The sequence below is a fragment of the Roseburia sp. OM03-7AC genome, assembly GCF_003462625.1.
GTDB lineage: Bacteria > Bacillota > Clostridia > Lachnospirales > Lachnospiraceae > Roseburia_C > Roseburia_C amylophila.
Window position 1 is genome coordinate 173014 of record NZ_QTZJ01000003.1, and the last position, 115343, is coordinate 288356.

The 115343-nt window shown below is 43.3% G+C and carries 100 protein-coding genes and 6 pseudogenes (2 of these 106 only partly in view); 34 read left to right on the forward strand and 72 right to left on the reverse strand.

Annotation, left to right across the window (positions count from 1 at the left end; translation table 11 throughout):
• The 11 genes and pseudogenes from DXB39_RS08815 to DXB39_RS08870 form a co-directional block, all read left to right on the forward strand.
• Positions 1–1571: the 3' portion of a recombinase family protein gene (locus tag DXB39_RS08815; protein ID WP_007884068.1), read on the forward strand. It extends 94 nt beyond the left edge of the window; the window shows 1571 of its 1665 coding nt (coding positions 95–1665); its start codon lies beyond the left edge, outside the window; its stop codon occupies positions 1569–1571.
• Between the two features lie 89 nt (positions 1572–1660).
• Positions 1661–1744 (forward strand): annotated as a pseudogene (locus tag DXB39_RS08820) (Maff2 family mobile element protein); the annotation flags it as partial.
• Between the two features lie 19 nt (positions 1745–1763).
• Entirely contained in the window at positions 1764–2633 is an 870-nt protein-coding gene (locus DXB39_RS08825; RefSeq protein ID WP_002584320.1) for a VirB6/TrbL-like conjugal transfer protein, CD1112 family, read from the forward strand.
• A gap of 177 nt (positions 2634–2810) precedes the next feature.
• Complete coding sequence (locus DXB39_RS08830) at positions 2811–3212, forward strand: PrgI family protein (RefSeq protein ID WP_117841575.1); 402 nt, start codon at positions 2811–2813, stop codon at positions 3210–3212.
• Positions 3163–5370 (forward strand): annotated as a pseudogene (locus tag DXB39_RS08835) (VirB4-like conjugal transfer ATPase, CD1110 family); the annotation flags it as partial. The gene DXB39_RS08830 and the pseudogene DXB39_RS08835, both read left to right, overlap by 50 nt.
• An 841-nt stretch (positions 5371–6211) precedes the next feature.
• Positions 6212–6439 (forward strand): annotated as a pseudogene (locus DXB39_RS08845) (conjugal transfer protein TraE); the annotation flags it as partial.
• Positions 6436–7395 (forward strand): DNA-methyltransferase, encoded by a 960-nt coding sequence (locus DXB39_RS08850; RefSeq protein ID WP_006876012.1) that lies wholly within the window; start codon positions 6436–6438, stop codon positions 7393–7395. The pseudogene DXB39_RS08845 and the gene DXB39_RS08850, both read left to right, overlap by 4 nt.
• A 35-nt stretch (positions 7396–7430) precedes the next feature.
• Positions 7431–9500, forward strand: coding sequence for a C40 family peptidase (locus DXB39_RS08855; RefSeq protein WP_007037045.1), 2070 nt, complete (start codon positions 7431–7433; stop codon positions 9498–9500).
• Positions 9501–9538: 38 nt separating this feature from the next.
• The gene (locus DXB39_RS08860; protein ID WP_004607957.1) at positions 9539–9817 is read left to right on the forward strand and encodes a DUF4315 family protein; all 279 of its coding nucleotides are present in this window, start codon (positions 9539–9541) and stop codon (positions 9815–9817) included.
• Positions 9810–10520, forward strand: coding sequence for a DUF4366 domain-containing protein (locus DXB39_RS08865; RefSeq protein WP_004607958.1), 711 nt, complete (start codon positions 9810–9812; stop codon positions 10518–10520). Before DXB39_RS08860 ends, DXB39_RS08865 begins: the two co-directional genes overlap by 8 nt.
• Positions 10517–10705 carry a hypothetical protein gene (locus tag DXB39_RS08870; protein ID WP_004607959.1) on the forward strand — a complete coding sequence of 63 codons (189 nt, stop codon included), beginning with the start codon at positions 10517–10519 and terminating at the stop codon, positions 10703–10705. Before DXB39_RS08865 ends, DXB39_RS08870 begins: the two co-directional genes overlap by 4 nt.
• Before the next feature lie 10 nt (positions 10706–10715).
• On the opposite strand, the gene DXB39_RS08875 is transcribed toward DXB39_RS08870, so the two are convergent.
• Positions 10716–11468: a Shedu anti-phage system protein SduA domain-containing protein gene (locus DXB39_RS08875; RefSeq protein WP_004607960.1), complete on the reverse strand. Its 753-nt coding sequence runs from the start codon at positions 11466–11468 to the stop codon at positions 10716–10718.
• Positions 11469–11546: 78 nt separating this feature from the next.
• On the opposite strand from DXB39_RS08875, the gene DXB39_RS08880 reads away from it, so the two are divergent.
• From DXB39_RS08880 to DXB39_RS08900, 5 genes are all read left to right on the forward strand, one after another.
• Positions 11547–13631 (forward strand): DNA topoisomerase 3, encoded by a 2085-nt coding sequence (locus tag DXB39_RS08880; protein WP_007037046.1) that lies wholly within the window; start codon positions 11547–11549, stop codon positions 13629–13631.
• A 239-nt stretch (positions 13632–13870) separates the two neighbouring features.
• Positions 13871–17197 carry an antirestriction protein ArdA gene (locus DXB39_RS08885; protein WP_006859298.1) on the forward strand — a complete coding sequence of 1109 codons (3327 nt, stop codon included), beginning with the start codon at positions 13871–13873 and terminating at the stop codon, positions 17195–17197.
• A 3-nt stretch (positions 17198–17200) separates the two neighbouring features.
• The gene (locus DXB39_RS08890) at positions 17201–18154 is read left to right on the forward strand and encodes a hypothetical protein (RefSeq protein ID WP_002585090.1); all 954 of its coding nucleotides are present in this window, start codon (positions 17201–17203) and stop codon (positions 18152–18154) included.
• On the forward strand, positions 18151–18363 hold the full coding sequence (locus DXB39_RS08895) for a transposon-transfer assisting family protein (protein WP_004607965.1): 213 nt from the start codon (positions 18151–18153) through the stop codon (positions 18361–18363). The genes DXB39_RS08890 and DXB39_RS08895 overlap by 4 nt, the downstream gene beginning before the upstream one ends.
• Positions 18360–18725 (forward strand): cysteine-rich VLP domain-containing protein, encoded by a 366-nt coding sequence (locus tag DXB39_RS08900; protein WP_002585089.1) that lies wholly within the window; start codon positions 18360–18362, stop codon positions 18723–18725. The genes DXB39_RS08895 and DXB39_RS08900 overlap by 4 nt, the downstream gene beginning before the upstream one ends.
• 177 nt (positions 18726–18902) lie before the next feature.
• On the opposite strand, the gene DXB39_RS08905 is transcribed toward DXB39_RS08900, so the two are convergent.
• From DXB39_RS08905 to DXB39_RS08920, 4 genes are all read right to left on the reverse strand, one after another.
• A complete protein-coding gene (locus tag DXB39_RS08905) occupies positions 18903–19154 on the reverse strand; it encodes a helix-turn-helix domain-containing protein (protein ID WP_002585088.1) in 252 nt (83 codons plus the stop codon).
• Positions 19155–19217: 63 nt separating this feature from the next.
• Positions 19218–20564: a relaxase/mobilization nuclease domain-containing protein gene (locus tag DXB39_RS08910; RefSeq protein WP_002585087.1), complete on the reverse strand. Its 1347-nt coding sequence runs from the start codon at positions 20562–20564 to the stop codon at positions 19218–19220.
• Positions 20525–20854, reverse strand: a complete 330-nt coding sequence (locus DXB39_RS08915) for a plasmid mobilization protein (protein ID WP_002585086.1) — start codon at positions 20852–20854, stop codon at positions 20525–20527. The genes DXB39_RS08910 and DXB39_RS08915 overlap by 40 nt, the downstream gene beginning before the upstream one ends.
• A gap of 261 nt (positions 20855–21115) precedes the next feature.
• The gene (locus DXB39_RS08920) at positions 21116–21469 is read right to left on the reverse strand and encodes a helix-turn-helix transcriptional regulator (RefSeq protein WP_004607969.1); all 354 of its coding nucleotides are present in this window, start codon (positions 21467–21469) and stop codon (positions 21116–21118) included.
• Positions 21470–21850: 381 nt separating this feature from the next.
• Between DXB39_RS08920 and DXB39_RS08925 the strand changes: the two genes are divergently transcribed.
• The 6 genes from DXB39_RS08925 to DXB39_RS08965 all read left to right on the forward strand — a co-directional run bounded on the left by DXB39_RS08925 (position 21851) and on the right by DXB39_RS08965 (position 26654).
• Complete coding sequence (locus DXB39_RS08925; protein ID WP_004607970.1) at positions 21851–22036, forward strand: cysteine-rich KTR domain-containing protein; 186 nt, start codon at positions 21851–21853, stop codon at positions 22034–22036.
• Positions 22037–23026: a 23S rRNA (adenine(2503)-C(2))-methyltransferase RlmN gene (gene rlmN / locus DXB39_RS08930; RefSeq protein WP_004607971.1), complete on the forward strand. Its 990-nt coding sequence runs from the start codon at positions 22037–22039 to the stop codon at positions 23024–23026.
• A 536-nt stretch (positions 23027–23562) separates the two neighbouring features.
• On the forward strand, positions 23563–23994 hold the full coding sequence (locus tag DXB39_RS08940) for an RNA polymerase sigma factor (RefSeq protein ID WP_009255547.1): 432 nt from the start codon (positions 23563–23565) through the stop codon (positions 23992–23994).
• On the forward strand, positions 23975–24235 hold the full coding sequence (locus DXB39_RS08945) for a helix-turn-helix domain-containing protein (protein ID WP_002590583.1): 261 nt from the start codon (positions 23975–23977) through the stop codon (positions 24233–24235). Before DXB39_RS08940 ends, DXB39_RS08945 begins: the two co-directional genes overlap by 20 nt.
• Before the next feature lie 474 nt (positions 24236–24709).
• Positions 24710–24877 carry a transposon-encoded TnpW family protein gene (locus DXB39_RS08960; protein WP_022621154.1) on the forward strand — a complete coding sequence of 56 codons (168 nt, stop codon included), beginning with the start codon at positions 24710–24712 and terminating at the stop codon, positions 24875–24877.
• 100 nt (positions 24878–24977) lie between these two features.
• Complete coding sequence (locus DXB39_RS08965) at positions 24978–26654, forward strand: recombinase family protein (RefSeq protein WP_002569190.1); 1677 nt, start codon at positions 24978–24980, stop codon at positions 26652–26654.
• A 63-nt stretch (positions 26655–26717) separates the two neighbouring features.
• Here the strand turns inward: DXB39_RS08965 and DXB39_RS08970 are convergent.
• The 12 genes and pseudogenes from DXB39_RS08970 to DXB39_RS09035 all read right to left on the reverse strand — a co-directional run.
• Positions 26718–26894, reverse strand: a pseudogene (locus DXB39_RS08970) (recombinase family protein); the annotation flags it as partial.
• A gap of 111 nt (positions 26895–27005) precedes the next feature.
• A complete protein-coding gene (locus tag DXB39_RS08975) occupies positions 27006–27233 on the reverse strand; it encodes a hypothetical protein (RefSeq protein WP_009273378.1) in 228 nt (75 codons plus the stop codon).
• A 653-nt stretch (positions 27234–27886) separates the two neighbouring features.
• Entirely contained in the window at positions 27887–29053 is a 1167-nt protein-coding gene (locus DXB39_RS08990; protein ID WP_009273376.1) for an XRE family transcriptional regulator, read from the reverse strand.
• Between the two features lie 362 nt (positions 29054–29415).
• On the reverse strand, positions 29416–29946 hold the full coding sequence (locus tag DXB39_RS08995; RefSeq protein WP_002303421.1) for a dihydrofolate reductase family protein: 531 nt from the start codon (positions 29944–29946) through the stop codon (positions 29416–29418).
• A 181-nt stretch (positions 29947–30127) separates the two neighbouring features.
• Positions 30128–30784 carry a hypothetical protein gene (locus tag DXB39_RS09000; RefSeq protein ID WP_002303420.1) on the reverse strand — a complete coding sequence of 219 codons (657 nt, stop codon included), beginning with the start codon at positions 30782–30784 and terminating at the stop codon, positions 30128–30130.
• Between the two features lie 104 nt (positions 30785–30888).
• A pseudogene (dfrF, locus tag DXB39_RS09005) lies at positions 30889–31384 on the reverse strand (trimethoprim-resistant dihydrofolate reductase DfrF).
• 418 nt (positions 31385–31802) lie between these two features.
• Positions 31803–31925, reverse strand: a pseudogene (locus tag DXB39_RS09010) (helix-turn-helix domain-containing protein); the annotation flags it as partial.
• A gap of 159 nt (positions 31926–32084) precedes the next feature.
• The gene (locus DXB39_RS09015) at positions 32085–33077 is read right to left on the reverse strand and encodes a sensor histidine kinase (protein WP_117841572.1); all 993 of its coding nucleotides are present in this window, start codon (positions 33075–33077) and stop codon (positions 32085–32087) included.
• Positions 33074–33745 carry a response regulator transcription factor gene (locus DXB39_RS09020; RefSeq protein ID WP_117841571.1) on the reverse strand — a complete coding sequence of 224 codons (672 nt, stop codon included), beginning with the start codon at positions 33743–33745 and terminating at the stop codon, positions 33074–33076. Before DXB39_RS09020 ends, DXB39_RS09015 begins: the two co-directional genes overlap by 4 nt.
• A gap of 58 nt (positions 33746–33803) precedes the next feature.
• The gene (locus tag DXB39_RS09025) at positions 33804–35801 is read right to left on the reverse strand and encodes an LTA synthase family protein (RefSeq protein ID WP_117841570.1); all 1998 of its coding nucleotides are present in this window, start codon (positions 35799–35801) and stop codon (positions 33804–33806) included.
• A 106-nt stretch (positions 35802–35907) separates the two neighbouring features.
• Positions 35908–36672 carry a TraX family protein gene (locus DXB39_RS09030; RefSeq protein ID WP_117841569.1) on the reverse strand — a complete coding sequence of 255 codons (765 nt, stop codon included), beginning with the start codon at positions 36670–36672 and terminating at the stop codon, positions 35908–35910.
• A 20-nt stretch (positions 36673–36692) separates the two neighbouring features.
• The gene (locus tag DXB39_RS09035) at positions 36693–37715 is read right to left on the reverse strand and encodes a lysylphosphatidylglycerol synthase transmembrane domain-containing protein (protein ID WP_330408254.1); all 1023 of its coding nucleotides are present in this window, start codon (positions 37713–37715) and stop codon (positions 36693–36695) included.
• A 706-nt stretch (positions 37716–38421) separates the two neighbouring features.
• Between DXB39_RS09035 and DXB39_RS09040 the strand changes: the two genes are divergently transcribed.
• On the forward strand, positions 38422–39387 hold the full coding sequence (locus DXB39_RS09040; protein ID WP_117841568.1) for a zinc dependent phospholipase C family protein: 966 nt from the start codon (positions 38422–38424) through the stop codon (positions 39385–39387).
• On the opposite strand, the gene DXB39_RS09045 is transcribed toward DXB39_RS09040, so the two are convergent.
• The 5 genes from DXB39_RS09045 to DXB39_RS09065 form a co-directional block, all read right to left on the reverse strand.
• On the reverse strand, positions 39351–40301 hold the full coding sequence (locus DXB39_RS09045) for a D-2-hydroxyacid dehydrogenase (protein ID WP_117841567.1): 951 nt from the start codon (positions 40299–40301) through the stop codon (positions 39351–39353). The genes DXB39_RS09040 and DXB39_RS09045 overlap by 37 nt on opposite strands.
• Positions 40298–41755, reverse strand: a complete 1458-nt coding sequence (locus tag DXB39_RS09050; RefSeq protein WP_117841566.1) for an MFS transporter — start codon at positions 41753–41755, stop codon at positions 40298–40300. Before DXB39_RS09050 ends, DXB39_RS09045 begins: the two co-directional genes overlap by 4 nt.
• Positions 41756–41767: 12 nt before the next feature.
• On the reverse strand, positions 41768–42619 hold the full coding sequence (locus DXB39_RS09055) for a patatin-like phospholipase family protein (RefSeq protein WP_117841565.1): 852 nt from the start codon (positions 42617–42619) through the stop codon (positions 41768–41770).
• A 30-nt stretch (positions 42620–42649) separates the two neighbouring features.
• Positions 42650–43075, reverse strand: a complete 426-nt coding sequence (locus tag DXB39_RS09060; protein ID WP_117841564.1) for an NfeD family protein — start codon at positions 43073–43075, stop codon at positions 42650–42652.
• A gap of 99 nt (positions 43076–43174) precedes the next feature.
• Positions 43175–43615 carry a MarR family winged helix-turn-helix transcriptional regulator gene (locus DXB39_RS09065; RefSeq protein ID WP_117697810.1) on the reverse strand — a complete coding sequence of 147 codons (441 nt, stop codon included), beginning with the start codon at positions 43613–43615 and terminating at the stop codon, positions 43175–43177.
• 128 nt (positions 43616–43743) lie between these two features.
• Here DXB39_RS09065 and DXB39_RS09070 point away from each other — a divergent pair, with 128 nt between their 5' ends.
• Both DXB39_RS09070 and DXB39_RS09075 read left to right on the forward strand, forming a co-directional pair.
• Positions 43744–45495, forward strand: a complete 1752-nt coding sequence (locus tag DXB39_RS09070) for an ABC transporter ATP-binding protein (protein WP_117841563.1) — start codon at positions 43744–43746, stop codon at positions 45493–45495.
• The gene (locus DXB39_RS09075) at positions 45495–47369 is read left to right on the forward strand and encodes an ABC transporter ATP-binding protein (protein WP_117841562.1); all 1875 of its coding nucleotides are present in this window, start codon (positions 45495–45497) and stop codon (positions 47367–47369) included. Before DXB39_RS09070 ends, DXB39_RS09075 begins: the two co-directional genes overlap by 1 nt.
• 219 nt (positions 47370–47588) lie before the next feature.
• Here DXB39_RS09075 and DXB39_RS09080 read toward each other — a convergent pair whose 3' ends face one another.
• The 7 genes from DXB39_RS09080 to DXB39_RS09105 all read right to left on the reverse strand — a co-directional run bounded on the left by DXB39_RS09080 (position 47589) and on the right by DXB39_RS09105 (position 52526).
• Positions 47589–47915: a putative quinol monooxygenase gene (locus DXB39_RS09080; protein ID WP_117697819.1), complete on the reverse strand. Its 327-nt coding sequence runs from the start codon at positions 47913–47915 to the stop codon at positions 47589–47591.
• Between the two features lie 405 nt (positions 47916–48320).
• Positions 48321–49205, reverse strand: coding sequence for a MurR/RpiR family transcriptional regulator (locus DXB39_RS09085; RefSeq protein ID WP_117841561.1), 885 nt, complete (start codon positions 49203–49205; stop codon positions 48321–48323).
• A 15-nt stretch (positions 49206–49220) separates the two neighbouring features.
• The gene (locus DXB39_RS09090; RefSeq protein ID WP_022243504.1) at positions 49221–49883 is read right to left on the reverse strand and encodes an HAD family hydrolase; all 663 of its coding nucleotides are present in this window, start codon (positions 49881–49883) and stop codon (positions 49221–49223) included.
• A gap of 76 nt (positions 49884–49959) precedes the next feature.
• Positions 49960–50634, reverse strand: a complete 675-nt coding sequence (locus tag DXB39_RS09095) for a 4'-phosphopantetheinyl transferase family protein (RefSeq protein ID WP_158567853.1) — start codon at positions 50632–50634, stop codon at positions 49960–49962.
• 253 nt (positions 50635–50887) lie between these two features.
• Positions 50888–51490: an AAA family ATPase gene (locus tag DXB39_RS09100; protein WP_117697827.1), complete on the reverse strand. Its 603-nt coding sequence runs from the start codon at positions 51488–51490 to the stop codon at positions 50888–50890.
• A 284-nt stretch (positions 51491–51774) separates the two neighbouring features.
• On the reverse strand, positions 51775–51918 hold the full coding sequence (locus tag DXB39_RS14655; protein ID WP_158565983.1) for a hypothetical protein: 144 nt from the start codon (positions 51916–51918) through the stop codon (positions 51775–51777).
• Complete coding sequence (locus DXB39_RS09105; protein ID WP_117841559.1) at positions 51915–52526, reverse strand: glycoside hydrolase family 3 N-terminal domain-containing protein; 612 nt, start codon at positions 52524–52526, stop codon at positions 51915–51917. The genes DXB39_RS14655 and DXB39_RS09105 overlap by 4 nt, the downstream gene beginning before the upstream one ends.
• 100 nt (positions 52527–52626) lie before the next feature.
• Here DXB39_RS09105 and DXB39_RS09110 point away from each other — a divergent pair, with 100 nt between their 5' ends.
• Positions 52627–53226, forward strand: a complete 600-nt coding sequence (locus tag DXB39_RS09110) for an HD domain-containing protein (protein ID WP_117841558.1) — start codon at positions 52627–52629, stop codon at positions 53224–53226.
• 281 nt (positions 53227–53507) lie between these two features.
• On the forward strand, positions 53508–54428 hold the full coding sequence (locus DXB39_RS09115; RefSeq protein ID WP_117841557.1) for a hypothetical protein: 921 nt from the start codon (positions 53508–53510) through the stop codon (positions 54426–54428).
• A 107-nt stretch (positions 54429–54535) separates the two neighbouring features.
• Here the strand turns inward: DXB39_RS09115 and atpC are convergent, their stop codons facing one another.
• The 23 genes from atpC to DXB39_RS09230 all read right to left on the reverse strand — a co-directional run bounded on the left by atpC (position 54536) and on the right by DXB39_RS09230 (position 82832).
• Positions 54536–54952: an ATP synthase F1 subunit epsilon gene (gene atpC, locus DXB39_RS09120; RefSeq protein WP_117699298.1), complete on the reverse strand. Its 417-nt coding sequence runs from the start codon at positions 54950–54952 to the stop codon at positions 54536–54538.
• Between the two features lie 31 nt (positions 54953–54983).
• Positions 54984–56384: a F0F1 ATP synthase subunit beta gene (gene atpD / locus DXB39_RS09125; RefSeq protein WP_117841556.1), complete on the reverse strand. Its 1401-nt coding sequence runs from the start codon at positions 56382–56384 to the stop codon at positions 54984–54986.
• 15 nt (positions 56385–56399) lie between these two features.
• Complete coding sequence (gene atpG / locus DXB39_RS09130) at positions 56400–57293, reverse strand: ATP synthase F1 subunit gamma (RefSeq protein ID WP_022243512.1); 894 nt, start codon at positions 57291–57293, stop codon at positions 56400–56402.
• An 18-nt stretch (positions 57294–57311) separates the two neighbouring features.
• Positions 57312–58832 (reverse strand): F0F1 ATP synthase subunit alpha, encoded by a 1521-nt coding sequence (gene atpA, locus DXB39_RS09135; RefSeq protein WP_442969662.1) that lies wholly within the window; start codon positions 58830–58832, stop codon positions 57312–57314.
• A complete protein-coding gene (gene atpH / locus DXB39_RS09140; RefSeq protein WP_117841554.1) occupies positions 58829–59347 on the reverse strand; it encodes an ATP synthase F1 subunit delta in 519 nt (172 codons plus the stop codon). Before atpH ends, atpA begins: the two co-directional genes overlap by 4 nt.
• Positions 59325–59777, reverse strand: a complete 453-nt coding sequence (gene atpF, locus DXB39_RS09145) for a F0F1 ATP synthase subunit B (RefSeq protein ID WP_117841553.1) — start codon at positions 59775–59777, stop codon at positions 59325–59327. Before atpF ends, atpH begins: the two co-directional genes overlap by 23 nt.
• 33 nt (positions 59778–59810) lie before the next feature.
• The gene (atpE, locus tag DXB39_RS09150; protein ID WP_012743658.1) at positions 59811–60041 is read right to left on the reverse strand and encodes an ATP synthase F0 subunit C; all 231 of its coding nucleotides are present in this window, start codon (positions 60039–60041) and stop codon (positions 59811–59813) included.
• A gap of 55 nt (positions 60042–60096) precedes the next feature.
• Positions 60097–60783: a F0F1 ATP synthase subunit A gene (locus tag DXB39_RS09155; protein WP_117698228.1), complete on the reverse strand. Its 687-nt coding sequence runs from the start codon at positions 60781–60783 to the stop codon at positions 60097–60099.
• Positions 60784–61092: 309 nt separating this feature from the next.
• Positions 61093–61413, reverse strand: a complete 321-nt coding sequence (locus DXB39_RS09160; protein ID WP_117841552.1) for a rhodanese-like domain-containing protein — start codon at positions 61411–61413, stop codon at positions 61093–61095.
• A gap of 23 nt (positions 61414–61436) precedes the next feature.
• Complete coding sequence (locus DXB39_RS09165; protein WP_117841551.1) at positions 61437–64103, reverse strand: hybrid sensor histidine kinase/response regulator; 2667 nt, start codon at positions 64101–64103, stop codon at positions 61437–61439.
• An 84-nt stretch (positions 64104–64187) separates the two neighbouring features.
• Complete coding sequence (locus DXB39_RS09170; protein ID WP_117841550.1) at positions 64188–66308, reverse strand: SulP family inorganic anion transporter; 2121 nt, start codon at positions 66306–66308, stop codon at positions 64188–64190.
• Positions 66309–66482: 174 nt separating this feature from the next.
• Positions 66483–68384 (reverse strand): hypothetical protein, encoded by a 1902-nt coding sequence (locus DXB39_RS09175; RefSeq protein ID WP_117841549.1) that lies wholly within the window; start codon positions 68382–68384, stop codon positions 66483–66485.
• Positions 68385–68592: 208 nt separating this feature from the next.
• Positions 68593–69135: an ECF transporter S component gene (locus tag DXB39_RS09180; protein ID WP_117698232.1), complete on the reverse strand. Its 543-nt coding sequence runs from the start codon at positions 69133–69135 to the stop codon at positions 68593–68595.
• Between the two features lie 127 nt (positions 69136–69262).
• Complete coding sequence (locus tag DXB39_RS09185; protein ID WP_117841548.1) at positions 69263–71194, reverse strand: [Fe-Fe] hydrogenase large subunit C-terminal domain-containing protein; 1932 nt, start codon at positions 71192–71194, stop codon at positions 69263–69265.
• 218 nt (positions 71195–71412) lie between these two features.
• Positions 71413–71988: a DUF6553 family protein gene (locus DXB39_RS09190; RefSeq protein ID WP_117841547.1), complete on the reverse strand. Its 576-nt coding sequence runs from the start codon at positions 71986–71988 to the stop codon at positions 71413–71415.
• An 18-nt stretch (positions 71989–72006) separates the two neighbouring features.
• Entirely contained in the window at positions 72007–73044 is a 1038-nt protein-coding gene (locus DXB39_RS09195) for a galactose ABC transporter substrate-binding protein (RefSeq protein ID WP_117698235.1), read from the reverse strand.
• On the reverse strand, positions 73037–74002 hold the full coding sequence (locus DXB39_RS09200; protein WP_117841546.1) for a sugar ABC transporter substrate-binding protein: 966 nt from the start codon (positions 74000–74002) through the stop codon (positions 73037–73039). The genes DXB39_RS09195 and DXB39_RS09200 overlap by 8 nt, the downstream gene beginning before the upstream one ends.
• Positions 73989–75812, reverse strand: coding sequence for a cache domain-containing sensor histidine kinase (locus tag DXB39_RS09205; protein WP_242988743.1), 1824 nt, complete (start codon positions 75810–75812; stop codon positions 73989–73991). The genes DXB39_RS09200 and DXB39_RS09205 overlap by 14 nt, the downstream gene beginning before the upstream one ends.
• 71 nt (positions 75813–75883) lie before the next feature.
• On the reverse strand, positions 75884–77482 hold the full coding sequence (locus tag DXB39_RS09210) for a response regulator (RefSeq protein ID WP_117841665.1): 1599 nt from the start codon (positions 77480–77482) through the stop codon (positions 75884–75886).
• 167 nt (positions 77483–77649) lie between these two features.
• On the reverse strand, positions 77650–79302 hold the full coding sequence (locus DXB39_RS09215) for a galactose/methyl galactoside ABC transporter permease MglC (RefSeq protein WP_117698266.1): 1653 nt from the start codon (positions 79300–79302) through the stop codon (positions 77650–77652).
• A gap of 19 nt (positions 79303–79321) precedes the next feature.
• The gene (locus DXB39_RS09220; RefSeq protein WP_117698237.1) at positions 79322–80830 is read right to left on the reverse strand and encodes a sugar ABC transporter ATP-binding protein; all 1509 of its coding nucleotides are present in this window, start codon (positions 80828–80830) and stop codon (positions 79322–79324) included.
• A gap of 88 nt (positions 80831–80918) precedes the next feature.
• Entirely contained in the window at positions 80919–82196 is a 1278-nt protein-coding gene (locus tag DXB39_RS09225; protein WP_117841545.1) for a substrate-binding domain-containing protein, read from the reverse strand.
• Between the two features lie 168 nt (positions 82197–82364).
• On the reverse strand, positions 82365–82832 hold the full coding sequence (locus DXB39_RS09230) for a hypothetical protein (protein WP_117841544.1): 468 nt from the start codon (positions 82830–82832) through the stop codon (positions 82365–82367).
• A gap of 197 nt (positions 82833–83029) precedes the next feature.
• Here DXB39_RS09230 and DXB39_RS14660 point away from each other — a divergent pair, with 197 nt between their 5' ends.
• On the forward strand, positions 83030–83200 hold the full coding sequence (locus tag DXB39_RS14660) for a helix-turn-helix domain-containing protein (protein ID WP_147404528.1): 171 nt from the start codon (positions 83030–83032) through the stop codon (positions 83198–83200).
• 174 nt (positions 83201–83374) lie between these two features.
• On the opposite strand, the gene gtfA is transcribed toward DXB39_RS14660, so the two are convergent.
• The 5 genes from gtfA to DXB39_RS09255 are packed head-to-tail and all read right to left on the reverse strand — an operon-like array spanning position 83375 to position 90684.
• On the reverse strand, positions 83375–84853 hold the full coding sequence (gene gtfA, locus DXB39_RS09235; protein WP_117841543.1) for a sucrose phosphorylase: 1479 nt from the start codon (positions 84851–84853) through the stop codon (positions 83375–83377).
• Positions 84843–87650 (reverse strand): alpha-galactosidase, encoded by a 2808-nt coding sequence (locus DXB39_RS09240; RefSeq protein ID WP_117841542.1) that lies wholly within the window; start codon positions 87648–87650, stop codon positions 84843–84845. The genes gtfA and DXB39_RS09240 overlap by 11 nt, the downstream gene beginning before the upstream one ends.
• 21 nt (positions 87651–87671) lie before the next feature.
• Positions 87672–88511, reverse strand: coding sequence for a carbohydrate ABC transporter permease (locus DXB39_RS09245; protein WP_442969663.1), 840 nt, complete (start codon positions 88509–88511; stop codon positions 87672–87674).
• Positions 88511–89386: a carbohydrate ABC transporter permease gene (locus DXB39_RS09250; protein ID WP_117698243.1), complete on the reverse strand. Its 876-nt coding sequence runs from the start codon at positions 89384–89386 to the stop codon at positions 88511–88513. The genes DXB39_RS09245 and DXB39_RS09250 overlap by 1 nt, the downstream gene beginning before the upstream one ends.
• Positions 89383–90684: an ABC transporter substrate-binding protein gene (locus tag DXB39_RS09255; RefSeq protein ID WP_117698244.1), complete on the reverse strand. Its 1302-nt coding sequence runs from the start codon at positions 90682–90684 to the stop codon at positions 89383–89385. The genes DXB39_RS09250 and DXB39_RS09255 overlap by 4 nt, the downstream gene beginning before the upstream one ends.
• A gap of 169 nt (positions 90685–90853) precedes the next feature.
• Between DXB39_RS09255 and DXB39_RS09260 the strand changes: the two genes are divergently transcribed.
• Together DXB39_RS09260 and DXB39_RS09265 are read left to right on the forward strand one after the other, a co-directional pair.
• The gene (locus DXB39_RS09260) at positions 90854–91696 is read left to right on the forward strand and encodes an AraC family transcriptional regulator (RefSeq protein ID WP_117841541.1); all 843 of its coding nucleotides are present in this window, start codon (positions 90854–90856) and stop codon (positions 91694–91696) included.
• A gap of 619 nt (positions 91697–92315) precedes the next feature.
• Positions 92316–92756, forward strand: coding sequence for a hypothetical protein (locus DXB39_RS09265; protein ID WP_243006012.1), 441 nt, complete (start codon positions 92316–92318; stop codon positions 92754–92756).
• Between the two features lie 67 nt (positions 92757–92823).
• Here DXB39_RS09265 and DXB39_RS09270 read toward each other — a convergent pair whose 3' ends face one another.
• From DXB39_RS09270 to DXB39_RS09340, 15 genes are all read right to left on the reverse strand, one after another.
• On the reverse strand, positions 92824–93093 hold the full coding sequence (locus DXB39_RS09270) for a hypothetical protein (protein WP_117841540.1): 270 nt from the start codon (positions 93091–93093) through the stop codon (positions 92824–92826).
• Between the two features lie 14 nt (positions 93094–93107).
• Positions 93108–93728: a hypothetical protein gene (locus DXB39_RS09275; protein WP_117841539.1), complete on the reverse strand. Its 621-nt coding sequence runs from the start codon at positions 93726–93728 to the stop codon at positions 93108–93110.
• 48 nt (positions 93729–93776) lie between these two features.
• Positions 93777–94988 carry a DUF4238 domain-containing protein gene (locus tag DXB39_RS09280; RefSeq protein ID WP_147343726.1) on the reverse strand — a complete coding sequence of 404 codons (1212 nt, stop codon included), beginning with the start codon at positions 94986–94988 and terminating at the stop codon, positions 93777–93779.
• Between the two features lie 206 nt (positions 94989–95194).
• Positions 95195–96871 (reverse strand): recombinase family protein, encoded by a 1677-nt coding sequence (locus DXB39_RS09285; RefSeq protein WP_243006011.1) that lies wholly within the window; start codon positions 96869–96871, stop codon positions 95195–95197.
• A 79-nt stretch (positions 96872–96950) separates the two neighbouring features.
• Positions 96951–98021 (reverse strand): PDDEXK nuclease domain-containing protein, encoded by a 1071-nt coding sequence (locus DXB39_RS09290; protein WP_117841536.1) that lies wholly within the window; start codon positions 98019–98021, stop codon positions 96951–96953.
• A gap of 242 nt (positions 98022–98263) precedes the next feature.
• Positions 98264–98467 (reverse strand): hypothetical protein, encoded by a 204-nt coding sequence (locus DXB39_RS09295; RefSeq protein ID WP_109257794.1) that lies wholly within the window; start codon positions 98465–98467, stop codon positions 98264–98266.
• 746 nt (positions 98468–99213) lie between these two features.
• Complete coding sequence (locus tag DXB39_RS09300; RefSeq protein WP_117841535.1) at positions 99214–99981, reverse strand: carbon-nitrogen hydrolase family protein; 768 nt, start codon at positions 99979–99981, stop codon at positions 99214–99216.
• Between the two features lie 62 nt (positions 99982–100043).
• Positions 100044–100517, reverse strand: coding sequence for a GNAT family N-acetyltransferase (locus DXB39_RS09305; RefSeq protein WP_117841534.1), 474 nt, complete (start codon positions 100515–100517; stop codon positions 100044–100046).
• A gap of 85 nt (positions 100518–100602) precedes the next feature.
• On the reverse strand, positions 100603–102258 hold the full coding sequence (gene rlmD / locus DXB39_RS09310) for a 23S rRNA (uracil(1939)-C(5))-methyltransferase RlmD (protein ID WP_117841533.1): 1656 nt from the start codon (positions 102256–102258) through the stop codon (positions 100603–100605).
• A 5-nt stretch (positions 102259–102263) separates the two neighbouring features.
• Positions 102264–103211, reverse strand: a complete 948-nt coding sequence (locus tag DXB39_RS09315) for a 3'-5' exoribonuclease YhaM family protein (protein WP_117841532.1) — start codon at positions 103209–103211, stop codon at positions 102264–102266.
• Positions 103212–103224: 13 nt separating this feature from the next.
• Positions 103225–104499 carry a S1C family serine protease gene (locus tag DXB39_RS09320; RefSeq protein WP_117841531.1) on the reverse strand — a complete coding sequence of 425 codons (1275 nt, stop codon included), beginning with the start codon at positions 104497–104499 and terminating at the stop codon, positions 103225–103227.
• Positions 104500–104651: 152 nt separating this feature from the next.
• Entirely contained in the window at positions 104652–105827 is a 1176-nt protein-coding gene (locus tag DXB39_RS09325) for a pyridoxal phosphate-dependent aminotransferase (RefSeq protein ID WP_117841530.1), read from the reverse strand.
• 15 nt (positions 105828–105842) lie between these two features.
• Positions 105843–106796 carry a phosphoglycerate dehydrogenase gene (locus DXB39_RS09330; RefSeq protein WP_117841529.1) on the reverse strand — a complete coding sequence of 318 codons (954 nt, stop codon included), beginning with the start codon at positions 106794–106796 and terminating at the stop codon, positions 105843–105845.
• 11 nt (positions 106797–106807) lie between these two features.
• The gene (locus tag DXB39_RS09335) at positions 106808–108049 is read right to left on the reverse strand and encodes an MFS transporter (RefSeq protein ID WP_117841528.1); all 1242 of its coding nucleotides are present in this window, start codon (positions 108047–108049) and stop codon (positions 106808–106810) included.
• A gap of 82 nt (positions 108050–108131) precedes the next feature.
• Entirely contained in the window at positions 108132–109367 is a 1236-nt protein-coding gene (locus tag DXB39_RS09340) for an MFS transporter (protein WP_117841527.1), read from the reverse strand.
• 416 nt (positions 109368–109783) lie between these two features.
• Here DXB39_RS09340 and pdxR point away from each other — a divergent pair, with 416 nt between their 5' ends.
• The 4 genes from pdxR to DXB39_RS09360 all read left to right on the forward strand — a co-directional run.
• Positions 109784–111208 (forward strand): MocR-like pyridoxine biosynthesis transcription factor PdxR, encoded by a 1425-nt coding sequence (pdxR, locus tag DXB39_RS09345; RefSeq protein ID WP_117841526.1) that lies wholly within the window; start codon positions 109784–109786, stop codon positions 111206–111208.
• Between the two features lie 127 nt (positions 111209–111335).
• Positions 111336–113714, forward strand: coding sequence for an endonuclease MutS2 (locus tag DXB39_RS09350; protein WP_117841525.1), 2379 nt, complete (start codon positions 111336–111338; stop codon positions 113712–113714).
• A gap of 41 nt (positions 113715–113755) precedes the next feature.
• Complete coding sequence (locus tag DXB39_RS09355; RefSeq protein WP_117698358.1) at positions 113756–114457, forward strand: response regulator transcription factor; 702 nt, start codon at positions 113756–113758, stop codon at positions 114455–114457.
• Positions 114454–115343, forward strand: partial view of a HAMP domain-containing sensor histidine kinase gene (locus tag DXB39_RS09360; protein ID WP_117698357.1) — the 5' portion only. The gene runs 532 nt beyond the window's last position; only the first 890 of its 1422 coding nucleotides appear in the window; it begins with the start codon at positions 114454–114456; the stop codon falls past the right edge of the window. Before DXB39_RS09355 ends, DXB39_RS09360 begins: the two co-directional genes overlap by 4 nt.

Consider the following 115343-nt stretch of genomic DNA (forward strand, 5'->3'; position numbering starts at 1 on the left):
TTGACGGGGAGAGCGCCAGTATTGCCAACCAGCGGGATATGCTGGAAAAATACTGCGAAAAGCAGGGATGGGAGGTTGTGGCAGTCTATCAGGACGATGGCTACACGGGGCTGAACATGGAGCGCCCCGACCTGAAACGGATGCTCAAAGCCATCGAGCGCAGGCAGATAAACCTTGTCATAACGAAAGATTTATCGAGGTTGGGCAGAAATTATTTGCAGACCGGCACACTCATTGAGGACTTCTTTCCCCGCCACGGCGTCCGCTATATCGCCATGAATGACGGTATCGACACCATGCGGGAGAATAACGACATTGCGCCGTTCAAGAACATCCTCAACGAGATGTACAGCAAGGATATTTCCAAGAAGGTACATTCCTCTTACCTTCTGAAAGCCCAGCAAGGCCAGTTTACCGGCTGTATCGCCCCTTTCGGGTATCAGAAAGACCCGGAGGACAAAAACCATCTGCTGGTGGACGAGGAAACCGCCCCCATTGTCCGGCAAATCTTCCGCTGGGCGCTGGAAGGACACGGCCCGAACTTTATCCGGCGCAGGCTGGAAGAACAGAAGGTGCCTTGCCCTACATGGTGGAACCGGGAACGGGGCTTCCGCAATGTCCGCACTAAATGGGAAAAGAAAGACCCGGTAAACGGGCGGTATATGTGGGATTTTTCGGTAATCAAGGACATCCTGATGAATCCCGTCTATACCGGGGCTATCGCTTCCCAGAAGAAGGACTACCGCTTCAAAATCGGCACCATCGGGGAAAAAAAGCCGCAGGACTGGATTGTGGTGGAGGAACGGCATGAGCCGATTGTTGACCGCAAGAGCTTTGACATCGTGCAGGACAAGCTGAAATCCCGGCAGCGTTCCCGCCAGACCGGGGAAATCAGCCTGTTTGCGGGGCTTCTCAAATGTGGCGAGTGTGGGAAATCACTGACTATCCGCTACACCAACGACAAGCACCCGAAGCAGATTTATTCCTGTAAGACCTATAATGCCTATGGGAAACAGCACTGTACCCAGCACCGTGTGGAGTACGAAACCCTTTACCGCCTTGTGCTGAACAAAATCCGGGAATGTGCGAAGGCCGCCCTGATGGACGGGGAAGCTGTTGCCGGACGGCTTACCAACACCTGTGAAGCCGAGCAGAAAGGCCAGCGGGAAGCGTTGGAGCGTTCCCTGACGAAGCACGAGGAACGGATTGAGGTACTGGAAAAAATGGTGCTGCGGCTCTATGAGGACATGGTTGCCGGACGTATCAGCGAAGCAAACTTCAATCTCATGCTGGATAAGACGCAGAAGGAACAGGCTGAACTAAAGGAACGGGTTGAACAGGGGCGCAGGAAGCTGGCTGATGAAATCCGCCTTGCCGTGGACGCCAAGCAATGGGTGGACGCCATTCAGGAATACGCCGACATCACGGAGCTGGACGCTGCCACCCTCAACCGTCTGATTAAAGAAATCGTTGTCCATGAACACATCGACAGCGATAAGACACGACACATTTCTATTGAAATTCATTTTAATCTCAAACCCATCCCGGAGGTGGAACAGGTCACGGCCTGACCTGTTCCCGCCGGGGCGGTTCTAAAAAAATTCCATAAATTTCTTGACACGCCGCCGCCCGCCATCGAGCAGAGTTTTACACCTATTTTGGTATGAAACAGCTTATGGCGGGCGGCGGCGTTGCCCTTATCGGCATGACCCTTGTACCGCTGCTTTCCGGCTTGTTCGGTTAAGAAGCGCGGGTAAAGGCTTATGCAGAGCATACTTGACGCGATTAACGAATGGATAAAGGAAATCCTCATAGGAGCCATAAACGGTAATCTGTCAACTATGTTCGGGGACGTAAACGAGAAAGTCGGCACTATCGCCGCAGAGGTAGGGCAGACCCCGCAAGGGTGGAACGCAAATATATTCTCCATGATACAGACGCTTAGTGAGAATGTAATCGTACCCATTGCGGGGCTTGTCATTACCTACGTCCTATGCTATGAGCTTATCAGCATGGTAACGGAAAAGAACAATATGCACGACGTTGACACTTCCATGTTCTTCAAGTGGGTGTTCAAGGCGTTTGTGGCAGTCTACCTTGTGACGCACACCTTTGACATCACTATGGCGGTGTTCGATATGGCGCAGCACGTTGTTTCCGGCGCGGCGGGGGTAATCGGCGGCAGCACAGAGATTGATGTTGCCGCCGCCCTTGCTTCCATGCAAAGCGGGCTTGACGCTATGGAAATCCCCGAACTGCTCTTACTTGTCATGGAAACAAGCCTTGTGAGCTTGTGCATGAAAATCATGTCCGTACTGATAACCGTTATCCTCTACGGGCGTATGATAGAAATTTACCTTTACTGTTCGGTATCGCCTATCCCGTTTGCAACTATGACTAACCGGGAATGGGGGCAGATAGGAAACAACTACCTAAAATCCCTGTTCGCTATCGGTTTTCAAGGCTTCCTCATTATGATATGCGTCGGCATTTACGCGGTTCTGGTGAATAACATGATAATAGCGGACAATCTGCACAGCGCGATATTCTCCCTTGCAGCCTACACCGTTATCCTCTGTTTCTCCCTGTTCAAATCCGGCGCACTGGCGAAGTCGATATTCTCCGCGCATTAGCGGCGTGTCAAGGGCAGGGTGGAGATTTTCAGAGCGAAGCGGCGAAAATACGACCCGACCTTGACGCGGATAACCCCCATAGAATACGGGCGGGCAAAGGGCATAGATTGACCTTTGCCTTGATTACCCTTATGGAAAATTACAGCAACACCAAACCCAGAGAAAGGAGGTTTTCACTTGGCGTATGTACCCGTACCCAAAGACTTATCCAAAGTCAAGACAAAAGTAGCGTTCAACCTTACCAAACGGCAGATTGTATGTTTTGCGGCGGCTCTCATTATCGGCTTGCCGCTTTTCTTTCTGCTCAAAGACAGCACAGGCACAAGCCTTGCGTCTATGGCTATAATTGCCGTCATGCTGCCCTGTTTCCTGTTCGCCATGTATGAAAAGCATGGACAGCCCCTTGAAGTAGTGGTGAAGAACATCATTCAGACGAAATTCATAGCCCCCAAAGAACGACCATACAGGACAGACAACTTTTATTCCGCCTTAGAACGGCAGAGAAAACTTGAAAAGGAGGTATCAGCGATTGCAAAAGGAAACACGAAGAAACAGCGCGGCGGGAAGCGCAAAGCCTAACCCGCCCCGCAAGCTCACCCGCGCCGAGAAAAAGCAGATTGCGGAAATCATCAGACAGGCAAAGGGCGACGGGAAAGCGCACACCGCGCAGCAGACAATCCCCTATATACAGATGTACCCGGACGGTATCTGCAAGGTTACGGGACGGAAATACTCAAAGACCGTCGCCTTTGAAGATATTAACTATCAGCTTGCACAAGCGGACGACAAGACCGCCATTTTTGAGAACTGGTGCGACTTCCTCAACTACTTTGACGCTTCCGTTTCGGTGCAGCTCTCTTTCATCAATCAGGGGACGCAGCGGGGCGAAGCGGAAAAAGCGGTCAATATCCCGGCACAGGAGGACGCTTTCAACTCTATCCGCACAGAATACCGGGATATGCTGAAAAACCAGCTTGCAAAGGGCAACAACGGGCTTGTCAAGGCAAAATATATCACCTTTGCCATTGAAGCCGACAGTCTGGGCGCGGCGAAATCCCGCCTTGCCCGTATCGAAACGGACGTACTGAACAACTTTAAGCTCTTGGGCGTGTCTGCCCGCCCCATGACAGGCTATGAACGCCTTAAAATGCTGCATGGCATTTTCCACCCGGAGGGCGGGCAGTTTGCCTTTGATTTTTCATGGCTTGCCCCGTCCGGGCTTTCCACAAAGGACTTTATCGCCCCTTCCTCTTTCCGTTTTGGCGAGGGGCGTTATTTCCGCATGGGGCGCAAAATCGGCGCGGTTTCATTCCTTGAAATCCTTGCGCCGGAATTAAACGACCGTATCTTATCTGACATTCTGGACTTGGAAACGGGCGTTATCGTCAATCTGCATATCCACAGTATCGACCAGACCGAAGCCATAAAGACAATCAAGCGGAAAATCACCGACCTTGACAAAATGAAAATCGAGGAACAGAAAAAAGCGGTACGCAGCGGCTACGACATGGATATAATCCCGTCCGACCTTGCCACGTTTGGCAGCGAAGCGAAAAATCTCTTACAGGACTTGCAGAGCCGGAATGAAAGAATGTTCCTCTTGACGTTCCTTGTGGTGAACATGGCAGACACAAAAAGGAAACTGGAAAATGACGTATTCGCGGCGGCGGGCATTGCACAGAAGAACAACTGCGCCTTGACCCGCCTTGACTACCAACAGGAAGCGGGGCTTATGTCCTCTGTACCGCTTGGGGAGAACCTTATCCCCATTCAAAGAGGGCTTACCACGTCAAGCACCGCTATCTTTATCCCCTTTATCACGCAGGAGCTTTTTCAGACGGGCGCGGCTTTGTATTACGGCTTAAACGCCCTGTCTAACAACATGATACTCTGCGACCGCAAGCAGCTAAAGAACCCCAACGGCTTAATCTTGGGTACGCCGGGAAGCGGGAAATCCTTTGCCGCCAAACGGGAAATGACAAACGCTTTCCTCATTACCGACGACGACATAATTATCTGCGACCCGGAAGCAGAGTATTTTTCCCTTGTGCAGCGGCTTGACGGGCAAGTGATACGGTTATCGCCTACGGGCAAGGGCATTGACGGGAAGCCCCAGTATGTGAACCCTATGGATATTAACCTCAATTACAGCGAGGACGACAGCCCCCTTGCGCTGAAATCCGACTTTATCCTCTCCCTCTGCGAGCTTGTCATAGGCGGCAAGGAGGGCTTGCAGCCCGTCGATAAGACCGTCATTGACCGCGCCGTTAGGAACGTGTACCGCCCTTTCCTTGCAGACCCCGACCCGGAGAAAATGCCTATCTTGGGCGACCTCTACAACGAGCTTTTGAAGCAGCCGGAGCCGGAAGCGGCGCGTATTGCGGCGGCGTTGGAGCTGTATGTTTCCGGGAGCCTTAACGTATTCAACCACCGTACCAACGTGGAGCTGAACAACCGCCTTGTCTGCTTTGACATCAAGCAGCTTGGGAAGCAGCTCAAAAAGTTAGGTATGCTCATTGTGCAGGACCAGGTATGGAACCGCGTCACCGTCAACCGGGCAGAAAGGAAATCCACCCGGTATTTTATGGACGAATTTCATCTTCTCTTGAAAGAGGAACAGACCGCCGCCTATTCCGTTGAAATCTGGAAGCGTTTCAGAAAATGGGGCGGCATACCCACAGCCATTACGCAGAATGTCAAGGATTTGCTTGCTTCCCGCGAAGTGGAGAATATCTTTGGTGCGACACGTTGACGCACAAACATCGCTCTATGAGGGTAAAACTTCATGGACTTATGGCCATGCGATGCTAAAATCGTCGGACTTACCTTCTTACGAGGTAAGTAACAACTGATAATTCGAAAGGTAGAATGATGGGGTAACGCCTTGAAATGCCTTCTCTGATACTTCGACCGGCTCCGACTGTAATGGTTGGGGTCTGGAGCTCGATAAAGTCGGCGGAAGTCTGCCGAAACAGTGTAGAAATACAGCTGTCGAAAGTGTGGTAGAGGTACTGTATGCAGATGACACGTCGGGAGTCTATAAAATATCTATGGTGAGAATGTCCACGACGGACTGACGAAAACCGCGAATGTACGGGTCTAGATGTTTACCATATAGAAATGTATGGACACTTAATTGTGGGTCAGTGCGGTGTAGTAAGAATCGAAAATATGAAACTCCGTATTGTGTTACAGGCACAATCAAGCTGACAGGACTATAGCGGACACCTAAGGATATATGCACAGATAGAATTATCGGAACGTGGAAAGGTACAGAGTTGCTCATAAGCAATCTGCGGACGAATCATATAAGCCGCCTAATCTGTGCTGAAAAGCGAAGCTCGAACCTACGACAGCCCTACGAAAAAGGCGGGCTCGAGGAATGGGCTTTAGTCGGTTAGAAATCAACCTATTTAATCTTATTTCAACTACTACAGTTTTTATTCTATTCAAAGGTTGATTGTTTAGACAATGAAAAATACTAACCGATGGAACGCCGTGTGCGGTGAAAGTCGCATGCACGGTGTGGAGTGGGGGAAAAGCCCGAGATGATATCAGAGGCTTACCTATCACTATAAAACTCTGATTTTGTCCTCATGCTCAATCAGGCGGCGGGCGACCGGGCTATCCTTGCGAAGCAGCTCAACATCTCCCCGCAGCAGATGAAATATGTCACCCACACCGAAGCGGGCGAGGGGCTTATCTTCTACGGGAACGTGGTGCTGCCCTTTGTAGACCGCTTCCCGAAAGACACCGAGCTTTACCGGGTAATGACGACGAAGCCGGAGGAAGTGGGCGAAGCATGAACGGGCTGAAAACTGACACCATCATCAACCGGGACGCGCTCTATGCCTTGCGGGAGCTTCCAGAGGAAAGCGTACACTGTTGCGTCACAAGCCCGCCCTACTATGCGCTTAGGGATTATGGGCTTGATATGCAGATTGGGCGGGAGGACACGCCGGAGCAGTACATTGACAGGCTGACCGAGGTTTTCCGCGAGCTGCGCCGGGTACTGCGTTCTGACGGTACGCTCTGGCTGAATATCGCGGACACCTACTGCGGCACAGGGAACAAGGGCTACCATGCAGACCCGAAGAACCCGAAAGGCAGAAACGGACAGCAGATTGCAAAAAACAACCGCGTTTCCGGCTGCAAACAAAAGGACTTAATCGGTATCCCTTGGCTTTTAGCTTTTGCCCTACGCGCTGACGGGTGGTATTTACGGAGCGACATTATCTGGCAGAAAGAAAACCCCATGCCGGAGAGCGTGAAAGACCGCCCTACCCGCTGCTATGAACATATCTTTCTGCTTACGAAGTCAAAGAAATATTTCTATGACGCAGCCGCCATAGCCGAGCCGTTAGCCCCCACAACGGCGGCGCGGTACCGCACCGGGCGCAGCGCGGGACAGAAATATGCGGACGAAGTACCCGGACAGGGGAAAGTACAGGGGCTTAACCGGGCGAGAAGCGGCAGCTACTACGACGAAGCCCTCATGCCGACCATGCGGAACAGGCGGGACGTGTGGCTTATCAATACCGTACCCTACAAGGGCGGGCATTTCGCCGCGTTCCCGCCAAAACTTGCCGAAACCTGTATCAAGGCGGGCTGTCCGAAAGGCGGCGTTGTGCTTGACCCCTTTTTCGGCAGCGGCACGACGGGAGCAGCCGCAAGGCAGCTTGACAGGCATTATATAGGCATTGAGATAAACGCCGAGTATTGCGCCCTTGCAAGGGCGCGGATTGGAGGGACAGAAAAATAAAACAGTATCGAGCGCGTGAGAAAGTCACGCAGAAAATGACCCGCGAGGGGGCTGTCGAGGTAAACGCCGCCACCGGGAAAAAGAAACGTATCAGCAAGCGGATAAGGGACGCGGACTTTGCAAAGACCGAAGCACCGCAGCCGCCGGAACAGGCAGCGCAGACCATACCGGGCGGCGCAGCTCCCGCGCCCACAGCCGCCGCGCCGCCGCTTCCCCATGCGCCGGGGGCAGAACGGGAACAGGACACCGCCGCAGCCGAGCGCGTCTTGGAGCGTATCGACGGGGCGCGTACCAGAAAGGCGAGCAAAAAGGCGGCGAGGAAAGCACAGGCAGAAGCCACAGCAAAAGAAAAATCTTCCCGCTTGCAGTTTACCGACGAGGAACGGGCAACGCCGGAGCTTGAAAGGTATATCCGAAAATCGGACAAAGCAGCCGACCGTCTGGACGCGGCAAAGGCGGCTATCCCCAAAGAAAAGAAACTTGTACGGGAGCGCACCTTTGATGAAGCCACCGGGAAAGGCAAGACCCGCCTACATTTTGAGGAACAGGAAAAGCCCATAGGAAGGAATAAGCCCCACAATAACCCGCTATCCCGCCCCGCACAGGAAGCGGGTATTTTCGTCCACAACAAGATACATTCCGTTGAAAAGGACAATTCCGGCGTTGAGGGGGCGCACAAATCCGAAGAACTGGCAGAGCGCGGCGCAAAGTACGGGACGCGGAAAGTCAAGGAGGGCTACCGCAGCCACAAGCTCAAACCCTACCGGGCGGCGGCAAAGGCAGAGAAAGCGGCGTTCAAGGCGAATGTGGATTTCCAGTACCATAAATCCCTACATGACAATCCGCAGATTGCGGGCAATCCCCTTTCCCGCTTCATGCAGAAGCAGCAAATCAAGCGGCAGTATGCAAAGTCGGCAAGGAAAGGCGGCGCAAAAACGGCGCAGAAAGCCGCAGAGAACACCCGCAAGGCGGCAAAAAAGACCGCCGAGGAAACAAAAAAGGCAATCGCTTTTGTAGGGCGGCACCCGGCGGGCGTATGTATCGCCGTTGCCGCGCTGCTCTTATTCATCATGGTATCGGCGGGGCTTTCCTCTTGCGGCTCCATGTTCTCCGGCTTGATGAACGGCATACTTGGGACTTCCTACACGTCGGAGGACAGCGACCTTGTGGCGACGGAAAATAATTACGCCGCAAAGGAAAACGAGCTTCAGCAGCAGATTGACAATATCGAAAGCACCCACCCCGGCTATGACGAATACCGCTATGACCTTGACAGTATCGGGCATAACCCCCATGAGTTAGCGTCCTACCTCACCGCCCTTTTACAGACCTACACCCCGCAGAGCGCACAGGCAGAACTAAACCGCGTCTTTGCCATGCAGTACACTTTGACGCTGACGGAAGAAACGGAAATCCGCTACCGCACAGAAACAAGCACAGACCCGGAAACAGGGGAAACGACCAGCGAGGAAGTACCCTACGAGTACCATATCCTCAACGTGAAGCTGACGAACAAGCCCATTTCCGAGATTGCGGAGGAACTTCTAACGCCACAGCAGCTTGAAATGTACCGCGTCTATCTGGAAACAAGCGGAAACAAGCCGCTGATTTTCGGCGGCGGCTCCCCCGATATGGGCGCGTCCGAGGATTTAAGCGGCGTACAGCTTGTAAACGGCACACGCCCCGGCAACACCGCCGTTGTAGACCTTGCGAAGCGGCAAGTCGGCAACGTAGGCGGGCGACCCTTTTGGAGCTGGTACGGATTTAACAGCCGCGTGGAATGGTGCGCCTGTTTTGTTTCATGGTGCTACAATCAAGCCGGGAAAAGCGAGCCGCGCTTTGCCGGGTGCCAGTCACAGGGCGTACCCTGGTTCCAGTCACGCGGGCAATGGGGCGCGAGGGGCTATGAGAATATCGCCCCCGGCGACGCTATCTTTTTCGACTGGGACGGGGACGGGAGCGCAGACCATGTAGGGCTTGTTATCGGGACGGACGGGGAGCGCGTCTATACCGTCGAGGGCAATTCCGGCGACGCCTGCAAGATAAAGAGCTACCCCGTCAATTACTCCTGTATCAAGGGCTACGGCTTAATGAATTGGAACTGACAACAAAAAAATGAAAATCTGAAAGGAGAAATTTATTGATGGCTATGAACAAAATTGAACGTATCGACAAGGAGATTGCAAAGACCCGCGAGAAAATCACCGAGTACCAGAATAAATTAAGGGGGCTTGAAGCGCAGAAAACCGAAGCGGAAAACCTGCAAATCGTACAGCTTGTGCGCTCCATGCGCCTTTCCCCGCATGAGCTTTCCGCTATGCTTTCCGGGGGCGGTATTCCGGGCATGGAAGCCGCGCCGGGCTACCCCGCAGAACCCGCAGACCACGACACCGAAGAAATGGAGGACACCGAGAATGAATAAGAAAATCCTTAGAACACTGACCGCACTTTGCGCCGCCCTTATGCTTTCGGGCGGCTTTTCCGTCACCGCTTTTGCACAGACCCCGGAGGGAGAGGACGACACCAACGACAGCGGCGTTGTCTACGAGGAACCCCAAAAGGAAGAACCCCTTACCCCGGACGGGAACGCGACCCTTGTAGACGATTTCGGCGGCAACAAGCAGCTTATCACCGTAACGACCAAAAACGGCAATTACTTTTATATCCTCATTGACCGGGACGACGAGGGCGAGAACACCGTACATTTCCTTAATCAAGTGGACGAAGCCGACCTCTTAGCACTTATGGAGGACGGAAGCACCGAAGCAGCCCCGCCCGCCGTTTGCAGTTGCACCGAAAAATGCGAAGCCGGAAAGGTAAATGTGAGCTGCCCCGTCTGCAAGGACAACATGACCGCTTGCAGCGGCAAGGAAGCAGAGCCGGAAACCGAGGAACCGCCGGAGCTGCCCAAAGAGAAAGGCAATGCGGGCGGGCTTGTGCTTTTCCTTGTCGTGGCACTTCTTGGCGGCGGGGGCGCGTTCTATTATTTTAAGTTTATGAAGCCGAAGCAAAACGTCAAGGGCGGCACCGACCTTGAAGATTTCGATTTTGACGACTACGACGAGGACGAGCCGGACGAGGGGGACGGGCTTTCTGATGAAGAACAGGAGGACGAGGAAGCATGACCCTGTTTACCGACAATCCCTTTGAAAAGATGATGATACAAAGACCGGGCGGGCGGCGTGACAATGCGCCGCCCGTTCCCCATTCCCCGGCTTGCGCTTCCTGTCCGTACAAAGGGCAGCTCCCTTGTGTGGGCTACTGTCTGAAACAGGTACAGGAGAAAAAGGCAAGTGAGCCGGAACGCTGAAAATGGACTTTTAATTTTCGTTTGCAACATCTATGAGATTTTCGTAATGCAAAAGTGTTATGTTATTTTCATTTTGCAGTTGGAGCTTTCTATCACGAATATTCTCAAAATCTTTACGGAGTCCGGCTATCACAGCATAGTAGATTTGATAAGGGCAATATTTGTATAATTGTCTGGGTAACTTTGTATTGGAGAATGAGTGCTTTTCCAATTCTGCTACAATTACATTCCAATTTGCAGCAATATACATTTGCCAATCCCTAACCTGTTCAATCCCTTTATTGATTACTTCCCCGAAACGAGTACCTTTTTCTTTTGTTATCCGCCCGTTGGGAGCTTCTAATTCCACAAAGACAAATTGATAACCGTCTGAACTATTACCTATGAGCAGATAATCAGCCACATAAGCCGACCCGATTTTGAACTCTGGAAAGATATAATTATCGTCATGGTGTCCTGTTCTGTAATAATGCCGTAATAAGCCAAACAAATAATTCCATGCACGATTAGAAGCTATCCAATTTAGTATAGCTCTTTCTGTTGTATCGGAAGAAGTAATCAGTTGATAAAACTCTTTTGTCGTATCATATATAGGTGTGAACCTTGAATAATGGTTGTTGGGAAATAGCGAAGTAGCACACTCAATAAAGTAATCCATTTCTTTGTTTTTACCGCGCCTGTAATGCCCGCCACGTTTTTTATTCATTGCTTCTTCCTGTTCATCAGTAGGAGCAAAAACATCGAAAGTATGTATTGATTTCATATTGTCACCTGTTTCTTATAGTAATGCTTAAAGTATAAACCAATTTCAAACCTAAAACAACCGAAAGGAGAACAGAAAATGAAACTGATTATTGCAGAAAAGCCGAGCGTGGCGCAGACTATCGCCGCCGCGCTTGGCGTTAAGGAAAAGAAAGACGGATATATCGAGGGCGGCGGCTGCCTCATTTCATGGTGCGTCGGGCATTTGGTACAGCTTGCGGAAGCTGCCGCCTACGGGGAGCAATATAAAAAATGGAGTTTTGAGAGCTTACCCATTCTGCCGGAGGAATGGCAGTACGCCGTTGACCCGGACAAGGGGAAGCAATTCAAAACCCTAAAAGAGCTTATGCACCGCGCCGACGTTTCCGAAGTGGTAAATGCGTGTGACGCGGGGCGCGAGGGAGAATTGATTTTCCGCTTTGTCTACGAAGCGGCGGGCTGCAAGAAGCCCATGCGCCGCTTGTGGATTTCCTCAATGGAGGACGGGGCAATCAAGGCGGGCTTTGCTTCCCTCAAAGACGGGCAGGAATACGACGCGCTCTTTGCGTCTGCCCTCTGCCGCGCAAAGGCTGACTGGCTTATCGGCATTAACGCCACCCGGCTTTTCTCCTGCCTGTATGGAAAGACCTTGAACGTGGGGCGCGTCCAGACCCCGACCTTAAAAATGCTCACCGACCGGGACGCGGCTATCTCCCATTTCCAGAAAGAAAAATATTATCATGTGCGCCTTGATTTATCCGGCGCGGAAGCGGCAAGCGGGAGGATTTCCGACAAGGCAGAAGCCGACGCGCTGAAAGGGGCTTGCGAAGCGGAAACGGCGGTATGCGTTTCCCTCACCAGAGAGAAGAAAACCGCAGCCCCGCCGAAGCTCTTTGACCTTACCTCTTTGCAGCGGGAAGCGAACCGCATTTTCGGCTACACCGCGAAGCAGACCCTTGACCTTGCACAATCCCTTTATGAAAAGCGGCTCCTTACTTATCCGAGGACGGACAGCAGCTTTCTTACTGACGACATGGGCGGCACCGCAGCGGGCATTATCGCGCTGCTTTGCGAAAAACTCCCCTTTATGGCGGGCGCGGACTTCACGCCGGAGGTTGTAAAGGTATTAGACAGTAAAAAAGTATCAGACCACCACGCAATCATTCCCACTATGGAGCTTGCAAAGGCTGACCCGGACGCGCTGCCGGAAAGCGAGAAGAATATCCTTACCCTTGCGGGGGCGCGTCTGCTTTTTGCCACCGCCGAGCCGCATATTTATGAAGCGGTTACGGCGGTTTTCTCATGCGCCGGGACAGACTTCACCGCAAGGGGAAAGACCGTACTTGCGGAGGGTTGGAAAGAGCTTCAACGCAGATACCGGGCGACGCTGAAAGATAAGCCCGAAGCGGAGGACGGGGAAAATGCAGACGTGACGCTGCCGAAGCTTTCCGAGGGACAGGGCTTTCCTAACCCCGCCGCAAAAGTAACGGAGCATACCACAACGCCGCCGAAGCCCCACAGCGAAGCAAGCCTTTTGTCGGCTATGGAACGCGCCGGGAACGGGGACACCGACCCGGACGCGGAACGCCGGGGGCTTGGCACTCCCGCCACCCGCGCCGCCGTCATTGAAAAACTGGTAAAGGGCGGCTTTGCGGAGCGCAAGGGGAAGCAGCTTATCCCTACCAAAAACGGGAACAGCCTTATCTGTATTCTGCCGGATATACTCACTTCCCCACAGCTTACCGCAGAATGGGAAAACAATCTGACGCAGATAGCAAAGGGAGCCGCAGACCCCGGCGAATTTCTGTCCGGCATTGAAGCTATGGCGCGGGAGCTTGTGCAGACACACGCCGCAGCACTGGACGGGAAAAAGGATTTGTTCCGGGAGGAAAAGCCCTCTGTCGGCAAATGCCCCCGTTGCGGTTCCCCCGTCCATGAGGGGAAGAAAAACTATTATTGCAGCAACAAAGAATGTGCCTTTGTCATGTGGAAGAATGACCGCTTTTTCGAGGAACGCAAGACCGCTTTTTCCGCGAAGATTGCCGCCGCGCTCCTTAAATCCGGCAAGGCGAATGTGAAGAAGCTCTACTCCCCGAAAACAGGCAAGACCTACGACGGAACTATCGTTCTGGCTGACACTGGCGGGAAATACGTCAACTACCGTATCGAAGTGCAGAAGAACTAAAAACTTGAATAGCAAGCATAGGAAGCGGGTACCCACTTCCGTAAATCCCCGTTGCGACGCTGACGCGCCGGACGGGGATTTTGCTTGTTGGGAAGTTTCCCAAACCCTCTTTTGCGGAGGGCTTCACCCTCTAAAAATTTTCAAAAATATTTGGCAGAAATGCGGGCGTACCCGTAGTAGACCATGCAGCCAAAAAATGCAGCTTATGACGCTGCCGCAGAGAAAGGAGGTTTTTCACTATGGCAAGTTTACGGGACACCGTAAAGGACTATCAAGACGAGCTTAGGGACGGTATCGCATGGGTGGCGTTCTGGAAACAGGGGCGTTCATGGAACGCGGAATATTTTCATCTTGATATGGACGATACGCTCTACCCGGAGGACAGGAGCCGGTTAGAGGAAATAAAAAGCATTGACCCCGCCGCCGTTATCTTAAACGGCTACTATTGCGGGCATTTAGGCGAGGACATGAGCCTTGACGAGCTGACCGCCGGAGTGCGTTACCACTACGAAAACAGCATGAACGACATTGACGGTTTTATCGGAGCGCATGACGACAGGCTTCCCCCGGAGGTTATCGAGGAAGCGAGGGCAGCCGCCCATGAAGCGGGGCTTCCCTTTTCCGAAAAGCCCTACCGGGACGGGGAGGATTTTAACCCCTATGTATTTGACGGGAGCATGAGCATTGAGGATTTTGAGCTTATGCACCGCATGATTGAAAAAGAAAGGAGCGAACAAATGGCAGAACCGATTTTAAGCGGCTATCTTTCCAATCTTGGGAAGTACACCGAGGGCAGACCCGCGGGCGAATGGGTGACATTCCCCACGACTGCCGAACATCTGAAAGAAGTCTTTGACCGTATCGGGATTGACTTCAAGCACTATGAGGAATGGCATTTCACAGAATTTCAATCCACTATCCCCGGCTTGACGGAGCATTTAAGCGAGTATTCCCACCCCGACGAGCTGAACTATTTAGGGAAGCTCTTGGAAATGCAGTTTGACGACGACCGGGAGAAATTCATTGCAGCCATTGAATACGGCGACCATGCCGACAGCTTACAGGACATTATCAACCTTGCACAGAACCTTGACTGCTACTGGATTTATCCGTCCGTCCACAATGAAGAAGAATACGGGCGTTATCTGGTTGATGAACTGGAAGAACCGGAACTTCCCGAAGAAGCGAAAAAGTATTTCATGTATGAGGAATACGGGCGGGACGCTTCCATTAACGACGACGGTATGTTTACCGAAAAGGGCTATATCTACAACAACCGCAACACCTTTACAGAATGGTACGACGGGCGCGACGTGCCGGAGGAATACCGGGTAACGCCGCAGCCCCCGCAGCCGGAAAGACCCGACCCGTCAAAGGTAGAAATGGACGCAGCCGCGCCGGGGCAGAGAACGGCGCAGACCGCAGAGCAGCCACAGGAGCCGCGCCCGGTTATCCCTATCGTGCTGACGAGCGAGAAGCCCGCCGAAAAGCTCAAAGAGATTACCGACCGTCTGGAACAGGGTATTGCGGAACTCTTTGACAGCGAGCGTTACCGGGAATATCTGAAAGTCATGTCAAAATTCCATAATTACAGCTTCCGAAACACCGTCCTTATCGCCATGCAGAAGCCGGACGCTTCCCTTGTGGCGGGCTTTTCCGCTTGGAAGAACAACTTTGAACGAAACGTGATGAAAGGGCAAAAGGGAATTAAAATCATTGCTCCGTCACCCTATAAAATCAAACAGGAAATGCAGAAAATCGACCCGCACACGCAGAAGCCCGTTATCGGCAAGGACGGGAAGCCCGTCACCGAGGAAAAGGAAGTCACCATACCCGCCTACAAGGTGGTATCCGTCTTTGACGTTTCCCAGACCGAGGGAAAGGAGCTGCCGGACATTGCGGTTGACGAGCTGACAGGCGACGTTGACCGCTACAAGGATTTTTTCGCAGCCCTTGAAAAGACTTCCCCCGTTCCTATCGCCTTTGAGAATATCGAGGGCGGCTCTCATGGCTACTACCACTTGGAGGACAAGCGCATTGCTATCAACGAGGGCATGAGCGAATTACAGACCTTAAAGACCGCTATTCACGAAATCGCCCATGCGAAGCTGCACGACATTGACCTCAACGCGCCAAAGGACGAGCAGCAGCCCCACGTTGACCGCCGCACCCGCGAAGTCGAAGCGGAAAGCGTCGCCTATACTGTCTGCCAACATTACGGGCTTGACACGTCGGACTACTCTTTCGGCTATGTCGCCGGGTGGAGCAGCGGGCGGGAGCTGTCCGAGCTGAAAAGCTCCCTTGAAACGATACGCAGCGCAGCCGCCGAGATTATCAATTCCATAGACGAGAACTTAGCGGAGCTGCAAAAGGCACAGGACAAGGAGCAGACCGCCGGACAGGAGCAGCCCACCAGAGAGGGACAGGAAGCCGCGCCGGAGAAGCCGGATCCGGAAGCAGCCGCACCGGGAAAATCCGGCGCACAGGAAAAAGCGGGCGCAGCCCCGAAAGAAGCCTTTACCCCGGAAACGATTTACAGAGTGCGCCGGAACCCTTACAGCGACAGCCGGGAAAACAGCTACCTCTTGCAAGCCTATGTGACACAGGAGAACGGGCGGGCGAAAATGGGCGACGTGCTTTATACGGGAACGCCGGAGAAATGCCGCGAGCTTATGGGGCAGCTCAAAAGCGGCGAGCTGACCGAGGGCGACGTGAAGCAGCTTTACGCAAAGGCACAGGAAACGGCGCAGACCGCCGGACAGGACAAAGACACCTTTTCCATTTACCAGATAAAGGGCGGGGACGAAACAAGGGATTTCCGCTTTGAGCCATACGACCGCCTGCAGGCGGCGGGAAATGTGGTTGACAGGGCGAACTATGAGCTTGTCTATTCCGCGCCCCTTGCGCCGGAAACTTCCCTTGAAGATATTTACACCTGTTTCAATATCGACCACCCCAAAGATTTTAAGGGACACAGCCTTTCCGTTTCCGACGTGGTAGTGCTTCATCAGGACGGACAGGACGCGGCGCATTTCGTTGACAGTGTAGGTTTTCGGGAAGTGCCGGAGTTTTTACAGGAGCAAAAGCAGCTTACCCCGGACGACTTGGAAACGGGCGAAACTGTCAAGACACCGAGGGGGACTTTCCATGTGACCGCCATGAGCCGGGAGCAGATAGAAGCCGCCGGATATGGCTTTCACCACCAGTCGGACGACGGAAAGTATCTGATTATGGGGAATGGGACGCGGGCGTTTGCCGTTGCCGCAGAACAGGCGCAGCGGGACAATCCCTTGAAAACCGCCGAGCAGACCACAGAGCAGAACGGGAACATGATTGACGGTATCATCAACAACACCCCCACCGTTGACGAACTGGAAGCAAAGGTAAAGGCGGGCGAGCAGATTTCCCTTGTTGACCTGGCTAACGCTGTCAAAGCCGACAAGGAGCGCGGCAAGGGAGCGAAGCCGGAAAAGAAACCCTCTATCCGGGCGCAGCTTAGAGCCGACAAGGAAAAGGCACAGAAGAAAAACGCAAAGCAGAAGTCACAGGACTTGGAAAGGAGCTGACCCATGCCGGAACAGAGCAAATTTGAAAACATGGATTTGTTTGCTTCCCTTGAAGCGATTATGAAGCAGAACACAGGCTTTTACCAGAGCGACTTAGACATTGACAAAGAGATTATCGCAAAGGCGGCGGCAAGCCCCCACAGGGAGGACAAAACACTTTTGTGGTTCTGCCGCCCGTCCGGGACGCACTGTTTCCGGGAGCGCGACGTTTTCCTCAAAGACACCGCGCCCCACAACACATGGCGTTTCTACATGGAGCAGACAAGCGACCGCGTTCTTGCCTATGCAATCGAGCTGACGGGAAAGGAGCGCGGGAAAATCAAGGGCAATCTGTACGAACTGGACTACTCTAAACATTATGAGCGCGTCAAGGAAAAGGAGCTGCCCGCCGATACGGTGAAGCTGATTTATGAGCATGGGGAAAGGGTACAGGAAGCCGGGAGATATTTTGACGGAACCCCAGACCCGCAGCTTGGGAAATTTGAACGCTTTGAAGCCGTACCCAACGACCCGGACGCGCTGCAATCGCTCTTACAGGAAGAACGGCGCAGCCGGGAGCAGCTTTCGCCGGGGGATTTCAAGGCGCATATTGCCGCTTTGCGGGACGGGCTGATTGAAACGGAAGCGCGGCGCATTGTGCGGGAAATGAAGCGGCATTACGAGCCGAACAGCCCGAACAAGACCCATTTCATGGCAGAGCTTTCCCCGGCGTTCATGCGGCTTGCAGCCACAAAGGACACTGACCGCCTTTTCTCCATGCTGCCCTACAAGACCCTTTCCTTTTCCAAAATCGAGGGCAGACATGGGACGTATGCGCTGATTGACAAGGGGGAGAACCGGGACAGGGAGATAAGGAAGCCCCGCCCCTCTATCCGGGCGCAGCTTAAAGCAGACAAGGCAAAGACCGCCCCGAAAAAGGCGGCGGCAAAAACAAAAAATCACGATATGGAGGTATGAGCATGATTAGACTAACTGTTGAAGAAACAAACCTTTTGAGCATTTACAACGAGGGCGGCAAGCGGGCTTTGATTGAGAATGTCAACGCCGCGCTGCCCTACATGGACGCGGATATGCGGGAGCTTGCAAAGCGCACCCTTTCCAAAGTGGACGCTTTGACCGAAGCGGAATTTGCAGAGCTTCCCATTTACGCCGCTGATGAAGTATGAACGGGGTTAAGCGGCTGACGCCGCCCCAGAGCCGGAAAGTCAACGCCCTTGTGCGCCGGACGTGCTGCAATTATGATAACGGGAACTGTATCTTACTGGACGACGGGGACGAGTGCGTATGTCCGCAGCTCATTTCCTATTCGCTTCTCTGCAAGTGGTTCCGGGTTGCGGTGCTTCCCGCCGACAGGCTGCTTTATGCGGAGCTTTACCAGACAGGGGATAAGAAGAAATGTACCGAGTGCGGCGCGTTCTTTGCGTCAACCTCTAACAGTGTCAAATACTGCCCCGTCTGCCGGAAACGTATCACCCGCAGACAAGCCGCCGAGCGCATGAGGAAAAGACGCGCCCCTGTTACGCAGTAGGCGCGGAAAATCCCTTGATTTACAGGGCTTTCCGGGCGTGAAAATCGGATAGGCGATACTTTATACCTTTACCCCCAAAAATGGCGTTCTACTGCGTAACATTCACGAAAACAGCACCCATAAAAAGACAGGGCGCGGAAGTCATATACTGGCTTCCGCGCCCTGTTCTTTTTTTGCCTATCTGACATTTCCCTTTTCCATTTCTTCAAGCGGGAACTGCGGGAGGGCTTCTATCAGCTTCTTTGTGATGGACTGGCGCATATCTTCGTTGATTTCCTGTTTCGTGCTTCCGTCCGGCTGTCTGACCGCTACCGTCGATAGCCTGTCGATTTCGTCCTTGTAGCACTCCACGACTTTCTCCACCGCCCATTTTTCCCCGGCAACGGCGGCGCGTATGGTTTCATATTCCGGCATTTTCTGGTTTTCCATGCTCAACGCTCCTCTGCTTTTTGATAGCCCTATCATAGCACAGCGGCGGGGATTTTGCTATCCTTATCCGCGCTCTGTTCCCTTTTCCCGTTCCGGCTGCCTGTCTGCCTGTAAAATGCTGTCAATGTTCTGCTTGATAATATCGTATTCCCGGACTTTCTTTTTCAGCTTCCCATAGTCGGCATAAAGGGCTTCTTTCTGCGCTTGGAGGGCTTCATATTCCGATTGCAGCGCGGCAAGGTTCGGGAGCTTTGCAATGCCCGCCGCTTTCAGCGACCTTGCGGCGGCTTCATGTAGGATAATCGCCTGTTCCTGTCCGGCGCGGTACTTCTCCCTGTTCCTTGCCTTGCGGTATGCGTCATAGACGGGCTTTGTCTTTTGGTAGGTGGAAACATTCTTGATAAGCACCGCCATGTCCGCAAGCCGCTTTTCCGCGTCCTTCAATGCGTCTGCCGCCTGTCCGCTTTCCGCTGCCATTTCTTCAATCCGGCTGACTAAATCCGCGTACTGTTCAATCTTATGTTCCGTCAAGAAATTCATGGTCTTTGCTGCCTGTTTCAGATTGTGGATTTTCGCCCACTGTTCATAGCCCTTACTCTGCGCCGCCTTGATACTGTTCTCAATGTCGATAAGCAGCGAAACGCCGCGCTGCTCTCTGGGGGCTTTCGCCGCCTTTGCCCGTCTGCCCGCTATCCGTTCCCTTATGGCTTCCTCTGTATAATCCGCGCCGAGGGTTTTAAGACGGGTGAAGCGTTCCTGTCCGGGGGCGCGGCATGACACATATTTCCCCGGCTTTATCTCATAGCCCGCCGCCTGTAACCGCTGCAACAATTCCTCAAAACTGGAAACTTGGGGGATAAGCGCGTCAACGGCAATCTTTAGCTTGCCTTTCCAACTTGTACCCGTCTTTTCTGCCTGGTACTCCGCATAGCTCTTTCCCTTGCTGCCCTTGCCGGGAACGACGACGGACAAGCCATTTTCCCGACACAGCTTGTCGCTCATGTTCCGTATGCCGTAATAGCTCCTTTTGTTGGAATTATATTTGCGGTGGTCTACGAAATTTACGGCGCAGAAAATAATGTGATTGTGGACGTGTCCTTTGTCAATGTGCGTCGTGAGTACATATTCATGCTGCCCCTTTGTTACCGCGTCGGCAAGCTGCTTTCCGATTTCATGGGCTTTCTGATAATCGACTTCCCCCGGCTCAAAGGACTGTATCAGATGAAAGGCTAAATTGTTCCCCTTTTGGAGTGCTTGGGACAAGGTATATTCAAATTCAATATCTGCCGTTTCATAGGAGCAGCCGAAAGAGGACACAAGCATTTTTCCGTCCGTCTTGTCCGGGTTTTCGATATAGTCAAGGGCTTTGCTTAGAGTGCTTTTAATAGGCTTAATCTTTGTAACCGCCATATCTCCGCAAGCACCCCCTTTATTTCCTCTATGTCCTCTTGGTATGCGTTCCCCGTCGCGTTTACGCGGCGTGCTATCTGGTTGACGTTGACACCGATTTTCTGTATCTCTGCGGTCATTGCCTTTATATCGGCATGGTCTATCTGAATGATATACCCGTCAATGGCAATCTTCCGCAGATATGCCGCCATGTTCCGGGTGGGTACGAGCTTCATTTTTTCCAGTATTAAATCCCGTTCCGCTTCCGTCACTCTGAATTTGATTTGCACCGTTCTTTTGCGTCCGTTCATGTATTCGCTCCTTTCCTTTCCGTTCCGAGGGTTTGGGACACTTCCCAACAAGCAATTTTCAACCGACGCGCCGCAGCGCGGGAGGGGAAAATACGGAAGTGGGTACCCGCTTCCTATGCTTGCTACGAATGTTTTTATCCCTTATGCCTTACTACGGAGCTATGCCCGGTTTTGCCAAACTTCCGCAAAAGAAAAACGCTGCAATCCTCAAAAAAAGATTACAACGCTCTCTAAACCTTATTCAATTCTGACGGACACTTCTTATCTGCCCTCTGTTTCGACTTCCGCTATCTCCTTTGCCGTTGCGCTCACAATCCGTATGCCTGTATCGCTCATACCGTCAAGAAGCGCGTCAAGCTGCCGCCGCTGCGTGTTCTTCTCTGGCGGCGTTTCCAAAAGAAACTGGTCTACGGATATATTGTAGCGGAGCATAAGCTCAAAGAAAATCTGTAAACTTGGGTGCTGCCCCTTGTTCTCAATGTTCGCAAGGTAGCGCGGCGAGATAAACATTTCGTCGCTCACTTTCTTGCGGCTCTCCTTGCGCCCTGTCCGCGCCGCCTTTATCGCTGCCCCAAAAGCCTTGAAATCGTATTTCGGTACTGGTCTTTTTGCCATAGTTATTCACCCTGTTACATTTTACTGTTCCCCTTTCTTCTTGGATATGTCTACACAATTCAATCAGTTAGCCAAAATAATTCATATGTATATGTTGACAATTAGCCGCTTTTTTTGTATAGTATTATTAAAAGGGGGAAATGTTTATGTTACATAGCATGCGTATTCGATAAGCATTGAAATCAAAAAAGATTTTTCCCATTTTCAATATGGGCTTTTTTGTCATGCTTATTTTGCGTATGCTATACAACAAAACTAACGATGTATAGACATAGTATAAAAACTATGCCTTAATTTTGTTGTAGTGTTATATGTATAAATGCAGGTCAATGCTCATGTTGAGAATTGACCTGTATTTTTTTGCACAAAAGGAGAAATATTATGCTTGAAAAATATTGGATAAAATGTCCAATTTGTAACGGAAAGACGAGGGTTCAAGTATTTTATAATACGGTATTAAGAAATTTTCCTCTTTTCTGCCCTAAATGTAAATTAACACATATCATTGATGTTGAAAAATTAGAAATCATAATCAAAAACTCTGAAAAACAAAAGGAAGGATATTAAATGAAACACTTACCTAAAAGTACACTTACGGAAATATTGAATGACCCATACGGATTTACTTACAAAGAAATGTCGGAAGTAATTGGAGAGGATAAAGCAAGAGCCTTATATGCGGAATTGTATAAACAGCCATTTCACAAAAAAAATCTATCAATATCAACAAAAAAAGTCTATAAAAGTAGCGATACTGAAAAGTATGTTTATGAATTGAAAGACAACAGGTATATCGAAACGGTTTTTATTAAACGGCGAGATGGTGGGACTGTTTGCGTAAGTACGCAAGTTGGTTGTTCTGTTGGCTGTATTTTTTGTGAGTCCGGACGCAATGGTTTCGTTCGTAATCTAACACCATCTGAAATTGTGCAACAGGTCATATTGATACGTCAAAAAGTAAATCGTATCGTTTTTATGGGAATGGGAGAACCTTTATTCAATTACGACAACTTGATTGCAGCAATCCATATTCTTCGAGATAGAAATGGACTTAACTTTCCAACCGACGGCATTACCGTATCAACAGTTGGTCCAGTTAATCAATTAAAAAAATTGCGCGAAGAACATCTAAAAATTCAGTTGACAATATCTTTACATGCAGCAACACAGGCTGCGAGAAACTGCATCATTCCTCATATGCACATGTACGCTATTGAAGATGTTGTTAAGCAAGCATTGTCCTATTCACAAAGGCATAATCGAAAAGTGGTATTTGCGTATTTGCTTTTACCAGGTATAAATGACCGTTCCTCAGATATAAGGCAACTTGCAAAATGGTTTAAGGGCAAAAATGTTATGATTAACGTGCTGCAATACAACCCGACGAGTAATTCAAAAATTAGAGCACCACAAAAACAAGAAATGGTTGCGTTCAAACATCAATTAGAGCAAACAGGACTTGAAGTTACCATGAGAGTTTCTCATGGTAGAGAGATTAAAGCAGCTTGTGGACAGTTAGCTAATACATATAATAAAGCCAAAAAACAACAAAAATAATTTAATTAAAAGAGCCAGACGCACAGACGCAGAGCCGATAATATGCAGTTTGAAATACTGCTGTTATCGGCTCTTTTTTGATTTAATTTGTGCCCCCAATAACCATATTGGAGCAAAATCAGAACTGTTGCTTGTCGTTCTTTGATTTCCGCAGCAGCTTTGAAAAACCAAAGCCGCCGTTTCTTTTTATCTTCTAATGAAATGACGCGGTATCACTGTTAAAAGCGGCGGCTAAAAGGAGGTAGCCGCCATGAAGCACATACCATATCGACAAAATCCGACGGTCATTGACACATCAAAAAAAGCCCGACCACCGCCGGGGAAAACTACGTCTATCAATATGAACTGTCTAATCATCTGAATACCGCTTACAATACCTATACGTCTGTCCGGGCTTTTCGGACAGGCGTATTTTGCTGCTCAAAAAATTTTTTGAAAAAAATCCGAAAATCTTCGGCGTTTTTTTCAAAAGGCAGTATTGCCCCGCGAAAAGGGGGAAGCACCACCAACTTTCCAACGAGAAAGGGGGTGAGAATGTGGAACCTAATCGCAGGGAGTTTATAAAACAGTGCGCTTTCCAGAAGTTTTGTAATACGGTACTGCACAATGAAGCGTGTGACGCTCACAAAGAGCTGCACAGGCATAAGGCAAGGGAGATTACCTTTTCCGACTTGACCTTAGAAGAAGCGCGGCAGCTTCATACCTTTGATGAATATTTCAAAGGGGAAATCGCCTTTGAAAGAGCCGGGAAGAAAATCACGCCGAAGCTGCTTCTTGAAGCAATCCGTACTTTGCCGGAAGAAAAGCGCAAAGCCGTACTCCTGTACTATTTCGAGGGAATGAACGACACCGAGATTGCGGAGCTGTTCGATACGTCGAGAAGCACGATACAGTACAGGCGGACAAGCTCTTTTGAGCTGCTAAAAAAATATCTGGAGGAAAATGCTGATGAATGGGACGAATGGTAACGAACCCGGCTACCCGGAAAAAGCCCTTGTTCCCTATCCTGTCATTTTGGCAGCGACAAAGGGCGACCCGGACGCTATGAAGATTGTCTTGCAGCATTTCAGCGGCTACATAGCCCGCCTCTCCATGCGGAAGCTGTACGACGAGCGCGGGAACGTCTATTTTGGCGTAGACCACGACATTCGGGAACGGCTGCAAGCAAAACTGATGATGGCTGTCCTCACCTTTAAGGCAGAGGAATAAACCGCAGCGGCGGGACGCTTTCTCTCTCCCCCTTTTCCGTTCCGCTGCTGACGCGGCAGCAAAGCCATTCTGAACCTTGACAAAGAAAGCGGCGCAAGATAACGGCGGCGCAGCATAGGGCAAATCGGATACGTTCCTTTTGCGCCGAGCCATACGGTGGGTGCGCCATGACGCTATCCGGGTGAGGTTATCCCCGCCCGGACAGCCGAGCGACCAACACCGCGCCGGAAAGCAAGTGTAGCGGCTTGCGGGCGACGACACGCAAAATATACAATGATACTTCCTTACAGCCACAGTCCGAGCGTTAAGAGCGTCGCAGGCAATGGGTAGGGCTGCATGAGAACCATGCCGGGGTGAAATTCCCATGAGGTTATGCTAATAACCGTCCGATTAAAGCCTTTGTTTTCTTGAATAGTGGACTTGCTGCTATTCATAGACTGTATTATATGTTTGCGAAAGAAAGGGGGATTTTCTTTGACGCAAAACCAGACGCCCGTTACCACAACGGAGCATAAAATCGGAAAAGTTACTTACCTTGTATGTTCGTCCGCAAGTGAACGCGCAACGGACACACTGGATAAAAAGATAAAGAAGCTCATTCGCAAGGACATGGAGCTGAACCCCGCAAACGCCCGGAAATAGGGCGTTTCTTCACATTTTATACATGACACAGGCAGCGGTATGTGGTATAATATAGACAGTACAAATACCATGCTTGTCTGTCGTCGGAAAGGAGGACAAAATGTTACAGACAGACAAGATTACCGCTTTATATTGCAGATTGAGCCAGGAAGATATGCAAGCCGGGGAAAGCGAAAGCATACAGAACCAAAAACTGATTTTACAAAAGTATGCTGACGAACACCACTTTTTCAACACACGCTTTTTTGTAGACGACGGATTTTCCGGCGTGAGCTTTGAGCGTGAGGGGCTTCAAGCCATGCTGCATGAGGTTGAAGCCGGGAACGTGGCGACCGTCATAACAAAAGACCTTTCCCGTCTGGGACGTAATTATCTGAAAACCGGCGAACTGATAGAGATTGTTTTCCCCGAATACGAAGTGCGCTACATTGCCATTAACGACGGTGTAGACACAGCGAGGGAAGATAACGAGTTTACCCCTCTGCGGAACTGGTTCAACGAGTTTTACGCCCGCGACACCTCAAAGAAAATCCGGGCTGTCAAACAGGCAAAGGCACAGAAAGGCGAGCGCGTCAACGGCGAAGCTCCTTACGGCTACCTTATCGACCCGGATAACCGCAATCATCTGATACCCGACCCGGAAACGGCACACGTCGTAAAACAGATTTTTGCAATGTATGTACGGGGCGACCGTATGTGTGAAATCCAGAACTGGCTGCGGGACAATGAGATATTGACCGTCGGGGAACTGCGCTACCGCAGGACAGGGAGCAAACGCCACCCCCGCCCACAGCTCAACGCATGGTACAACTGGCCGGATAAGACACTGTACGACATTCTGACAAGGAAAGAGTATTTAGGGCATACCATAACCGGGAAAACCTACAAGGTATCTTATAAGTCGAAAAAGACGAAAAAGAACCCGGAGGAAAAAAGGTATTTCTTCCCCAACACTCACGAACCTTTGATTGATGAAGAAACCTTTGAACTTGCACAGAAGCGGATTGCCACCCGGCAACGCCCGACAAAGGTTGATGAAATTGACCTGTTTTCCGGGCTGCTCTTTTGTGGGGACTGCGGCTACAAAATGTATGCAGTACGCGGAGCCGGGACGCTTGAACGGAAACACGCCTACACTTGCGGCAACTACCGCAACCGGGCAAGAAATGATATGCTCTGCACTACGCATTATATCCGCAAAAGCGTATTGAAAGAACTTGTCCTTGCAGACTTGCAGCGAGTAACGTCTTATGTGAAAGAGCATGAACAGGAGTTTATCGAAACCGCCAACGAGTGCAGCGCAAAGGCAGTACAAAAGACGCTGACACAGCAGCGGAAAGAACTTGACAAGGCGCAGAACCGTATTAACGAGCTGAACATCTTATTCCGCAAGCTCTACGAGGACAACGCTTTAGGGAAACTTTCAGATGAACAATTTGCTTTTCTGACTTCCGGCTATGATGAAGAAAAAAAGACGCTGACCCGGAGGATTGCGGAGCTGTCACAGGAAATCGACAACGCCACCGAGCGCAGCGCGGACGTAAAAAGGTTTGTCGCACTGGTACGCAGATACACAGCGATTGAAGAACTGACCTACGAAAACGTCCATGAATTTATTGACCGTATTCTTATTCACGAACTGGATAAGGAAACGAACACCCGCAAAATCGAAATCTTTTATAGCTTTGTCGGCAGAGTTGATACAGGCGACAAGCCTACTGAAAGTATCTCCTATTTCAGACAGATAGGAGCCGACGTAAAGAGTTATGCTATCTAACATACATCAAAAAGAGGTAAGATAACACCCTCTGCAAAAAAGGTATCGTTATCTTACCTCAACAAAATTTGTTCCCGACCAGCCGTCATCAATATATTCATCAATCACATTCAAATGATGTTCTTTTGCATATAGACGCAACATACTTCTTTGTGTGGTAATGCTGGAACTTTCGCCCTGTAATTCATCATCTCGGCTTAACCTAAGATAAAGTGCAGTATTGTAAATCTGTTGTTTCATTGTCAGTTATCCTCCTTTATAACTAACCCGTGTTTACAATACCTGCTTGCAAGTAAAGTATAACACGGGTACTTTTTGTCATTCAATCTATTTCTTACAACTGCACCGATTTTATGCGATTGTCTGCTTTGCTTTTTCCAGCATAACATCTGTCAGAAGTTCTCCCATTGTCTTTCCCTTTTCGGAAAAATGCTCTTTTATAACAATCTTTGTTTTTCCTCTGTTGCCAATGCCACGCTTATTATTTGTCTTTTCCTGCCTTGTTTTTACAATATCAGCAATAACACATACCCCCTTTCTGTAAAAATCTTTTCTAAGCAATTCAACGGCTTTTGTCATAGCCCACAGGAGTTCCACCTCTGCATAGTTCTTATGTAGCCGTACCCATTGCGTGCGACGCTCTGAACGCTCAAGCTGTGGCTGTACGGGAGTATCATTATCAGACAGGACAGGTCATGGCGATAAAAGAGAACAAATCTTTTACAGGAACACAAATAAGTTGTCGCTCGCTTTTGCAGGGGAAAGGTCATGGCGTATCTGTTTCAACGGCTCGCTGTCTGTCAAACGTATTGAACTGCTTTATTCAGTTGTCAAAGAACATGAAAGAAGAAAATCGTCTTTCCTATATACCGCGTTGGAAAAGAGCAGAAGCGTAACCAATCTTCAAAACTTTTCTCTTTTCCTGCACCATATAGGGAAAGAAAGTGTCATTCTGCTAAGTTGGTGATGAAAAAATCTGATTTTCTTTTCACACCCTAACTACCCATGCAACACTATTACTACCAACTATGGAATGAAAGATTTTCTTTGCTCCATATAGGGAATGGAAACTACGGATTGTTAAGTTGAAATTGAAAATCGTTTCTTCTTTCACATCATATAGGGACAGCAACCACCGATTTAATGACCTGTTTTCAAAAAAAGTCAGATTTCCTTTCCTTGCACCATATCTGTACGCAAGTAACCGTTTTGTTGCAGATTTTTTGAAGAAATTAAAAAATACCGTCATTCCCTTGTGGAACAGCGGTATCTTTCTCAATCATATCTGCTATGTCTGTTGTCATTTGTTTAATTTTTAATTCCTGCTTTTCTGTTAGTCTTGTATGTCTGTCGATTTCTTCCAGATAATTTGCTCCTGTTTTCTTTTCAATCTCTTTTATCATCAATAAAGAGGGCATGACCTGTCTTTCTAACCAGCGTTTTGTTTTCTCCATATTGACAGCAACAGGCGTCATAATAAACGGAAGTGAGGTCGTTACATTATCTAAAAATATATCCCATAAAATATAATCGGGAAAATCTATCTGTGTGAGGATAAGGCTTGCTATGGTCTGTTCGGGATTTCTTGTAAAAACAAGTTGTTCTATCGTTTGTTCTGCTTTTCCATTTTTTAAACGAATTTCAAAGCGGTTCTTAATGTTTGTTTTTATACCTTTGCTTTTTTGTTCCTTTTCTTTTTCATACAGGCAAAAGTAGATGGAACTATTCTTTGAACCGATATAAAAGGTTTTTGCAGTATCTCCATGTGTACCCGATAATTTCCCGCTGTCTACTGCTTCATGGGTTCTTGAACGTTTCCATACCTTGTTGGCATAATAGCGTTCCCTTAGAATTTCTATATCCAGCAGTCCGCCCATATCATTGACCGCTAAATCTATGCGTTTAAAAACACCTTGATAATCTATACAACATCTTAAAAAGTAATACCAGTCTATCCCTCTTGCCTGTAAAACATATTCCAAGTTCCGACACCCCATACCTCTTAATTCCAATAAAACACCCATAGAACTATCTTTAGAAGCATTTACACTAATATCCCCATAGACATACTGTTCTTCATAGCCATACATTCCGTAATCTTCATGGATAAAATATTCGCTCTTCATTGCCAGTACATTTTTTATAATTTCCAATGCGTCTGTGGTGAGAAAACGAACACGCAGGTAGTCAATCGTTAAAGTGAAAGGCTGAGTACAATTACAATAATCAAGATAATGTAGAAGTATATGTTTCATTTCTTTACTGGCTTTTGTTTTTCCGTTTTCAATTTCATTTAAGTTCTGCCTGCTGATTTGCAATTCCTGTGCCAGTCGTGATTGCGAATAATCACAGTCTTTTCTCTTTTGCTTTAATGTTTCAATAAATTTCATATCATTCATGCTTTATTCCTCCAATCAAAAAAGGCATATACTCATAGAAGCATACGCCTTGTATCTTATCATTATTTGCTATTGATATGCTGTTTTAGACCTGTCGGATCGAAAAAATAGGATGTGAAGTGAAATAAGTTCTTATAACCTTGTAAATCGTTGCATATCAGCAGTTTTGTATTTGTTTTTGCTCTTGTCTTTTGTAATAGTACCCCCCTGTTAGATAACGGGGGCTTTGAACGGCTCGCAAGCTCGCCGAACCGCCGAAGCGAACCGCCCCCTTGCAAGCATGGCGGAAAAATCTTAAGGATTTTCCCGCCAACGTGGTCGGATCGCTCCGTCGGTTTAACAGCTTTTCTGTTTCTCTCTAGTTATCTACGCATATAAATCAAATCGGTTATTCCGTTATAAGTCTGTGTTTTACAAAGCCTTAACTTTATTTCCCTGTCTATGTTGCCCAAAAGACGAACCCCATTTCCTAACAGAGTAGGAATAACAGAAATGTAATATTTATCAATCATATTTTTGCTTACCAACTGCTGAACAAGATTTGCTCCGCCACAAATCCAAATATCCTTTCCTGCTTCTTGTTTTAGCCGTTCCAATAATAAAACAGGATTTTCACTTGTAAAATGAATTTGTTGGGAAGAATTGCACTCTTTATGTGTTAATACATAAGTTGTAAATTTATTATATACCCATTCTTGCGGAGAAAGTTCAGTAACAACCTGATGAGAAGTATTCCACCCCATTAAGACAGTATCTATATCTTTGGTAAATTCTGTATAAGTGTCGATGTTTTCATTGTCATTTCCATGACCATTTAGCCAAGCTACTCCACCATTACCGTCCGCAATATATCCGTCAAGGCTCATGGCAATAAATAAAACTACTTTTCTCATTTTTTCTCTTTTATAAATACAAACAGGAATTTATTTCTCTTTTTTACTCATAAGGGAACAACTGATTGCTACAAATAAACCCATTAAAATCCATGGAAATGCTGCTCTTATAAAATCACTAACCATACTTTATTCCTCCTTAAATTCCAATTTCCTTAGTTCTACAAACTGAAATTTTTGCCTATGAATGTATCTTGTTCTTTATACGCAAACAGGCTTCTGTGTGCATAATCCAATGTCTTGAAAACGGCATTTGAATTAGTCCACAAATATCTTTATTACACCAATAATCAATCAGCCAAATTGCTTTTTCATTGTCGTTTACTACATTCAACGATTCTAAGTATCCTTTTCTTTCTTTCGGTATTTTTCTTTTCAATTCATCATAAGATAACCGTTCAAGCATTTTCTCAGTGCTTTCCCATACTTCGAAAATATATAAATATAATTCTTCCAGATTAAGCTGTTTTGAAAAGTCTGCAATCTGCTGTTTCATGAGTTCATTTCCTGTTGTAATGATAGGTGAATTGATACGCTCTTGATAATTGCCTGCAAAAAATACTTGTTCATCTTCATTTATCACTGTATGCACAACTATATCTTCAATGCGGAAAATATGCCAAATAGAATAAGCAATCGTCTTACTATGATAACCATCAGCGTTTATGAAGGGGATTGAGTTAAAATCTTCTCTGCATAATTCTTCTTTGAAAGATACTAAGGTTTGTATTAACTGACTTCGTAAAGTAAGTAAAGTATCAATACCCCTCTTATAAGTATCTTTCTTTTTTATTTGTGCCTGCATTGTTTTATTAAGTTCAGACCATTCCTTATTCATATTCAATCCTCTCTCAAATTCTGATTTTATCGCCCCATACAAACTGGAATTTGTCTTACAACAATTTATATATGCATAAAAAGCAATATATTTATGAAAACACCCTAAATCCAAAATTTACTCAATTCATTTTTTCCTTACATAAAATGTTCTCGTATATTTCACTTCCTCACCAAGTGTTTCCCCTATCAAAACTTCAAAATCATTGATATCAAATTCTGGAAAGAATGTATCTCCATCTTCAATATTTAAATCTACTTCTGTGATATACATTTTATCTACTATTTGCAAAGCTTCCTTAAATAGTCCATATCCACCAGATATGTATACATCTCGTCCTTTAGCCAATAATAATGCATCTTCTAATGATTTAACTGAAACTAAATTATCTCCTTGATACTCTGTTGTGGTGGAAACAACAATATTCATTCTATTAGGCAACGGATGACCGATTTCTTCATAAGACTTTCGCCCCATAATAACCACATTACCCGTTGTTAACTCTCTAAATTGCTTTTGTTCTCCCTTTATTTTCCATGGTATATTACCATTCTTGCCTATAACATTATTCTTTGACCTCGCAACAATCAAACCTATCATCTATTTCATCCTCCATAATATGATGTCGTACCTGTGATTCCATCAAGTGCACCACATCTTAACAAACTCAAAATTATCTCGAACTAACCAGCTCGACAAATTCCTTTTTTGTCTTCATCTGCATTATATCATATTGTTATAAGCATTGCCATTTCTTTTCTGCTTTTGAAAAGTTACTTATCAGCCTATGTTTTGTAAAGGGTGATATTCAGCATTTCTCACGCAACAAGCCCTTGACAAACCATAGACTAATAAGTTTTAAGGTAATCAAGCAGAAATGAAATAGTCTGCTGTTTCACGGCAACAAAAAAGAGATACCAACACACTTATGTAGTATCTCTTAGTCTAGTAGCAATATTCTTTTGTTTGCAAGCAGGTAAACATGGGCTGTTTCTTAATATCTTTTTGTTTGGGAAACACCACATTCCCACTTAGAAATCGTTTTATCACTAATTCCTAATTTCTCAGATAACTGCTTCTGGGTATAACCCTTTCTTTTTCTTTCTTCTGCAATAAATTTTCCAATTATTATCTGATCCATCTGCTTTCCTCCTTTCTGCTTTGATTATCTGGTAATTTCATTTTTAAGTACACCCACGGGACGTAGAAAATGGTGAATTTATGCGGATTCCACGCTCCGTAGATACTGTTTTAAGAAAACTTTAATTTACTTTTGAAAAAAAAATGGAAGCTTCCCCTCCTACCGTATTTCAAGATGTACCTTCGTTCCCACTCCAATCTCCGACTCAATCGTGATTTCATGGGACAGCTTACGCATAATTTTCCGGCAGAGATACAGTCCGATGCCGGTAGAACGCTTGTCGGCATGTCCATTGTATCCGGTATAACCCTTTTCAAAGATTCGTGGCAAATCCTCCGGCGCAATTCCAATCCCGGTATCTTCGATGATAAGTTCTTTTACTTCTTTCTTCTCGCCTGTCACAGCTATTTTCTGGTAAATGGAAATCGTTCCACCGGCAGTATATTTGATTGCATTGGATAAAACCTGTTCTATCACAAACTCCAGCCATTTTTCATCAGTAAGCACCTGTGCATCAATCGGACTTAATTCCAATTTAATCTTCTTTCGCACAAATAACCTTGCATACTTATGAATTGCCTCCCGTACTACTTTATCCAGCGCAACTTCCCCGATTACAAAATCTGTGGTTTTCGCTGATATTCTGGTAAACTGCAATGCCATTTCCACATACTGTTCAATGGAGAAAAGCTCTTCCCACATTTCCTGGCTCCGCTCATCTTCTTCCTCTGCCAGCAGCAGACGCAGTGCTGCAATCGGTGTCTTGATCTGATGCACCCACATGGTAAAATATTCTGCCTGCTCCACCTGCCCGTTTTCCAGCTCATTAATCTGCTGCTGCAGTGTGATATATAACGAACGAAGCATTTTCTGGTAATCCGTTTCCATCTGTCCCCGCGGCAATGACAGCTTATCCATTGTCACAGCAATTTCAGAAGTCTGCTTTTCTAACTTCTTATGATGTAGATAACGCCTTGTAAAGTCTATGATTACTACCAGCAAAAACAGGAAGAAGCACAAAAATGCCGCATATCCCCATTGTGCCAGCGGCACCTGCTCAAACCCGATTACAAAGCACAGGATTCCAAAGCAGGCAAGCACTAACAACAGCCATTTCAGATTTTCCTTCAGATAATTTTTGATAAATTTCATTTCAGCCGGTACCCGATTCCCTTCTTCGTAAGAATAAAATCCTCCAGACCTGCATCCGCAAGTTTCCTTCTAAGGCGGTTTACATTTACGGAAAGTGTATTCTCATCCACAAAGCAGTCACTTTCCCAGAGCTTTGTCATCAGCGTATCTCTTGAGACTACCTTTTCCTTATTTTCCATCAGTGTCTTTAGAATCCGCAGTTCATTCCTGGTAAGTTCCACTTTCTTATCCTGATAAGTAAGGACTGCTTCCGCCACCTGAAGCATCACTCCGTGATAGGTCAGCATTTCTCCGGTCTCCGTAAAATCATAGGTGCGCCGCAGCATCGCCTGTACTTTTACCGTTAGGACACTTAAGTCAAAAGGCTTTGCAATAAAATCATCTGCCCCCATGTTTACTGCCATGACAATATTCATATTATCCGCAGCCGAAGAGAGAAAGATAATCGGCACCTTAGAAATTTTGCGGATTTCACTGCACCAGTAATATCCATTGTAGAAAGGCAGACCGATGTCCATCAGCACAAGCTGCGGTGCAAACTCCGCAAATTCTTTTGTAACTGCTGAAAAATCTTTTGTGCACTGCACTTCATATTCCCAGTTTTCTAAATGTTTTTTAATACTTCTGGCTATAATTACATCATCTTCCACAAGATAAATCCGGTACATCTTCCCCCTGCCTTTCCGTTTTTCCCATACATTTCACTTTCTCTATGTTTTTCACTCTTTAATCCGGTGTTTCATAATACGGAAAAAGATTTTTATCCTTGTCTTTTTCAAACATGTTGTTGTATTGCAGGATATTATACTGATTCAGAAGGTCTGCATCTTCCCCCTGCGCATCGTAATAATGCAGGAATTCGCCCTGACTCTTCGAATAAAATGCTCTGGAATTCATTGCCGGTATCTCTTCCTGCAAGTCTGCTAAGAACTGATTATATGCCGGCAGTTCAATGCCCGCCTGCTGCAGTGTCATTGTAGATAAGTAATTCAGGCTGGTCAGTTCCACATCTTTACTTTCACTGTCATAATTCGTCCATACAAAAAATGGTACTGTAAATAATTCCTGCAGTTCATCCAAGGTAAGGCCGGATAATCCTTTGCCATTCATGGACTGATAGAAATTATTATTCAGGCTCGGCTGATGGTCTCCGAAAAATACGATTTCGACCTTGTCATCCACATTTTCAAAATAAGTAATCAGATTTTCCAGTGCCTTGTCACTCTCATGAATCAGGCTTAAATACTGGTTCACATCACTATAATAATGATTCTTAAGATTTATCGTATTCTGGAAATTATCATAATAATCGGTATAGCCACCGTGATTCTGCATGGTAACACCTAAGATAAATAATTTTTCATCAGAAGTCTTTGCCTCATACTGGTCAATAATTTTATTATATAATTCCTGGTCCGTAATATATTCCCGCATGATATTGGTCTGGTCGAAATCATCGATAAAGAGACTCTCATCGAAGCCCAGCAACGGATAAACCTTGCTTCTGCTCCAGCCGGACGCATAGTAAGGATGCATGGAAATGCAGGAATATCCCCGCTCCTTTAAGGTGCTCACCAGGGAATACGGTTTCTTTGACATATACTGCTGATAAGGCACGGAGCCGCTTGGCAGGAATGCCATGGAATTTCCCGTCAGAAATTCCCACTCGGAATCCGGTGTCTTTGCACCAAAGACAGAAGACAGTGCATATCCCTTAATGATATTGGTGTCCATGGAATCAAAAAATGGTGTTACCTCTTCCGTTGTCTCAAATCCATAATGGGAAATCACACTCAAATCCGCAAAGGACTCATTCATAATGACAATAATGGTCGGGTCACCTTCCGAGCCTTTATTCTCCGGTGCCGGATATTCTTTGGAAATCTCTTCCACCACATCTTTTGAGTATCCATCCGGCTCCGCCACAAAGGAATCCCGGATGCTGAGTACAAAATTTAAGATATAGCCGTTGCGGTAAGTTCCTTTCTGTTCCCAGGATTCCATTACCGTATCTTCTGTGGCAATTCCCACATAAATTCCCATCACCAGTGCTGCCGCAAAGGCACTGATCCGAAGCATCCACTTCTTTTTAAATTCAAAATTCAGCTTCCTTATAAAGGCAACATATATCATGCTAAGAAGTATGACATAGACCGCCCGGTCTTCCAATACAAATTTATAATTTGCTGCCACGGAAAGTCCGGTGGATGCCGCTTTCAAATCTCCGAAAGAAAATTCATTTCCACGGAACTGATAGACAAAGTAATTGATTCCTGCAAGGCTTAAGAGGAAAATATGTCCTATCATGCAGGCAATCTTCGGCTTTGCTGTAATCACTAACAGGGCAAGATAAAAGACCATGCAGCAGAGCACATTCCATCGGGTGTGATTCACACTGATTTTCTCCCGCAGCTCTGCATCCAGCAAAAGATACTGCACCATATGCTCTGTCATGATGGCACTTAGGAAAATTTCAAGTGCAGCCCAGATAGGATTGGCTTTCTCCGGCAATGTAATCCTAAGATTTTTGATGCCAAAATAAATCAGCCCTGCGGCAGCTGCCACCAGAACATTTACCCCACCATAGAGACAAAAGCCCAACATCACTGCAAAAGCAATGAGTCCGGCTCTTATATTTGTTTTCTTATAATCCAGTTCGATAAGTCTAGCTGAATGTTTTTTATTCTGTTCTATTTCATTTCTTTCTGCTTTATTCTCATTCATTCCTTACAATCCTGCCGTTTTCTTCTGTGACAGAACTTCTGTCCATCCGCTACTATAACGCAGGTCTTTTTTGTTTGCAAGCCTCTTCACAAAATCTTAAAGAAATCTATGCGACTGCAATCGGTCCCATTCCCATTGCCCAGCAGATGATATACAAAATCAGAAGGTGCGCCGGATAGAAAATGTAGAAAAAATATTTCAAAGAAAGTCCACGTTTTCCATTATAAAACGCAATCGGAATGAATGCCAGCGGTGCAGTAAGCTCCCAGGAAAATCCGATACATCCTGCAAGCAGCTGGTAGGATTTTTTCTTACGGAATACATAGAGTAATACGATGCAGGCAACGCCAATTCCGGCATAGTCGGTATTTAAAAATTCTGCCGCAAGGATTCCTGCTGCAAGAATTCCCGCATCAAAAATAACTTTCTTAAACTTCGCAAACCGTTCCTGATTCTCCACTGCCTGAAATCCCCACATAACCATCAGTCCGATAAACAGTGTAAAAAATACATTCTGATAACCGGATTCCAATATTTTTCCATTGAATAATAAGTCAAATGGAATTTCAGATACCAGGCAGAAGGAAAGCAGACGAAGTGCATATTTCTTCACATCATGTGTATGTTCAAAACCTTCGATTAAAAGGAAACAGAAAATCGGAAATGCCAGTCTTCCGACAAAACGCATCATCTGATATGTAATCACCAGGGTACTGTTGGCATCAATCCATGCATTCAGATCTGCCGCCTCATTCATACCACGGACTACCAGCAATCTGCCAAGAACTCCGGCTCCGATATGGTCAATTAACATCGTTATAATCGCAATGATTTTCAGTGTGCTGCCACTGATTCCTTTTCTTTCTTTCATCTTAATTCCTTCTCTTTCCCTTACTGCTGTGCCTTATCTGCCTTGCGTTTTGCAATCCGTCGGTCAATACGCTTATGCAGTAATACCACCACACCACCGATAACAAATGGAAGTACGAATGTTGCAAAACGGTATAACAGTGCCGCAGAACCGGCTTCTCCGGTTCCTACCAATACTGTAAACAATGCGGTAAATACAAACTCTGAGGAACCGATTCCTGCCGGAGACGGAATGACTGCTGCCAGCATAAAAGCAAGGGAAGTAACTGCCCAGGACTGTAACAGTGTCAATCCATATTCCCGATATAAAATCACGAATGGTATGCCATAGCAGAATGCAAATTTCAACAGATTCTTAGCTACAATGGATGCGATTAGTTTTCCCTTGGTCAGAAGCATGCCTGCTGCATCCTCTAAGATGCCACACTGTTCCCGTAACATGGCTGCCTGCGCATCGAATTTTCCTTTGCGGTTCAGCTTGTCCACCAGGAAAAGTAAAATTCCATGGAACTTCTTTGAACAGCAGAATAAAAGTAATGCAGTTGCTATCACTGCCGTCAACACATATCCTGCAATCAGAAGATTAAAATATTCGGAATAATGTTCCTTCATAAATCCGAAATTTAACAGGAAGAAAATAATGGAAAAGATTGCAATCGTTACTTTATGAATCGCATACTCTACCATATACATTCCGGTTCCCTGAAAAACCGGAATTCCTTTTTCATTGAAATAATATACCGCTGCCACACCGGCACCACTGCCTAAGGTTGCCACACGGTAAAATGAGCAATAAAAGGCGCTCTCTACACCCATCCGGTATGTAAACTGTGGATTATACTGCTTTGCGAAGGAATAATTAATCCATCCTTCTACCACATTATACATAACACCGGCACCGCAGATGGTAATGACCACCCAAGGTGCAGTTGTAGAAAGCTCCTTTAAAATTGGTCCGGCTGAATCCCGGAACGTATAAATGATAATTGCTACGATGGCAATTACAAAAACCAGTTTCAGTATTTGCTTTGTCCGCTTATTAATAAAACCTCACTCCCAGTTCTCTTTTTCCTCTGCTGCCTGTCTATTTTACCACGTATCTCCATGAATTATTCGTCACACACAGGATTATATCAAATATCCATTTTTTGTCAAACTTCTGTATTATATTTCCTGGCAAAAAGTGCTATACTTTAACTATCTGTATATAAGCGATTGCAAAAAGAATAATTTCTAACAGATTGAATTTCGATTATCCAAAGGGCTTCTTTTTTCGCTATAAAATACCGCAGTTCTAAAGTGCATGTTTTTCTTTCTGTGATAAAAACCGTCTTTCCAATGTTTGACAAAAGTACTGCACGGTTCGCCGAAATGCGGATGCATGATAAGGACTGTTAGGGGCACCCGGAATTTCGCCTGGCATCCGGCAACGCTGGCACAGGACGTGCCAGCGAGGCGCATCTGAACATGGATGTGAATTTGCGCCGGTTGCCAGAACGAACGAAATGTAAATCGAAATTCCCTGTGCCCCTTGCAGGCTTTATGTTGCATCCGCATCCGGCGGACAGTGCAGTACTTCCGTCAAAGCAGGCGGAAAGACAGTTTACAATCAAGAAAAACATGCACTAAGAACTGCTGGCATTTCATATCAAAGAAAAAGAATTCCCTTCGGATAATCAAAATTCACCTGCAGACTTATGTCTCCTTTTTGCAATCACTTAAAATATAATTAGTTGAAAGGATTGTTGTTATGCCAGGATTTACCACCCACTATTTATTTGGACTGAATTCTTTTCGTGAATTAGAGGAACCGGATCTTGTTTCCTGCATCCGTAAATTTCCGCATGCATTCTGTATGGGCTTACAGGGACCGGATATTTTCTTTTATTACCTGCCGTCCTACCTCCGCTCTTCCGGAAATATCGGGCAGTTGGCACACCACAAAAATACCGGTATTTTTCTTACCCAGCTTTTAAAAAGTAAGGACATGTTCTTGGAAGAGACGGAACAGCAGATTGCCATTTCCTATATCTGCGGCTTTCTTGGACATTATGTCTTAGATACTACCTGTCATCCATATATCTTTGCCAAGTCACACTATGGCACTTATGATAAGGGTTATTTTGGTCATCATGTATATCTGGAAACAGATATTGATGCAGAGCTTCTTACTTATTATAAAAACTGTGCGCCATCTGAATTCAACCAGAGTGCCACCCTGCACATCAGCCGGAAGGAACGGCACATTATTGCTTCTTTATTATTAAAGGCTTACAGCTCCACATATAAAGAGTACCGCTTTACTTACCGCTCCATGCAGGCTGCCTTAGAAGCTGTGCAGCTTAATACCGCATGGATTCGTGACCCGCAGGGCAAGAAAAAAGTCCTTGCCCGTAAAATCGAGGCAAAGACTTTAGGTTATGCATGTATTTCTCCGTTGATTCCAAGTGACTACTTTACTTTTACGGTAGACCCGCTGAATCTTCGTCATTTCCGTTGGCGAAATCCATGGAACAAAGAAGATGTCTCCCATGAGTCCTTCTTTGACCTTCTGGATACTGCGGGAACCCGGTATCAGTCCATCTTAAATAAAACTGCAAGACTGTTTACGCTTCCAATTGGAACGCCGGTTTACCGGGAACAGTTAGATGCACTTTCCTTAGAGCTAGGAAACAACTCTTATGATTCCGGACTTCCATTAGAGAAAAATTCCTGAATCTGACCACAGATAATCTCCATGAGGCGGGTGCGGGCTTCCACACTCGCCCATGCAATATGCGGCGTAATCAGTAATTTCTCACTGTCTTTGATTCTGCGCAGCGGATTTTCCGGACTCATCGGTTCTACCCGGAGGACATCCAGTCCTGCTGCCGCAATCTCACCCTGTTCCAAGGCTTCTGCCAAATCCTCTTCTACCACAATCGGTCCTCTTCCAAGGTTTAAGAAAATAGCCGTTTTCTTCATCTGATGAAAAGCTTCTTTATTCATCAAATCCAACGTGTTTTCATCCAACGGTGCATGAACGGATACAATATCCGATTCCTTTAACAGTTCTTCGAAGCTGACACGCTCATAGCCCGGCTGGCTGTTCCGTCCGGAAGTGGAATAGTAAATGACACGACAGCCAAAGGCTTTTGCAATATCTGCAACTCTTCTTCCGATATTTCCAAGTCCGATAATGCCCCAGGTCATTTTTGCCAGCTCTCCGAAATGTTTATCAAAGTGGGTAAACATTTTATCTCCGATATATTTTTCATCTTTTACATAACGGTCATAATAAGGCAGTTTTTCCAGTAAATAAAACAGCATGGCAAAGGTATGCTGTGCCACCGATTCCGTGGAATATCCCGCTACGTTGCGCCATGTAATACCACGTTTTTCAAGGTATGCCTTATCGAGATTATTCGTTCCGGTTGCCGTCACACACACAAGCTTTAAGTGGCTTGCATTTCCAATGGTCTTTTCGTTAACTTCTACTTTATTTAGTACCAGCACATCTGCATCCACGCTTCGTACTGCCGCTTCCTCTGCTGTCGAGAAATCATATTTTATAACTTCTCCCAATGCATCATATGCGGATAAATCAATATCCTCTCCAATTGATTTTGCATCTAAAAAAACGATTTTCATTCTATCTCTTCCTCCTGCAATGCTGCCGCAATTTCATTCATTTTCTTCTTGTCCAGCCGGTAAAATTTCAACGCAATCAAAGAACTTACCCAGCCGATAATCGGTGTTCCGCAAAATAGGAATATGGTTGTATAACGCAATACCGGTGTCAAGGCATCACCAATCTGTGGAAATGTTTTATTATATCCAATCAGTAACATTACCAGTCCTACAAATGCCGTTCCCAGTGCCGCAAAAATTTTATCTACAAAGGAAAACAGTGCTCCCATCAGTCCCGGTACAAATTTACCGCTGCGGTACTGCTCATAATCGGAGCAGTCTGCAATCATCGGCACCACCATATTATTTGTAATGGACTTACAGCCATTTAACAATACAAAGAATAACATAAACCAGAAGGAAATGGCATTAAAATGTTTGAGATTAAAAGTAACCGTATTGATATTATCCTGCATCAATACCACAATCAATAGTAACTGGAAGAAAATGCCAAGTCCCGTAAATAATACCAGCGCCTTCTTCTGTCCCATCCGTTGTGCTGCCCGGATGCCAACGGTCACTACCAAAAGCGTTGGCAATGCTGCCACCACACCAATCCATCCGGCGATTCCATAATTTTCCATCATGATGCCATAAAGCATAACGCCTACTGTTGTATGGCTGTATACCGTTGCCGCAAACCGGTTGGTGCAGGCTGCCATAATCAGCATACGGATTGGCTTGTTCTGTTTTAAAATCAAGAAAAAATCCCACACCTTAATCTTCTGTGTCTGCTGATGTTCATAGCGTCCCGGCTGGTCTTTCTTCCAGATTCCGATTACCGCCAAAAGTGTTGCCAGTGCCGACAATACCACAACCCAGAATACATACTCCACATACAGCTCTTCGTTGGTAAATCCACCGTATTTCGGCACCAGATAATTGGCTACAAACAAGGCACTGCCGCCGTATGCCGCCATGATGAAAATGGCATCGAAATAAGTGGACAGTGGGCGTTTCTTCGGATTATTGGTAATAATCGTCTGCCCCGATTTGGCAACCACAGTCTGAAAGGTATATCCGATAATAAAAATTGCATAGATAATAATAAAATACGGAATCCGTACCCACTTTGAAATCAGATGTGTTGTCGCAAACAGGAGAACAGCACTGACTGCCATCAGTATATTTCCAGCCACCATAAAAGGACGGAATTTTCCAAACCGTCCTTTACTCTTATCCAACAGAAAACCAACCACAGGGTCAGTTACACCATCAAAAATATTCATTGCTGTTACCAGTGAAGAAATCAACACAACAGAAAAGCCAGCCATGGAATTGGCATAGTATGAGATATAGCCCATCAAAGCCAGATACAGATTTGCTGCTGTATTATTCATGGAAAAAAATGCAATCTGCCAGATTTTTGCATCATTATAATGAATTGTCTTTTCCTGCTCTATCTGTTCACTCATCATTCCTGCTTCTTACTTCTTCAAATAATTCTTTAATGCTACCATCTGTTCTTTTCCCTCAAGATAACCTTCTTCGTATAATTCTTCTAACCGCTTCGGGTCACTTTCGGTTCTGCCTACCCCATGGGTCGTATCCGGTGCAATTACAAAAACGCGTCCTTCTTTTTCCAACCGGAATAATTTTTGCATGGACTCATTATATTTTGCCGGACGCTCCTTTAAATCCTTTACGATATTCGGATAACGCCGATATAATGCAGAAGAAATCTTCGTTCCGCCATCTGTATGCTTCTCATAGCCACGCTCTCTTGTCAGTACCACAATTACTTTATCACAGCCCTGCTTTAATGCCCTCTCAAACGGAACTGAATCTGCCACACCGCCATCCAGATAATAGCGTCTGCCTACCTGTACCGGCTTAAAAAATACCGGAAGTGCACAGCTTGCTTCGATAACTGCCATACTGGAGCTGTCTCTTGGCACTTCAAGATACTCTGCTTTACCGGAATGAATGTTGGTCACTGCTGCTTCCACCTGTCCCGGAAATGCTGCAAATGCATCATAATCAAAGGGCAGTAATTTATTTGGCACTTCATCAAAGACGTAATCCAGATTATAAAAGGTTTTGCGGTTCTTATCAAATAAGAACTTAAATCCCTGATAATTTCCATCAGACATATATTTTCTTGCAAGCTCTAAGTTTCTGCCGTGCTGCTTTGACAGATAGGATAAGCCAAAGGCTATTCCTGCCGATACGCCGATAAAATAATCAGGCATTATATTTTCTTCAAGAAATGCGTCTGCCACTCCACAGGAAAAAATTGTCCTGCTGGCTCCGCCTTCAAATACCATTCCAAGTTTCATATGCAATCGCCTGCCTTATCTTTTCTTCCTCTACTGTGGTTTTACAATCAGTTTGACACCACTTACTGCCACAACTTCTGCAGTAGTATCTGCTTCTATGGTAACTGCATCGTCATTGCTTCTTGCCGTCCATTCCTGTCCGTTTAATACAGCTGTTCCTGTCTCTTCGATATTGTCAATCTTCATTGTTACACGTACGGTCTTTCCGATGGCATCCTCGTAATTCGTCCGGGTCTTATGCGGATTTAAATATTTTACTGCCCATGGTCTTGTAAAGAATAACAATATAAAAGATACCGCAAAGAATAAAATTACCTGCAGCCAGACCGGGCCTCCTACTGCTGCCACAATCAGGGCTGCCATGCTTCCGCCTGCAAACCAGATGGTTGTCAGTCCTACCGTAATAATCTCTATAATCAGTAATATTACAAAAAGTGCTAACCAGAAAATAATCATCTCCTGCTCCTCCCTTTTCTTCGTTTGCATCTATTATAGCAAAAAGTCATATATATAGGAAGTAGAACCTTCTCTTTTCCTTATGTCTTTTCCTAAGCTTTACAGATTCTTCTCAAGATTATAGCGTACACGTTTCAAAAGAGAATATAGTTCATCTGCTTCTTCTTTTGTCATTCCATCCACCAGGAGCTTCTCCATTTCAGAAAAGAAGTTCATCATTTTCAAATGCTGCTGTTCCCCCTTTTTCGTCAGAAGAATCTGCTTTAATCGTGCATCTTCTTTTAGTTCTTTTCTGGTAATCAGTTCCTTTTTCTCCATGGACTGCAGCATTTTGCTTGCCGTTGCCCTGGAAATTAAGAATTCCTGCTCAATGTCCTTCTGGCAGATGACCTTATCTTTATTACAATATAAAAAGCCCAGTGTCCGCCCCTGCATCGGTGCCACACCATCTCTCTGATCCGCACCATACCGGTCACAGTATGCTCCTATCATATTATGTATGACCCGGATGTCATTTCCAAGTTTTCTCTCTTCGCACATTTCATAATCCTTCTTTTCTTTCCCAAAAAATTCATTGACATATAAAAAATATTGTTATATAACAATATCTGTTAGTATGCTAACATTTATGTTATAGCATACAATTTAGAAAAAAGGAAGTGAAATTTATGTTAAAGACTTTAGCTGCCCAGATTAAAGAATTTAAACGTGATTCCATCTTAACTCCTATCTTTATGATTCTTGAGGTTCTGATGGAAACTTTAATTCCTTTTCTGATGGCTTCCATCATTGATAATGGTGTCAACAAGGGTGACATCCATCACATCTATGTAGTCGGTGCCTGGATGGTCGTTGCTGCATGCTTCTCCCTGTTTGCCGGAATTATGGGTGGAAAATATGGTGCCCGGGCATCCACCGGATTTGCCCGTAACTTAAGGAAATCCATGTTTGAAAATATTCAGACCTTTTCCTTTGCTAACATTGATAAATACAGCACTGCAGGTCTTGTTACCCGTATGACTACTGACGTCACCAACCTGCAGAATGCTTACCAGATGATCCTCCGCATGTGTACGAGAGCACCGGCCAGTCTGATTTGTGCCATGGCAATGTCCTTCTTTATCAGTCCGAAGCTTGCCAGCGTTTATCTGATTGCCGTTATCCTCTTAGGTGGTGTGCTTGCTATCATCATCCGGTTTGCTACCAGATATTTTAATGAAGCTTTTCCAAAATATGATGACTTAAACGCAAGAGTCCAGGAAAATGTTTCCGCTATCCGTGTCGTAAAAGCTTATGTCCGTGAAGACCATGAAGCTTCTACTTTTAAGAAAGCCAGCGGAAATATTTACAAGCTCCTGGTAAAGGCTGAAAATGTTGTTGTTTTCAACGCTCCTGCCATGCAGTTTACGGTATATACCTGTATCCTTTTAATCAGCTGGCTTGGTGCAAAGATGATTGTAAACAGCAGCCTCACTACCGGTGAGCTGATGAGTCTCTTAACCTACTGTATGAATATTCTGATGAGCCTGATGATGCTCTCCATGGTATTTGTCATGATTACCATGAGTGTTGCCAGCGCCCGTCGTGTTTCTGAAGTATTAAACGAAAAGAGTAACTTAAATAACCCAAAGCATCCGGTTATGGAAGTAAAAGACGGAAGCATTACCTTCGACCATGTTACCTTCAGCTACAAAGAAGATGCGGCTGAGCCGGTTCTTTCCGATATCAATCTGTCTATTCATTCCGGTGAAACCATCGGTATCTTAGGCGGAACCGGAAGTTCCAAGTCCAGTCTGGTGAACTTAATCAGTCGTCTGTATGATGTAAATGAAGGCTCTGTCTCCGTTGGCGGCATTGATGTAAGAAAGTATGACCTTGATACCCTGCGTAACCAGGTTGCCGTTGTACTGCAGAAAAACGTGCTTTTCTCCGGTACAATTCTTGATAACCTGCGCTGGGGCGATAAAAATGCTACGGAAGAAGAATGTATCCGTGCCTGCAAATTAGCATGTGCCGATGATTTTATCAACACTTTTCCGGATAAATACAATACATACATCGAACAGGGGGGAACCAACGTATCCGGTGGTCAGAAGCAGCGTCTTTGTATTGCCCGTGCCCTCTTAAAGAAACCGAAAATTCTGATTCTGGATGACAGCACCAGTGCCGTAGATACCGCAACCGATGCAAAAATCCGCAAAGCCTTTGCCGAAGAGATTCCGGGTACAACCAAGCTGATTATTGCCCAGCGAATCTCCAGTGTCCAGAGTGCTGACCGCATTATTGTCTTAGATGAAGGTAAGATTAACGGCTTTGGAACCCACGAAGAATTATTAGCAAATAATGCCATCTACCGTGATGTCTATGAATCCCAGACCGGCGGCGGTGGTGACTTTGATGAGAATGGAGGTGCTCAGTAATGGCTGAAAAAAGGAAAGTAAAGAATCCGGGCAAATTATTCTGCCGTCTGATGGCTTACATTTTCCGGAAATACGGAATTGCCTGCTTCCTGGTACTTGTCTTTATTGTACTAAGTGTTCTTGCCAACACCCAGGGAACCATGTTTATGAAAACCCTGATTGACAGCTATATTATCCCGATTCTGAATTCACCGGATAAGGACTTTGCACCGCTGGCTGCTGCCATCCTTCGTGTTGCATGCTTTTACGGTGTGGGAGTTTTAAGTACCTTTGCTTATTCTAAGATTATGATTTATGTTACGCAGGGTACTTTAAATGATTTGCGAATCGATTTGTTTACCCATATGGAAACACTGCCAATTAAATACTTTGACACGCATGCCCACGGCGATATCATGTCTGTATACACCAATGACATTGATACCCTTCGTCAGATGATCAGCCAGAGTATTCCGCAGTTAATCAACAGTGTCATTACCATTGTCAGTGTACTGATTTACATGATTATCCTGAATATCCCACTGACTGTTCTTACTCTTGTAATGGTTGGTGTCATGCTCCTTGTCACGAAAAATCTTGCCGGGAAAAGTGGTAAATACTTTATCGCTCAGCAGCGTGACCTTGGTGCAACCAATGGTTTTATCGAAGAAATGATGGATGGTCAGAAGGTAATTAAAGTCTTCTGCCACGAAGAAGAAAGTATCGAAGCTTTTAACAAATTAAATGACCAGCTTTTCCGCAGTGCTGACAATGCCAACAAATTTGCCAATATCCTAATGCCGGCAAATGCCCAGATTGGTAACATCAGTTATGTACTCTGTGCCATGGTTGGTGGTGTCCTCGCCTTAAATGGCATCGGTGGATTTACACTGGGCGGACTGGCAAGTTTCTTAACCTTTAACAAGAGTTTTAATATGCCAATCAACCAGGTCAGCCAGCAGTTAAACAGTATTGTTATGGCTATGGCAGGTTCCGAGCGAATCTTCACTCTTTTGGATGAGACACCAGAAACCGATGAAGGTTATGTTACTCTTGTCAATGTAGAAAAAGACGGTGAAAAACTTGTAGAGACTTCCGATACCCGAAGCGGACGCTGGGCCTGGAAACACCAGCATCAGGCAGACGGCTCCATTGACTATGTCGAGTTAAAGGGTGATGTGGTCTTTGATGATGTAGACTTTGGATATAATGATGATAAGATTGTTTTACACAATGTGAAATTATTTGCTACTCCTGGTCAGAAAATTGCTTTTGTCGGCTCTACCGGTGCCGGTAAGACTACCATTACGAACCTGATTAACCGTTTCTATGATATTCAGGATGGTAAAATCCGTTACGACGGTATCAATGTCAACAAGATTAAGAAAGCTGACTTAAGACATTCCCTTGGTATCGTATTGCAGGATACCCACCTCTTTACCGCCAGCGTAATGGAAAATATCCGCTACGGTAAACTGGATGCTACCGATGAAGAAGTTATCGCTGCTGCAAAGCTTGCCAATGCAGATTCCTTTATCCGTCATCTTCCGGATGGTTACAATACCATGCTGACCGGTGATGGTGCCAACTTAAGCCAGGGACAGCGGCAGTTACTTGCCATCGCCCGTGCAGCTGTTGCCAATCCTCCGGTACTGATTCTTGACGAAGCAACCAGCTCCATTGATACCAGAACCGAGCGTATCGTTCAGGATGGCATGGATAAACTGATGGCAGGCAGAACTACCTTTGTAATTGCCCACCGACTCTCCACTGTTAAGAACAGTGACTGCATCATGGTATTAGAGCAGGGCCGCATTATTGAACGGGGCAGCCATGACGAACTGATTTCCCAGAAGGGTAAATATTATCAGTTGTATACCGGACTGCACGGATAAACTTTCTACATGCAGGTTCTGTCATAGACAGTGCTTTATAGCTTCTTAGCAACGTAAAAGACACGAAGTATGTTTCAACCAACTGTTGTTTGTCTGAACATACCTCGTGTCTTCTTTCGTATTCTATGCAATGTCTGCTATGCAAATGGTTTTGCCACAAATTTTCCTTTACAATATCTGGCAAGAATATTCCGGTCATTGCCATCATAGATATACTGCTTATTTTCGAATGAATTTATCATCCTGCGTGGTTTCATCGTCCGATACGTAACGTTCTACTCTCATGTGAAGGTCGTATTTATCCCTCAATGCCGCAATGGTCTGCATCATCGGAGAAGCATGGTGCACATCCAGTGCCTGCTGGCTCTCCCAGCTGTCTATCAGAAGTACTGTTTCCTTATCCTGCAGCGGCTGAAAATATTCATATCTTAAATTGCCCTCTTCCCGGCGGATTGCATCTGCTGTTCCGCTGTTTTCCATCTCCTGAGCAAATTTTAATGCATTTCCATTTTCACCAGTATAATAAAGATTTACTGTTATGCTCATATGCGTCTCCCTCCTGATAATATCCCCATTTTATAAATGTAATATTACAGTTACATTATTTCCAGTCATAAAATTGCAGTTACAAAGTCTCTAAGAAATGAATCATCAGCTTCTTTAATCCCTGCTGCTCTGTTGCAAGTATTACATTCATCAGATTTGCTTCTAACATTCGTTTCATTTTCTTCTTTAATTTCATATGCGTCACTCCTTTTTTAACGGAGCCCGGAATCTATTTTCCGGGCTCCAACATGCTATAAATGCAAGGGACATATGGCGATGTCTTCCTTACAGCCCAAGGATAACATGTTTTCTGTTCTCTGCAACAAGTGTGACGGATTTTGAATGATTGTTTCAAAAGAATCGGCTCTTATGAATGAAATCTTGAAATTTTGTTTCATTTTATTGCTATGATTTTTCTGTATCACACAGGTTCTTTGCACCAATCTCATAATATTGCTTGCTCAGTTTTATATTTTCAGCATAACCGGCAGAAAATTCCATTGCAAACATAACATCCAGAAGGTATTTTGTTGCTGCGGAAAATGCCACTGTCCACAGTCCTTCCATCCGGATACTTCCACACTCTGTCAGTGTTCTTGGTGTCAGCAGAACCTCATCCACATATGCTTTCATCCTGCTTTTGCCCTGGGATGTAATCAGAATGGTTTTTGCTTTTGCCCGATGTAAATCCCTTACCAGTTCCACCAGCTTCTTATTATTTCCGGTATGACTAATCATGATGGACAGATGATTTTCATTATTCTGCAATGCCATCATCCTTTGTATATTATCTTCCGCATAAGTATTTGCCACCTTATCGCAATGGAAGAACTGACTGCAGCCGTAGCGTGCCAGATGTATATTCATATCAAAGGCATAGAAATCAATGTACTTGGCCTCATGCACCATTTTTCCCACCCGCGCCAGCTGATCAATCGTAAGAAGACGCTTTGTCTTTTCAACGGCAAGGGTGTCAATGTCCGCAATCTTATTCCTAATGGTCATGGCATTTTCCTGCTGCTGTATTACAAAATGCTCTGTGGTCGTCTCCTGTCCACCCTCCGTACTCTGCAATTCACTTAGGAAACGCAGCCGGAATTCTCCATAATCCTGGCAGCCGATTTTCCGGCAAAAGCGGCTTACAGCTGCAGTACTGCTATAAGAAACTTCCCCTAACTGCTTTGCTGTCATGGAAATGACAGCCTCCGGATGTTCCATCAGATAATCACGAATATTTCTTTCCCGTTCCGTCAAGTCCTTCCGCTCCTGCATCTGTCGGATAATTTCCATTTGCCATTCTCCTTTTTACGCATTGAATTCATCTAAAATTGCATACAATTCTTCAGCACTAGCTGCCAGATGTGTTGCTCCATGCTCCTTTAAAAATGGAACATCCCGGAATCCCCAGGTCACACTGATGCATGGCATACCGGAATTTGCTGCTGTTGCAATGTCCACATCAGAATCGCCTACATAGACCGCTTCTTCCCTGCTGCTTCCAAGCTCCTTTAACGCCTGCATAACAGTATCAGGTGCGGGTTTCTTACGAATGCCATCTTTTTCTCCAATGGCAACTTCAATCTTTCCTTTAAAATAAATCTGCTGTAATTCCTTTACTGCAAAATCTGCTTTATTTGAAACAATTGCAAGGCGATAGCCCTGTCCCTTTAAGGAAGTAATTATTTCTTCCACGCCCGGATAAAGACAGGTGGTGTCATTACAATGCTCACCATAATATTCTTTAAAAGCTGCAAATACATGCTCAAATTCCGGATTTTCCTCTCCGCCCTCTAACGCACGCTCAATCAGCTTGCGGATGCCATTTCCGACAAATTTCCGGACATCCTCTATACTGTGCTGTGGCTGTCCATATTTTTCCAATGCATAATTGGTTGCATCAGTCAAATCCTTTAATGTGTTTAATAAGGTTCCATCCAAGTCAAAGATAACAGTGTTATATTTTTTCATCCTTCTTCTGCCTTTCTGTCACTTCCCCCGCCCCATAATTAGCAGACAGCAAATGTGAATCATGCGCTGACATTGCTCATGAGAAGCTGTCCTCTTGTAGCCATATAATTTCTGCCGCATTTTCTTTCTCAGACTCCGTGCACACGCAGATGTGGTAATCCGGTATCTCATCATGCTCTGCGAAGTTTACCGGCTGCAGGATGCCTTCCCGGTAAAGTGCTATGCCATCTTTCTTCGGATAAGATGCGATGCCATTCTCCCTCCGGTGAACTGCAATGTTCTTTAATGGAAAGGTAATTCCTTCGCCACTCCATTTTACATAGCTTTCCTTGGCTGTCCAGAGACGTACAAATGCCATTTCTTTATCCGGCTGGCTCTGTATCCATGCCTGCTCGTCCTTTGTGCAGCACTTGTCCAAAAGCGTCTGCTTTAATGCTCTCCGGTGTTCGATGTCAATTCCAACCGGTGCATCAGAAAATACCGCCACTGCATAGTTTCCTGTGTGAGACAGATTAAAATGCAGTCCCTCACAGCCTGCCACCTGCGGCTTGCCATGGGTTCCCATTATAAACTGACAGGCATCTAAATCTATACCATTTTCCCGTAGCCCATAGGAAAGCAGGATGCCTGCAGCAAGACTCCGCAGTCTGTCCTCTTCTTTTTTTATTTTATTTACCTTCTCCCAACGTGTGGGAAGCAATTTTATTTGTTCTTTATATTCCGGATGCTCTTTTAACAGCCGGATATCCATTCCATATATGCTCCACATATTCATATCATAGCACAAATACAAAAAGTTCTCCACATTCTGTTATAAAAAAGAATGTGCCTTGGCGCATTCTCGCGCCTGCGACATCTACCTTATGCGCCGCAGTGTGCATCCTCGCGGAGCATTTTTTACTTTACAAGAAAGCAATTTCCTGTAAAGTAAAAAATCCCCGAGCAAAATACTTCTCTTCCCATAAGAAGCATTTTGCCCGGGGTTCCACTTTTAAACTATGTAATTAGTCCTGATTGATAGTCTCATTTAAGATTCCAGTAATCTCTTTCATGGACTTTTCAAACTCTTCATCATTATTGTTATTGAAAATCAGTAAATCATCTTTTACATTCGGATCATGCAGATCTTCCGGAATCTCAAAGTTACAGGATGCAATATATTCATCCCAGTGCTCTAACTTCCAGTCATCACGGTCAGATGCTCTGGTAATCATTCTCTCATGAACGATTTCCGGATCTGTCTGTACCCAGATTGTTACTAATGTAGCATCTTTCTTTGCCAGCTGGGCTTTCAGACCTTTGATATATTCCATATCACGGATTTCTCTTGTAAATGGTGCATTGATAAGAACCAGATCTTCATACTCTAATGCCTCCAGTGCCAGATTTACGACACATTCATATTCATAATCACGAATGTTCTTCTCAAAGAAATCACTGCTTCTATTATATGGCTGTCCAGCCACTACAAAAATCTGTTTTGATAATGTAATTAAAGTATCTTTATCCAGATATACAATATGATTTAATCTCTTTGCCAGTTCTTTTGAAATATATGTTTTCCCGCAAGCTGGCGGCGATGTTACGATAATCAGTTTCTTGCTCATTTCTACTTCTTCCTCCGTATTGCCTGTTCATTTTTCCCTCTATTATAAAACAGGTTTTCCGATAGAACAAGGGGTTTTTTTTACTTTTTTTCCTATTTTTTCGTAAATATGCAATATTTTTTAAGATAATAACAGCCGTTTATCTTAGAATTTCTCCGTTGCCTTCGATTACTTTTTTGTACCAGTAAAAGGATTTCTTTTTGGTTCTCTTCAAGTTTCCTTTCCTTCATATCGTTCCAGTATAATTTCAAGGCTTTCATCTTTTTCCTCTTATCCCTGTACTTTTATATGGTTCTTGTCTGTCTCTGATAGCAGAATGGGTCTACCGGATTCTTTCCCTTAAAGGACGACTCGCCATTTATTTTCTTTGCCAGCATTTCAACGTTAAATTCATTGGCTGTATATGCATTGATAAAGGTCTCTATCATCGGCACATCCTGTATATGATACGGATTTGCAATGGAGATAAACATGGTCGGAATCTCATGGACAAACCATGGTGCATCATAGCCGATTGGTGGCCTCCCACTGCCGGTTTTCCGCTGGCACTGATGGCATCTCCTAATACGATGGTCAGTACCTTCTTATATTTATCCTTAGAAAGTGGCAGAAGATTCTGCTCATCCTTTACCAGTGTAATTGCTTTATCGGATACCTGATATGCCATGTCAATATGCTTCTTACAACGCAAAATATCAAGGGCAGACTCATCCGGAATCAGAGTATGCGATTTCTGTTTCTCATGCAGCTTCAAAGATGCTTTTGTTGCCAAAATATAAGTAACCGCCTCATTCAGACGTTCTTCTGAAAGTATGCCACTCTTAACTGCCTCTAAAACAGTCTCGTAACCCTCTTTCAGATTCTTCGTAAATAAAAGCATGTCACAGCCTGCATTGATGAATTTCGGAAGCAGCTCTTTACGTCTTCCGGCACAGCCAAAGCCTACCATATTGGTGGCATCTGTAGTAATCATTCCGTTGAAACCAAGCTTTCCTCTTAACAATCCCTGTAGCATTTCTTTGGATAATGATGCCATATGCAAAAAAATGCCCTTTTTCCACACAAATTTGATTTGCACATTTATTTTATCCGGTGTATATTTTTACTGAACTACCAAAAGAAAGAAGGTCGAAAAAATGGAACACATTGCAAGAAATGATGCTTTTGCATTACTGAAAAAATATAACAAAGACCCTTTTCATATTCAGCATGCGCTTACGGTTGAAGCTGTTATGAAATGGTATGCCAATGAATTAGGCTATGGTGAGGATGCTGAATACTGGGGTATCGTGGGACTGCTTCACGATATCGACTTCGAATTATATCCTGCCGAGCATTGTCTTAAGGCTCCGGAATTGTTAAAGGATGGCGGCGTTTCGGATGACATTATTCATGCGGTCTGCTCCCACGGCTACGGCATTACTGTAGAATGTGGCACAACCATTGACGTGGAACCGGTTCACGAAATGGAAAAGGTTTTATTTGCCGCAGACGAATTAACCGGTCTTATCTGGGCCGCCGCACTGATGCGTCCATCCAAGAGCACGAAAGATATGGAATTAAAATCCTTAAAGAAGAAATATAAGAGCAAAGGCTTTGCTGCCGGATGCTCCCGTGAAGTCATTGAACGTGGTGCCGCACAGCTTGGCTGGGACTTAGAGAAACTGCTTACCATGACTTTACAGGCAATGGCGGCAACCGAAGATGAAATCAAGGCGGAAATAGAAGCGGAATAATTTTTCTGTCTTGCTCCTGCACTCTTCCTATGTTAAAATGTGAAAAAGCATATATTATACAATCTATATGGCACTTTCTATAGTTCAAATCCGGTTCTGCATAGAACCCCGCATTTCTGTATCTATCTATGCTTTTGATTCACTATTTAACTAAAAAGCAGGAGCGATACAGTATGGAAATACCTGCCATTATTCGATAGCAGGTAATCTTTTGCCACTGGATATGATATTTATTTTCTATTGCTGCTTATCCTCCTGCCACACACAAGGAGGACTTGCCTATGACAGGAAAAGCACATGAAACAACGAAACGCACACCGGTGGCGAACCGCAAATTTAAGGACACTGTTTTCCGGATGCTGTTTTCGGATAAGGAAGCACTATTATCCCTTTACAATGCAATTAATAACAGTCATTACACGGATTCCGGTGCCCTTGAAATTGTAACCCTGGAAAATGCCATTTACATGGGAATGAAGAACGATCTGGCTTTTATTCTGGACATGAATCTCTATCTATACGAGCATCAGTCCACAATGAATCCAAATATTCCGCTTCGGGATTTATTCTACATCGCAGTGGAATACCAGAAGCTTGTGGATAAGAAATCCCTGTATTCTTCTGCACTACAAAAAATTCCAAATCCCCATTTTATTGTATTTTATAATGGAAGCACACCGATAGATGATTGCTATACCAGCCGTTTGTCAGATGCTTTTTATCATGCAACCGACAATCCATCGTTGGAACTTATTGTTACTACATTCAATGTAAACGCAGGACACAACACCAAGTTAATGTCCCATTGCCAGATTTTAAAGGAATATTCCATTTATGTTGCAAAGGTTCGTTCCTTTGCAGAACAGATGCCTTTGGATGATGCCGTACAAAAGGCTGTCACCGAATGCATTCAGGAAAATATTCTGGCAGATTTTCTTAGGAAGAATCAGGCGGAGGTAATTGCTATGAGTATTTTTGAATATGATAAAGTTGAAGAAGAGAAAAAACTGAGAAAAGCCGAATTTGACGCCGGTGTTGAACAGGGATTAAAGCAGGGTGTTGCCCAGGGAATTGAGCAAGGATTAAAGCAGGCTTCTACCGATACCGCCCTTCGTCTATTAAAAACAGGAAAGTTTGATGCGAAGGAAATAGCAGAACTTTGTAATCTTCCTTTAGAGGACGTTACTGCACTCATGAAATAACTTTTATATTACATAAATATTTGATACCCATAGAACCTGCCACCGGCAGCTCAAGAAACCCGCAGACCACCTGTTTTCAAACAGATAATCTGCGGGTTTCCTATTGCTTACTGGTACTTGCTGGTTGCCTTCAGCCGGGTCAGGGCACGGGATAAGGATGCTCTGGAATGATAGTATTCCTGGATGCTCTGCTTCTGCCGCATCTGCTCCTCGGCACGCTCTTTTGCTTCTCTGGCACGGGCAACGTCAATCTCTTCCGGACGCTCTGCAGTTTCTACCAGAAGTGTCACACGGTTGTTGACGATTTCCACAAAACCCATGCCAACTACTGCATATTCCCAATTTGCAGTACCTTCCGGCTGAAAACGCATTTCACCTTCATCAATGGCAATGACCATATCTTCATGGTGTGCTAAAATCTCTTTCTGTCCGTCATATTCCGGAACAATCAGAGAACGGCATCTGCCGGCATAGAATACCCGGTTTGCTGCAATTATTTTTAAATAAAATGTATTTCCTGCCATACCTGTACCTCTATTCTAAAGATGATAGCTCCTATGCATTCTGGTGTTCCATCTCTTCTGCTTTACGGATAACGTCTTCTACTGTTCCTACGTTGAAGAATGCATTTTCCGGATACTGATCCATATCACCATCGATGATTGCCTTGAATCCTCGAATGGTTTCAGCTAATGGAACGTAAACACCCTTTACACCAGTAAAGTTCTCTGCTACATGGAACGGCTGTGATAAGAATTTCTGAATCTTTCTTGCCCGATATACCAGTAACTTATCCTCATCTGCCAGCTCTTCCATACCAAGAATTGCGATGATATCCTGTAACTCTTTGTATTTCTGCAGAATCTCCTGTACTTTCCGGGCTACCTGATAATGTTCTTCTCCAACGATGTCTGCCTCTAAGATACGGGATGTAGATTCCAGCGGGTCTACTGCCGGATAAATACCCTGCTCTACAATCTTTCTGGAAAGTACGGTGGTCGCATCCAGATGCGCGAAAGTAGTAGCCGGTGCCGGGTCAGTTAAATCGTCTGCCGGTACATAGACTGCCTGAACGGATGTAACCGAACCATTCTTTGTAGATGCAATACGCTCCTGCAATTCACCCATTTCAGTTGCCAGTGTCGGCTGATATCCTACTGCGGAAGGCATACGTCCTAACAATGCAGATACCTCAGAACCTGCCTGTGTAAAACGGAAAATATTGTCAATGAAAAGAAGCACATTCTGGTGTTTCTCATCACGGAAATATTCTGCCATGGTAAGTCCGGTCTCAGCCACACGCATACGTGCTCCAGGCGGCTCGTTCATCTGACCGAACACTAAGGCCGTCTTCTCTAATACACCGGATTCCTTCATTTCTGTCCAGAGGTCATTACCCTCACGGGAACGTTCTCCAACACCGGTGAAAATAGAATATCCACCATGCTCTGTTGCAATATTACTGATTAACTCCTGAATCAATACGGTTTTACCTACTCCGGCTCCACCGAACAATCCAATCTTACCACCTTTTGCATATGGTGCCAAAAGGTCGATAACTTTAATACCGGTCTCTAAGATTTCTTCTGCCGGATTCTGGTCTTCAAATGCCGGTGGTTCACGATGAATGACCCATTCCGGTGCATCCTTCAATGGTTCGCCACCATCGATTGCTTCTCCTAATACGTTGAACAGTCTTCCCAGTGTCTGCTCTCCGACCGGAGTTTTTATTCCGCTTCCTGTAGCGGTTACTTCCATATCACGGCAAAGTCCCTCACTGGAAGCTAACATAATACAACGTACCATATGATTTCCGATATGCTGTGCCACTTCCATGATGCACTTCTTATCGCCGTTTTTCACTTCAAGGGCGTCTTTGATTGCCGGCAATTCTTCGTCTTCAAATGAGACATCCACTACCGGGCCTAACACCTGTATGATTTTTCCTGTCTTCATGAAAAAGCCTCCTTATCACTGCCTCTTTTTCCGTTTCTGAGCTTTCGCTCCTGCAATGACCTCGGTTATTTCCTGGGTAATTGCTGCCTGTCTTGCACGATTATATAAGATATCCAGCTCATGGAGCATATCTTTGGCACTTTTGGTTGCTGCCTCCATTGCCATCATTCTTGCGTTCTGCTCGCAGGAATAAGACTCAACTAACGCTCCATAGATGAAACCAACTACATAATCCGGTACAATTCGATCCATCACCGCCTCCGGAGATGGTTTCAATGCCAGTTCCTCCATCGGAATATCTGCAGGCAGTTTCACGTTAAAACTTGCTTTCTTCAGTGGGAGCAGCTGTCTGATCTGTGTCTCCTCCTGAATTGCATTGACCATGCTGGTATAGATGATATAGACTTCATCTAACTCTTCTTTCCGATACAGCTCCAGAAGTTCCTCTGCAATATTTCTTGCACGGTTCAGTGTCGGATTCTGTACGGTATAGTGGAACTGCTTATCAATCTCAATTCCACGCTGTTCAAAATAGTGACGGCCTAACTCACCTAATACAAACAGTTTGTTATTTTTATGTGCTTTCAAATGCTCCTCTGCAAGCTTTAATACATTATGGTTATAGGAGCCTGCCAGACCCTTATCTGCCGTAATAACAATATAACCTACCATCCGTTCTTCCGGCTTTTTCTCTTCGTTGGTCTTAAAATAAATGTCCTCAATATCCGGAAGATGTCTTAAGATTCTGCTCATTTCCGACTGCAGGGTAAAGAAATAAGGTTCTGTGTCAGAAAGCATTTTCTTTGATTTCTTCAGCTTCGAGGAAGAAATCATATACATTGCATTGGTAATCTTCAATGTATCATTGATACTCTTCATCCGATCCTGAATTTCCTTTGCATTTGCCATAACAACACCTGCTCATTCCTATTGATTTCTACTGTCTTCGAATTCTTTTGCAGCCGCAACAATCTTATCGGTCAGTTCATCGGAAAGCACTCTGGTTTCTTCGATTTCCCTGCCGATTTCCGGATGCTTCAAATCCATATATTCAAGAATCTCATTCTGATACTGTTTTACATTCTTTGTTTCTACTTTATCAAATACACCATGGTTTGCCATACACAGTGTCTCTACCTGCTCATGCAGGGAAAGCGGATGGCAGAGTGGCTGTTTTAAAAGCTCCATCAATGCTTTTCCATGCTGTAACTGTGCCTTAGTCATATCATCAAGGTCCGATGCAAACTGGGTAAATACTTCCATCTCACGATACTGTGCCAGGTCGATACGGATACTTCCGGATGCCTTCTTCATTGCCTTGGTCTGTGCAGCACCACCGACACGGGATACGGACAAACCAACGTTGACTGCCGGACGCATACCTGAGAAGAAAAGGTTACTCTCTAAGAAAATCTGTCCGTCTGTAATGGAAATGACGTTGGTCGGAATATATGCGGATACATCTCCTGCCTGTGTCTCAATGATTGGCAGTGCGGTAATGGAACCTCCGCCCAATTCATCACTTAAACGGCTGGAACGCTCTAACAATCTGGAATGTAAGTAGAATACGTCACCAGGATAAGCTTCACGTCCCGGAGAACGCTCTAACAACAGAGAAATTGCACGATATGCTACCGCATGTTTGGATAAATCATCATATACGATTAACACATCTTTTCCCTGATGCATAAAGTACTCTGCCATTGCAGTTCCTGCATATGGTGCGATGTACTGCATGGATGCTGGATCACTTGCAGTTGAGGAAACCACAATGGAATAATCCATTGCATCATGCTTGGTCAGTGTAGATACGATTTTTGCTACACTGGACGCCTTCTGGCCGATGGCAACATAGATACAGATTACTCCTTTGCCTTTCTGGTTAATGATGGTATCTGTCGCAATGGAGGTCTTTCCGGTCTGACGGTCTCCGATAATTAACTCTCGCTGTCCTCTACCAATTGGGAACATGGAGTCAATGGACAAGATTCCTGTTTCCATTGGTGTATTTACTGATTTACGTTCTACAATGCCCGGTGCTTCCTCTTCGATTGGACGATAATCATCTTCCTTAATCTCGCCCTTTCCATCAATCGGCTCACCTAATGCATTAATGATTCTTCCAACAAAGCCTTCCCCTACCGGGATTCCAGCCTTCTTCTTTGTACGAACTACTTTGGTTCCTTCTTTGATTCCGGTATCGCGGCCGAATAAAATAACACCAATTTCATTCTGTCTGATATCCTGTACCATTCCTTTTACACCATTATCAAATACTACGATTTCGCCATACATTGCATGGTCGATTCCGTAAATGGTTGCAATTCCGTCACCGACCCAGATTACGGAACCGGTTTCACGACTGGATTCATCCCAGTCAAATTCTTCTATCTCGCTTTGGATAATCGAGATTATGTCTGCAGCACTAATTGCACCCACAGGCTTCACCTCCCTGTTAATTTTCTTTCCAACTGACGTAAGCGGCCTTCATAGCTTCTGTCATATTCTTTATGATGAACCTTGATGACATATCCGCCCAGAAGACTCTCATCTTCTTTTTCTGTCAGAACAATCTCACAGTCCGGATATTTTTCCGTAAGAATCTTTCTTGCCTCTGCTTCTTCCTGTGGCTTTGGTGTACCTACACAGGTCAGTTCTGCACGCAGGATATGATTCTGTCTGTCCCAATAGAGATAAAATGCTTCCAGTATATCGCTGATTTCTTCGATATAACCCAGTCTGCACATCACTTTGGTATAATTTACAAGCACTTTGGATAATCCTGCATTCTGATATACTTTCTCTATTATGGCATCTTTCTTATGTATGGAAATTACCGGGCTTGTAAGAACCTTAAGCAGTTCCGGTGTAAGCTCATACAGCTTACGAAGGGTATCTGCTTCCTGTCTTGTGGCACCCAGCCGATACAATACCTTTGCGTTATTTACTGCTTCCTGTGTCATGAGCATCACCTGTTTTCATAATTTTCCGTGCAGCGATGACTGCCAGTTTGGCAATCTCAGCCTGAGCTGCCTGCTGTGCCTTTTCCTGCTCGTTTGCAATATCTTCCTTGGCTTTTTCTAACATATGCTCAGTCTCTTCCCGGGTCTTCTCTACCGAGCGTGCATGCTCTTCTTCTGCTCTTGCTCTGGCATCAATAATAATCTGGTCTGCCTCCGTTCTTGCATCCGATAAGCGTTCTTCATAATCTGCCTTTAATTTTCTGGCATCTTCTTCGCTTTTCTTTGCATCGTCGAACTGCTTCTTTACCATTTCTTCTCTTGCCTCAATCACATTCATGACTCTCTGATAAAGAAATTTACGAAAGACTACATATAATACCAGCAGATTTACAACGGTCCATAAGATATTCCAAAAATTAATGCTAAGCATTTCCCGTACCTGCCTTTCTATAATCTTTCTTTATTATTTTAAGAAGAGGATGATTAACAATGCGATAACGAATCCGTAAATAGCAGTTGCCTCTGCCAATGCACATCCAAGAAGAAGTGATTTGCTGATTTTGCTCTCTGCTTCCGGCTGTCTTGCAATTGCATCTACTGCGGATGATGTTGCTTTTCCAATTCCAAGTCCTGCTCCAATACCTGTTAATACTGCGATACCTGCTCCGATTGCTACTAATAATGTTGATGACATAATATGCACTCCTTTTCTTTTCTACTTTTTTGTTTCTCTTTTTGTTTTTTCTTCCCTATTCGGTTGCTTCTTTGACGAACAATGCGGTCAGAAATACGAATACATATGCCTGAATCAATCCGTCAAAAATGTCAAAATAACAGCTAAATACTGCTGGCAGAATTGCCGGTACTACCATTTTCAGCAATTCCATAATGACAAATGAACCTAATACATTTCCAAAAAGTCGCATACACAGCGACAATGGTTTGATAAAGACCTCCAGAATATTGATTGGAAGTACTACCGGCATCGGCTCTGCAAAACTCTTAAGCCAGCCCTTCGTTCCTTTCCTGCGGATACCCGCCATCTCAATCAATATGATACTCATCAGGGACAATGCTGCGGTAACATTCATATCCTTGGTCGGTGGTTTAAATCCCAGCAGACCGATTAAGTTGGCAATTCCAATATAGATTGCCACCGTCATAAGATAAGGAATATACTGCTTTCCATTTTCACCTATGGTATCCCGGAAGAAGTTATTCAACCCGTTTACAGCCGTTTCCAGAATAATCTGTCTGCGTCCCGGATGTTCCACACTTAAGTTCCTGGTCAGGAGTATGCACAGCACAATAACTACTGCCATGATAATCCAGGTTACTACTACGGATTCATAAATGGGAATGCCTCCGAATATCGGAATTGTAAATACCGTTTCACAGTTCAATTCTTCCATCAGGCTATTTACCAGAGCATCCATCTGTCTCACTTCCTTCTGCTGCTCTAAGGCATTTTTAAATCGTTAAAATTCTAACAAGAAAAAAATGCAAACGCAACCGTTTTCTTCCTGCGAAAATAGGTCTGACCATTTGCTATTTTTTCGTGTAAATATTCCATATTCTTCTGCAATTTTTGCCAGTTTTTTGGTTGTTTTTTTATGCAATTTGTACACTTGCGCCAATTTGTATATTTTGGTATTAAAAAAATGCAGAAATTTCCTGTTTTTTCACAAACATTTTCTGCATTTTTCTTATTCTTTATAGACTTTATACAATTTTAATCATTAAGCTTACTTCACCAGAATTCCGTGGTGTTCCTCCATATAACCGCCGAAAATAGCATTCTTATAGCCTAATTTCTTAAATGCTTTTACCGCCTTTTCGGACCGGCAGCTGTAACTTCCTATAATATAAAAAGATTTTTCCTTATCCGGGAATCTCCGCAAAATACGGTCTTCCGTTATCTTGTCCAGCGGAATATTCTTTGTTCCTGCCACATGTCCTTTCTGATAATCTTCCTTTGCCCGGCAGTCAATTATAATTGCATTTTCCGAAGTATGCGCTGCATTGATTGCTTCATTTACAGTCAGACGTTTCTTAAAAATACCCATTCTTCTGTTCCCTTCTTCTTTTGTTATGCTTTTGCCTGCATATAAATCCGGATGTTTTCTTCTAATAAATCCAGATCCACCGGTTTGGCAATGTGTGCATCCATCCCTGTTTCCATACAGGTCCGGATATCTTCCGCAAAGGCATTGGCAGTCATGGCAAAAATCGGTATTTTCGCTGCTTCCTTCTTCTTAAGTCTCCGGATTTCTTTCGTTGCATCATAGCCATTCATAACAGGCATCTTAATGTCCATTAAAATAATATTATATCGTCCTTCCTCCGCTCTTGCAAACATTTCTACTGCTTCCTTGCCATTTACTGCCCGGTCACAGTCTGCACCTTCCATTTTTAACAGTTCTTCCAATATTTCTGCATTTAAATCATTATCATCTGCTATCAGAAAACGCATTCCTTTTAATGTCATTTTCTCTTTTTCTGTTGCTTGTCCTTTCCCCTGCAATTGCTGCTCTTTTCTTGCCTGTTCGATGCACCGTTTAAAATTTGTCACAAAAAACGGCTTGCTTAAAATACTTTGAATTCCAGCATAACCCGCTGCTTCTTCTATCTCCTTACAATCATAGGCAAAAAGCAGTAATACTGTTTTCTCTCCCAGAATCTGATGCAATTTTTCTGCCGTTGCAACGCCATCCATTCCCGGCATCTTCCAGTCTATAATTACAACATCCCAGGTCTTTGTTTTTCCGGCTTCCACAGCCTGTTCTGCCATATGAACCGCCATTTTGCCGGAATCTGCTGTCTGCACATCAATCCCAAACGGATGCAGCGTATCCATAATATATCTTCTTGATTCACTCTCATCATCAACCACCAGTACCTGGCTTATCTTCTGCAGTTTCCACCAGTTAACCTTCTCCTGGTACTTTATTTTCCGGAAATTCAAAATCACCTCAAAAGTAGTTCCTTTTCCAAGCTTACTCTTCACATGAATGCTTCCACCCATTAACTCCACCAGGCTCTTGGCAATTGGCATTCCAAGACCCGTTCCGGAAACCGGATTAACAGTGCTTTGCACTTCCCGGCTGAATGGGTCAAAAAGATTCTTAAGATACTCTTCACCCATCCCCTGTCCATTATCACTGATCCGGAACTGATACTGTGCAAAGTTTCCCTTTTTCTTTGGTACTTCTGTAATATCAAATACTATCTTACCGCCCTTTGGGGTATATTTTACTGCATTGGATAAAATGTTCAGCAGTATCTGCTTCAGACGTAATTTATCTGCTTCCACTTCTTCTGTTTCTATCCGATGTACATGAATCATGAATTCCTGCCCCTTCTCTCTGGTCTGTGAACGGATAATCATATCCAGTTCTTCCACCAGTTCAGCAATATTCGTGTTCATAATATTAAGGACCGTTTTACCGGCCTCAATCTTCGACATATCAAGGACATCATTAATGAGTCCAAGCAGATGTTCCCCTGAATAAGTCAGTTTTCTTGCATATTCCCGGACACAATCCGAATTTTCAGCATCTCTTGAAATCAGTGTAGCCAGTCCCATAACCGCATTTAAAGGAGTCCGCATATCATGGCTCATATTGGATAAAAATACACTTTTCGCTTCATTGGCACGCTCTGCCTCTGCTTTTGCCGTATTTGCAAACAGCACCGTCTCTTCCAATGCAGTATTGACTTCTTCCAGCTTCTCTGCTGCTTCTGCCTGCTGCATTGCATTTCGTCTCGCGTAAGCTACCTTATTCTTTTCATTATAAATCCATAGAATACTAATACCCAGTGCTGCTAACATTGCAATGATAATGCAGGTCACTGTCAGCCAGATATGCAGCATCATAATCTGATAATCTGCCAGTACATTCTGCACAATCGTAATGTCCACTTCACAGGCTATCATATACTGTGTTCCTTTTAATGCACGATACGAAAAATAGTCGGACTCATTTTCACGTTCCAGGGTTATACACCCGGAGCTGCGTTCTGCATAGTCCGACTTCACTTTTTCATAATCTTTCTTATTCATAATCTTTTGTTCATGGTAACTATCAAACAGATTATAATTTATGGTTACTTCACCCGGCTCATTATTAATGCTTGCATATGCCACTTCTCCGTTTTCATCCATGACATAGATATTAGCCTGTCCGTTATAAGCAGACGTTACAAAAAGATCGTTAATAATCTGTGGCCGGAATAGAAATGCAATTGCTTCATATTCTTCCCCATTGACCAAAAAAGAATCTACTGATTTTGCAATTATAAAGATTTCCTCTCCATCCTTCCAGGTACAGTACTGGGCAATTCCTTTATTCTCACCAAATAATTCTGACAATCCATCCTGCATCTGTATTCTGCCATTCAGTCCACGCATGCACAGATATTCACCTTCATCATTGACAAAGACAATATCCCGCACCATATTACTTTCCATAGAGTCAAAATAGTTCTGGTAATCTTTCAGTTCTGCTTCCCTTTCCCCATCCCCGAACATATATTTTTCAATAGAATCTATCTGTTCATAAGTAATCTCCAGACGGTTCCGGTAAGCACGCTCCATCTGTTCCATCAGTTCAGATAAACTCTGTTTGCTGTTCTTATCAATGTATTGATTTGAACCCCCAAGGTCTTTTGACATCCAGCCAAATATCAAAGCCATAACCACAATACATACAATCAATACCGTAAAAAACCTTTTTTCCTGCTTTTCCTTTTTCATCCCGCATAATACCTTCCAATCTGTTTCAGATTATCAGACTGGTTCCTGCAAATTTTGTCGAAAAAGCAAGATGTCTCTGCCTAATTAAATCTTTCCTGAAGTCCGTTTTTCCCTTAAGTCCTCTACCAGTGCATAAACCTCCGGTCTCCGTTCCTTCAGATGTTCGTCTAACGCATGCCGGCGTTCTTTAAAGCGCTCTGCCAGTTCCGGATGTTCCTTTGCAATACGCTCATGTACTTCCCGTCGATGTTCCTCTAACCGCATAGCCAGCGTTCTTTCATCTTTACCGGAAATATTAACAATCTCTTTCAAATGCTCCTCTAAATGCTCCAGCCACTCATCTTCGTCCAGTTCTTCCATATGGGACCAGCTTCCATGTAACAGCTTTTCCACATCTCCTGTCTTTTTCAGCTGTTCTATCTGTGCCACAATCTGCCGCTCTATAGCATCTTCAGTTTCCGAACCAAATGCCCAGACAAATTCCTGCACCCGGTTATCCGCCCTCTTTCTTGAGGCACTGCGCTGTTTATTGTCTACACCGCCCTCCAGCGGATAAGGACGTTCATAACCCATATCCTTTAAAGCAATATGTATTGTTCTTCTTGCGCTGCCCTCTTCTATGATGTGTCCCAGACCAAGCTTTCGCATCTGTTCATTCAAATCTGCAATATGTTCTGTAATATAAAAACAGATACCACGTTTCTTAAGACCCTGATACAGCATTTCCAACTGATCCGCCGCTGTAATATCCATGGAGCCGATAGCACTGGCATCTAAAATGACTGCCTTCGTATCCTCTTTTATATTGTCTTCAATGTCCCGCTTTAACATCTGCACATTAGCAAAAAAGAGATTACTGCTGAACCGGTATATCAGAACGCCTTCTATCGCATGTATCTGATGACTTTCTTTTAAATCCCGGAAATGGCGATGTCCCGGCTGGATTCCAAGAAAACATCTTGATGGCTTGGCAGTACGGATAATCATCTCAGTAAAGGAAAGTATAATGCCAATCAAAACGCCATTGATGGTTCCAAGCACCAGCACGCCAAAGAATGCTCCTAAGAAAATGAAGAATTCTGTACGGCTGACCTTCAACAATCTTGCAGCAAGCTCAAATTCCGTTGCCCCAAGTAATGCAGAAATTACAATTGCCGTCAGCATCGGAATCGGAAGATAGCCGATAAATCCGGTTCCGCAAAGCAGCAATACCAGCATGGATAAACCGGCTATGATTCCGGTCAGCTGTGTCTTACTCTGATACTGTTCTCCCATTGCAGTTCTTGAAACAGAGCCATTAATAGGACAGCAGCCTGTAAATGCTGCCAGGAAATTTCCCATGGAGAATGCAAAAATTTCCTGATTATCATTCATTCGATATCCATTCTTCTGTGCGAAATTATTTTCTGCCAGAAGCGTTTCTGCCATAATGACCACTGCCACCGAAAGGCTGATAGTTACTACCTCTTTCATCGGAAGCATGCGGATATCCGGAATCACAAACTGTGGAAGTCCCGGTTCTACTGCAGACAGCGTCTGGATTCCCCATTCCCTCACCGGAAAAAATTTTGTCATTACTGCTCCTGCTGCCATTAAAAGCACTGCCATTGGAAATTTCGGCATTATTTTCTTTGATACAAGAAGTATCAGAAGGGAAATGCCGCCTAAAATCAGTGATGGCAGATTCACCTTCGTCTGCCCGATATGCTCCACCAGCTCAATGAGTTCTCCAACGCCGGCGGTACCGCCCATTAACTTTGGTACCTGCATCAGAATAATCGTGGTGCAGATTCCGGTAATAAATCCACCCATAACCGGTGCCGAAATATAGTTCACCAGTTTTCCTGCTTTCATAAAATAAAACGCCAATAACCAGACTGCCACAAAGAAAGTAAGTACCGGCACTGCTGCAATTGCTTCACTGCTTCCACTCTCAATACCAAGTCCCACCAGTGCCGAACCGATTAAGGCTGCCGGTGCCGCATCTACCCCAAAAATAAACTGTGGTGAAGTCGAACACAGTGCAAATATCAGAATTGGGAAAATGGAACCATACAGACCATAGACTGCCGGAAGTCCTGCAATCTGTGCATAGCCCATAGCTATCGGAATGGAAACTGCCATAATAATAATACCGGCCAGAATATCCTTTGGAAAATTTTTCTTATCATATTTACGAATGGTAGCTGCAAGTTGTATGCGCATATTATCGCTTCTTTCTACTATATTATTTTTTATTATACGGCAAATAAGATGATTGTACAATTCTTTTGGCAGCAGAAAGGACAGGCTCTTTATCCGTGCCTGTCCTTTCTGTTCTGGTTGTTCTAATTATTCTGTTCTGTTTATTCCATTCTGATTATTCTTTTTTATTTCTGATTATTCATTTTCAGTTGCTTTCTTTCTTCCGAAAACAAACATTCCTCCACAACCTGCTGCAATCAATGTCATACAAACTGCAATTGCAGAATTATCACCTGTCTTTGGTTTACCGGATGTCTTTACGGTTGGCTGGCTATTTGCTGTTGTTGATGCATTTGCTGCTGTTCCAGCCGCACCACCGGAAGCTGTACTGTCACTTCCGGAAGTTGTACCGCCATTTCCGGATGTTGTACCACCATTTCCTGTGGCAGCCGTATCTGCCAGCTTTTCTGTGGTAATAAGATAAGTAGAGCAATGATTCTGTTTTACGGTCAGATATCCTTCTGAATCTACTACTCCCGCATCAATATTTAAAATCGTTCCATTGTCAAATAACCGGCTGTAATATAATGTCTTTCCGGCATACCGGGTTCCCACAAAAATACGAATCTGTGCTTCTGCCGGAAGCTGACCGGAATAATTATACTTAATCTGTTCAATGAAAATATTCTTATTTACTGCATTTGGAAGCGTGCCCAGCTCACTGTAATCTTTTACAATCTTTACTCCAAAATCATAGCTGGAAACATTATCAACGGCTGACATGGTTCCTTTTCCAAAGGTAAAGGAAAGCTCATCATTGGATTTGATAACAATGTCCTTTGTCTGATTCTCTGCCAATATCTGCCGGAATCCATTGTCGGAAATAGCGGTATCTCCATCTGTTACATCCACTACGCCATTCACTACAACCTGCTTCGGTGTAAAGGAAATCACATCCGCCCCGGAATATACATTGTAAACATTCTCTACTTCTTTTCCTTCAAATTCATAACCAGCCGGTAAGGTATCTTCCGCAAGCGCCATGTTTTCTACAAGCTCTTTCATAACCGGATGTGCTGCGTCCATAAGATATCTGGTTTCCTGTGTATTATAATCCGTATAACTCATAAGAATCGGACAAAGAATCCGGTAAGAATTACCAGCCTCATAATAGGTTCCTCTATAAATAAAGGTGTCTCCCGTATCCTGTTTCTTTACCAGACAGGCATCACTTCCTCCACTTGCCATCGTAGTGGAATAATAAGCTGCTATCTCTCCATTTGCTGTATATGCCGAAATATCCGTAAGCTTATCTTCTACAGTTATTGCTACCTCTGCACCCAGCGTAGTGCATTCCTGCAATTTTTCAATCCGGTAGGTCTTATTTCCGGACATATCGGTTACTTCTGTTATAACAAACCGGCCTTCTTCTCCGGTTTTTGTATACACATCACTCTGGACCGGACTGATATCAGTTCCAAAATAACCACCATATACCTGAATCATTTCAAAAGGATGCTCTGCCTGAATCTTCATGTCATTAACCTGTCCCTTTGCCACAATCGGTGATGACGTATAATTCCAGGATGAACCAAACGGACATCCGTCAGTTCCACGATATACCGTTACTGTACTGTCCCCGGAAACCGTCAGCAGCGACTTGCCGCCTTCTGCAAATAATTCAATACCATCCGGATTCTTTCTGTTTTCATTGACAGTAAGGCTTCCGGAACCGCAGATTGTCAGGGAGCCGCCCCAGCCGCCATGCCAGATTCCAAGATTCTGCAGCTTATTACTGCCTACCAGATTCAATTTAAAATCGTCTCCCATCATGTTGGTATAAAGTGCAACATCCGGATGGTCATAATTGGTTAAGGTCAGCGTATTGCTTGCCTGGTCATAAGACGCTCCGTCCACTGTATTTTTCTCATTGGTAGAAAATACAACCGTATCATTCAATTGAATATTGGCAAATGCAAACTCTCCTTCCATGCATGGTCCATTTGATGCCTGCACCGGAATCATGGACGGAACCATCATCAGGGATGCTGCCAGTGCCACTGCACCAATACATTTTAAAGCACGTTTCATTTTCATAAATCTATCCTTCCTTTCTTCGTATTATAAAAACACTATAAGGAAAACGATAGATTCTGTGCAGTCTACATCCGTTTCAAAATATGAGAAATTTATCTCACCCGGCTTCTCCATTGAAAATTTAACCTGCAAAATCCCCTGAAACAGGTTATGGTTATCATCAACCGCCTGCTTCAGGGGATTCTATTTTTATTCTGTTCGTATTCTACTAATCCTGCTTGCCTAATGAAGTCTTTCTTAATGCTGCCGCAATAATAAATGCATACACTCCACCAATCAGTGCTGTAACTACCTGAGTCAGTGAGAACTGAAGCTGCAATACCTTTAACATTGGTGCCATTTTCTCCGGAAGCATATTTGGTAAAATAATCAGGGAAATTACAACTCCCATAAATAATCCTTTTAAGATAGAACCGATTACAATAGAAACCGGGAATCCTGCTTTACTACCAAGCTTACCCTTAAGCAATGCTACACAAAGCACCAGAATGGCATTTCCTGCCATAATGCATGGAAACATTGCCGGAATGGCTGCCATTACCGGGCTTCCGGTAATAAAGAATGCAGTAACCGGTGTAATAATACTTAAAATAATTCCGCATGCCAGTCCCGCATACAATACAGTTAAGATTAATGCTGCATTGATAACTGGTCCTGTTATGTATACACTTAAATTTTTAAAGAACTGACTTGCAATACAGATTGCAAGCATAATTGCACTAACTGTAATTTGTCTGGTTTTCATTTTCATGATGTCTTTCTCCTCCTGTGCATCTATATTCGTAGGAACTGACCTGTTCCATACCAACGCAATCATACTCCAATGAAAGCTAGAATGCAACCGGATGATTTCTCATCTGCGATTCTGTAAACCATTTTTATAATTGCTCCAGTGTACTCTTTACACTATTTGCGGCACTTAAAATCACATTGGACGATGCTGCAATCTCCTCCGTTGCTGCGGCAAGATTCTGAATCCGGTTGCCGGTATCATTTACAACATTTGCCAGCTCATCCGCATCTTTGATAATCTCCGCAATGGATTCTTTTACCTTTGCCTGGCTCTCTGTACTCCGGGATGCCGTATCCTTGGAATTCATGGCCAGTTTATTTATCTCATCTGCAACTACTGCAAAACCTCTTCCCGCCTCTCCTGCACGGGCTGCTTCGATATTGGCATTCAATGCCAGAAGGTTAGTCTGTGCAGCAATGGAGACTACTTCCTGATTATTCTCTGCCATAGATTCCAACAGCATATCAATCTCCTGCATTCTGCCAGTCAGCTTCTCACAGAATTCAGACACATTACCAATTTCCTCTGATACTGCACTGCATTCCGTCGCATTACTTTCGTTTCCATTCACCATATCATCCACAGAATCATAGAGTGATACAAACAAGTCATTGACTGTCTCCACCGTTGTTTTAATATTCTCCTGCTGTTTCTCCACTGCATCTTTTTCTGCCTTGATTTCATCAGCAAGTTCTAATGCTCTCTTCTTCTCTTCCTCTACGGTATCCTTTACAAAATGAATACAATTTTCCTTCTTATTGAAGCCATTATAAATAGCAAATGCCATCTTTTCACAGCTTTCATAGCCACAGCATTCGCAGTCAATGCATCTTGCTTCCTTAGTCTTCTTGCCCATCTCATCATAAATCTGATTCAGTTCCTCTGTAGATGGAAGTTTATAATTACACTCTTCGGAGCAGTCTGTATATTTTCTAAGATAATTCTCCAATTTTAATTTTGAGAACTGCTTATTTAATTTTGCAAGGCGCTGTGCCGGAGTCAGTTTTCTTGACCATGCACTGTTCTTTGTATTCTTCTTACAGTTCTCCTGTATCTGATGGATATTATATAAAGCTGTATCTGTTCTTGCAATTTCCTCTTCAACACCGGTTCCGTAAATACAACCCATTCCACAGTTTAATGCGTCAATGAATAATTCTTTATTCATGCCCTTTGCAATTTCTTCCTTATGCTCCTCCAAATAACGATATGTGTGCTTTTCTCCTTCTATCTGACGTATATATACATCGTCCCCTAAGAACCAGTATACATTTTCCTTTAAGCCACCCGGCATCGGATAGATGGAACCAAGTCCATATTCAATTTCATCACTGGCAAATGCACCTGATATATTATGTTCTCTTACATATTTCATCAAATGATCAAATGTCACATTATACGATACATAGCCTTCTGTATCCGGGTCATGAATCTCTGACCATTTTGCAACACACGGACTGATAAATGCCAGTTTATCCGTAATTCCCATCTCCTGTTTTGCATAAATTGCGCTGCACATCATCGGACTGTGTACCGGGAATAACTTTGGAAGAAGCTCCGGTAAGTAGTGTTCAATATATCCCACAATTGCCGGACATGGCTGGGAAATTCCACCGGTAAAGTTGTATTTCTTTACATAATTAAGATATCCCCAGGTTGTAATGTCTGCACCGAAAGATACACTGATTATACGGTTCACTCCAAGATTCTTTAATCCTCCCAGTACCCTCTCATAATCTCCTGGATAATTTGCCTTGAACGCCGGAGCTAATAGTATGGATATTTTCTCACCTTTTGCAAGGTCTGCAAAGAATTGCTCCGTATCATCTTCAAACTCTCTTGCACCATGCTTGCAGGCATCCATACATGCGCCACAACCAATACACTTTGCCGGATCCACCTGAATCCGCTCTGTTCCATCCTCTTCTGTTACTGCCACACATGCCCCCGGACAAGGACACACTCGAATACATTTGTTACACCCAATACAGTTGTCATTGGTAAAAACCAGACTCATTTCAAGCACCACCCTTTACTTATACCCATACGCTACCTTTTTTCAATTTCAACAAATAATATCCCATATCTGTCTATTCATTATATAATATTATTTCTCAATAAAATTGTCAAATTTTCATATTTTTAATGTGTTTTATTCTTACGATTTTCCACAATTTTCGACAATTTTCGAGTAAAAAATAGTCCTCATCTCTATTGTCTGGCAAAAATCTGCAGCTATTTCATCAGAAAATGCTCCCGCTCAGGGTATTGCTGCCGGAATGCTTCCAACGCAGCTTTCTGCAAAACTGCAAATTCCCTGTCCATATGAAATTTATGTGGCATTGTAAATGCAATTGCACTTATCTGCTCTGCTATTTTTTTAGCAATTCCTTCCTCTGACAGCTGTCCCATTCCAAATACTAAAGAGGTGAAACCTCTTCCCTTTTTACTCACATCCATAAATGTAAGAAACGTATTCTTTAATTCTGCCTGAAGTATCTCCTGTTCCACCCGGCTTCGGTTCTCTGCATCCAGAAGATATAACCCATTTATGATTTCAACTGCCTGTTTCTTCCGCTGTCCCGAAAAATCTACTCCGGTACTTTCCGAAAGATATTTCATCTGCATCAGATAACCAATAAAGGTATCCTCTTTCTTTTTCTTCTTTCCATATCGAGCATATAAAAGCTGCTCCCGGAAAGTATCTCCTTCTGCTTGTTCCGTACACCCGTGCTTCTGCCATAGTTCCATTCTTTTTCCTGCATTAACTTCCTGATAAAAATCATTCAGCCACTTTGAATCTTCCTGCATAATATTTCCTCTTCGTCACTATTTTATAAAATCTTCAACATTACTGATGTCAACTTTACGATACTGGGATACATAGTATTTTTCTTCCTGCAGGCTTTGTACTTCCTGATTCTTTCCATCATAAATGTCCACTGCAAGCCTTGCCATTTCTCCAGCCTGGTCTTCCTTGTCATTATATACGGTTCCCTGCATGGTTCCATTCTGTATTGCCTCTAATGCATCTTCCAATCCGTCAATACCAAATATAATCGGCCACTCCTGCCGGTTATAACCGGCATCTTTATAAGCTTCAATTGCCCCTAATGCCATTTCATCATTGTTGGAAATAACCATCTCCACTTCGGTCCCATACTGACTGATAATCTGATTCATTCTATTTTCCGCCTGTCCCCTGTTCCAGTCTGCAAACAGGTAGCTCAGTTTTTCCAGATTGATTCCCTGTTCTATCAGTGTCTTTACCGAACTGTCTGTACGGCTGATGGCATCCTGATGTCCAGCCTCTCCCTCCAGTAAAATATACTGAATTCTCCCATCCTGATTCCTGTCAACCTCCGGATGATTCTTTATGTAATCTGCTGCAATTTCTCCCTGCATCTCGCCGGACTGTTTTGCCTCACATCCTACATAGTATAGTTGATTCCACTGCGACAAATCCTCCGGAACCGGTTCTCTGTTAAAGAAAATGACAGGGATATCATTCTGTCTTGCCAGTCTGATAACGGTTGTCGGATCCGTTCGGTCAACCAGATTTACACATAAAATATCACACCCGGCATCTATCATTTCTTCGACAATTTCATTCTGGGCTTTCTGATCATTATCTGCACTTCTGACAGATGTTATAATCTTCCGTTCTTCTGTTTCCCGCTTCTTTAACTCTTCCTTCAGTTCATCCACCGTGGCGTTGATAAACGGGTCATCATGCGTATAGGTAACTACACTCACCCTCAGTGTATTTTCTATCCGCTTTGTCTTCTGATTGCATCCGGGCAGCACCAGTATCAGTATTATCAGTGTTACCGTAACCGCCATTGTCCTTCTTCTTGTTCTACTCATATGAATATAAAAACCTTTCCAGCTCTTTTGAATACAAATCTTCTTTATTGATTATTCTGACTTCTGTTTTACAACTGTTCATTTTGTAAAAGGAATGCCTTAGCTTTTTTGCAATCTCATTCATACTCTTATACCCCGTCTCATAATCATCCGGTACGACAAGACATTCTATATTCTGATTATCTAATAACACAATTGCTTTTTCACTGCTTCCAACTCCATAAATCTTTGCACCGTGATACTTATTTTCTTCTGCAGCCTCACCCACTTCTTCTAATGCCCAATTGTCCAGAATTACCAGATAATCCACCTGTTTCTTAGATGCAATAATCTCACTGGTGTTCTGGTTTCCCCTGGCATAATTGTACTCCCAGGAAATTTCACAACCACTTCCCTCCAGACCATCTTTCAACCCTGCAATTCTGTTCACATTTTCCTCTGTCTCTGCCTTTCCAAGAATGACACCGATTTTTTTATTCTCCAGTTGTTCTTCATCATCCTGTATTAACCGCTCCGCAAGCATCTGACCAATCTTATAATTATCCGGTTTTACCGTTGCATAACCAGATGGCTCTTCTGCGTAGGTATCCTCATTAATCAGTATAAACGGTCTCTCTCCCTGCAGCCGGTTTAGCATAGTCTTTGTTTCTTTTCCCGGAGCCGGACAGATTACAAATGCATCTACATTATTCTGCAGTTGTTCATTAATCAGTTCTTCTTCATCCTCCATGCTTTCAATTAAATCTGTATTACAAATGATCAGATGCAGATTATTATTTTCCGCAGACTGTTTTAACCCATTCAGCAATGCATCCCATCTCTTATCTCCGGAATCTTCCACAATAACTGCAACTCTTTTCATCGACTCATTATCTGAAAAAATCCTGATTATAAAAAATGCAGCCAGTACAATAAGCATCAGTTCTGTGAGAATAAAGGTAAGCTTATTTTTTTTCATCTTCTACCCTCTCTCTTTTTCTGTTCTGATTTTCAAGTTCTCCACGTTTTTCCTCTGAATAAGGAATTGCCGGAATATGTATTACAGCCTTTGTTCCTTCATCCGGCTCACTGTAAATTTTTAATCCATATTCTTTGCCAAACATCAGTTGTATCCTGGTATGCACATTGATAAGCCCAACTCCCGAACCATGCTTCGGAACTTTTTCACTATTTGTCAGAAGATTATCAACCACTTCCTGGCTCATGCCCATTCCATTGTCCTCTACCGACAGGAAAATATCATTCCCTTTCTGCTCACCGCGTACAATAATTTTGCCGCCCTCATCTTCATCCATATTTCCTACTCCATAATAAATCGCATTTTCAAGCAATGGCTGTACTACCAGTTTTACAGTACAGCATTCCTCTACGTTTTTATCAATCAGAAATTCCACTTGAAACCGGTCTTTATAACGAATCTGCTGTATGTTCATATAACTTTTGCTATGTTGTAATTCTTCCGAAATCCTTATCACTGTCTTTCCTTTTGAAAGACTGATGCGAAGCAGTTTTGCCAGTTCCGAAATCATAAAAACAGCTTCTTCATTCTTATTTGCCTCTACCATCCAGGTGATGGATTCCAGTGTATTATAAAGAAAATGTGGATTAATCTGGCTTTGCAGTGCATCCATTTCACTTTTTCTCCGCTTATTCTGCTGCCGGATAATTTCTTCCATCAATTGTTCTATCTGCTTATATGAATTCTGGACAGAATATGCCAGATGCCTTATCTCTGAAGCACCCCCTATATATATTTCAGTCTTTTCTCCTGTTTCATAAGACTTTACGGATTCATCCAATTTCAAAATCGGTTTCGAAATCTTTCTTGCCATAATTTTATTCACAACAAAAAGCATCATCAGAAGAATAATTGCCGTGGCAATTATATAATACCGGAACTTATTAATGCTTGCCGTCTGTACCCCCTCCGGTACAACTCCTACCAGTTTCCATCCGGTATAAGATAGACTGTTCACAACTATATTACTTTTTACCCCATTCACAGAAATCTCATATGTACCATCTGCATAACCGGCAGCCGTACTGCTATCTTCTGTAAAAAATCCCCTGTCTATTTCTGCTTTTCTTGGGTGATAAAGAATTTCCCCATCATCTGTACATAAATAATAATACGTCTCTCCCGCTGCTTCATTCAGGTTATCTAAAACCTCTTCTATCATGGAATACTTCATATCAACCAGCAATACTCCACTGTCCGGAGTGTCACCATGATTCATATCCACAAGACTGCTTAAAGACACCACCCAGTTATATTGATATGTCTCATTCTCAAACAAATCCTGTATATGGGGTGTTGATATATGTATATTTTCTATCTCATCTATAGCGCTTTTATACCAGTCCTGCTCTGTTACTTTCTGATTCTTTTCTCTGGTAGCTACTGGTTCTGCTGCAATAATTTTCCCATCACTGTCATAAAGGGCCATACTCTGCAGCTTATCATTATTTACTTCATACAACAGACTGAACTGCCTGCTGAATTCCTGGTCAGAAATATCATATTCCTGTACGATATTATAATTAACAGCATTACAAATCTGTCTCATATTCCGCAATTCATTATTTACCTGATCCACTGTACTCTCTATCCGGCTTTCTGCATTGGAAATTGCGGTTTCTTTTACTGACATTTTAAAACGGCTATAAATCAGTAATCCCATAACTATTGTTGTAACAATGGTCATGGCAGAAAGAACTGTCATAAGCAGTGACTGTATATCCATCCAGGCTGAAATATTCTGCATCATATTTTGAATTATATTCCTTTTTTCGTGCTTTTTCTTTCTGTTTTTTTTCTGATTCATACCTCTCCACATTCCTATTCTGGTGATTTTCTGTATTTTGACGGAGATACTCCAAATTTCTTTTTAAACACATAACTGAAGTAATTTGCGTCCAGATACCCTACTTTTTCTCCAATTTCATAACTTTTATCATTGGTTTCTACAATAAGCCTGACTGCGACATCCATCCGGTAATCCGTCAGATATGTAATAAAGGATTTCCCAGTTTCTTTTTTAAATATAGTTGAAAAATACGAATTGGATACACCAAGCACTGAGCATACCGTATCCAGGGAAAAATCAGGTTCCATATAACGCTCTGCCACAACATTCTTTGCATCTGTAATCAGCCGCCTTGAAGTATTATTTCTTGCACTTTTCAACTTTTCACTAATTGCCACTGCTGCTTTTTTCATCCACTTCATCAGAGTTGCTTTATCCAGTTCCGGCACCTTTTCATAGAGATTTTCTTTTTCTTCAAAGAAATCATTAAAGTCCATAAAATTATTGGCGCAGAACCGGTAAAAAGCACCTACCATCTCCATAACTGATAAATGATACTGATTTACTGTGGCAGCACTTTTATGAAGTTTTTCCACTTCCCTCTCTACTGCTGACTCAATGTCTTTTACATTTCCAAGATAAATCGTTTTAAACAACTCATGCATTTTCGTATCTTCTGACTGTACGGCTACCGTCTGCTCCCGTGGAACTACTTCCGCAATATTTATAGCCCTTGCAGTTCCATAAAGAACCCGGTAGGATACTGCTTTTCTTGCACCTTCATAAGAATTACTGATATTCAAAAGACTATCGCAATATCTTCCAACACCGGCCGTTACAACTGCACCAATCACACGGTTCGCCCATCTGCAGAATCTATCGCAAAAATCTGTCAGTTCTGTTGCCTTATCTTCTGAATCAAGCGATACTATCAAAACTGTATTCCCAAGATACATAAATTCCTGACAGTTGAGTTCTGATGCAATCCTTTCCTTTATTTCATGCTCGACAGACATGGATAACAACAATGGATTCATTCCTTCCGGCACATGGTGCTCTGAAGTATGAAATACCACGCTGCAATAATAGGGTCCCTCCAGTGGAATCTGATAGGCAGATAAAAATTTCTCATATTCTGTCTCATTTACCCTGCCTTCAATTAACGAAACAAAAAAATTCGTCCTTAGCACCGGAAGTGCATCCTGGAAATAATTTTGCAGTTTTTTAACATTTAATTTTTCTTCTCTTTCCCTGTTTAAAGTCTCTTTCAATCTTTCCATGCAGTCAGATAATTCAACTGCATTTACCGGCTTTAACATATATTCTTCAATTTCCAGATGTACTGCCTCTTTGGCATATTCAAATTCATCAAATCCTGTAAAAATAATAATATGTATATTTGGATAATCATTATTTAACTTCTGCGCCAGTTCCAGGCCATTCATATAAGGCATTTTTATATCGGTTATCACAACATCCGGCTGTATATTTTCTACCAGTTCCAGGGCTTTCACTCCATTGGTTGCACTGCCTGACACCTCAAAGCCCAGTCCATCCCAGTCCATCTTATGCTCCATTGCCTGGATTGCTTCTATTTCATCATCAACTAAAATCACTTTATACTTTTCCATATGACGTTCCTCTTTCAGCATGTTCAGCTCTTTCTTCTCCTGCTCTTATTATATCAGACAAATGTCTTTTTCTGAATACCTGATATTGTTTAGGCCGTCCATTCATCTCTGGCGATGAGCGGGCGGCCTATGGTGATTATATATGAATGATTCTGATTACGAATTACTTATTTTTTCTGTACATATTTCAGACAGTCAAGTGTTACTGCTGCCAAAATGATGATTCCTTCGAAAATAAACTGAAGATTTGTATCAATACCCAGAATGGTAAGGGAATATGTAAGGGATGTAAAGATAAGTACACCAGTTACAACTCCGGAAATCTTACCAATACCACCGGTAAAGGATACACCACCAACTACGCAGGCTGCAATAGCATCCATATCCCATCCTTGTCCATATGCTGCACTACCGGAACCAACCATTCTGTTACATTCCAGCCAGGAACCAAATCCATACAGGATACCTGCCAGAATAAATGCTCCTAATGTTACTTTAAATACGGATATACCGGAAACTGCTGCTGCTTCAGGATTTCCACCAACCGCATACAGATTCTTACCAAATGTTGTTTTATTCCAGATGAACCATACTACGATAACTGCAACAACAGCCCAAAGGATAATTGTCGGGAATTTTCCAATCTGCGGAATAAACATAGCCGGGATTGCAGAATCAATAGCTCCGAAGGAAACACCTTTTGTTGCATATGTTACAAGTCCGAAAATAATCAGCATGTTTGCCATGGTTGAAATAAACGGATGCATCTTGAACTTCGCCATAAAGAAGCCTGCCAGCATAGAAAATGCTGTTGTAAGTACAATACAGACTGCCAATGCAAGAATTGCTCTTGCAGCAACCGGGATACCGGTAAAGTCAAAGATATGGCCAAATACACCACCTGTATTAATTCCGTTATGCATGATGATGGTTGCTGTTACCATACCCATACCAACCATACGTCCAACAGAAAGGTCAGTACCTGTTAAAAGAATCAGTCCTGCAACGCCTAATGCCAAGAACATTCTTGGTGAAGCCTGCTGCAGAATATTTAAGATGTTTGTCGTTGTCAGCAACTGTGTATTCTTTACAACCGGTGTAATAATACATAAAGCAATGAAGATTAAAATAATGACAATATACAATCCATTTTTATAAAGGAACTGTGTGGTATTAAAGGTATATTTGTAATTTTCAAATTTCTGTGCTCTCTTCTGTGCAAATGTATATCTTGACATACGGAGTAAGTCAATCAGATGATACTTATGTGCATATGCATCATGCTTTCTGTCCTTAATCTCCTGAAGTCTGGACTCATGTGCCATCTGGGCATCAAATAATTTATTCTTATAAACATACTTCTCGTCTTTTTTCTCATCTGCATCGCTGAGTCTGCTCATATTCTGCTCATGCTCTGCTTTGATGGAAGCACATATCTTTTTGTATTCTGCATTTTCAGCTTCTTTCTCAGCTTTGCAGCTATCAGCAACTTTCTGATAGTAATCATTTTTATAATGTTTTGCAAGATAACCTTCTGCATCTGCGATAAGCTTTGATACTTTGTCTTTATTCGAAGACTCTACCGCTTTTGCCTTTTCTAAGGCTTCCTTGTCCTTTGCAATCATTCTGCTCTTTTCTTCTTTTGTTAAATTCTTATTTTCCTTTACGATTGCAATGTGATTTTTTAAGCTGCGCACCTTATCTGAACCATCCTTACGAAGTTCATCAATCTGTGCCTGTATTTTTCCTACATATTCATCAATCGGCTTCAAAAGCTCTGCCTCTGCAGCGGATGAAAGAATAATACTACTGTCTGCCATATCCAATGCTCCTTCCTGATTATAAATATTTCGCACTGAGTCTTAATAACTCTTCCTGACTTGTTTCCTTAGTATTAACAATTCCGGCAAGATGTCCATTTGACATAACACCAATCCGGTTTGTGATTCCAAGGATTTCCGGCATCTCAGAGGATACAACAATGATTGTTTTTCCCTGTTTTGCCATATTGATAATTAATTCATATATTTCGTATTTGGCACCTACATCAATTCCTCTTGTAGGATCGTCCATCATAAATATATTTGGTGAGCGCTCCAGCCATTTACCAAATATTGCCTTCTGCTGATTTCCTCCGGACAAACTGGAAATCATATCATCTGGTCCCATACATTTTGTATGCATGACTTTAATTTCTTCTGCCGTCGCACGAACCATATCATCATTGGAAAGTGCGAATCCATTTTTATAATGATTCATATTGGCGATTGTAGTATTAAATGTAATATCTGCTTTCAGGAAAAGTCCATTTGCTTTTCGTTCTTCTGTAATTAAAGCAAATCCATGATCCATTGCATCTTTCGGGGATGTAAAATTCATTACTTTTCCATTATAAATTACATTTCCTGCCGCTCTGGTACGCATACCAAAAATAGTTTCCAATAGTTCCGTACGACCGGCTCCAACCAGACCATACAGTCCAAAAATTTCTCCTTCTTTAATATCAAAAGAAATATTCTGTAATTTTGGTGCATACTTAGTTGAAAGATTCTGTATAGAAAGAACCGTTTCACCAGGCTGGTTATCTACCGGTGGAAAACGGTTATCCAAAGAACGGCCAACCATTGCAGAAATCAGTTCATTCATATTGGTATCTTTACTTGCCTTTGTCATAACAAGGCTGCCATCCCGAAGAACTGATATTTCATCACAAATTTCAAAAATTTCATCCATTTTATGTGAAATATAAATCAATGAAATTCCCTGTTCTTTTAACTGCCGCATCATCTTGAAAAGTTTTGCAACCTCCGGTGCTGTCAGTGATGAAGTCGGCTCGTCTAATACGATTACTTTGGAATGATAAGAAATTGCTTTTGCAATTTCACACATCTGGCGCTGTGATACAGACATTTTTTTCATTGGCTGTGTCAGATTAACAGTAATACCAAGTTTACGGAATAAATCGGAAGTTTCCTTTCTCATTCTTCCTTCGTCAATCATTCCCAATGAATTCTTCGGATAGCGTCCTAAGAACATATTGTCAATGACACTGCGCTCCAGACACTGATTTAATTCCTGATGAACCATTGCGACACCATTTTCAAGTGCATCCTTTGGGCCAGAAAAATTAACTTCTTTTCCATCTAATATTATTGTTCCTTCGTCCTTTTGATAAGTTCCGAAGAGACATTTCATCATTGTCGATTTACCGGCACCATTTTCACCCATAAGTCCCATGATTGTTCCAGGTCTGACATTCAGATTGATATGATTCAGAACCTTATTTCTTCCGAACGATTTGCTCATGCCGTTAATCGATAAGACATATTTATTCTTATCCTCTGCCATAATTCTACTTCCTTTTCTTTGAAAAGAAGGACACCATTTTTATCTGATGCCCTTCTGTATCTATGCTGTTTTCTTCCAGGCAATAACCTTATTTTGAAAGAAGTGATGTATAAGATGATGCATTGTCTGTTTTAACCATGTTGATTGCAAATGCATCATACTCACCCGGGTTGCCAAGACGGTTTGTAATGTTAGACTCTGTCTGTCCATCACCACCGATATAATCTACTTCAAGATTCAAAAGTTTGTCATAGTTCTGAAGAAGTGGCTGATAGGTTGAGCTAAGGAAGTTATCGGAAGCATTGTAAATATCAAGCCATACCTTCTTGCTTGGGCTCTTGCTTTCATCCAGCTGATTGGATACTTTGTCATAAACCTTGGTTGAGTCTGTGAAATCCTGATAATTATCAGCTGTAACAGCTATATTTAATGCATAGTAGGATCTTTCTTCTTCACTATATCTGTAATCTTCTCCTTCTGTTAAGCAGTTTCCTGCATCATCCGGAGTACCGATACCGGTATCAATGTCTACTCCATCTAATGCATTACGAAGCACTCTTAATGTCAGGTAAGCCTGAACATCTGCATGCTGTGAAATTGTTCCGCCATATCCCTCTGCGATAGCTGCAACAGCATCACTGTTTGCATCGTATCCAAAGGTTGGTACTTTGTTATCTTTTGCCCATGCATTAAACATTGACATTCCCATACCATCATTATTAGAAACAACTACATCAATCTGGTCACCAAAAGATGCGGTCCATGTTCCGATTGCATTTCCTGCTGTAGCTGCATCCCATGTTGCACCAGCAGAGTTCTTCATCTCCTGTGAAGCAAGTTCACGAATTGTATAAGTCTTTCCATCTACATCCAGTGTTGCATCCTGAACAACTTTTGCAGAACCGTCTACGTTTGTACCAGCCGGTGTTGAATCAATTGCTCCATTTGCATCTACTCCGGTTCCAAGTGCAGAACGGACACCACGGGTACGTGCAATAGAATCGTTATGTCCGATGTCTCCGATTGCAAGTACATAACCAATTACTCCGTCTCCGTTACGGTCAATGGTCGCTGCATTTTCTTTGATATAGTCAAGAACCATCTGTCCCTGCAGTTCAGCACCCTGATTTGCATCGAAGCCTACATAATAGGTATCTTTGTTGTAATTTAATGCATCCATGTCAAGTTCTCCTGTGGAGCTGTTGGATGGCTGACGGTTAAACCAGCAAAGTGGTTTATCCTTGTTTGCTACGCTGCTGGTGCTTCCTGAGTCACCAGAGCCGCTTCCTCCGGAAGAGCCACATCCAACCATGGATAATGCAAGTGTTGCTGCCACCAATACAGTTAATAATTTTTTCCTTCTCATTCTTTTTTCCTCCTGGTTTGCAATTTGTTGATTTTGGTTTCTCCGAACCTGTCTCATCGACTAAATTCATTATAATCACAAACCAATCTGGAAAGAATAGAATTTTTTTGGATGAAATATCAAAATATTTTGATAATCTGTAATTTTTATATGTATTTTGACGAACAACTATGCAGCTGCACCATCATTCTGTTGGCATGTATGCAGGAATGCCTCTGCCAGCTGCTGGTTCTGCTGTGCCTGTTTTCTGATATGATTAACCACGAAAAAAGGCAGGAAAAATAAGGAAAGGAAACCTAAACACAATGCGATGGCACCGACTAATAAATCAATCGGAAAATACGGGACTACAAACCAGCCAAATTTTGCAATGTTCCATGCCCATTTTGCCGTTATTCCAAAACCACCCACTTTGCTGTAACAAACACAGCCCATAACAAATCCTATCATAATAAAAATCGGATGGAATGCCAGCATCATTCTGATACCTCCACAGACCGTTCCAGCAATTGCCAGTCCCCAGATTTTCTGAATCTCATATAACTGTGTCTCCGCTTCCCGTTTTACCTGCATTGCATAACCATAATCGTTACCAAATTCCACTTCTTCATAAAGATTTCTTTTTTCTTTTGCCATAATATTTTCCTCTTTTCTCCGATGTTCCACCGGTTTTTATTATTGTTTTCACTTATATGACGGAATAATATTATGGCAGGTTTTATTTTTTTAAAAATTTTTTTGACAAGTCCTTATTGCTTTCTTCCGATTACCTGTTTCCCACACTTCCTTTGTACTATGCACACAAGGCTTACCATACCGGAACGCTGAAAGATTTGAGAGTCGCAGAAAAAAGAAGGTCATTGCAGGAATTGTCTGATGCTACCGGCATCCCAAGTTCCACACCCGGCAACTATGAGAAAGATGAAAATGTAGATATGTCACTTGGCAATCTACTGACGCTTGCAGACTTTTATCAAGTAAGCACCGATTATCTTCTTTGCTGAACCGAACTACGTGAACATACAAATAAGCCAGTATCCGATCTGCATCTCAATGATGATGCAGTTCAAATACTGACTGATGAAAAATATAATCCACGGTTATTATCAGAATTACTCTCTCATGAAAGCTTCCATTATAAAGTTTAGGTTTCATGTACAATCGACAGCCCAACTTAACTATCTGCTTTCTACTATTGTATATGTTCCTGATTCAAAATTTACATATAATGTTGCAAATGCACTATTATATTCCCAGCGGATTTCCAGAGACCTCTCCCCTCCGGAGATTGCTACCTCTGCGCCTTCCGAAAATGCCTTATGGGTATTTCGCATGCGGATTAACGCAAGCTGTTTTTGAACCACATCTTTTTTCAACCCTTCCGTGATCTGATCAGTGGAAAGATTTGTCCGGTTGATTTCCTTATGTCCGGATTCTCCCGCGCGCTGCACCGCTTCATGGTCATTTTTTCCGGCAAACAGATCCAGATACCAGATCTGCGGTTTGCCCGGCATAAACATCTGGATTGCCCGCGCCAGAAGCATTTTTTCATCCGACTCTCCCAATGCACTGTAGTACGTGACATTTACCTGATAATACAGATTCTTTTGTCCATGTAAATTTTTGACCATGCCTCCGCGGGATACAATCCGGTCAATTAACGACTGGATCTCCTCTTCAGGAAGTAGCCCCTTTAAGTCCAGAAGCGGGATGCCATCGTGACAGCCGAGCATGTTGACCGTGGAGATCTTCTTTTCCACAATCTCCTTCGCCCATGCCGCAAGGTACGTTCCCCGCCGGTTCTCAATCGCATCAATGACCAGTCCCGGCAAGAAAAAGTCATAGGTTGCATAGCCTTTTTCTGCAAGTGTCTCATATATTTTTTCATCATACGCTGCGTGGATCTCCGGCAAAAGCGTAAGTCCCAAAGGTTCTGCCAGCGCATGGATCTTCTGTAAAAGTTCCCACGTTTCCGGATCATTGAGGAAGTTTTTCTTTCCCGGTGTCTTCGGCGCATAGGCAAAGGCATCCAGCCGCACAATCGCTGCGCCGTAAGAGGCTATTTTTTCCAGTGTTTCACGATAAAACTTCCACACTTTTGGTGACTGGATGTTTACATCCATCTGTCCGAGATACTGTCTGCCATGCACTTCCTGATAAAAGGTATTCCAGTACGGCACTTTTTTTCCATCCGGAAATTCCACCATTAGGATCGGCAGCCCGGGTTTGCGAAAAAACATCTGCTTCAGGCAGCTTTCATCCGGCTGGATATAGCCTTCCTCCGTCATGGTTCCATGCCCTTCCCAGAAATGGTTCCAATCGATGAAGAAATCGCGGTACGCAGAAGCCTCCCCTTTTTCCACAAGATCCCGAAACTGCGGGGACTGTGCGGAAGCATGGTTTAAAATAAAATCGAGTTTCAGATCAATTCCCATATCCTTTAACTGTTCAAGGTCTTTCCGGTTGGCAAGCTGCTCATTCAGGTCATAGTCGATCACGGAAAATCCCCGGTCGAGATCGGAATGGTACAGGCTCGGCAGAATGTAAAAAGAAGAAAATACATCCTGCAAAGCCTCAGTTTTCAGCAATGTTACGATATCCCCAAGATTTCCTCCAAGGCTGTCGGGATATGCATTGAGCATCGGTTTATGGTTCATAAACTCTTCCGTCCTTTCCCACGATTAATCCTGCATTTTTGCGCTGCACTTCAAGTTTTTCCTGTTCCAGTTCTACCACGCGACAGATAAACGGGCTTGCGGCATTCTCATCGCGGTTTCTGCGGATGCGCCGCTCCCTGGTCTCCTCCGGGGAACTTTCCAGAAAGACGGGCAGATCCACACCATGTAAATCGTCACTGCCTCCGTGTGTCCACTCCAGAAGTAATACGGATATTCCGGAAAAATCGGTTTCTTCCGATGAAATCTCGCCATCTTCCCGTCCCATATGCCGCAATGTGATTGAATCTTTTCCCTCATGAAATGCCGCAAGCACTTCATTGATCCGGTCGAAGTCAATCTCTTTCTTTGTCCCGAGATATCCACGCAGTCCGTCTTCCCCGGCTTCTTTATACACACGCAGCCGTTCTTCATCGTTGCGTTTTGGAATCCGGTGTGGATAATCATCGCCCGAGAGCAGGTAACAGCCCCTGCCGTCATTTAAAAAATACTGCTGCAATGCCGTGGCAAGTGTTGTTTTTCCGGAACCGGAGCCACCGTAAATACTGATGACCATGCGATTTTTGGTATTCCTCTCACACCATTTCTGTACTTTTTCGTATAATGCTCCAGCCTCTTTCAGCTCTGTAAAAACAAACTGATACGCCTCATATTCTCTGGTAAACGGCGGAAGCGGAATTCCCGCATGCATCAGTGCTGCACCGGAATACTGTCTGCCGCTCTGTTCTTCCAGATACACGGCATCCGGTTTTAACCCACGCAGGCGGACATAAACGGCTGCCTGATTTGCCTCTGCCCTAAGACGCACTGCGCTGACTAATGCATGATCCTGTTCCTCTGACACCGTCATCCATGCCGCAATTTCATCCATAAACGGATCGGACAGCCGCCAGTAGGTTCCCTCGTTAATGAGCGTTTCATACTTCTTGTATGTTTTAATCTGCTCCCGGATCTGCTGTTTTTCCTCATCGGATAAAAGCGCCGGGTTTAATTCGTAACCGAAGGTTCCAGCCATCGCCGTCACCCCTCGGGTGTGGAAACTTGTTACCCGTCCGGTCTGGTGGTTCGGCACCGCTGAAACGTGCGCCCCCATTACGGAAACCGGATAGAAAAACGACGTTCCGTACTGGATCCTTGTGCGGTTGATTGCATCGGTATTGTCACTACACCAGATCTGTGGGGAATAATAAAGCATTCCTGCGTCAAATCTGCCGCCTCCACCGCTGCATCCCTCAAGCAGAAGATCCGGATACCGGCTGCACAGGCGCTCCATAAAATCATAGACACCAAGCACGTAATCATAGGAAAGATTTCCGGCATAGACATCTGCCATACTGCGGTTCATATCCCACTTGACATAATCAATTTTTCCCTGATCCAGCACGGCACAAATCTGATCAAATACACAGTCGCGCACTTCTTTTCTGGAAAAATCAAGCAGTAACTGGTTTCTCGAGCGCACCGGCTTTTTCCCCGGAATCTGAATTGCCCAGTCCGGATGTGCCCGGTAAAGGTCGCTGTCTTCATTGACCATCTCCGGCTCAATCCAAATGCCAAATTTCACCCCCTGATTATGCACACGGGTAATAAGCTCTGCCAGGCTTCCCCCCAGTTTCTTTTCATTGACCTGCCAGTCCCCAAGGGAAGAATTATCATCGTTTCTTTTCCCAAACCAGCCGTCATCCATCACTACCATATCAATTCCAAGGGAAGCAGCTTCTTTTGCCAAATCCACGATCGTATCTCCCGTAAAATCGAAATATGCTGCCTCCCAGCTGTTAATCAGCACCGGGCGCTGCATATGGACATATTTGCTGCGGCACACATGGTTGCGGATGCAGTTATGATATTGCTGCGACAGTGCAGACAATCCGTCTGCCGAATAAGACAAAATGACTTCCGGTACCGTGAAGGTTTCTCCTTCCGCAAGCGGATAGGAAAACAGTTCTTCATTTAATCCGAGAAGCAGGCGCGTCTGGTTGAACTGATCTTTTTCTGTCTCACAGGAGAAATTTCCGCTGTATACAAACAGCATTCCATAGCAGCTGCCTGCGGTCTCTGTTGTTCCTTTTTCTGCCAAAATCACTGCCGGATTATACTGATGACTGGACGTTCCCCTGCGGCTGCCAAACGCAATGGTTCCATGCCCCAGCGGCGTACGCTCCAGATTGCGCTCCATGGCATGCTTTCCATAAAACCGCAGGACATCAAAATCTCCCTGTACAAAATCCAGACAGGCTGCCGCTGCCTTTTCGATCGTAATCTGCCCAGTTCCCGTATTTTTAATCTGGACGCTCCTTGTAATGACATCGTTTTCTTCCAAAACACCATACAGCAGATGAACTTCAACCTGTGCGTTTTCGTCTGCAAGAACAATTTCCAGTGTCTGTGCTTCCTCTTTGTCTGCCCAGACAGCCGGAAGTCCCTGTAACTGGTATTTGCCGCTTCGGATCTCATAACTTTTAAAAAGCAGATCTGCACTTTCCACCCCTTTTTCATTTTTGATATTCAGCGCAATATTGCGGTAATCCCCAGTTCCAATGGAAGGATACTCCTGTGGCAGCGCATCAAGCGAATAGGTACGGTCCATGCCCGCTGCATAAGGATTTCCGGAAAATCCACGATCTGCATAGGTTAAAACATAATCCATGGGGCTGTTTGTTTTATCTCCATAGTACAGATGCAGCAGATATCCCAGTGGATCGACCTGCATCTGATAAGTTGTATGCACCGTATGCAGGTTAAATATTTTTTTATTTGGATTGTATATAATTGCCATAGAAGTCACCTCGTTTTATTTTTATCCTTTGACTGCACCGTTTGCCACACCGTTTAAAATCTGTTTCTGACAAATCACATAGAAAATAAGGATTGGAATCAGTGCCATAATATAGGAAGCAAATGCCAGATTGTAATTGGTTCCAAACTGTGTCTGGAAATTAAGCTGTGCAAGCGGCAGCGTATTCTGTCCGGTTCCAGACATGATCACAAGCGGTGTCATAACATCATTCCACGTTCCAAGAGCTGTCAGGATTGCAACTGTTGCATGCATTGGCATCATCATTGGAAAGACCACTTTCCAGTAAGTAGTCCATGTGCTTGCTCCGTCAATATCTGCCGCCTCTTCCAGCGCTATCGGAATATTTTTTAAGTACCCACTGTAAAGAAGGACGTTCATTGGCATATAAAATACCAGATACAACAGAATGACACCCGCGCGGTTTCCAAGTCCCATATGCGCCGTCTGCTTTACCAGAGGCATCATTAAGATGGAAAACGGAACAAACATTCCGCTGACAATATACAGATAGATAAATCGGAAACTTTTTCTTCTTGCCATGCCGCGTCCGATCACGTAGCCTGCAATTGAGTGGATCAGGATTGCCAGTACGATTGTTACCAATGTGATCAGTAAACTGTTTCCAAGAGAGTGCCAGAAATCGGTCACTTCCATTGCCTGACGAAAATTTTCAAAACTCCACTGTTTCGGGAAAGAAAGTGCACCCGCCACATCGTTTGTCATCTCACTCGGTTTCTTAAACGCAATGATCACTGCCATATACAGCGGGAAAAATACCGTAACCGTCCCCAAAATCAGAACAATCGTAAGTACCCAGTTTGTTTTCTGTTTTTCTTTCATCATAGCTGCTCCTCCTTCTTATTCATGACTGTCATCTGGAAAAGTGAAATCGCCACGATCACAATAAAGAAAATGACTGCATTTGCACTCTGGAATCCAAACTGTCCGCCATCCATACCATTTTTATAAATCAGGTAAGAGATGGATTCGGTGCTCTGTGCCGGACCTCCCTTGGTCAATGACATGATCTGGTCGAATACCATGAGGAAATTCTTTGTGCTCAGTACCAGATTGATCGTCACAAACGGCATCACCAGTGGAAATGTTACTTTCCAGAACTGCTTCCATTTACTGGCTCCGTCAAGCATGCTCGCCTCGTAGATTTCCTCCGGTACAGTCTGCAGACCGGAAATATAGATGATGGTATTCATGGCAACTGCCTGCCATACACCAACAATCAGCACACCAATCCATGCGTATTTTTCACTTGCAAGAATACTGTTCTGTAAAAATCCAATATGGAACACATTTCCCACAGTTGGAAGAATGTAAGTAAAAATAAAACTGAAAATATAGCCGATGACAAGTCCTCCTAAAATATTCGGTACAAAATAAATACCGCGCAGTGCACTTTTAAAACGGATTGCACTGTTTAATCCAACTGCCATGATCAGACTTAGCACATTTACCAGTATCGTTCCTGCCAGTGCATATTTAAACGTAAACAAATAGCTTTTTCCCACGCGGGAATCCGTAAACAGATCTGCATAGTTCCGGAACCCGACATAATCGTAAGTTCCGTATCCTTTATAATTGGTAAAACTGTAAATCACACCTTTGATCATTGGAAGTGTATTGAATGCAAAAAATAAGATTACAACCGGTATGATAACCGCCAAGAATGTTTTGTCCCGGTTTGACATTTTCTTTTTCATTGTGCATCCCCCTGTTCTTTCTGATAATCCTGTACTTTCCGAATCAGATCCCGGTTGTAGCGCTTCCAGTCGGAATCAAATTTTTTCAAAAACTTTTCCTGTGCATTGTCGCTTGTATCCAGCAGGAACGTCTGGATCATGGCATCCACACTCATCTCACTCGGATAATGGTGATCCTGATAATCTGCCATGCGGTTGTTTTCAATGTAAGGACGCATATCCTCGAGTGTTTCCGGAATTGCAAAATCCCCGTCTTTGCAGGCAATTCCGCCCTGATCATCCAGATAAATCTGAATGGTCTCATCGTCATACAGATATTTTAAAACTTCATATGCAGCCTCTTTATTTTTGCATGATTTCATTACGGAAAACTGCAGATCAATTCCTGAATTTAATACATTGTCTGATTCCTCATCATTTGCAGGAAATGTAAAAGAGCCGATATTCATATCCGGATTGACCGATTTGATCTGCGGGATCGCATAGCTTCCAATCGGATACATGGCAGCTTCCCCGCGGGCAAATGCTGTACATGCATCGTTATAACCATATGCATACGGATTTTTTTCTGCGTAATCCAAAAGCGCACGCATCTTTTCTGCTACCGGTCCATACGTATCGGAAAATGTGGTATTTCCCATATTTACCTGATTGCAGGTATCCGAATCGGTAAGTCCGACTGCCAGCGCATTCCACGGAGCCAGACAGGTCCAGGTATCTTTAAAGCCCAGATACAGCGGAAGTGTTCCGCTCTGTTTTATTTCATCACACAGTGTGGTAAATTCCTGCCAGGTGGTCGGAACTTTCCAGCCATTTTCCTCAAACATATCTTTGTTATATAAAATTCCTGCCGCGTTTGCCGCATATGGAAGTGCATACGTGCCATCCTTTGGAATAAACTCCAGTTCCTTATCCATATCCAGATATGCCTGTTTTACGGTCTGGACTTCATCCAGATCGGAAATATCATCAAACAGATCTGCATCTAAAAAGTTGGAATAGTTGATGTCTCCTCCGATTGCGATGATATCCGGATAATCCTCCCGGATAAAACGTGTCTTTAAAATGGTCATTGCTTCGTTTGGAGATGAAATCGTCAGATGGATGTCATCATGTGTTTCATTGAACTGCTTTTCAATCTTTTCAAATGCCTTAACTGCTTCCGGTTTGTAGGAAACCACTTCGATTTCGGTTTTCCCGTCTGCCCTTTTTTCACTTCCGCATCCGGCAAGATCCGTCATACACATGCCAAGTGCGAGCACCACCGCAACACTGCGGAAAATACTTCTTTTTGCCATATTCTTCTCTCCTTTTCTTAAATATATCCGCTTACCTTTTTGATAATCTGATTATAACATACCTTTATGCATCCTTAAATACCCGTTTTTTTTAAATTTTATACCCAAATGCAATATTTTGTGCTATAATAGATACAAATATCGCATTTTGGTATATACGGAGTGTTTTATGAGTAATACATTTTTTAATATTTTTCCAAATGAAAATTTTATCGATCTGTGCATGTATCAGTTTGGATATGAACAGTGTGATCCCGGCCATTCATTCGGGCCTGCAACACGCAACCACTACCTGTTTCACTACATTCTTTCCGGAACCGGAACTCTCATGGCAGACAATGCAAACGGGGATACACAGACCTATTCCGTAAAAAGCGGACAGGGATTTATGATTTTCCCGGGGCAGATCAATACTTACATTTCCGATGAACAGCTTCCATGGGAATATATGTGGATCGAATTTGACGGCTTACGTGTAAAAGAGGCTTTAAGTGTCACAGATTTGTGCAAAGACGCGCCCATTTATCATTCACACTCCAAAGAATTACGGGAAAAGCTTGCCGATGAAATGCTTTATATCGTCAATCATCCGCAGGAATCCTCCTTCCATCTGATTGGGCATCTGTATCTGTTTTTGGATTATCTGCTACAGTCGGCAAAATCGACAAAGCTGGTCTCCAGCGGACGCATGAGTGATTATTATATAAAAGAAGCGATCAATTATATGGAACAGAATTTTCAGAATAATATTTCGATTGAAGATATCGCTGCGGTATGCGGCATCAACCGGAGTTATTTCGGAAAAATCTTCCGCAACTCGATCGGCCGCTCCCCGCAGGAATTTCTTATGAACTACCGCATGGTAAAGGCTACGGAATTATTAAAGCTGACTTCCTTATCCATTGCAGATGTCGGCTCTGCTGTCGGATATGAAAATCAGCTTCATTTTTCCCGTGCATTTAAAAATATTTATGGTGTCTCCCCACGGGAATGGAGAAATCAGAACAAGTAACAATAGATAAGATAGATATCATTCCTATCAGTTTTAGATACCTTCTGATTGATGTCAGGTTTTGTACCCGTTCGCGGAAACATATCCTATCAAAACGGAAACAGGTCCACACCTCCGACATTGCGCATTCGCAGATGCAAACAGATGCAATCTGTGGCAAAATTGACATCCATATCAAGGTCTTGACCATTGAAGTCTATGGGAACAAGTCAGCATAAGGTCTTTTCTACCTATATAATGCAAGGCAATTTTACACTGCCGCTCCCTGCCACTGTCTCGACAGTTGAGACAGTGAAAGCCGCTCAACTTCTACACAATTCATCCGCTCTGAGCACAAATTTGCCATACACTCGCAGGGAGTTGAGTTGCCGGATTTCACCGTCTCGACCTGGTATCCGGTCATTATTTTATCGGTATCACATATACCCTAGCTTCCATTAGATTTGAACTATCTGGAAATTCCGAATAGTTCATTTACACTGATTCGCGAATTGGGTAAATACTGTTTTTCCAATTTCACCCTGTGAATAACCGCTACCAGCAGTTATCCAAAATTATCGGATAACTGACCATTCTTGTAATTATGAGCTATTCGAATTTTTCGAATGACTGAATCCTGTTGCAGATAAATGCTATAAATAAACCTTTCCTTATTTTTCAAGCAATTTTATCATTCGCTGAACAATACGCTCAACCTGCCCGGATTGCAAAGGTGATCCGAAGCGCTCAGCAAAATACCGCTGATGGTATCAATGAAAGACTGCAGGAGCTCCAGAAAGAGCTTCTCAAAAAAGCCAATAACAAAGAGGCCTATGATGAGATTGCCGACGAGATCTTCAAACTCCGGGAACAGCGAGAAAAATGCACGGTTGACACCGCGGCCAGGGACGCACAGATTGCCCGCATCAATGAACTGCAGGACTTCATCAAGCAGCAACCCTCTCACCTGGAAGCCTTCGACGAGGCCCTGGTAAAGCGCTGGCTTGAGCGAATCATCGTCTGGGATGACCACTTCACTGTGGAGCTTAAGTCCGGACTGAAAATTGAGATTGAAGGATGATGTCCCTTAGACTCAAAAAGGCTCCTCACCACTGGAATACATCCGGTGATGGGGAGTCTTTATCATTTTAATCCTTATCCCAACGATTAACATCTGTCCAACGGAAGTTTGGGGCTTTATTTCTTCGTGGGTCATTTTCCCATTCTTCAGCTACACGTTTACTTATTTCTTTATTAAGACGATTCATTTTAGGAGTTTTTTCACCGGTTCCACCATTGAATCCGTTCTTAATCCAATCCTGTCTTTCTTCTTCATAAGCCTCTGATAACTCCTCATGAGAAGCTCCTTCAACCCATTTTTCAAATTCACTTTTAAATAAATTCCCGAAAAAGCCCATATTTATCCTCCATTCTATGCAGCTTCAGCAAATATACGTCTCTGTACCTTAAGATAAGATTGCAGATTCTTGATAACATCTTTTTCTTCTTCTAAATCGTCTGCGGCTATTTCTATTTCATTATCACTTGCCAGCTTCAGGGTATATTCATAAATTCGTCCTACTAAAACATCAAGTTCTTCTGATGTAAGCTGAATACTGATTTTTGAATAATTTTTGTCAGCTTTCAACGCTTCCAAAGAGCTCATTAGATTATTAATCTTATCAATATCCATCTCCCCCTTGCGAATTGCATCAATATAGCTTTTCAGGCTAGCTCTGAATTCTGTTACAACCTTTGGTTCATGTTTTTTTACTTTATTGCAAACCCAAGCACCAGCGCCAACAGCTACTGCACTCGCCACAACAATTATTGTTCCTTTTTTATGCTGTTTTACAAACTGTAATGCTTTAGCACCAACACCCTGAACCTGCTCTGCTGCTGGTAGGTCAATTGGCTTAAGGTGCTTTACTATTTGTCCCTTATTAGGACCAGTTGCCCACCTTACCACACTACCGATTCTTCGATATATTCCTGTTGCTAATCCTGTTGCTATATCATCAGGAATGAAATATGCATCTTGCGCTATTGCCATAAAATACCTCCTTTGGTTTTCTATAATAGGCCTTGTAAATTTCGCGAATCAAATCATATCCATTAAGCTTTTCGATGAAGATATTATTATCTCTGTCTTGTGTGCATTTATTATTCTATTAAAATACTTAACAGTATCTGTATCTGCAAATCTATGGTCAACAACATTAATTTCTTCATCTCCCTTAGCGACAAAAACTAGATATTTAGGAGATATCGGAAATATAAGACCACTTCCATTATTGCTTTCGACAACAGTAGATTTATGCTCAAACGCTGGATTATCAGACGTAATAAATTGTCCTGCATTATCGTAGGTTTCAAAAAGAATCATCTGACAACCACTTAAAGCATGTTGTACAACATTATGATAAAAGCCACCTTTGTTCTTAAAAAACATTTTATATAATTCAGAATACCATATTCCGGTCATTAACTCATCTGCATACTCTTTTCCTTCGCTTTTCCCTACATCTAGTGTTTCTGCTTCCTCATCTTTACACATTGACTCAAAAACAGGATACAATAATTTCTCTTTAATTTTTGTATAAACACCCATAGCGTCAAATTTTGGATTTCTACAAAGCATAATGAAAAACGACGCCAGCATATTCCTTGCGATGTCTTCAGATATGATTCTTTCACTTCTTTCAAGTCCAATTGGCTGGCCATTATGAACACCACTTACGAATGAATTCATGATATTTTCCCAGTTTTTTCCCAAGTAATCATCAAATGAATCTTCTAAAATATAACAGTTAAGTGCATCTATTTGACTCAATATAGCAGCTTTCTTTGCTACATTTCCATCGTAATAATAAAAGTCCCAATCATGTATTTCGAAGAAATGCTTATTTATGCTCTTTTTTGTTTTGATGATGCTATATCCTAATTTCCCATAAACAGGCTGTTTAAATCCCGTCTTAAGCAAATCATAAATCAAATCAACATATTGCGATTTCACCTTTGCACATGAATTGCAAATAAATGAATACTTAAAATTTATGGTATATAAATGAGGCTTCCAAAGAACGGAATTTCTGTTTGCGCCATCCCCAATACTTCCATCTTTTATTACATAAATTCCATTGAATTTTTTATCGGGCTCTTTAAGGGTTTCAACTTGTGTTTCCCATGCCTTCATATAAACACGTGGAACAAAGTGTTGCTTTTTGGTCGGCATTCTAACCTCCTCCTTCCCAACATCTATTCCGCTGCCTACAACCACCAAAAATGGTCGAGTTGCCGGATTTGTTGTCAACTTTTTCCTCTTTCAAAAATCACTTCAAAATCCCTGACATCTAATCCACACACTCAATTTGCGTTATCTAATCCGAAGTCACAACCTGACACACATTTTGCAGTAGATATGTTTCCATATAAGAAAACCGAGCTTTTTCAGAAGTCTGGCTTCTAATCCAAACCTCCGAAAAAGCCCGGAAATACGCTACTTTCTGGCACTTGATTTTATTTTTTTGACATCAATACAACCGTCTCATCTGTACTCTCGTTGTCCCAATCCACGCCTAATACATTTCTGCCATTCATATATATAGGAAATTTAAACCGGAGACCTTTTAATATTCTGCCATCCTTTTGCTCTTCCTCATAGATAAACACATCCGACAGGAAGCTCTTCAAAAATGTCTTCTTTTCCAGATCTGTAAATTTATCATACAGCTTATCAAAGAATAAAAGGAACTGGTAAACATTATCTTCTGAGATTTTGTCCTGCCTGATATTATATAGTCTTGTTTCGACTTCTTCCATGGCATCCTCAATATCAGTGATTTCATCATATAGCTTGTCCAAACGTTCCTGCATGTCATTATATTTTTTGTCATAATTCTTATCGGATACAGATAAATGATCCATCTGGTCAGCAAGCCTGTTTTTTGCCCCGGTTGTCTGGCTCAGTCTATCTTTTAATCCATCATATTCCTTGTCAAGCTCCGAAGTATCAATGCTGCTTCCTATCTGCTTACGGATTTCCTGCTCAAACTTTGGGTTCTTTACAAATTGACGGATAATTTCCTCAACTGCCGCATTGATTCTGTCCTCATTCCACTGTCTTTTATAAGTACAGCGGTGTCCGTCCACAAGCTTCCTGTGTTTGCAGGCATAATAGAAATAATCCTTGTAATAGCCTCCGTCCGGATGCTTCTTACGATTCACATTGCCATACATACCGCTTCCACATACAGGGCACTTAATAATCCCTGATAAAATATGTTCATGCTCAAGACTATGTGTTTTTACCTGTAAAACACCTGTCTCCTGCCGCTTTCTGTGTGCCTGGTTCCACATTTCTTCTGATATAATTGCCTCATGGACTCCATCACTTAGCAAGTAATCCTTTTGTTTTACGATATGATATTCATTCCTTGTTCCCGGAATCTTCTCATTTTTTCTTCTGCCAAATGCAAGCTTACCGCAATATATCGGATTGTCCAGCACACCCTTGACGAATGATGTAGAAAAACCTTCAATTGTGTTATTCTGGCGAAGCTTTTTCTTATAACCACTGTTATTTAAAAATGCAGCTATCGCAGCCATTCCCATCGTTGTATTGACGAATTTATCATATATAATACGGATAATCTCTGCTTCATCTTCTGCAATGATAAGTTCACCATTTACCAGCTGATAGCCATATGGCGCAAATCCGCCGTTCCATCTGCCTTCTCTCGCTTTCTGTCTGCGGCCTTCCATTGTCTGGACAAGGATATTCTCACGTTCTATCTCTGCAACCGCAGATAACACAGATATCATCAGCTTCCCGACATCCTTAGAGCTGTCAATCCCATCCTCTACACAGATAAGATTAACTCCATAATCCTGCATTTTCTGCAATGACGATAAAACATCTGCAGCATTTCTTCCAAATCGTGACAGCTTAAATACCAGCACATAATCAACATTGTCTTTGCCACTTTCTACATCCGCAAGCATCTGCTTAAACTGTGGTCTGCCTTCCACACTTTTGCCAGATTTACCCTCATCAGAATATTCCCCGACGATAGACATTTCCTGATAATCTGCATATTTCTTAAGCTTGTCCTTTTGTGCATCAAGGCTGTAGCCTTCTACCTGCATGGAAGTGGAAACTCTTGTGTATATGTAACATTTCTGCTGTTTTTTCATCAGATGTTATCTCCTGTGTCAAAATTCTCCCTTCAGCTGTTCGGGAATTCCGAACAACTGAATTGTATTAGCTGTCTTACTATTCCTTCATATCTTCTTTATCTTTTTCAGACAATGCAGGATGCTGCATATAAAATATTTCTTTCTGCCTTTCAATCTCTGCTTTTAGCTGTTCCTTTGTTGGCAGATATGTGAGATATTTCGACATAAAAAGTCTGTCGTTATCATGTAGTACGGAATATCTTGCTATATCCTCATCAGTTTCAGCACAAAGTAATATTCCCAATGTAGGATTATCTCCCTCCTTACATTTCAGTTCATCATACATCCTGACGTACATATCAATCTGTCCCACATCCTGATGTGTGATTTTCCCCATTTTTAAATCAATGAGCACATAACATTTCAGTTCAATATTATAGAAAACAAGATCAATAAAATAGTCTTCTGTCTCAGTAACAATATGCTGCTGTCTGGCAACAAAAGCAAATCCCTTTCCCATCTCCATAAGGAAGTCCCTGATATGTGTTAAAATAGCTGATTCCAAATCACTTTCAATATAAGAATCTTCATTTTTGAAGCCAAGAAACTCTGCAACAATCGGACTTTTTAGGAGTTCAAATTTATTCCTTTGATTTTCCGCTGTTTTCTGAAGCATTTCATTCATGACAGCATCTTTCTTTGGTGACTGCATTAATCTGTAATAATACTGTGTGCTGATATTTCTATCTAAAGTTCTTGAGCTCCAACTTTCATTTGCTGCTTCGTTCATATACCATAATCTGGCATTTTCATCTGACACACGTAAAAGTGCTCTAAAATGTGTCCAATTCAGATTGTGAACGCATGCGTTCACAATCTGTTCATCCGGAAAAGCAAGATAAAATTTGCGAAAATACTGCAGATTTCTTTTTGAAAAACTTTTTCCATATTCTTTTGTGAGTTCATCCGCTAATGCCTCAATTAAAGCCTGACCATATTTTGCTCTTTCTTTTCCTGCCTGTTCCTGTTCCACAATACGCTTACCTACATGCCAATAGGTAAGCACCATAGCTTTATTTGCTGCATTATAAGCCACTTCACGACCAGATGAAATAATTCCTTTTATATCAGTAATCACAGCTTGATAATTAACGATATCGTTTGCCATATCATTTTACCTCACTTTCCGGCTCTCTATAAGCACCTCTCCAATCCATTACTTCTTAGTTATGAAATGTGAACGCATGCGTTCGCTATTGTCCCAACTAAATTTTATCATCATTCCAACCTCTGTTCAACCAAACTTTTTCCAAGATGAAAGAATAAAACAAAAAGACTCCACTCTTATGAATGAAGTCCCGTAATATATGTATACATCCCGTAGCATATTATCTACAGGATGCCAGCTGCCTATGCAGCCTTTTTGTCCAGAAGCTGTTTTATCCCACCTAAGTAATAACAGAACCGGTCAAATTGTTTCTGCCTGCTTACTTTCTCGTCATCAATGGAATCCTTGATCATCATACACACCTCTACTTCTTCTTTTATCTCTGGTGCATATTTAATAATCATGTCTGCAAGAAAGCTACAGCAGCGTTCAAAATCCTTGTTCATTGCCAAGCCTCCCTTAAATTCAAGAATGCCTCGGCATTCTTGCTGCGAGGTGCGCGTCATGCAAATGCATGACATTCTTCAAATGCGCACCTCTGCAATCCTGCCGGAGGCTATATCAGATGGGAGATTGACTCCCATCTGATATAATCTTGTGAATAATTCACAGAACATATTTTATCTCAAGACTTACTAAAATGGAATAGATTTTACTGAATGGTAGTTTTCAAATATTTCTATCTATCACAAATCAATTCTTTCAAGGCACATATCCTGCGATATAGCCAGAGTCTTCTATGTCTTTTCCTGCTTAAACAATATTCCTTCTTATATATCAGTCCCCAGCGACGGCTAGATACGCATTAGAGATGTCTCCATCCAAATGCCGTTCTAGCAAGGGATTTTTCCCTTGAACCCTTTGTTTATTATATGTGGGGGCGCTTTTTGCCCCCATTTTATCATTTTGGTGGCGCTTTCTGCCCCCACTTTACGATTTTGACGGCGCTTTTTGCCACCACTTTTTAAATTCTGATTTCATTGTAATCTTGTTTAGATTCCAGATTTCAAAAAACGGGGGCACAAAATGGAGTCACTTTTGAATTCCGGGGGCGCTTTTCGCCCCCCAAATAGTGAAAGTGGGGGCACTTTCTGCCCCCCACTCAGGATATGTTGCTAAAATACTGTTTAGATTTATCATACATACAAACTGGAAGTTAACCAATTCATTGTCTTGAAACATCAATTGCACTCTATTCAATCAACATATCAGATATTGATATCCTTCCTTTTTCACCGAAATCATTCTCTGTCTTTTCAAAATCATAAATCAAAAGTTCAGGCTTATTTCTAACACATTCTTTTATACACTGACCCGATTTTCCAAGGACCATTGTCGGAGCCGTTTGAAATGGTGAAATAGCATTTACAGAAATAGTGGTAGTAACATTTTCAACTGCTCGAGTTTGTAAGTGTCCTTTAATCATGTTATATCTTTCGTTATCATCTATATCTGCTACATCATAAAATAGAACTAGATTTATATCTGTATTTCTTTTGTATAGTTCTCGAAAGAATTCAGGAAATCTGATTTCAAAACAAATTCTTATTCCAAATTTTATCCCTTCCATTTCAAATATTCCATTGTTACTGCCTTTTGTGAAATTATCCTTATCCCATCCCCACAAGGCACGCTTATCATAGAACTCAATTTGACTATTAGGTTGAAACAACATTGCTCTATTGTATATTTCTTTTTCTTTAACTATAGTTCCAATAATAAAGGAAATGTCATTTTTGTTAGCTATTGATTGAAGTTTATCACACATTATCTGAACAAGATTAAAATCAACACATGACGCATTAGATATATTTCTCGGAGGATACCCTGTTAATGAACATTCTGGAAATATAAGCAACTGAACATTTTCAGTTTTTGCGATATACATTGCTTTTTCTATTTCTTTATAATTCTCACTAATATTTCCAGATACAGCAAATTGATACGCAGCAATTCTCATTTAACAATCATCTCCTCTCTACAAATAACGATTTGTAAACCATAAACTCAAATTACAGATTCCTACAATTTGCAAATCATTATATACTCTTCGTCATTCTCATCGACAATTTCAAATCCTACTTTTAGATACATATGAACTGCATAATTCATCTTCTGAACAGATAATGACGCTTGCTTATATCCTTGCATTTTCAGTTTTTTTAATATCTGCTCCATTAGATTAGTTCCAATACCATAGTTTCTATACTGTTTTAAAAGTGAAATTGCAAATGATGGTGTTTCAGCATCAATATGTCCATAATCATTCATAATACGACACCATACTGCACCAACAATTTCATTATTGGCTTCAGCAACCAAACACAAGTCTCCTTTATTCTTACCGAAATCTTTAACATACACCTGTAATTCTGGTTGATTTATAATCTCTTTTGGTGGTATAGGAGCCCCTTCTGGAATAAAAATTGCTTCGTATAAAAAAGTATTTAGCACCTTGGACTCGTTTTGTCTTAATTCTCTTATTGAATAATCCATATAAACCTCCGATTTATTCTTTATAAATCAGTTGCTATTCCGCACATCCAAACACCTCCACAAACAACGATTTATCAAACACTTTTTATTTCAGCTGAATCATCTTAAAATGCTCCAATGCCTCCACAATTGCTCTCTCTTTATCTTCCGGACACTGTGGTTGCCTACTGTCTTCATTTTTAGGTAAATTATAATTCTTTCCAACCTCAATTCCGCATTTTCTCTTTATCTGTGATATATACAGATTAGAAACCTTCATTCCGTCATTATGCTCTGCCACATACTTCTTTATCTCATCATATGTTGCCTTAGTCTCTGCAGATGTTATATCCACATCATCAAGTTCAATTGTGACATTAATGTAATCATCCGGCTTTTGTTTCAGTTGGGACAAAAGAACAACCGTCTCCACATGTACCGTATGGCCGAACTGGTCTACCGGCTGCACCTCCACGAGGTCATATCCATGGCTGCAAAGATATTTCAAATCCCGGGCCAGGGTTGCGGAATCACAGCTTACATAGACGATACGCTGTGGTGCCATCTCACACATCATGGCAAGGAGGGATTCCTCGCAGCCTTTGCGTGGCGGGTCCACTACGATAACTTCTGCACGGGCTTCCTCGCCATGGGCGGCACAGTATGCCGGATAGACTTCCTCTGCTTTCCCAACGAAAAATTCTGCATTGGAAATGTGATTTCGAAGGGCATTCTCTTTGGCATCTGCGATTGCCTGCGGTACAATTTCCACACCATAAACCTTCTTCGCTTTCTGTGCCAGAAATAAGGAAATGGTTCCGATACCGCAATATAAATCCCAGACCGTTTCTTCGCCGGTGAGCTTGGCATATTCCAAAGCTTTATTATAAAGCACCTCTGTCTGCACCGGATTTACCTGATAAAAAGACTGTGGGGAAATCTGAAATGAAATTGTTCCGATATAATCTGTAATATAACCCTGTCCATAGAGGGTATAAGTCTCTTCCCCTAAAATCACGTTGCCCCGGGTTTCATTGATATTTACAGTAATACTTGTCATCCCCGGCAAATCCTTTAATACTTCGATAAAACTTTCTGCATGCGGCAGCTTCTTGCCATTGATCACAAAGCAGACCATCCACTCTTTTGTTTTTTCACCGTAACGGATTAAGATGTGGCGGACGCAGCCTTTTCCGGTTTTCTCATCATAGGCACTGACGCCATAGGATTTCATGGTGTCTAAAATAAGGGACAGGATTCTTCCGTTGCCTTCCTTTCCCAAAAGGCAGTCCTGCACCGGAATAATGTTGTGGGTTCTGGACGCAAAAAAGCCTGCCACCAGGTTGCCTTCTTTATCATAACCCACCGGAAACTGTGCTTTGTTCCGGTAGCGGTAAGGCTCCTGCATGCCAAGTGTTGGTAAGACCTTTGGATTTTCAAATCCGCCGATATGTTTTAAGTTGTTGCGTACTTTATTTTCCTTAAACTTAAGCTGGCTCCCATAAGAAAGTGCCTGAATCTGGCAGCCACCACACCGCTTATGTTCCGGGCATGGCGGGGTTGTCCGCATGGTGGATTCCTTAAGAATTTCCATCAGGCGGGCATAGCCATAAGTTTTTTTCATCTTCATGATTTTGGCACAAACCATGTCTCCCGGTAGAGCATCCTTGATAAAAAGTGTGATGCCTTCCGTTCTTCCGATACCTTCGCCGTTAGTTCCGATATCGTCAATGGTCAGTGTAACAATGTCATCTTTTTTCATATTTCTTATATACTCGATCTGCGGATGTTCGATTCAAACAGACGGTTGAATCCCTGCCACTGAGTATCTCCTTCCGGTACGTTTGCCAAAAGCTCACGCATGGTCTCCATCTTTGCATCAATATTATCTGCATAGCTTAATGCTACAGCTTCCGGTAATGCCGGCTTCTTCGGAGAACCATACTCTAACTCTCCATGATGTGCCAGAATACAGTGTTCCATCTCATGTGCCAGTTTCACCGGGAAACCATCGATGGTCTTGATGCGCTCTGCAATTTCCATGGCTCCAATCATGATATGTCCTAAAAGCTGTCCCTCATCGGTGTAATCATTTTCCGGGAAAGTAGAAAGCTCTTCTAACTTTCCGATATCGTGAAACATGGCGGCACAAACCAGTAAATCTTTATTGAGAATCTTATAGTTGTCAGCAAAATAAGCAGAAAGCTTCGTTACGCTTAAAGTATGCTCTAAAAGTCCGCCCACAAAACCGTGATGCACGCTTTTTGCTGCAGAATGGAATTTAAAACGTTTTGCAAAATCTGCATCCTCGATAAAGAAACTGCCTGCCAGTTTCTTAAGATATGGATTCTCCATCTGCTTAATATATCCAAGTAACTGCTCATACATTTCATCTACATTATATTCGCTGACCGGAAGATATTCCTTTGGTTCATACTCTCCCTCGGCTGCTTTCCGGACCCTCTTTACATTTAACTGTAATGCGCCCTGAAAACTTGTGATATCTCCCACTACATTGATGTAATCAAAGCGGTCAAAATCATCAATTCCCACAGAGCCCGGCTCCCAGATTTTTGCATCCAGTGTGCCTGTTTTATCCTGTAAAATCAATGCTTCATAAGGCTTACCTGCCTTCGTCAGCGCTGACTGCTTATTTTTACAAAGATAGATTTCATTTACTCTTTCGCCTTCGCGTAATGTTTCAATATAATGCATAATTTTCCTCTTTCTATTTTAGTACACCAACGGTTGCAGAACATTCGATTTCTACATAGCCTGCTGCCCCCTGGCGTTTTATGGTAATCTTTACAACATCTCCCGGAGTCTGCCCGGATAACACATTCTTATATGCCTGCGCTGTCTCTACATTTTCTCCGGCAATCTTTACGATGACATCACCGCTTTGCAAGCCTGCCGCCATCGCCGGGGAATCAATTCCCACTGATTTAATATATACGCCCTTTGGTATGTCATATTCCTTTTCAATGTCAGATGTTACAGAAGTCAGTTTCAGTCCAAGATACGGAATATCCTGTCCATTGGAAAGCTTCTCGATAATGTCTTTCAACTGGGAAACGGAAATTGCGGTCAGCGTATTCTCATCGCCGCTGCTGTAATCCTGCATAACAATTCCAACCACTTCACCAGAAAGATTGACCAGTACACCACTTCCCTGACTACTGCCCACAATATCTGTTGTCAGTACATTGTAGTTTGCATCAAAGGTGGAAATGCTGTTAGAAGTCGATGTAATATTTCCTGTCAATATGGAGAAATTCGTTCCCAGCGGACTGCCCAGTGCCAGCACAACGCTGCCCTGTGTGGTCTGAAGTGAATTTCCAAGCACTGCCACTTTAATTCTGCCCAGAGTGCTTTCTTCGATGTCGGAACGTTTTACATTTAAAATCGCAATTCCGGTATTTCCGTCATAGTTTTTAAGCTCCGCTTCTACGGTGCTGTTATCAAGGAAGGTCACATGAATGGATTTTGCTCCGCTTATGACCTTGCGCTCTGTCATAATCAGAAGCTCCTGACCGGTATCCGCAATAATGACTCCACTTGCCTGTCCCTGTCTCTCATAAGGCGTGTTAAACCAGTCCACATCACTGGTCACACCTGTCACCGTAACAATGGACTTATTTGCTTCGCTTCCAATCGCATAAAGCTTACTCTGTAATTTCTGATATTCCTCCGGTGTAAGCTCTTTTAAGCCTTCTTCTACATCCGGCTCGTCTACACCTGTCTCCGTGGAATTTGTCTCTTCTTCCGTATCCGGCTGTACCTCTTCATCTTTCGGGATGCTCACCCTGGTATCCTCCGGCTTATTCAGCCACTCTTCCATCACCGGGCGCATCCATGTAAATACAAAACAGGATACAAGTCCAAAGACAACCGCAAGCACAACCGTAAATGCCGTTTTTAAAATAATACGTCTCTTATTTAACGGCTTGTTCTTGATTTTCTCTTTGATAAATGCAAATTCCTCTTTTTCATTTTCTGACATAGGGAATCCTCTTTTCTACTGTAAATACAACCAATTTTAATTATACTTTCTATCTGCCTATGTTGCAACATTTTTTAAAAAAGAGAGCAGATACAATCAGTACCTGCCCTCTTTTAAGAGTAATGATATAAATATGTTTTCTATATAAAAGATTATTTTCCAAGAATATAGCTTTCCATCCGGCGCATGGCTTCCTCTAATTTTTCCATGGCTGCCGCATAACTGATACGGATATAGCCCTCGCCCTCTTTGCCAAAGGCAATGCCCGGTATCACGGAAAGATGTGCTTTTTTTGCCAGGTCCACGCAGAACTGCATACTATCCTGAATCTGTCCTGCCGGAATCTTTGCAAAGATATAAAAAGCTCCGTTTGGTCTTGCAATTTCAAATCCCAATGCGCTTAATTTTTCATATAGGAAATCTCTCCGTTTCTGATATTCTTTTCTCATTTCCAGTGCATCATCTATACCCGCTGTTACAGCCTCTAATGCTGCTTTCTGGGAAATGGAGCTGGTGCTGGATACCAGATACATATGTGTCTTACGGATTTCTTTGATAATATCGGCACTTGCTAAGATAAATCCGACACGCCATCCGGTCATGGCATGGGACTTGGACAATCCATTGATTACAATGGTATTCTCCTTGGCAAATTCTGCCATGGAATGGTGCGGTTCATCGCCATAGGTTAATTCGCTGTAAATCTCATCACAGATAGCCAGTATATGATGCTTTTTGATGACTTCAGCCAATGCTGCCAGCTCTTCCTTTAAATAAGTAACTCCGGTAGGATTACTCGGATAATTTAATACAATTGCTTTGATATCTCCACCATTTTCTTCGATGGCTTTTTCTAACCGTTCCGGTGTCAGCACCATTCCGGTGTCACTGGTATCTACTGTAATCGGTACTGCCCGCGCCAGACGAATCAGTGGAACATAGGCGGTATAAATCGGGGATGGCACAATTACTTTGTCCCCCGGATTCAGTGCAGTTAAAATAGATGCTGCTACACCTTCCTCTGCTCCGACCGTTGTTAAGATTTCACCGGCAGGATCATAATTTAAATGATATTTTGTCTTCATAAATGCGGCAACGCCTTTTAGCAAATCCGGCATTCCGGCATTTGCGGTATAATGGGTAAAGTTTTCTTCTATGCCCTTAATTGCTGCCTGTTTGATATGTTCCGGTGTATTAAAATCCGGCTCTCCTAATGTTAATTTCAAAATATCCGGTACATCACTGGTCTGCTCATCAAATTTTCGAATCAGTGATACCTCTATTGATAAAATCTGGTTATTCAGACCATCTCTTAATGTCTGTTCCATGTTTCTCTTCCTCCCTTAGTTTACAATGTTCTTACAAGCCTTTCCTTCCAGAATATCCAGTGCATTCGTCATTGCCACATCCATCATTTTAATGTGTGCTTCCTCTGTGGATGCACCCATATGCGGTGTTATCACAACTTCATCCAGTGAAAACAGCGGGTCATCTGTCTCCGGCGGCTCCTCCTGCATAACATCTGTTCCATAGGATGCAACAATTCCTGCCTTTATGGCATCCACTAAATCTGCACGGTTTACAAGATAACCTCGTGATGTGTTAATTAAAATGACTCCTTTTTTCATCTGTGCAAATGCTTCTTTATTGATACTTTCTTTCGTCAGCGGAGTCTGTGGCATATGCAGGGAAATAACATCACTTTCCTGCAAAATCGTCTCCCGGTCAGCAGGTATGATTCCATATTCTTTGCAGAATGACTCATCAATATGGCGGCTATAGCCTAATACTTTCATGCCAAATGCGGCAGCTTTCTTTGCCAGTTCTTTTCCGATTGCACCTAATCCTAAGATTCCCAGTGTCTTTCCGGTAAGCTCCATTCCATTTCTGTCATTCTTCCATAATTTCTGTTTTGTATTGGCAAAATGATACGGAAGTGACCTTGCGCAGCACAGCATTAACCCCATTGCCAATTCTGCTACTGCGTTGCTGTTGGTTCCCGGTGCATTGCATACATCAATGCCACGGGCTCTGGCAGCCTTAATATCTACTCTGTCATAGCCTACCGCCGGTCTTGATATTACCTTTAAACAATCCGGAAGTTCTGCAATCACATCTTCTTTGATGAAATCTGTTCCTGAAATCAATGCATCTGCATCGGAAACAAAATCTAAAAGTTCTTCTTTGCTTAAATTTACTTTTTCACTTAATACTACTTCTGCTGCTTCTATTGCCCGCTTCCAGGTAGGATGATCATCCGGAAGCGATGCATAGTGGCAGGTAATTGCTATTTTCATATCAATTTCCTCTATTTCTCAGTCTGAGCTTTATTTCTTTTTCCAACGAAGCGGATGATGAAGCATACGCCGATTCCAAGTAATGCAAATATTACGATGGTCCCGAATACATAGTTGAAACCGCCTGCTGCATATTTGTCTAAGAAGTTACCTAAAATTGTATTTTCATAAGAATCCGGCAGATATCCGATAACGGAAATAATACCGGTTGCAGTTCCTGTCATTGCTACCGGAACGCCAGCTTCACCCATGGTTGCATAATATACACCGCGAACTGCATAGTAAACAGTTGCCAAAGCCAGCACTACAACGATTGCAAGGATTAAGAAGTTCGGTTTTCCAGGAATTGCGATTAATGCAATACCAAAGATAATTTCAATCACAAATAAACCAATTAATGTTTTGGTATAAGAACCTACCTTATCAGAAATCTTTCCAATGATTGGTGCGGAAAAGATTCCAATTCCATAAGAACGAATGGTTGCTACGATTCCGGCTACTACTGCACTCATGCCAAATATGGTTGTAAGATATGTTGTGGTATATTCTGCTGCAACCTGTACGCTGTATGCACATAATACCAGGATTGCTACCAGCCATACGCTTGGTACTTTCAATACGTTAATGTAATCCTTAAAGGAAGTTGCAACATTTTCTTTCTTATCATCATGTGGAAGCAGGAAGAACATGAACACTCCCATAATCACATATACGATGCCATAGAAAATTAAGACATAACGTAACGGGCAGGTGGAAGAAATGTATACACCTAAAATACCAAGTGCCGCAAAGTTAATAATTAAGCCTGCTACTGCACGGATTCCTTCGCTGTAACCGAATACGGAACCCTGTTCATCCTCTGAGCCAAACAAACGGACCGCCTTTACAAAGGATACCCAGAATAATACGTTAGAAATTGCCAGGAAGAAATAAATTACTCTCAATACGGCAAACCCCGGTGAAGTTGCATACCAGAATGTTAAAATTGCCAGCAAGCCGGTGGAACCAAGTAACATTTTCCGGTTGTCAAATTTATCTGCCAGAATGCCCCCCGGAATATAAAGAATTGTTTTTGTCAAAGAATACACCGTCATCAATAAACCAATCTGTGTATTTGTAAGTCCGAAGTCAGATACCATGTTGTCATAAAATACTGTTTTTAAATATGGGACACGGTAAATTAAACCTGCTGCAAGTGTCAGGATAATAAAACCAATCCACTTTGTCATCTTATTTGATTTTGCATCACTCATAAGAAAATCTCCTTTACTTTTTATTTCTATTTACAGAGACTCCTGCAAATCCCGGGAAGCAGGAAATCTCGTAAAAGCTATTTTATTTCTGCTTTGCTAAAAGCCGTTTCTGATAACTGCGCATCACAAGACTGATGCCCCATGCAATGATTCCAAAAATAACTATAATTGCAAATATTTTTTTGAATCCTGCTTCATAGCCGTAAGCATCTAAAATATGTCCGCACCAGAGTGACATAAACATATCCGGTGTATAACCAAGCACTGCCACTACTGCCGTTGCAGTTGCTGTCATGGAAACCGGTATTCCGGTTTCTGACATTGTTGAATAATATACTCCGCGGACTCCATGGAGTACCACGCTGAACACCAGTACAAATCCCATTGCAGCATATGCAATCTTTGGTGTCTCAGGACTTAAGAAAAGTACAATGGATAAAACAATTTCTACTACGATTAACCAGGAAATCACTTTTGTGGAAGATTTCACCCGGTCTGCATAAGCGCCTGCTAACGGTGCTCCGATTACTCCACAGATATTATCCCGGATGGTTGCTATGGTTCCAACGGTAACTGCGGCGATTCCCAGTACCTGTGTCATATAAGTTGTGGTATATTCAAAAGCTACCTGCATGCTGTATGTGGTAAATATCAAAAGTGATACCATCCAGATTGCCGGTTTCTTAAAGACTGCTACATAATCTGCCCAGGTCTGATGATGGTCTGCATCTTCTTCCATATCATCTGGATATAGAAACAAAATGAGAATTCCTGTCACCAGATACAACGCTCCATAGAAAAGCAGTGCTCCTCTGATAGAGTGTGCGGTCTCTGCCATCATGGACACGCATTTTAATGCAATGAATGTTGCTATGGAACCGGTAATTCCGCGAAAGCCTTCACTTAATCCGAAGATTTTACCCTGTGCCATATTTTTACCCAGGATTCGGATACTCTTAATAAATGAGGTCCAGAAAAATACATTTACCAGTGCTAACAGTGCCTGTATCAGTTCCAGGATTCCAAAGGAAGGAAGCAGTGCATAGACACCGGTTAAAATTCCCTCTCCCAATAAGGAAAAGACAAGGCATTTCTTGGTATCCAGCCGGTCTGCTATGATTCCGCACGGAATATAAATTAACATCTTTACGCCTGCATAGAAGGAGGAAAGAATTCCAAGCTGTGTATTGGTAATATCAAGGCTTGCTACCAGCTGGTCATAGAAAACAGACTTCAGATATGGAACTTTATAAACGGTTCCTGCAGCTAATATTAATAATATAAATACGGATGTCTGACGTTTTCTGCTTTCAGCCATTGGATTCACTCCTTTCTCGCTATTTGCATCACGCGAGAAATATGCTTTGCAGCATCGAGCTACTCGCGTCACCCGAGAAATATGCTTTGCAAATTTCTCGGGTTATCGCGGTGCTCGTCCAAATCTGGGTTGAAAAGAAGTTCGCTCAAGCAAGCTTGGCTCCTTCTTTTCTCCCAGATTTTTTCTCGCTACTCGCGTAAAAAAAATAGAGTTGACACAGGTTTCCCTGGTCAACTCCGTCGTTGATTTGTTCTCTTTATTTTTTTGTTGTCCTGAGCATATCACTAATTTTGTTATTCGAAAAGTGACAATTTTTACTTTTTTCATGGTTACAATTTTGTTTTTTCTATTGAAAAGGATTTTATGCGACTATATAATAAATTAACTGTATCACCTGATGCAAAGGAGAGGATTTTATGATTTATGTTAACAAGGCGGATTCGGCTCCGCTCTATCAGCAGTTATATACTTCCATTATTGAAGAAATCACAAACGGTTCCCTGCCGAAGAACTCGGCTCTTCCGCCAATCCGGACGCTTTCTGAAAAGCTTAATATCAGCCTGAACACAGTATCCAAAGCTTATCTGCAATTAACGGCAGAGGGTTATGTCCGCTCTGTTCCAGGCTCCGGTTATTATGTAGAGGATATCTCCAATACTTTCTTGGACACCCTTTCTGTTCCTCCGGTTTCCAAAAAGATAACTTCTTCTATTTCCGGACAAAATCTTGCACCAAGAGCAACTCCTGTCCGTTATGATTTTAAACACGATGTCGTATATTCCCATCTTTTTCCGTGGAAGCTATGGCGGCAGTACGTAAACAATGCTTTACTTCAGGAAGAGAATCAGCAGAAAATCCAATACGAATCCAATAAAGGAAACTATGAACTCCGTTCCAATATCTGTCATTATCTGAATCGGAACCGTGGCGTTCACTGCGACCCGGAACAGGTAATCCTTGTGCCCGGCACCCAGTATGGCATTGAAATCATCAGCCGGCTGCTCCCGGCAGAGAAGCACCGGATTGCCTATGAAGAGCCATCTCACAATGGTATCCGGAATATTTTTCTCCAGAACGGATATGAACTTTTTCCGATTCCAGTTGTTGAAAATGGCATTGATATTGACAAGCTTTTTGATTCCTGCTGTAACCTCCTTTATGTTATGCCATCCCATCAGTTTCCTACCGGCCGCACCATTCCGGTCAGCAACCGGCTGCGGCTTTTGGAGTGGGCAATCAGAAACGATGCCTACATCATAGAAAATGACTACGACAGTGAATTCCCGCATCAGACCAGACCGATTCCGTCCCTGCAGTCTCTTGACCACTATGACCATGTCATTTATTTTAACACTTTCGCCAAGATACTGACTCCATCCATGCGGACGGCATTTTTTGTTCTCCCATATTCTCTTTTGGATAAGTATGAGCAGATGTACCGCTATTTTAATGCGGCACTTCCTTCCTTTAACCAGATTGCCTTATCCAATTTTATTGCATCTGGTGACTTTGAGCGTCACCTGCGGAAGCTGGTTAAGATAAATGAACATAAATATAATCTTCTGCTGAAATCCATCCATACATTTCTTTCTTCCTATATGGATGTAGTAGATACGCCTGCCGGTTCCCACATTATTGTCCGGATCCGCAACTGCACCAACCAGCAAAAGCTGATCGACGCCCTGCGCGAAAAGTCCATTTCCATTTATGGTGTTCAACAGTACTTCCATACTGGAACGGCTTCCGAGGATATCTTTCTATTGGGCTTTAGTTCACTGGAAGAATCAGAAATTCCAGAAGCCTGTGAAGCACTGGCAAAGGCACTGTCCGAGTTATTATAAAATCGTGGGATCAAAATATTTATCCTGCCATTTATCCGGAAACTTATTTTCAACCGCCCTTTTCACCACAATCGGTTTGGGGTATAATAGAAGCAGTGATTTTTAGTACATTTTACGGAGAATATTTATGAATCAAAAGGTTTTAAGAACATTAGAATATAATAAAATTGTAGAGCGGCTCGCGGAGTATGCTTTCGGTGCGGATACCAAGGAACGCTGTCTTTCCCTGCTTCCTTCCACCAGCCTCTCAGAGATTACCAATGCACAGCAGCAGACTAAGGATGCCATGAACCGCAGCCTGAAAAAGGGACGGCTTGACTGCTCCGGTATCAAACCTCTTTCTTCCGCCATCCGGCGTGTGGAAATCGGCGGAACCATGAATATCGAAGAGCTTCTCGGCCTCTGTAAATTATTAGAGACTGCCCGCCGGGTCAAAGCCTATGGCAGAAAGGAACGGGAAGATATTCCGTCTGATTCCCTGAGCGAACTTTTTGATGGTTTAGAACCTCTTAGTCCTCTTTGTGATGAGATCCGCCGCTGCATCATTTCTGTGGATGAAATCAGTGATGATGCCAGCAGTAATTTAAAATCCATCCGCCGTTCTATCCGCTCAACCGGCGACCGCATCCATGCACAGTTAAACCAGATGTTAAATAACCAGAATGTCAGAAACTGCCTGCAGGATTTTGTCATTACCATGCGTAACGGCCGCTACTGCCTTCCGGTAAAAGCCGAAGCCAAATCCCAGATTACCGGTATGGTGCATGACCAGTCCTCCAGCGGTTCTACTCTTTTCATTGAGCCAATGGCTGTGGTAAATCTGAACAACGAATTAAAAGAATTATCCATCAAAGAGCAGGACGAAATTGCCGTTATTCTTGCCACTTTATCGGCAAAAGCAGGGGAATATATTCCTGCCATTGAAACCGATTATCAGCTTTTAACAGAGCTTGATTTTATATTTGCAAAAGCAGCTTATGCCTTGGAATACAATGGAATTACACCGCATTTTAATACGGAACGGAAAATTCGTATTTTAAAGGGCAGACACCCTCTGCTGGACGCAAAAAAAGTAGTTCCTATCGACATTTCCTTAGGCAGCGATTTTGACCAGCTTGTCATTACCGGACCGAATACCGGTGGTAAAACCGTTTCCTTAAAAACTGTGGGACTTCTCACTCTGATGGGACAGGCGGGACTTCCAATTCCTTCCGGAGACCGCAGTGAACTTGCTGTTTTTGATGATATTTTTGCAGATATTGGAGATGAACAGAGCATTGAGCAGAACTTAAGCACATTTTCTTCCCATATGACCAACATTATCCACATTTTAAAAGAAGCCAATGAACATTCCCTGGTTCTCTTTGATGAGTTATGTGCCGGAACTGACCCTACGGAGGGCGCTGCCCTGGCGGTTTCTATCTTATCTTATTTTCACAGTCGAGGCATCCGCACCATGGCGACCACCCACTACAGTGAGATTAAGATTTATGCCTTAACTACCAGTGGCATTGAAAATGCCTGCTGCGAATTTGATGTAGAGACCTTAAGTCCGACTTACCGTCTTCTCATCGGTATTCCGGGAAAAAGTAATGCCTTTGCAATTTCCAAAAAACTCGGTCTTTCCGATACTTTAATTGAGGATGCCAGAACCCGTATCAGCAGTAATGAACAGAATTTTGAAGATTTACTTTCTGACCTGGAAGCAAGCCGCATCACCATAGAGAAAGAACAGGCAGAAATCAACCGTTACAAATCAGAAATTGCTACATTAAAACAGCAGTTAAAGAACAAGCAGGAAAAATTAGATGAAAGCCGGGATGCCATTCTTCGTAAAGCAAAAGAAGAAGCAAACCAGATTCTGCAGGAAGCCAAAGATACTGCAGATGAGGCAATCCGTAATTTCAATAAATATGGCACTACCAGACCTTCCATTCAGGAAATGGAAAAACAGCGTACCAATATCCGGGAGAAAATGGCTGCCAATGAGAAAAAGAGCTCAAAGGAAAAAGATACTGCCATCTACAATCCAAAGGTTCCAAAGAAGCTTCGTATCGGTGACAGCGTAAAAGTATTAAGTATGAATTTAACCGGAACGGTACACTCCCTGCCGAATGCAAAGGGTGACCTCTTTGTGCAGATGGGAATTCTCCGCTCCCAGGTAAACATCAAGGATTTAGTACTAATTGAAGATGCTGCTCCGGGCAGCAAGAAATATGCCAAGACCGGTGCCGGAAAGCTTAAGATGAGTAAATCCGCTTCTGTTTCCACAGAAATCAATCTGATTGGAAAAACAGTGGATGAAGCTATTGCTCTTTTGGATAAATACTTGGATGATGCTTATCTTGCACATCTTCCTTCCGTGCGCATCGTACACGGAAAAGGAACCGGTGCCCTGCGCAGTGCCGTACAGAGTCATTTGAAACGACAGTCTTATATCAAGTCCTTCCACTTAGGAGAATTTGGTGAAGGAGATGCCGGTGTTACCATTGCAGAATTTAAATAAATCAAGTATATGAACTACGTAAAACAGAAAGGAAGTTTCCTATGGCTGCAAAACAGAAAATTTTAATTGTAGATGATGATGTTAATATCGCAGAACTGATTTCCCTGTATCTCACGAAGGAATGCTTTGATACAAAGATGGTTCATGATGGGGAATCTGCTTTGAAAGAATTTGAAACCTATGCACCAAATCTGATTCTTCTTGATTTGATGCTTCCGGGCATTGATGGTTATCAGGTATGCCGTGAAATCCGGGCAAAAGCAAATGTTCCGATTATTATGTTATCTGCCAAAGGTGAAATCTTTGACAAGGTTCTCGGACTGGAGCTGGGGGCAGATGACTATATCATGAAGCCTTTTGATTCCAAAGAACTGGTTGCCAGAGTCAAGGCGGTGCTCCGCCGCTACCAGCCGGTGAAGCAGGAGCCTGTACAGCCGGATTTAAAATGTGTTACTTATCCGGATCTGGTGGTCAATCTTTCCAACTATTCCGTAGAATATTACGGCAAAACAATTGATATGCCGCCAAAGGAGTTAGAGCTTCTTTATTTTCTTGCATCCTCACCGAATCAGGTATTTACCAGAGAACAGCTTTTAGACCATATCTGGGGCTATGAATACGTAGGCGATACCAGAACCGTTGACGTTCATGTAAAAAGACTTCGTGAGAAAATTAACGATCATACCGCCTGGAGCATTTCTACGGTCTGGGGCATCGGATACAAATTCGAGGTTAAAGAATGAAGAAACGACTTTATCTGAAGCTGCTGATTGGATATGTGATTTTTGGCATTCTCGGCTTTATTCTCGTATCCACCTTCAGCTCCCACTATACTTATGAATATATTGAAGATACCGAAGTTGACCGGCTTTACAAGGAAGCCAATATGATTGCATCTACCTATGCTTCAAACTATTTCAATGAAGATATTACGGTAGATGACTTGCATGACAGTCTTGCCACCCTTAGCACTTATCTTTCTTCAGAAATATGGGTCATGAATACAGATGGTGATATTCTGATTAACTCCAATGCATCTGTGGACATGGACCACCTGACACACATTGACGGATTTAATGTGGCAGATTTTGGCAGCAAATATTACACCACCGGTTCTTTTTATAATTATTATGACGATACGCATCTTACGGTATTTTCGCCGATTACGATTAATTACAAGGTGCGTGGATATGTGCTGATTCACCAGCCGCTTTCCGTAATCACGCACCATCATGCACATTTACTGAATATTATGTACCTGACTCTGCTTCTGATTTTTATCTGTGCAACCCTGTTACTGATTATCATTGGCTTCGAGGTCTACATCCCAATCCGCAAAATGATTAAGGGTGCTGATGCTTTTGCCGAGGGCAATTTCAGTTATAAAATTCCGGTACATAAAAATGATGAAATCGGCTATCTTGCCGCTTCTCTAAATTATATGGCAAACGAGCTGAATACCCTGGAGGATGACCAGCGTAAATTTATTTCCAATGTCTCCCATGATTTCCGTTCTCCGCTTACTTCCATCAAAGGTTATGTGGAAGCCATGTTAGACGGAACGATTCCACCGGAGATGCAGGAAAAATATTTAAATATCATTGTTTTCGAGACAGACCGTTTGTCCAA

What these genes read in the sequence shown, in the direction of transcription:
- DXB39_RS08975 (WP_009273378.1), bottom strand. Translation starts at nt 27,233, where the DNA reads ATGACAAAAGCCGTTGAATTGCTTAGAAAAGATTTTTACAGAAAGGGG.
- DXB39_RS09350 (WP_117841525.1), top strand. Translation starts at nt 111,336, where the DNA reads ATGAATCAAAAGGTTTTAAGAACATTAGAATATAATAAAATTGTAGAG.
- DXB39_RS09110 (WP_117841558.1), top strand. Translation starts at nt 52,627, where the DNA reads ATGGAACACATTGCAAGAAATGATGCTTTTGCATTACTGAAAAAATAT.
- DXB39_RS08965 (WP_002569190.1), top strand. Translation starts at nt 24,978, where the DNA reads ATGTTACAGACAGACAAGATTACCGCTTTATATTGCAGATTGAGCCAG.
- DXB39_RS08895 (WP_004607965.1), top strand. Translation starts at nt 18,151, where the DNA reads ATGAGCATGATTAGACTAACTGTTGAAGAAACAAACCTTTTGAGCATT.
- DXB39_RS08890 (WP_002585090.1), top strand. Translation starts at nt 17,201, where the DNA reads ATGCCGGAACAGAGCAAATTTGAAAACATGGATTTGTTTGCTTCCCTT.
- DXB39_RS09295 (WP_109257794.1), bottom strand. Translation starts at nt 98,467, where the DNA reads ATGAACAAGGATTTTGAACGCTGCTGTAGCTTTCTTGCAGACATGATT.
- DXB39_RS09095 (WP_158567853.1), bottom strand. Translation starts at nt 50,634, where the DNA reads ATGGATATCCGGCTGTTAAAAGAGCATCCGGAATATAAAGAACAAATA.
- rlmN (WP_004607971.1), top strand. Translation starts at nt 22,037, where the DNA reads ATGAAACACTTACCTAAAAGTACACTTACGGAAATATTGAATGACCCA.
- DXB39_RS09070 (WP_117841563.1), top strand. Translation starts at nt 43,744, where the DNA reads ATGTTAAAGACTTTAGCTGCCCAGATTAAAGAATTTAAACGTGATTCC.
- DXB39_RS09325 (WP_117841530.1), bottom strand. Translation starts at nt 105,827, where the DNA reads ATGGAACAGACATTAAGAGATGGTCTGAATAACCAGATTTTATCAATA.
- DXB39_RS09160 (WP_117841552.1), bottom strand. Translation starts at nt 61,413, where the DNA reads ATGGGTATTTTTAAGAAACGTCTGACTGTAAATGAAGCAATCAATGCA.
- DXB39_RS09100 (WP_117697827.1), bottom strand. Translation starts at nt 51,490, where the DNA reads ATGAGCAAGAAACTGATTATCGTAACATCGCCGCCAGCTTGCGGGAAA.
- DXB39_RS09240 (WP_117841542.1), bottom strand. Translation starts at nt 87,650, where the DNA reads ATGGCAATTATATACAATCCAAATAAAAAAATATTTAACCTGCATACG.
- DXB39_RS08825 (WP_002584320.1), top strand. Translation starts at nt 1,764, where the DNA reads ATGCAGAGCATACTTGACGCGATTAACGAATGGATAAAGGAAATCCTC.
- DXB39_RS09105 (WP_117841559.1), bottom strand. Translation starts at nt 52,526, where the DNA reads ATGGCATCATTATCCAAAGAAATGCTACAGGGATTGTTAAGAGGAAAG.
- gtfA (WP_117841543.1), bottom strand. Translation starts at nt 84,853, where the DNA reads ATGAACCATAAACCGATGCTCAATGCATATCCCGACAGCCTTGGAGGA.
- DXB39_RS09335 (WP_117841528.1), bottom strand. Translation starts at nt 108,049, where the DNA reads ATGAGTGATGCAAAATCAAATAAGATGACAAAGTGGATTGGTTTTATT.
- DXB39_RS08945 (WP_002590583.1), top strand. Translation starts at nt 23,975, where the DNA reads ATGAATGGGACGAATGGTAACGAACCCGGCTACCCGGAAAAAGCCCTT.
- DXB39_RS09225 (WP_117841545.1), bottom strand. Translation starts at nt 82,196, where the DNA reads ATGAGAAGGAAAAAATTATTAACTGTATTGGTGGCAGCAACACTTGCA.
- DXB39_RS08865 (WP_004607958.1), top strand. Translation starts at nt 9,810, where the DNA reads ATGAATAAGAAAATCCTTAGAACACTGACCGCACTTTGCGCCGCCCTT.
- DXB39_RS08920 (WP_004607969.1), bottom strand. Translation starts at nt 21,469, where the DNA reads ATGGCAAAAAGACCAGTACCGAAATACGATTTCAAGGCTTTTGGGGCA.
- DXB39_RS09175 (WP_117841549.1), bottom strand. Translation starts at nt 68,384, where the DNA reads ATGAAAATGAAACGTGCTTTAAAATGTATTGGTGCAGTGGCACTGGCA.
- DXB39_RS09210 (WP_117841665.1), bottom strand. Translation starts at nt 77,482, where the DNA reads ATGGAAAAGTATAAAGTGATTTTAGTTGATGATGAAATAGAAGCAATC.
- DXB39_RS09155 (WP_117698228.1), bottom strand. Translation starts at nt 60,783, where the DNA reads ATGGATGCTCTGGTAAATAGCCTGATGGAAGAATTGAACTGTGAAACG.
- DXB39_RS09340 (WP_117841527.1), bottom strand. Translation starts at nt 109,367, where the DNA reads ATGGCTGAAAGCAGAAAACGTCAGACATCCGTATTTATATTATTAATA.
- DXB39_RS09300 (WP_117841535.1), bottom strand. Translation starts at nt 99,981, where the DNA reads ATGAGAATTGCTGCGTATCAATTTGCTGTATCTGGAAATATTAGTGAG.
- DXB39_RS09190 (WP_117841547.1), bottom strand. Translation starts at nt 71,988, where the DNA reads ATGCAGGAAGATTCAAAGTGGCTGAATGATTTTTATCAGGAAGTTAAT.
- DXB39_RS09025 (WP_117841570.1), bottom strand. Translation starts at nt 35,801, where the DNA reads ATGAATGAGAATAAAGCAGAAAGAAATGAAATAGAACAGAATAAAAAA.
- DXB39_RS09075 (WP_117841562.1), top strand. Translation starts at nt 45,495, where the DNA reads ATGGCTGAAAAAAGGAAAGTAAAGAATCCGGGCAAATTATTCTGCCGT.
- DXB39_RS08885 (WP_006859298.1), top strand. Translation starts at nt 13,871, where the DNA reads ATGGCAAGTTTACGGGACACCGTAAAGGACTATCAAGACGAGCTTAGG.
- DXB39_RS09060 (WP_117841564.1), bottom strand. Translation starts at nt 43,075, where the DNA reads ATGATTATTTTCTGGTTAGCACTTTTTGTAATATTACTGATTATAGAG.
- DXB39_RS09045 (WP_117841567.1), bottom strand. Translation starts at nt 40,301, where the DNA reads ATGAAAATCGTTTTTTTAGATGCAAAATCAATTGGAGAGGATATTGAT.
- DXB39_RS09170 (WP_117841550.1), bottom strand. Translation starts at nt 66,308, where the DNA reads ATGCGCATACAACTTGCAGCTACCATTCGTAAATATGATAAGAAAAAT.
- DXB39_RS09355 (WP_117698358.1), top strand. Translation starts at nt 113,756, where the DNA reads ATGGCTGCAAAACAGAAAATTTTAATTGTAGATGATGATGTTAATATC.
- DXB39_RS09080 (WP_117697819.1), bottom strand. Translation starts at nt 47,915, where the DNA reads ATGAGCATAACAGTAAATCTTTATTATACTGGTGAAAATGGAAATGCA.
- DXB39_RS09040 (WP_117841568.1), top strand. Translation starts at nt 38,422, where the DNA reads ATGCCAGGATTTACCACCCACTATTTATTTGGACTGAATTCTTTTCGT.
- atpE (WP_012743658.1), bottom strand. Translation starts at nt 60,041, where the DNA reads ATGTCATCAACATTATTAGTAGCAATCGGAGCAGGTATCGCAGTATTA.
- DXB39_RS08900 (WP_002585089.1), top strand. Translation starts at nt 18,360, where the DNA reads ATGAACGGGGTTAAGCGGCTGACGCCGCCCCAGAGCCGGAAAGTCAAC.
- DXB39_RS09030 (WP_117841569.1), bottom strand. Translation starts at nt 36,672, where the DNA reads ATGAAAGAAAGAAAAGGAATCAGTGGCAGCACACTGAAAATCATTGCG.
- DXB39_RS09180 (WP_117698232.1), bottom strand. Translation starts at nt 69,135, where the DNA reads ATGAAAATGAAAACCAGACAAATTACAGTTAGTGCAATTATGCTTGCA.
- DXB39_RS09085 (WP_117841561.1), bottom strand. Translation starts at nt 49,205, where the DNA reads ATGGAAATTATCCGACAGATGCAGGAGCGGAAGGACTTGACGGAACGG.
- DXB39_RS09205 (WP_242988743.1), bottom strand. Translation starts at nt 75,812, where the DNA reads ATGATGCAGAATATTTCAGCCTGGATGGATATACAGTCACTGCTTATG.
- DXB39_RS08880 (WP_007037046.1), top strand. Translation starts at nt 11,547, where the DNA reads ATGAAACTGATTATTGCAGAAAAGCCGAGCGTGGCGCAGACTATCGCC.
- DXB39_RS09270 (WP_117841540.1), bottom strand. Translation starts at nt 93,093, where the DNA reads ATGGGCTTTTTCGGGAATTTATTTAAAAGTGAATTTGAAAAATGGGTT.
- DXB39_RS08855 (WP_007037045.1), top strand. Translation starts at nt 7,431, where the DNA reads ATGACCCGCGAGGGGGCTGTCGAGGTAAACGCCGCCACCGGGAAAAAG.
- DXB39_RS08875 (WP_004607960.1), bottom strand. Translation starts at nt 11,468, where the DNA reads ATGAAATCAATACATACTTTCGATGTTTTTGCTCCTACTGATGAACAG.
- DXB39_RS09185 (WP_117841548.1), bottom strand. Translation starts at nt 71,194, where the DNA reads ATGAGTCTGGTTTTTACCAATGACAACTGTATTGGGTGTAACAAATGT.
- DXB39_RS08925 (WP_004607970.1), top strand. Translation starts at nt 21,851, where the DNA reads ATGCTTGAAAAATATTGGATAAAATGTCCAATTTGTAACGGAAAGACG.
- DXB39_RS09020 (WP_117841571.1), bottom strand. Translation starts at nt 33,745, where the DNA reads ATGTACCGGATTTATCTTGTGGAAGATGATGTAATTATAGCCAGAAGT.
- atpF (WP_117841553.1), bottom strand. Translation starts at nt 59,777, where the DNA reads ATGCTTAGCATTAATTTTTGGAATATCTTATGGACCGTTGTAAATCTG.
- rlmD (WP_117841533.1), bottom strand. Translation starts at nt 102,258, where the DNA reads ATGAAAAAAGATGACATTGTTACACTGACCATTGACGATATCGGAACT.
- DXB39_RS09230 (WP_117841544.1), bottom strand. Translation starts at nt 82,832, where the DNA reads ATGGCAAAAGAAAAAAGAAATCTTTATGAAGAAGTGGAATTTGGTAAC.
- DXB39_RS08995 (WP_002303421.1), bottom strand. Translation starts at nt 29,946, where the DNA reads ATGAGAAAAGTAGTTTTATTTATTGCCATGAGCCTTGACGGATATATT.
- DXB39_RS09200 (WP_117841546.1), bottom strand. Translation starts at nt 74,002, where the DNA reads ATGAAAAAAAATAAGCTTACCTTTATTCTCACAGAACTGATGCTTATT.
- DXB39_RS09320 (WP_117841531.1), bottom strand. Translation starts at nt 104,499, where the DNA reads ATGTCAGAAAATGAAAAAGAGGAATTTGCATTTATCAAAGAGAAAATC.
- DXB39_RS09050 (WP_117841566.1), bottom strand. Translation starts at nt 41,755, where the DNA reads ATGAGTGAACAGATAGAGCAGGAAAAGACAATTCATTATAATGATGCA.
- DXB39_RS08860 (WP_004607957.1), top strand. Translation starts at nt 9,539, where the DNA reads ATGGCTATGAACAAAATTGAACGTATCGACAAGGAGATTGCAAAGACC.
- DXB39_RS08905 (WP_002585088.1), bottom strand. Translation starts at nt 19,154, where the DNA reads ATGGAAAACCAGAAAATGCCGGAATATGAAACCATACGCGCCGCCGTT.
- DXB39_RS14655 (WP_158565983.1), bottom strand. Translation starts at nt 51,918, where the DNA reads ATGATAGAGACCTTTATCAATGCATATACAGCCAATGAATTTAACGTT.
- DXB39_RS09315 (WP_117841532.1), bottom strand. Translation starts at nt 103,211, where the DNA reads ATGCATTATATTGAAACATTACGCGAAGGCGAAAGAGTAAATGAAATC.
- DXB39_RS08910 (WP_002585087.1), bottom strand. Translation starts at nt 20,564, where the DNA reads ATGGCGGTTACAAAGATTAAGCCTATTAAAAGCACTCTAAGCAAAGCC.
- DXB39_RS09115 (WP_117841557.1), top strand. Translation starts at nt 53,508, where the DNA reads ATGACAGGAAAAGCACATGAAACAACGAAACGCACACCGGTGGCGAAC.
- DXB39_RS09330 (WP_117841529.1), bottom strand. Translation starts at nt 106,796, where the DNA reads ATGAAAATAGCAATTACCTGCCACTATGCATCGCTTCCGGATGATCAT.
- atpG (WP_022243512.1), bottom strand. Translation starts at nt 57,293, where the DNA reads ATGGCAAATGCAAAGGAAATTCAGGATCGGATGAAGAGTATCAATGAT.
- pdxR (WP_117841526.1), top strand. Translation starts at nt 109,784, where the DNA reads ATGATTTATGTTAACAAGGCGGATTCGGCTCCGCTCTATCAGCAGTTA.
- DXB39_RS09000 (WP_002303420.1), bottom strand. Translation starts at nt 30,784, where the DNA reads ATGAATAAGGAATGGTCTGAACTTAATAAAACAATGCAGGCACAAATA.
- DXB39_RS08915 (WP_002585086.1), bottom strand. Translation starts at nt 20,854, where the DNA reads ATGAACGGACGCAAAAGAACGGTGCAAATCAAATTCAGAGTGACGGAA.
- DXB39_RS09250 (WP_117698243.1), bottom strand. Translation starts at nt 89,386, where the DNA reads ATGAAAAAGAAAATGTCAAACCGGGACAAAACATTCTTGGCGGTTATC.
- DXB39_RS09245 (WP_442969663.1), bottom strand. Translation starts at nt 88,511, where the DNA reads ATGAAAGAAAAACAGAAAACAAACTGGGTACTTACGATTGTTCTGATT.
- DXB39_RS08870 (WP_004607959.1), top strand. Translation starts at nt 10,517, where the DNA reads ATGACCCTGTTTACCGACAATCCCTTTGAAAAGATGATGATACAAAGA.
- DXB39_RS09275 (WP_117841539.1), bottom strand. Translation starts at nt 93,728, where the DNA reads ATGGCAATAGCGCAAGATGCATATTTCATTCCTGATGATATAGCAACA.
- DXB39_RS09260 (WP_117841541.1), top strand. Translation starts at nt 90,854, where the DNA reads ATGAGTAATACATTTTTTAATATTTTTCCAAATGAAAATTTTATCGAT.
- DXB39_RS09255 (WP_117698244.1), bottom strand. Translation starts at nt 90,684, where the DNA reads ATGGCAAAAAGAAGTATTTTCCGCAGTGTTGCGGTGGTGCTCGCACTT.
- DXB39_RS08990 (WP_009273376.1), bottom strand. Translation starts at nt 29,053, where the DNA reads ATGAATGATATGAAATTTATTGAAACATTAAAGCAAAAGAGAAAAGAC.
- DXB39_RS09090 (WP_022243504.1), bottom strand. Translation starts at nt 49,883, where the DNA reads ATGAAAAAATATAACACTGTTATCTTTGACTTGGATGGAACCTTATTA.
- DXB39_RS09215 (WP_117698266.1), bottom strand. Translation starts at nt 79,302, where the DNA reads ATGGCAGACAGTAGTATTATTCTTTCATCCGCTGCAGAGGCAGAGCTT.
- DXB39_RS09285 (WP_243006011.1), bottom strand. Translation starts at nt 96,871, where the DNA reads ATGAAAAAACAGCAGAAATGTTACATATACACAAGAGTTTCCACTTCC.
- DXB39_RS09055 (WP_117841565.1), bottom strand. Translation starts at nt 42,619, where the DNA reads ATGAAACTTGGAATGGTATTTGAAGGCGGAGCCAGCAGGACAATTTTT.
- atpD (WP_117841556.1), bottom strand. Translation starts at nt 56,384, where the DNA reads ATGAAGACAGGAAAAATCATACAGGTGTTAGGCCCGGTAGTGGATGTC.
- atpH (WP_117841554.1), bottom strand. Translation starts at nt 59,347, where the DNA reads ATGACACAGGAAGCAGTAAATAACGCAAAGGTATTGTATCGGCTGGGT.
- DXB39_RS09065 (WP_117697810.1), bottom strand. Translation starts at nt 43,615, where the DNA reads ATGTGCGAAGAGAGAAAACTTGGAAATGACATCCGGGTCATACATAAT.
- DXB39_RS09195 (WP_117698235.1), bottom strand. Translation starts at nt 73,044, where the DNA reads ATGAGTAGAACAAGAAGAAGGACAATGGCGGTTACGGTAACACTGATA.
- atpC (WP_117699298.1), bottom strand. Translation starts at nt 54,952, where the DNA reads ATGGCAGGAAATACATTTTATTTAAAAATAATTGCAGCAAACCGGGTA.
- DXB39_RS08850 (WP_006876012.1), top strand. Translation starts at nt 6,436, where the DNA reads ATGAACGGGCTGAAAACTGACACCATCATCAACCGGGACGCGCTCTAT.
- DXB39_RS09220 (WP_117698237.1), bottom strand. Translation starts at nt 80,830, where the DNA reads ATGGCAGAGGATAAGAATAAATATGTCTTATCGATTAACGGCATGAGC.
- DXB39_RS09290 (WP_117841536.1), bottom strand. Translation starts at nt 98,021, where the DNA reads ATGGCAAACGATATCGTTAATTATCAAGCTGTGATTACTGATATAAAA.
- DXB39_RS09165 (WP_117841551.1), bottom strand. Translation starts at nt 64,103, where the DNA reads ATGAAAAAGGAAAAGCAGGAAAAAAGGTTTTTTACGGTATTGATTGTA.
- DXB39_RS09015 (WP_117841572.1), bottom strand. Translation starts at nt 33,077, where the DNA reads ATGAAATTTATCAAAAATTATCTGAAGGAAAATCTGAAATGGCTGTTG.
- DXB39_RS09305 (WP_117841534.1), bottom strand. Translation starts at nt 100,517, where the DNA reads ATGGATTATTCAATAAGAGAATTAAGACAAAACGAGTCCAAGGTGCTA.